The 115343-nt window shown below is 56.1% G+C and carries 95 protein-coding genes and 1 pseudogene (1 of these 96 running past the window's edge); 57 read left to right on the top strand and 39 right to left on the bottom strand.

The window, feature by feature from the left end:
• The 10 genes and pseudogenes from CDA56_RS25160 to CDA56_RS25205 form a co-directional block, all read left to right on the top strand.
• Positions 1–172 (top strand): annotated as a pseudogene (locus CDA56_RS25160) (30S ribosomal protein S6--L-glutamate ligase); the annotation flags it as partial.
• Between the two features lie 89 nt (positions 173–261).
• Complete coding sequence (locus CDA56_RS25165) at positions 262–741, top strand: type III secretion system chaperone family protein (RefSeq protein ID WP_004849367.1); 480 nt, start codon at positions 262–264, stop codon at positions 739–741.
• A gap of 348 nt (positions 742–1089) precedes the next feature.
• Positions 1090–2202: a spermidine/putrescine ABC transporter substrate-binding protein PotF gene (gene potF / locus CDA56_RS25170; protein WP_049069656.1), complete on the top strand. Its 1113-nt coding sequence runs from the start codon at positions 1090–1092 to the stop codon at positions 2200–2202.
• 102 nt (positions 2203–2304) lie between these two features.
• The gene (gene potG, locus CDA56_RS25175) at positions 2305–3438 is read left to right on the top strand and encodes a putrescine ABC transporter ATP-binding subunit PotG (protein WP_004134592.1); all 1134 of its coding nucleotides are present in this window, start codon (positions 2305–2307) and stop codon (positions 3436–3438) included.
• 10 nt (positions 3439–3448) lie between these two features.
• Positions 3449–4402, top strand: a complete 954-nt coding sequence (potH, locus tag CDA56_RS25180) for a putrescine ABC transporter permease PotH (protein ID WP_014228601.1) — start codon at positions 3449–3451, stop codon at positions 4400–4402.
• Positions 4399–5244, top strand: a complete 846-nt coding sequence (gene potI, locus CDA56_RS25185) for a putrescine ABC transporter permease PotI (protein ID WP_004130847.1) — start codon at positions 4399–4401, stop codon at positions 5242–5244. The genes potH and potI overlap by 4 nt, the downstream gene beginning before the upstream one ends.
• A 57-nt stretch (positions 5245–5301) precedes the next feature.
• Entirely contained in the window at positions 5302–5790 is a 489-nt protein-coding gene (locus tag CDA56_RS25190; RefSeq protein WP_004100588.1) for a YbjO family protein, read from the top strand.
• 42 nt (positions 5791–5832) lie between these two features.
• Entirely contained in the window at positions 5833–6963 is a 1131-nt protein-coding gene (gene rlmC, locus CDA56_RS25195; RefSeq protein WP_049082080.1) for a 23S rRNA (uracil(747)-C(5))-methyltransferase RlmC, read from the top strand.
• 78 nt (positions 6964–7041) lie between these two features.
• Positions 7042–7758: a response regulator transcription factor gene (locus tag CDA56_RS25200; RefSeq protein WP_004849381.1), complete on the top strand. Its 717-nt coding sequence runs from the start codon at positions 7042–7044 to the stop codon at positions 7756–7758.
• Positions 7755–9227: a sensor histidine kinase gene (locus CDA56_RS25205; protein WP_103814722.1), complete on the top strand. Its 1473-nt coding sequence runs from the start codon at positions 7755–7757 to the stop codon at positions 9225–9227. The genes CDA56_RS25200 and CDA56_RS25205 overlap by 4 nt, the downstream gene beginning before the upstream one ends.
• A 584-nt stretch (positions 9228–9811) precedes the next feature.
• Here the strand turns inward: CDA56_RS25205 and artJ are convergent.
• The 6 genes from artJ to CDA56_RS25250 all read right to left on the bottom strand — a co-directional run bounded on the left by artJ (position 9812) and on the right by CDA56_RS25250 (position 14330).
• Positions 9812–10543, bottom strand: coding sequence for an arginine ABC transporter substrate-binding protein ArtJ (artJ, locus tag CDA56_RS25225; RefSeq protein WP_014228605.1), 732 nt, complete (start codon positions 10541–10543; stop codon positions 9812–9814).
• A 173-nt stretch (positions 10544–10716) separates the two neighbouring features.
• Positions 10717–11385: an arginine ABC transporter permease ArtM gene (gene artM / locus CDA56_RS25230; protein WP_014228606.1), complete on the bottom strand. Its 669-nt coding sequence runs from the start codon at positions 11383–11385 to the stop codon at positions 10717–10719.
• The gene (gene artQ, locus CDA56_RS25235) at positions 11385–12101 is read right to left on the bottom strand and encodes an arginine ABC transporter permease ArtQ (protein WP_004100599.1); all 717 of its coding nucleotides are present in this window, start codon (positions 12099–12101) and stop codon (positions 11385–11387) included. Before artQ ends, artM begins: the two co-directional genes overlap by 1 nt.
• A 6-nt stretch (positions 12102–12107) precedes the next feature.
• Positions 12108–12839 carry an arginine ABC transporter substrate-binding protein ArtI gene (gene artI / locus CDA56_RS25240; protein WP_004130868.1) on the bottom strand — a complete coding sequence of 244 codons (732 nt, stop codon included), beginning with the start codon at positions 12837–12839 and terminating at the stop codon, positions 12108–12110.
• A gap of 19 nt (positions 12840–12858) precedes the next feature.
• Positions 12859–13587 (bottom strand): arginine ABC transporter ATP-binding protein ArtP, encoded by a 729-nt coding sequence (gene artP / locus CDA56_RS25245; protein WP_004111834.1) that lies wholly within the window; start codon positions 13585–13587, stop codon positions 12859–12861.
• A gap of 227 nt (positions 13588–13814) precedes the next feature.
• Positions 13815–14330 carry a lipoprotein gene (locus CDA56_RS25250; protein WP_004849391.1) on the bottom strand — a complete coding sequence of 172 codons (516 nt, stop codon included), beginning with the start codon at positions 14328–14330 and terminating at the stop codon, positions 13815–13817.
• A 117-nt stretch (positions 14331–14447) separates the two neighbouring features.
• On the opposite strand from CDA56_RS25250, the gene CDA56_RS25255 reads away from it, so the two are divergent.
• Both CDA56_RS25255 and CDA56_RS25260 read left to right on the top strand, forming a co-directional pair.
• Entirely contained in the window at positions 14448–14771 is a 324-nt protein-coding gene (locus tag CDA56_RS25255; RefSeq protein WP_004100606.1) for a heavy metal-binding domain-containing protein, read from the top strand.
• Positions 14768–15598: an N-acetylmuramoyl-L-alanine amidase gene (locus tag CDA56_RS25260; RefSeq protein ID WP_014837943.1), complete on the top strand. Its 831-nt coding sequence runs from the start codon at positions 14768–14770 to the stop codon at positions 15596–15598. The genes CDA56_RS25255 and CDA56_RS25260 overlap by 4 nt, the downstream gene beginning before the upstream one ends.
• Here the strand turns inward: CDA56_RS25260 and CDA56_RS25265 are convergent.
• The 4 genes from CDA56_RS25265 to poxB form a co-directional block, all read right to left on the bottom strand.
• Positions 15595–16608, bottom strand: coding sequence for an NAD-dependent epimerase/dehydratase family protein (locus CDA56_RS25265; protein ID WP_009653274.1), 1014 nt, complete (start codon positions 16606–16608; stop codon positions 15595–15597). The two genes, CDA56_RS25260 and CDA56_RS25265, sit on opposite strands and share 4 nt — an antisense overlap.
• Positions 16609–16704: 96 nt before the next feature.
• Positions 16705–18138, bottom strand: coding sequence for a DUF2867 domain-containing protein (locus CDA56_RS25270; RefSeq protein ID WP_025108288.1), 1434 nt, complete (start codon positions 18136–18138; stop codon positions 16705–16707).
• 10 nt (positions 18139–18148) lie between these two features.
• Entirely contained in the window at positions 18149–19150 is a 1002-nt protein-coding gene (gene ltaE, locus CDA56_RS25275; protein ID WP_103814730.1) for a low-specificity L-threonine aldolase, read from the bottom strand.
• 154 nt (positions 19151–19304) lie between these two features.
• The gene (gene poxB / locus CDA56_RS25280; protein ID WP_025108290.1) at positions 19305–21023 is read right to left on the bottom strand and encodes a ubiquinone-dependent pyruvate dehydrogenase; all 1719 of its coding nucleotides are present in this window, start codon (positions 21021–21023) and stop codon (positions 19305–19307) included.
• 152 nt (positions 21024–21175) lie between these two features.
• On the opposite strand from poxB, the gene CDA56_RS25285 reads away from it, so the two are divergent.
• Entirely contained in the window at positions 21176–21610 is a 435-nt protein-coding gene (locus tag CDA56_RS25285) for a DoxX family protein (RefSeq protein ID WP_025108291.1), read from the top strand.
• A gap of 39 nt (positions 21611–21649) precedes the next feature.
• Here CDA56_RS25285 and hcr read toward each other — a convergent pair whose 3' ends face one another.
• From hcr to aqpZ, 4 genes are all read right to left on the bottom strand, one after another.
• Positions 21650–22618: an NADH oxidoreductase gene (gene hcr, locus CDA56_RS25290; RefSeq protein WP_064375414.1), complete on the bottom strand. Its 969-nt coding sequence runs from the start codon at positions 22616–22618 to the stop codon at positions 21650–21652.
• 10 nt (positions 22619–22628) lie between these two features.
• Positions 22629–24281 (bottom strand): hydroxylamine reductase, encoded by a 1653-nt coding sequence (hcp, locus tag CDA56_RS25295; RefSeq protein ID WP_025108293.1) that lies wholly within the window; start codon positions 24279–24281, stop codon positions 22629–22631.
• A gap of 145 nt (positions 24282–24426) precedes the next feature.
• On the bottom strand, positions 24427–25326 hold the full coding sequence (locus CDA56_RS25300; protein ID WP_102803354.1) for a LysO family transporter: 900 nt from the start codon (positions 25324–25326) through the stop codon (positions 24427–24429).
• 125 nt (positions 25327–25451) lie between these two features.
• Complete coding sequence (gene aqpZ, locus CDA56_RS25305; RefSeq protein ID WP_004849414.1) at positions 25452–26147, bottom strand: aquaporin Z; 696 nt, start codon at positions 26145–26147, stop codon at positions 25452–25454.
• 382 nt (positions 26148–26529) lie between these two features.
• Between aqpZ and CDA56_RS25310 the strand changes: the two genes are divergently transcribed.
• From CDA56_RS25310 to macB, 3 genes are all read left to right on the top strand, one after another.
• Positions 26530–28188 (top strand): ATP-dependent endonuclease, encoded by a 1659-nt coding sequence (locus CDA56_RS25310; protein ID WP_103814732.1) that lies wholly within the window; start codon positions 26530–26532, stop codon positions 28186–28188.
• Positions 28189–28363: 175 nt separating this feature from the next.
• Positions 28364–29479, top strand: a complete 1116-nt coding sequence (macA, locus tag CDA56_RS25315) for a macrolide transporter subunit MacA (RefSeq protein ID WP_014228619.1) — start codon at positions 28364–28366, stop codon at positions 29477–29479.
• A complete protein-coding gene (macB, locus tag CDA56_RS25320; RefSeq protein WP_103814734.1) occupies positions 29476–31422 on the top strand; it encodes a macrolide ABC transporter ATP-binding protein/permease MacB in 1947 nt (648 codons plus the stop codon). The genes macA and macB overlap by 4 nt, the downstream gene beginning before the upstream one ends.
• Positions 31423–31490: 68 nt before the next feature.
• On the opposite strand, the gene cspD is transcribed toward macB, so the two are convergent.
• Positions 31491–31721 (bottom strand): cold shock-like protein CspD, encoded by a 231-nt coding sequence (cspD, locus tag CDA56_RS25325; protein ID WP_004100627.1) that lies wholly within the window; start codon positions 31719–31721, stop codon positions 31491–31493.
• A gap of 324 nt (positions 31722–32045) precedes the next feature.
• Between cspD and clpS the strand changes: the two genes are divergently transcribed.
• Both clpS and clpA read left to right on the top strand, forming a co-directional pair.
• Positions 32046–32363, top strand: coding sequence for an ATP-dependent Clp protease adapter ClpS (gene clpS / locus CDA56_RS25330; RefSeq protein ID WP_004100628.1), 318 nt, complete (start codon positions 32046–32048; stop codon positions 32361–32363).
• A 30-nt stretch (positions 32364–32393) separates the two neighbouring features.
• Complete coding sequence (clpA, locus tag CDA56_RS25335) at positions 32394–34676, top strand: ATP-dependent Clp protease ATP-binding subunit ClpA (protein ID WP_004849425.1); 2283 nt, start codon at positions 32394–32396, stop codon at positions 34674–34676.
• Positions 34677–34813: 137 nt separating this feature from the next.
• Here the strand turns inward: clpA and infA are convergent, their stop codons facing one another.
• The 5 genes from infA to trxB form a co-directional block, all read right to left on the bottom strand.
• Positions 34814–35032 (bottom strand): translation initiation factor IF-1, encoded by a 219-nt coding sequence (gene infA / locus CDA56_RS25340; protein WP_002211347.1) that lies wholly within the window; start codon positions 35030–35032, stop codon positions 34814–34816.
• Positions 35033–35311: 279 nt separating this feature from the next.
• Entirely contained in the window at positions 35312–36016 is a 705-nt protein-coding gene (aat, locus tag CDA56_RS25350) for a leucyl/phenylalanyl-tRNA--protein transferase (protein WP_025108296.1), read from the bottom strand.
• Between the two features lie 38 nt (positions 36017–36054).
• On the bottom strand, positions 36055–37776 hold the full coding sequence (gene cydC / locus CDA56_RS25355) for a heme ABC transporter ATP-binding protein/permease CydC (RefSeq protein WP_025108297.1): 1722 nt from the start codon (positions 37774–37776) through the stop codon (positions 36055–36057).
• The gene (cydD, locus tag CDA56_RS25360) at positions 37777–39543 is read right to left on the bottom strand and encodes a heme ABC transporter permease/ATP-binding protein CydD (protein ID WP_014228628.1); all 1767 of its coding nucleotides are present in this window, start codon (positions 39541–39543) and stop codon (positions 37777–37779) included. It lies immediately after the preceding gene.
• 114 nt (positions 39544–39657) lie between these two features.
• Positions 39658–40626 carry a thioredoxin-disulfide reductase gene (gene trxB / locus CDA56_RS25365; RefSeq protein WP_004849433.1) on the bottom strand — a complete coding sequence of 323 codons (969 nt, stop codon included), beginning with the start codon at positions 40624–40626 and terminating at the stop codon, positions 39658–39660.
• A 530-nt stretch (positions 40627–41156) separates the two neighbouring features.
• On the opposite strand from trxB, the gene lrp reads away from it, so the two are divergent.
• The 9 genes from lrp (at position 41157) to CDA56_RS25415 (ending at position 54908) form a co-directional block, all read left to right on the top strand.
• Positions 41157–41651, top strand: a complete 495-nt coding sequence (gene lrp, locus CDA56_RS25375) for a leucine-responsive transcriptional regulator Lrp (RefSeq protein WP_002439523.1) — start codon at positions 41157–41159, stop codon at positions 41649–41651.
• Between the two features lie 135 nt (positions 41652–41786).
• Positions 41787–45884: a DNA translocase FtsK gene (ftsK, locus tag CDA56_RS25380; protein WP_064377409.1), complete on the top strand. Its 4098-nt coding sequence runs from the start codon at positions 41787–41789 to the stop codon at positions 45882–45884.
• Positions 45885–46005: 121 nt separating this feature from the next.
• Positions 46006–46617: an outer membrane lipoprotein periplasmic chaperone LolA gene (lolA, locus tag CDA56_RS25385; RefSeq protein WP_004130911.1), complete on the top strand. Its 612-nt coding sequence runs from the start codon at positions 46006–46008 to the stop codon at positions 46615–46617.
• 8 nt (positions 46618–46625) lie between these two features.
• Positions 46626–47969 (top strand): replication-associated recombination protein RarA, encoded by a 1344-nt coding sequence (rarA, locus tag CDA56_RS25390; RefSeq protein ID WP_004849446.1) that lies wholly within the window; start codon positions 46626–46628, stop codon positions 47967–47969.
• A gap of 91 nt (positions 47970–48060) precedes the next feature.
• Positions 48061–49353 (top strand): serine--tRNA ligase, encoded by a 1293-nt coding sequence (gene serS / locus CDA56_RS25395; RefSeq protein WP_009653254.1) that lies wholly within the window; start codon positions 48061–48063, stop codon positions 49351–49353.
• A gap of 200 nt (positions 49354–49553) precedes the next feature.
• Positions 49554–51992, top strand: coding sequence for a dimethylsulfoxide reductase subunit A (gene dmsA / locus CDA56_RS25400; RefSeq protein WP_104011456.1), 2439 nt, complete (start codon positions 49554–49556; stop codon positions 51990–51992).
• A gap of 10 nt (positions 51993–52002) precedes the next feature.
• Positions 52003–52620, top strand: coding sequence for a DMSO/selenate family reductase complex B subunit (locus CDA56_RS25405; protein ID WP_009653301.1), 618 nt, complete (start codon positions 52003–52005; stop codon positions 52618–52620).
• 1 nt (position 52621) lies between these two features.
• The gene (locus CDA56_RS25410) at positions 52622–53485 is read left to right on the top strand and encodes a dimethyl sulfoxide reductase anchor subunit family protein (protein WP_104011457.1); all 864 of its coding nucleotides are present in this window, start codon (positions 52622–52624) and stop codon (positions 53483–53485) included.
• 274 nt (positions 53486–53759) lie between these two features.
• Positions 53760–54908, top strand: a complete 1149-nt coding sequence (locus tag CDA56_RS25415) for an MFS transporter (protein ID WP_009653261.1) — start codon at positions 53760–53762, stop codon at positions 54906–54908.
• A gap of 39 nt (positions 54909–54947) precedes the next feature.
• Here CDA56_RS25415 and CDA56_RS25420 read toward each other — a convergent pair whose 3' ends face one another.
• From CDA56_RS25420 to CDA56_RS25440, 5 genes are read right to left on the bottom strand one after another with little or no spacing between them, the layout of a single operon-like run.
• Positions 54948–55385, bottom strand: a complete 438-nt coding sequence (locus CDA56_RS25420; RefSeq protein ID WP_103814738.1) for a PTS sugar transporter subunit IIA — start codon at positions 55383–55385, stop codon at positions 54948–54950.
• Positions 55386–55438: 53 nt separating this feature from the next.
• Complete coding sequence (locus CDA56_RS25425; RefSeq protein WP_025107510.1) at positions 55439–56350, bottom strand: transketolase family protein; 912 nt, start codon at positions 56348–56350, stop codon at positions 55439–55441.
• Positions 56350–57147: a transketolase gene (locus tag CDA56_RS25430; protein ID WP_103814740.1), complete on the bottom strand. Its 798-nt coding sequence runs from the start codon at positions 57145–57147 to the stop codon at positions 56350–56352. The genes CDA56_RS25425 and CDA56_RS25430 overlap by 1 nt, the downstream gene beginning before the upstream one ends.
• Positions 57148–57159: 12 nt before the next feature.
• Entirely contained in the window at positions 57160–58425 is a 1266-nt protein-coding gene (locus tag CDA56_RS25435; protein WP_014228634.1) for a PTS ascorbate transporter subunit IIC, read from the bottom strand.
• A 17-nt stretch (positions 58426–58442) separates the two neighbouring features.
• Positions 58443–58718 carry a PTS sugar transporter subunit IIB gene (locus tag CDA56_RS25440; protein WP_014228635.1) on the bottom strand — a complete coding sequence of 92 codons (276 nt, stop codon included), beginning with the start codon at positions 58716–58718 and terminating at the stop codon, positions 58443–58445.
• Positions 58719–58840: 122 nt separating this feature from the next.
• Here CDA56_RS25440 and CDA56_RS25445 point away from each other — a divergent pair, with 122 nt between their 5' ends.
• Complete coding sequence (locus tag CDA56_RS25445; RefSeq protein WP_103814742.1) at positions 58841–59698, top strand: MurR/RpiR family transcriptional regulator; 858 nt, start codon at positions 58841–58843, stop codon at positions 59696–59698.
• Between the two features lie 54 nt (positions 59699–59752).
• On the opposite strand, the gene pflA is transcribed toward CDA56_RS25445, so the two are convergent.
• The 4 genes from pflA to ycaO all read right to left on the bottom strand — a co-directional run bounded on the left by pflA (position 59753) and on the right by ycaO (position 66035).
• Positions 59753–60493 carry a pyruvate formate lyase 1-activating protein gene (pflA, locus tag CDA56_RS25450; RefSeq protein ID WP_004871674.1) on the bottom strand — a complete coding sequence of 247 codons (741 nt, stop codon included), beginning with the start codon at positions 60491–60493 and terminating at the stop codon, positions 59753–59755.
• A 203-nt stretch (positions 60494–60696) separates the two neighbouring features.
• Positions 60697–62979 carry a formate C-acetyltransferase gene (gene pflB, locus CDA56_RS25455; protein ID WP_014228637.1) on the bottom strand — a complete coding sequence of 761 codons (2283 nt, stop codon included), beginning with the start codon at positions 62977–62979 and terminating at the stop codon, positions 60697–60699.
• A gap of 51 nt (positions 62980–63030) precedes the next feature.
• Positions 63031–63888, bottom strand: coding sequence for a formate transporter FocA (gene focA / locus CDA56_RS25460; protein WP_004849465.1), 858 nt, complete (start codon positions 63886–63888; stop codon positions 63031–63033).
• 386 nt (positions 63889–64274) lie between these two features.
• Positions 64275–66035 carry a 30S ribosomal protein S12 methylthiotransferase accessory factor YcaO gene (ycaO, locus tag CDA56_RS25465; protein ID WP_103814744.1) on the bottom strand — a complete coding sequence of 587 codons (1761 nt, stop codon included), beginning with the start codon at positions 66033–66035 and terminating at the stop codon, positions 64275–64277.
• Positions 66036–66149: 114 nt separating this feature from the next.
• On the opposite strand from ycaO, the gene CDA56_RS25470 reads away from it, so the two are divergent.
• The 13 genes from CDA56_RS25470 (at position 66150) to CDA56_RS25535 (ending at position 81229) form a co-directional block, all read left to right on the top strand.
• A complete protein-coding gene (locus CDA56_RS25470) occupies positions 66150–66842 on the top strand; it encodes a DUF421 domain-containing protein (RefSeq protein ID WP_103814746.1) in 693 nt (230 codons plus the stop codon).
• Between the two features lie 186 nt (positions 66843–67028).
• Positions 67029–68117, top strand: coding sequence for a 3-phosphoserine/phosphohydroxythreonine transaminase (gene serC, locus CDA56_RS25475; RefSeq protein WP_004849472.1), 1089 nt, complete (start codon positions 67029–67031; stop codon positions 68115–68117).
• A 73-nt stretch (positions 68118–68190) separates the two neighbouring features.
• Positions 68191–69474 carry a 3-phosphoshikimate 1-carboxyvinyltransferase gene (gene aroA, locus CDA56_RS25480; protein ID WP_103814748.1) on the top strand — a complete coding sequence of 428 codons (1284 nt, stop codon included), beginning with the start codon at positions 68191–68193 and terminating at the stop codon, positions 69472–69474.
• Positions 69475–69766: 292 nt separating this feature from the next.
• Positions 69767–70450 carry a (d)CMP kinase gene (cmk, locus tag CDA56_RS25490; protein ID WP_004849475.1) on the top strand — a complete coding sequence of 228 codons (684 nt, stop codon included), beginning with the start codon at positions 69767–69769 and terminating at the stop codon, positions 70448–70450.
• 137 nt (positions 70451–70587) lie between these two features.
• A complete protein-coding gene (gene rpsA, locus CDA56_RS25495) occupies positions 70588–72261 on the top strand; it encodes a 30S ribosomal protein S1 (protein ID WP_004100702.1) in 1674 nt (557 codons plus the stop codon).
• A 150-nt stretch (positions 72262–72411) separates the two neighbouring features.
• Positions 72412–72699 carry an integration host factor subunit beta gene (gene ihfB, locus CDA56_RS25500; protein ID WP_004100704.1) on the top strand — a complete coding sequence of 96 codons (288 nt, stop codon included), beginning with the start codon at positions 72412–72414 and terminating at the stop codon, positions 72697–72699.
• 215 nt (positions 72700–72914) lie between these two features.
• Positions 72915–75170 (top strand): ComEC family protein, encoded by a 2256-nt coding sequence (locus CDA56_RS25505; protein ID WP_103814750.1) that lies wholly within the window; start codon positions 72915–72917, stop codon positions 75168–75170.
• A 45-nt stretch (positions 75171–75215) separates the two neighbouring features.
• On the top strand, positions 75216–76964 hold the full coding sequence (msbA, locus tag CDA56_RS25510; protein WP_014228642.1) for a lipid A ABC transporter ATP-binding protein/permease MsbA: 1749 nt from the start codon (positions 75216–75218) through the stop codon (positions 76962–76964).
• A complete protein-coding gene (gene lpxK, locus CDA56_RS25515; RefSeq protein WP_103814752.1) occupies positions 76961–77941 on the top strand; it encodes a tetraacyldisaccharide 4'-kinase in 981 nt (326 codons plus the stop codon). The genes msbA and lpxK overlap by 4 nt, the downstream gene beginning before the upstream one ends.
• A 45-nt stretch (positions 77942–77986) precedes the next feature.
• On the top strand, positions 77987–79216 hold the full coding sequence (locus tag CDA56_RS25520; protein WP_103814754.1) for a winged helix-turn-helix domain-containing protein: 1230 nt from the start codon (positions 77987–77989) through the stop codon (positions 79214–79216).
• Between the two features lie 52 nt (positions 79217–79268).
• The gene (gene ycaR, locus CDA56_RS25525; RefSeq protein ID WP_004130952.1) at positions 79269–79451 is read left to right on the top strand and encodes a protein YcaR; all 183 of its coding nucleotides are present in this window, start codon (positions 79269–79271) and stop codon (positions 79449–79451) included.
• Entirely contained in the window at positions 79448–80194 is a 747-nt protein-coding gene (gene kdsB / locus CDA56_RS25530; protein WP_104011458.1) for a 3-deoxy-manno-octulosonate cytidylyltransferase, read from the top strand. Before ycaR ends, kdsB begins: the two co-directional genes overlap by 4 nt.
• 141 nt (positions 80195–80335) lie before the next feature.
• Positions 80336–81229 carry a YcbJ family phosphotransferase gene (locus CDA56_RS25535; RefSeq protein ID WP_014228646.1) on the top strand — a complete coding sequence of 298 codons (894 nt, stop codon included), beginning with the start codon at positions 80336–80338 and terminating at the stop codon, positions 81227–81229.
• Here CDA56_RS25535 and elyC read toward each other — a convergent pair.
• The gene (gene elyC, locus CDA56_RS25540) at positions 81206–81985 is read right to left on the bottom strand and encodes an envelope biogenesis factor ElyC (protein ID WP_048261063.1); all 780 of its coding nucleotides are present in this window, start codon (positions 81983–81985) and stop codon (positions 81206–81208) included. The two genes, CDA56_RS25535 and elyC, sit on opposite strands and share 24 nt — an antisense overlap.
• A 121-nt stretch (positions 81986–82106) precedes the next feature.
• Here elyC and cmoM point away from each other — a divergent pair, with 121 nt between their 5' ends.
• The 7 genes from cmoM to CDA56_RS25580 all read left to right on the top strand — a co-directional run bounded on the left by cmoM (position 82107) and on the right by CDA56_RS25580 (position 92835).
• The gene (cmoM, locus tag CDA56_RS25545; protein ID WP_103814757.1) at positions 82107–82886 is read left to right on the top strand and encodes a tRNA uridine 5-oxyacetic acid(34) methyltransferase CmoM; all 780 of its coding nucleotides are present in this window, start codon (positions 82107–82109) and stop codon (positions 82884–82886) included.
• A 3-nt stretch (positions 82887–82889) separates the two neighbouring features.
• Positions 82890–84212, top strand: coding sequence for a chromosome partition protein MukF (gene mukF, locus CDA56_RS25550; protein WP_004849491.1), 1323 nt, complete (start codon positions 82890–82892; stop codon positions 84210–84212).
• The gene (gene mukE / locus CDA56_RS25555) at positions 84193–84897 is read left to right on the top strand and encodes a chromosome partition protein MukE (RefSeq protein WP_004100725.1); all 705 of its coding nucleotides are present in this window, start codon (positions 84193–84195) and stop codon (positions 84895–84897) included. The genes mukF and mukE overlap by 20 nt, the downstream gene beginning before the upstream one ends.
• Positions 84897–89345, top strand: coding sequence for a chromosome partition protein MukB (mukB, locus tag CDA56_RS25560; RefSeq protein WP_048261061.1), 4449 nt, complete (start codon positions 84897–84899; stop codon positions 89343–89345). Before mukE ends, mukB begins: the two co-directional genes overlap by 1 nt.
• A gap of 183 nt (positions 89346–89528) precedes the next feature.
• A complete protein-coding gene (gene ldtD / locus CDA56_RS25565; protein ID WP_032694241.1) occupies positions 89529–91322 on the top strand; it encodes a L,D-transpeptidase in 1794 nt (597 codons plus the stop codon).
• 300 nt (positions 91323–91622) lie between these two features.
• On the top strand, positions 91623–92174 hold the full coding sequence (gene mepK, locus CDA56_RS25575; RefSeq protein WP_004130967.1) for a peptidoglycan L,D-endopeptidase MepK: 552 nt from the start codon (positions 91623–91625) through the stop codon (positions 92172–92174).
• A 13-nt stretch (positions 92175–92187) separates the two neighbouring features.
• Positions 92188–92835 carry an MBL fold metallo-hydrolase gene (locus CDA56_RS25580; RefSeq protein ID WP_103814763.1) on the top strand — a complete coding sequence of 216 codons (648 nt, stop codon included), beginning with the start codon at positions 92188–92190 and terminating at the stop codon, positions 92833–92835.
• A 59-nt stretch (positions 92836–92894) separates the two neighbouring features.
• Here CDA56_RS25580 and CDA56_RS25585 read toward each other — a convergent pair whose 3' ends face one another.
• From CDA56_RS25585 to pncB, 4 genes are all read right to left on the bottom strand, one after another.
• Positions 92895–94085, bottom strand: coding sequence for an amino acid aminotransferase (locus CDA56_RS25585; protein WP_009653304.1), 1191 nt, complete (start codon positions 94083–94085; stop codon positions 92895–92897).
• A gap of 187 nt (positions 94086–94272) precedes the next feature.
• Positions 94273–95358, bottom strand: coding sequence for a porin (locus CDA56_RS25590; protein WP_014228653.1), 1086 nt, complete (start codon positions 95356–95358; stop codon positions 94273–94275).
• 592 nt (positions 95359–95950) lie between these two features.
• Positions 95951–97351, bottom strand: coding sequence for an asparagine--tRNA ligase (gene asnS, locus CDA56_RS25595; protein ID WP_004849497.1), 1401 nt, complete (start codon positions 97349–97351; stop codon positions 95951–95953).
• 303 nt (positions 97352–97654) lie between these two features.
• Positions 97655–98857 (bottom strand): nicotinate phosphoribosyltransferase, encoded by a 1203-nt coding sequence (pncB, locus tag CDA56_RS25600; RefSeq protein ID WP_025107499.1) that lies wholly within the window; start codon positions 98855–98857, stop codon positions 97655–97657.
• Positions 98858–99184: 327 nt separating this feature from the next.
• Here pncB and pepN point away from each other — a divergent pair, with 327 nt between their 5' ends.
• On the top strand, positions 99185–101800 hold the full coding sequence (gene pepN / locus CDA56_RS25605; protein WP_064404627.1) for an aminopeptidase N: 2616 nt from the start codon (positions 99185–99187) through the stop codon (positions 101798–101800).
• Positions 101801–101865: 65 nt separating this feature from the next.
• Here the strand turns inward: pepN and ssuB are convergent, their stop codons facing one another.
• From ssuB to ssuE, 3 genes are read right to left on the bottom strand one after another with little or no spacing between them, the layout of a single operon-like run.
• Complete coding sequence (ssuB, locus tag CDA56_RS25610) at positions 101866–102639, bottom strand: aliphatic sulfonates ABC transporter ATP-binding protein (RefSeq protein ID WP_014837971.1); 774 nt, start codon at positions 102637–102639, stop codon at positions 101866–101868.
• Positions 102636–103427, bottom strand: coding sequence for an aliphatic sulfonate ABC transporter permease SsuC (gene ssuC / locus CDA56_RS25615; protein WP_004849501.1), 792 nt, complete (start codon positions 103425–103427; stop codon positions 102636–102638). The genes ssuB and ssuC overlap by 4 nt, the downstream gene beginning before the upstream one ends.
• 56 nt (positions 103428–103483) lie before the next feature.
• Positions 103484–104059 (bottom strand): NADPH-dependent FMN reductase, encoded by a 576-nt coding sequence (gene ssuE / locus CDA56_RS25620; RefSeq protein ID WP_009653287.1) that lies wholly within the window; start codon positions 104057–104059, stop codon positions 103484–103486.
• 248 nt (positions 104060–104307) lie between these two features.
• Between ssuE and pyrD the strand changes: the two genes are divergently transcribed.
• Together pyrD and zapC are read left to right on the top strand one after the other, a co-directional pair.
• The gene (gene pyrD / locus CDA56_RS25625) at positions 104308–105318 is read left to right on the top strand and encodes a quinone-dependent dihydroorotate dehydrogenase (RefSeq protein WP_004130996.1); all 1011 of its coding nucleotides are present in this window, start codon (positions 104308–104310) and stop codon (positions 105316–105318) included.
• Between the two features lie 168 nt (positions 105319–105486).
• Positions 105487–106029 (top strand): cell division protein ZapC, encoded by a 543-nt coding sequence (zapC, locus tag CDA56_RS25630; RefSeq protein ID WP_004849504.1) that lies wholly within the window; start codon positions 105487–105489, stop codon positions 106027–106029.
• Here the strand turns inward: zapC and CDA56_RS25635 are convergent.
• Entirely contained in the window at positions 106026–107135 is a 1110-nt protein-coding gene (locus CDA56_RS25635) for a YcbX family protein (RefSeq protein WP_102803884.1), read from the bottom strand. The two genes, zapC and CDA56_RS25635, sit on opposite strands and share 4 nt — an antisense overlap.
• Before the next feature lie 98 nt (positions 107136–107233).
• Here CDA56_RS25635 and rlmKL point away from each other — a divergent pair, with 98 nt between their 5' ends.
• The 6 genes from rlmKL (at position 107234) to rmf (ending at position 115155) form a co-directional block, all read left to right on the top strand.
• Positions 107234–109339: a bifunctional 23S rRNA (guanine(2069)-N(7))-methyltransferase RlmK/23S rRNA (guanine(2445)-N(2))-methyltransferase RlmL gene (rlmKL, locus tag CDA56_RS25640; RefSeq protein ID WP_064358359.1), complete on the top strand. Its 2106-nt coding sequence runs from the start codon at positions 107234–107236 to the stop codon at positions 109337–109339.
• Between the two features lie 12 nt (positions 109340–109351).
• Positions 109352–111259, top strand: coding sequence for an ABC transporter ATP-binding protein (locus CDA56_RS25645; protein WP_004849507.1), 1908 nt, complete (start codon positions 109352–109354; stop codon positions 111257–111259).
• 14 nt (positions 111260–111273) lie between these two features.
• Positions 111274–112542, top strand: coding sequence for a membrane integrity-associated transporter subunit PqiA (gene pqiA, locus CDA56_RS25650; protein ID WP_014228659.1), 1269 nt, complete (start codon positions 111274–111276; stop codon positions 112540–112542).
• Entirely contained in the window at positions 112532–114169 is a 1638-nt protein-coding gene (gene pqiB / locus CDA56_RS25655) for an intermembrane transport protein PqiB (RefSeq protein ID WP_025107496.1), read from the top strand. Before pqiA ends, pqiB begins: the two co-directional genes overlap by 11 nt.
• A complete protein-coding gene (pqiC, locus tag CDA56_RS25660; protein WP_064377398.1) occupies positions 114169–114732 on the top strand; it encodes a membrane integrity-associated transporter subunit PqiC in 564 nt (187 codons plus the stop codon). Before pqiB ends, pqiC begins: the two co-directional genes overlap by 1 nt.
• 255 nt (positions 114733–114987) lie before the next feature.
• The gene (gene rmf / locus CDA56_RS25670; protein ID WP_004100764.1) at positions 114988–115155 is read left to right on the top strand and encodes a ribosome modulation factor; all 168 of its coding nucleotides are present in this window, start codon (positions 114988–114990) and stop codon (positions 115153–115155) included.
• Between the two features lie 64 nt (positions 115156–115219).
• Here the strand turns inward: rmf and fabA are convergent, their stop codons facing one another.
• Positions 115220–115343 carry the final stretch of a bifunctional 3-hydroxydecanoyl-ACP dehydratase/trans-2-decenoyl-ACP isomerase gene (gene fabA, locus CDA56_RS25675; RefSeq protein ID WP_004849514.1) on the bottom strand. 395 nt of this gene lie beyond the right edge of the window, so 124 of the gene's 519 nt are visible here — the last part of the coding sequence; its start codon lies off the right edge, out of view; it ends in the stop codon at positions 115220–115222.

A 115343-nucleotide genomic window follows, 5' to 3' on the forward strand; every position in this document is an offset into this window, starting at 1 on the left:
GGCCGGCGTTGATATCCTGCGCGCCGCGCGCGGTCCTCTGGTGATGGAGGTCAATGCTTCTCCTGGGCTGGAAGGAATTGAAACCACCACCGGCGTCGATATTGCCGGCAAAATGATCGCCTGGATCGAACGACAAGCCACGCCCGGATTTTGTCTGAAAATGGGCGGATAATTCCCTTTCACGACACCGTCATGGAACAGGACGCTTTTTTTGCGTAAGCTATGGCGTCGCATTTTTCACAGTAAGAGGTCACAGGTCATATGGATTCACTGGTCGTTCCGGGTCTTGATACGTTACGTCAATGGCTCGACGAATTGGGCATCAGCTTTTTTGAGTGTGATTCCTGCCAGGCACTGCACCTGCCGCATATGCAAAATTTCGAAGGCATTTTTGATGCCAAACTTGACCTGGTGGATAACGTGGTGCTTTTCTCCGCGCTGGCAGAGGTGAAACCCTCCGCGCTGCTGCCGCTCTCCGCCGATCTTTCTGCGATTAACGCCAGTTCGTTGACGGTGAAAGCTTTCCTCGATATTCAGGATGATAATCTGCCGAAGCTGGTGGTGTGCCAGGCCTTGACCGTCGGCGTCGGCGTGACGATCGATCAGTTCGCGTGGTTTTTCCGCCAGAGCGAAGAACAGATATCGATGGTCATCCTCGAAGCCAGCGCCAATCAGGTGCTGTATAAGTCTGAGGAAGAAGAGCCGGTGGCTGAGAATATTCAGTACCATTTTCTTCACTAAGCCTGTCGAAAAATAGCGCAGCCACTGCCATAGCGGCTGCGTATTACATGCTTTTATTCTGCTATTAACCTTCCGGAAAAGAATTTTTCACCGCCATTCCGCCGCTTTCGGCTTATCACATAGACCCTTATTGCATAAAAAATTGATAAAAGCCGTTTTTTTACCTGGGCTATAGCCTCTTATTCTGGCTACAGTTATTCTGACGCTGCTTCCAGTTGCGGGCAACCATTCCGGGAGAGGTCCTCTCTCCTTTTCTTAGGCAATGAAAAAATATGCATGATTATTGCATGCGAACAAGTGCGTATATTCAGCCCGCTTGTTAACGGGCATTGAGAAGGAATAAGAGATATGACCGCCTTTGGTAAAAAATGGTTAACAGGTCTGGTTACGGGTGCGCTGATGGCCGTTTCTGCCGGTTCGCTCGCAGCCGAACAAAAAAACCTGCATGTTTATAACTGGTCTGATTATATTGCGCCGGATACGGTGGCGAATTTTGAAAAAGAGACCGGTATTAAAGTGGTGTATGACGTCTTTGACTCCAACGAAGTGCTGGAGGGTAAGCTCATGGCGGGCAGCACCGGTTTTGACCTGGTGGTGCCGTCGGCGAGCTTCCTTGAGCGCCAGCTGGCGGCCGGGGTATTCCAGCCGCTGGATAAAAGTAAGCTTCCCAACTGGAAAAATCTCGACCCGGAAGTATTGAAGCTGGTCGCGAAGCACGACCCCGACAATAAATACGCGATCCCGTACCTGTGGGCGACAACCGGCATAGGCTATAACATCGATAAAGTGAAAGCCGTGCTGGGCAAAGATGCGCCGCTGGACAGCTGGGATCTGGTGATGAAGCCGGAAAACCTGGAAAAGCTGAAAAGCTGCGGCGTCTCCTTCCTGGATGCCCCGGAAGAGATTTTCGCCACCGTGCTGAACTATCTCGGCAAAGATCCTAACAGTACTAAAGCCGATGATTACACCGGCCCGGCGACCGATCTGCTGCTGAAGCTGCGTCCGAATATTCGCTATTTCCACTCCTCTCAGTACATCAACGACCTGGCGAACGGTGATATATGCGTCGCTATCGGCTGGGCGGGGGACGTATGGCAGGCGGCTAACCGGGCGAAAGAAGCGAAAAATGGGGTGAATGTTTCCTACTATATTCCGAAAGAGGGCGCGCTGGCGTTCTTCGACGTCTTCGCCATGCCGGCGGATGCGAAAAACAAAGATGAGGCTTATCAGTTCCTGAACTATCTGATGCGTCCGGATGTTATCGCCCACATCAGCGATCATGTCTATTACGCTAACGGCAACAAAGCCTCTGTTCCGCTGGTCAGCGAAGCGATCCGCAATAATCCGGCCATTTACCCGCCGGCTGACGTCTTCGCCAAGCTGTTCACCTTGAAAGTCCAGGATCCGAAAATCGACCGCGTGCGTACTCGCGCGTGGACGAAGGTGAAAAGCGGTAAGTAATTCTCCGTGAGTTGTAGGCCGGATAAGCGTCGCGCTGCCGGCAACAGGCGCACCGCGATGGTGCGCCTGCACCATGATTTGATTTCTGCCGGAGAACACCCCGTGAATGATGTGATTCCTCGCCCGCAGGCGAAAACCCCCAAAGCGCTGACCCCGCTGCTGGAAATCCGTAATTTAACCAAGTCCTTCGATGGCCAGCACGCCGTCGATGACGTCAATCTCACCATTTATAAAGGCGAAATTTTTGCCCTGCTGGGCGCATCCGGCTGCGGCAAGTCAACCCTGCTGCGCATGCTGGCGGGATTTGAACAGCCTACCGCCGGACAGATTGTCCTGGATGGCGTCGATCTGGCGCGGGTGCCGCCGTATCAGCGGCCGATTAATATGATGTTCCAGTCCTACGCGCTGTTTCCCCATATGACGGTGGAGCAGAATATCGCCTTTGGCCTCAAGCAGGACAAATTGCCCAAGGCCGAAATCACCAGCCGGGTGCAGGAGATGCTGGCGCTGGTGCATATGCAGGAGTTCGCAAAGCGTAAACCGCATCAGCTCTCCGGCGGCCAGCGTCAGCGCGTGGCCCTGGCCCGCAGCCTGGCGAAAAGACCGAAACTGCTGCTGCTTGATGAGCCAATGGGGGCGCTGGATAAGAAGCTGCGCGACAGGATGCAGCTGGAAGTGGTCGATATCCTTGAGCGCGTCGGCGTTACCTGCGTGATGGTGACCCACGATCAGGAAGAGGCGATGACCATGGCGGGGCGTATCGCCATTATGAACCGCGGCAAGTTCGTGCAAATCGGCGAGCCGGAGGAAATCTACGAGCACCCGACCACCCGCTACAGCGCGGAGTTTATCGGCTCGGTCAACGTCTTTGAAGGGTTGGTGAAAGAGCGGCAGGAAGATGGCCTGGTGCTGGACTCTCCGGGCCTGACCCATCCGCTGAAGGTCGATCCCGATGCCTCTGTCGTCGATAACGTGCCGGTGTGGGTGGCCCTGCGCCCGGAAAAAATCATGCTCTGCGAAGACCCGCCCGCGGATGGCTATAACTTCGCGGTGGGCGAGGTTATCTATATTGCCTATCTCGGCGACCTGTCTATCTACCATGTGCGCCTGAAAAGCGGGCAGATGCTGAGCGCTCAGCTGCAAAACGAACACCGTTACCGTAAAGGGGCGCCCACCTGGGGTGATGAGGTGCGTTTGTGCTGGGATGCCGATAGCTGCGTCGTGTTGACGGTGTAAGGAGAGGGCGATGAGTACATTAGAACCCCCGTCAGGCGTAAAAAAACCTGGCGGTTTTGCGCTGTGGCTGGCGCGGCTGCAGATGGCCCACGGACGCAAGCTGGTCATTGCGCTGCCCTACGTGTGGCTGATCCTGCTGTTTCTGCTGCCGTTCCTGATCGTCTTTAAAATCAGCCTGGCGGAGATGGCGCGGGCGATCCCACCCTATACCGACCTGCTGGAGTGGGCCGACGGTCAGCTTACGTTAACGCTGAATCTCGGGAATTTCCTGCAGCTCACCGACGATCCGCTCTATTTTGAAGCGTATCTGCAATCGCTTCAGGTGGCGGCGATCTCGACGTTCTGCTGCCTGCTGTTGGGGTATCCGCTGGCGTGGGCGGTGGCGCACAGTAAGCCATCGACGCGAAATATTCTGCTGCTGCTGGTGATCCTGCCGTCATGGACCTCCTTCCTGATCCGCGTCTATGCCTGGATGGGGCTGCTGAAAAGCAACGGCGTGCTGAACAACTTCCTGCTGTGGCTGGGGGTCATCGACCAGCCGCTGGAGATCCTGCACACCAACCTGGCGGTCTATATCGGTATTGTTTACGCCTATCTGCCGTTTATGGTGCTGCCGATCTATACCGCCCTCACGCGTATCGATTACTCGCTGGTGGAGGCGTCGCTGGATCTGGGGGCCCGGCCGCTGAAGACCTTCTTCCAGGTGATCGTTCCGCTCACCAAAGGCGGGATTATTGCCGGGTCGATGCTGGTGTTTATTCCGGCAGTCGGGGAGTTCGTTATCCCGGAACTGCTGGGCGGGCCAGACAGCATTATGATTGGCCGCGTGCTGTGGCAGGAGTTTTTCAATAACCGCGACTGGCCGGTGGCGTCTGCGGTGGCGATCGTGATGCTGTTGCTGCTGATCGTACCGATCATGTGGTTCCACAAGCATCAGCAAAAACAGGTGGGGGAACACGGATGAATAATTTACCGGTAGTCCGTTCGCCGTGGCGAATTTTGATTCTGCTGCTCGGCTTTACCTTTCTGTATGCCCCGATGCTGATGCTGGTGATTTACTCGTTCAACAGCTCAAAGCTGGTGACGGTATGGGCGGGGTGGTCGACGCGCTGGTATCGCGAGCTGTTTCATGACGATGCGATGATGAGCGCGGTAGGCTTAAGTCTGACCATCGCCGCCTGCGCCGCGACGGCGGCGGTGATCCTCGGTACCATTGCCGCAGTGGTGATGGTGCGTTTTGGCCGCTTCCGCGGTTCAAACGGCTTTGCTTTTATGATCACCGCGCCGCTGGTGATGCCCGATGTGATTACCGGCCTGTCGCTGCTGCTGCTGTTTGTCGCGCTGGGGCATTCAATTGGCTGGCCGTCGGATCGCGGCATGCTGACCATCTGGCTGGCGCACGTCACCTTCTGTACCGCTTACGTCGCGGTGGTCATTTCATCGCGCCTGCGTGAGCTGGACCACTCTATTGAAGAGGCGGCGATGGATCTGGGCGCCGCGCCGCTGAAGGTCTTTTTCGTCATTACGCTGCCGATGATTATGCCGGCGGTGGTCTCCGGTTGGCTGCTGGCCTTTACGTTGTCGCTCGACGACCTGGTTATTGCCAGCTTTGTTTCCGGGCCGGGGGCGACGACGCTGCCGATGCTGGTCTTCTCCAGCGTGCGCATGGGGGTCAACCCGGAGATTAACGCCCTGGCGACGTTAATCCTCGGCGTGGTCGGGATTGTTGGTTTTATCGCCTGGTATTTGATGGCCCGCGCGGAAAAGCAGCGGGTGCGCGATATCCAGCGTGCAAGAAGCGGCTGAACCACCTAAAATCTGCAATAGAGTTAACATCGGCGCCGCATTTGTGGCGCCGTTTTCATGGAAGACTTTACGTTGGGATTGTTTACTAAAACGCGTTCGTCTCATGCTCGTCTTAACGTTCCTGCGCTGGTGCAGGTGGCGGCCTTCGCCATTATTTTAATCCGCGGCCTGGATTTGCTGATGATCCTCAACCAGCTTGGCGTTCAGGGAATCGCGGATTTTGTCCATCGCAGCGTGCAGACGTGGGCGCTTACCCTGGTGTTTCTCTCAAGTCTGGTGCTGGTATTTATTGAAATCTGGTGCGCGTTTTCGCTGGTAAAAGGGCGCAACTGGGCGCGTTGGCTGTTCCTGTTGACGCAGATTATCGTGATTGGCTATCTGTGGGCCGCTTCATTGGGCTACGGTTATCCCGAGCTGTTTAGTATTGCAGGGGAATCGAAGCGCGAAATCTTTCGCTCCCTGGTGCTGCAAAAACTACCGGATCTGCTGGTGCTGGCGATGCTGTTTGTGCCGGCCCCGTGCCGACGCTTTTTCCGTTTACAGTAACGGTGATACAATCCCCGCCCCTGTTTTTTTGAAGGTCTTGTTATGCATTGCGCACTTTATGACGCGGGCCGCTGCCGCTCCTGCCAGTGGCTGGAACTGCCGGTATCCCAACAGCTCGCCGATAAAATGGCCGATCTTCGCGCGCTTCTCGCCGATGCGCCCGTCGCTGAATGGTGCGCACCGGTTTGCGGGCCGGAAAGCGGGTTTCGCAACAAAGCGAAAATGGTGGTCAGCGGTAGCGTGGAGCGCCCGCTGCTCGGGATGCTGCACCGTGATGGCGCCCCGGAAGACCTGACCGACTGTCCGCTTTATCCGCAAAGCTTCGCGCCCGTCTTCGCTGCGCTCAAGCCGTTTATCGCCCGCGCCGGACTCACGCCCTATAACGTTGCCCGCAGGCGCGGAGAGCTGAAGTACATTCTGCTGACCGAAAGCCGGCTCGACGGCGGTATGATGCTGCGCTTTGTCCTGCGTTCGGAGACCAAGCTTGCCCAGCTGCGCGCCGCGCTGCCGGAGCTTCAGGCGCTGCTGCCGCAGCTGCAGGTGATTACCGCCAATATTCAGCCGGTGCATATGGCCATCATGGAAGGAGAGCGGGAAATTTTCCTCACCGACCAGCAGGCGCTGGCGGAAAATTTCAACGGCGTGCCGCTGTGGATCCGCCCGCAAAGCTTCTTTCAGACCAACCCTGTGGTAGCCAGCCGTCTGTATGCCACCGCTCGTGACTGGGTGCGCCAGCTGCCGGTCAACCACATGTGGGACCTCTTCTGCGGGGTGGGCGGCTTTGGTCTGCACAGCGCAACGCCTGAGATGCGCCTGACCGGGATTGAAATTGCCCCGGAGGCGATCGCCTGCGCGAAGCAGTCGGCGGCGCAGCTCGGGCTGAATAATCTGCATTTTCAGGCGCTCGATTCCACGCAGTTTGCGACCGGCGAAGGCGATATTCCCGATCTGGTGCTGGTGAATCCGCCGCGTCGCGGTATCGGCGACGGCCTGTGCGACTATTTAAACCGTATGGCGCCAGGCTTTATTATCTACTCCAGCTGCAACGCCCGGACGATGGCGAAAGATATCGCTCGCCTGGCCGGTTATCGCATTGAGCGCGTCCAGCTGTTCGATATGTTCCCCCATACCGCCCACTATGAGGTGCTGACCCTGCTGGTTCGCGAAGTATAAACAAAATGTGAACTCTTCAGGCGGTGAAGATCGGGTAAGCTTGGCTAATCAGAACGTAAGAATAGCGGAGTGCTGCCGGTGGCAAAAAAAATCCTGTTGGTTGAAGATGATGAAGATATCGCCGCGCTGCTGCGCCTGAATCTGCTGGATGAGGGTTATCAGATTGTCCACGTGGCGGACGGAGCCCAGGCCCTGCGCCTGCTGGAAAAAGAGCTTTGGGATGCGGTGATCCTCGACCTGATGCTGCCGGGCGTAGACGGTCTGGAAATTTGTCGGCGCATTCGTCAGCAAACCCGCTATCTGCCGGTGATTATTATCAGCGCTCGCGCCAGCGAAACCCAGCGGGTACAGGGGCTGGAGATGGGAGCGGATGATTATCTGGCCAAACCGTTTTCGATTCTCGAACTGACCGCCCGGGTCAAAGCGGTGTTCCGTCGTCAGGAGGCGATGGGGCAGAATCTGCTGATGGATGCCGGCCGTATCGCCAGCCATGGTTTAAGCATTGACCCCTTGTCGCGCGACGTTAAGCTGCGCGGCGAGACGGTGGATCTGACGCCGCGCGAGTTCGACCTGCTCTACTACTTTGCCCGCCATCCGGGGGAGGTCTTTTCCCGCCTTGAGCTGCTTGATCGTGTGTGGGGCTATCAGCACGACGGCTATGAGCATACGGTCAATACCCATATCAACCGCCTGCGCACCAAAATTGAGCGCGACCCGGCGGAGCCGGACATCATTCTGACCGTCTGGGGAAAAGGCTATAAATTTGCCGTGGAGCGCAAAGAGGCGCAGCCATGATCCGCCGTCTCAGCCTCAGCCAGCGCCTGGCTCTGGTGTTTACCTCACTGCTGCTGCTCTGTGCCGTAGCCGTTTGTCTGATCCAGCTGTACAGCAGCGCGCAGTACGGCAACGTCATGGTCCAGCGTCTCTCCGCCGGGCTGGCGCAGCAGATCGCCGCCCGCGAGCCGCTGCTGGACGCTCAGGGGCAGGTTGATCGCCGGATGCTGAAGCCGCTTTTTGATCGGCTGATGACCTTCAATCCCAGCGTAGAGCTGTATCTGCTTTCGCCCGACGGCGAGCTGCTGGCCGACGCCGCGCCGCCGGGGCATATTAAGCGCCAGCGCATCGATCTGGCGCCGGTGCAAACGTTCCTGTCCGGCGGCGCCTGGCCGGTGTACGGCGACGATCCGCGCAGCCTTGATAAGCAAAAGGTGTTTAGCGTGGCGCCGCTGCGCCAGGACGGCCAGCTGCGCGGCTATCTCTACATTATCCTGCAGGGCGAAACCTTTAATGAACTGGCGGCGAGCGCCTGGCAGAAAACCTTGTGGAGCCTGCTGCTGTGGACTCTGCTGCTGGTGGCCGGTCTCGGCGGGCTGGCGGGTTGGCTTGCCTGGTTCTGGGTAACGCGCCCGGTGCGTCAGCTCACCGCGCTGGTGGCAACCGACAGCCAGGACAGTATTCATGCGATCAAGGCGCTGGCGGCGCAAACTCCGGAGGCGAACCCGGGGAATGAAGTGGCCGTGCTGCATAATCGCTTTATTGAACTGGCCCGCCAGATTGCCGGGCAGTGGGACCGTCTGGCCGACAGCGATCGCCAGCGGCGAGAATTTGTCGCCAATATCTCCCACGATTTACGCACGCCGCTCACCTCTTTGCTGGGATATCTGGAAACGTTAAGCCTGAAGGCCGATCGCCTGACGATGGAGGAGAACAAGCAGTATCTGAATATCGCCCTGCGCCAGGGGAACAAGGTCCGCCATCTTTCTCAGCAGCTGTTTGAACTGGCTCGCCTGGAGCACGGCGGGATTAAGCCGCAGCCGGAAACCTTCGTGCTGGCTGAGCTGGTGCAGGATGTCGCGCAAAAATTCGACCTGGCAATCGCGACGCGCAATATCGGTTTACAGCTGGATCTGGCCACCGGGCTACCGCCGATAACGGCGGATCTCTCGATGATTGAACGGGTGCTGACTAATCTGCTCGATAACGCCATTCGCCATACGCCGGAAGGTGGGCTTATCCGCCTGACGGCGCGTCGCTCAGGGCCGGAATTTATCGTCGAGGTGGCCGATAGCGGACCGGGCGTTGCCGGTGAGCTGCGGGCAACATTGTTCGAACGGCCTTCGGTGCTTGAACCTGGCGCGCAAAGCGCATCACGAGGGGGACTGGGTTTGATGATTGTGCGACGAATGCTGCAACTGCACGGCGGCGATATTCGCCTGCTTGAAGCTCCGACAGGGGCCTGTTTCCAGTTTACCCTGCCGGTGTAAGGTGGCGGATTGGCCGATCGCGATACCGGTCTATCGCTGTCTGCGGGCCGGTAGCCCGGGTAAGGCGTTTACGCCGCAACCCGGGGAATGCGCAGGGATTGAAGCTTTAGTGCGGCTTCTTCCCGGGCCGCGCTGCGCTTGCCCGGGCTACGGGGCCACGACTGTCTGCGGGCCGGTAGCCCGGGGAAGGCGTTTACGCCGCAACCCGGGGAATGCGCCGGGATTGAGGCTTTAGTGCGGCTTCGTCCCGGGCCGCGCTGCGCTTGCCCGGGCTACGGGGCCACGGTTGTCTGCGGGCCGGTAGCCCGGGTAAGGCGTTTACGCCGCAATCCGGGGAGTACGCCGGGATTGAGGCTTTAGTGCGGCTTCGTCCCGGGCCACGCTGCGCTTGCCCGGGCTACGGGGCCACGGCTGTCTGCGGACCGGTAGCCCGGGTAAGGCGTTTACGCCGCAACCCGGGGAGTGCGCCGGGGTTGAGGCTTTAGTGCGGCTTCGTCCCGGGCCGCGCTGCGCTTGCCCGGGCTACGGCTGTCTGCGGGCCGGTAGCCCGGACAGGCGCGTCAAGCGCCGCCTCCGGGAAATGCTTACTCCGGGAACCACTGCTTGCTGATTTTCTCGTAGGTGCCGTCGGCTTTAATCGCCTTCAGCGCGGCGTTCAGTTTTTCCAGCAGCGCTTTGTTATCCGGGCGTACCGCAATGCCGAGGCCGGTACCGAAGTACTGCGCGTCGGTGACTTTCGGCGTTGCCGCGCCCAGCTGCGGGTTGGTTTTCAGCCACTCGTTGACCACGGCGGTATCGCCAAACACCCCATCAATACGGCCATTTTTCAGGTCGATAAACGCATTCTGGTAGCTATCGTAAGCCACGGTTTTCACTTCCGGATGTTTATCCTGCAGGTATTTCTGGTGCGTGGTGCCGTTTTCCATCCCGATACGCTTACCTTTCAGATCGGCAAAAGAGTGGAAGGCATCTTTCTTCGAGATAACCAGCGCGGAGTTAGCGTAGTACGGGTCGGTAAACGCCACCTGCTTGCTGCGCTCCGGGGTAATGTCCATGCCGGAGATGACCGCATCATATTTCTTAAATTTGAGCGCCGGGATCAGGCTGTCGAAGGCATGGTTGGTAAACGTACACTCAGCCTGCATCTGCTTACACAGCGCGTTTGCCAGATCGATGTCGAAACCGGCGATCTGGTTATTGGCGTCCATCGATTCAAACGGTGGGTAAGTTGCAGAAACGCCAAAGCTGATTTTTTCTGCGGCAGCGGCGCCAAAGGCGAAAGTGCTAAGCAGTGCGGCCAGAACTAACTTTTTCATTGTGGAACTCCCGTCGGTCAATCTTATGATGTTGTGCCGTGTCTGCGGCTGGGAGTAACAATGCCACTAAATGAATTTATATTCAATAATCATGGATATTTATTTTAATTAGAATAAAAAAAGACGGATAATTCAGTGAGCTTATCCGTCTTGATTTGGCTTTTTATGCGTTTTTAATTGCGTCGCTCAAAGGCCAGCGCTTTATGTTCCACCAGGCGCATCAGCAGCGTCAGCAGGCCATTGACCACCAGATAGACAATGCCAGCGGCGCCGAACACCATCACATCATAGGTACGCCCATAGAGCAGCTGGCTGTGACCCATCACTTCCATCAGGGTAATGGTGTAGGCCAGAGACGTACTCTTGAACACCAGCACCACTTCGTTGGAGTAGGAGGAGAGGGCGCGTTTAAAGGCGTACGGCAGCAGGATCGCCAGCGTATCTTTCTTACTCATTCCCAGCGCGCCGCAGGATTGCCACTGGCCATCCGGGATGGCGCGAATGGCGCCATAAAACAGCTGCGTGGTATAAGCGGCGCTGTTGAGAGAAAGGGCGATCAGCGCGCAGAGCCAGGGCTCGGAAATCAGATGCCAGAGTACCGGATACTCCTGCAGCGACGGGAACTGTCCCGGGCCGTAGTAAATCAGGAAGATCTGCACCAGCAGCGGCGTGCCGGTAAACAGCGTGATATAGCCGCGCACGATCCACACCAGCCCCGGCGTTTTTAGCGTCAGAATGATGGTGAAGATCAGCGACAGAATCAGCGCTACGACGATAGAGGCTGCGGTCAGCGTCAGGCTGGTATGCAGCCCTTTTAGCAGTTCGGGTAAGTAATCAAGCATCAGCCTGGTCTCCGTTCGAAGCGCGTCGCACGCTGGTCAATACGTTTCAGAATGTACTGACTCAACAGGGTGATGACCAGATAGATTGCCGCCGCGATGATATACCAGTTAAACGGCTCCTGGGTTCGGGTGGCGATGCTTTTAGTTTGCAGCATCAGATCGTTGACGCTGATCAGGCTCACCAGCGCGGTATCCTTCAGCAGCACCAGCCACTGGTTGCCGAGTCCAGGCAGCGCATGGCGCCACATTTGCGGCATCACTAAGCGAAAGAAAATAGCGGCTTTCGATAATCCCAGCGCCTGACCGGATTCCCATTGCCCCTGCGGAACGGCTTTAAGCGCCCCGCGCAGGGTCTGCGATGCGTAAGCGGCATACAGCAGAGAAAGCGCGATAGCCCCGCAGAGGAACGGACTGACGTCGAAGTTTTCAATCTGCATCTGTACCGGGATCTGCACAATGCCGAGATTGATCGTAAAACCGTCAGAAAGGGTCAGCAGCAGCTGTGAGGAACCAAAATAGATAAACAGAACCACCAGAATTTCCGGTAGTCCGCGCAAAAGGGTGACAATGCCGGTTGCGAGCCAGGCGACCGGACGCAGCTTTACCGACTCGAGGACGGCAAACAGCATCGCCAGCACCAGGCCGATGATCAGGGCGCAAACGGCAAGGCCGACGGTCATCCCGGCGGCGCTTGCTAATGGAAAAAATTCGTTCATTCAGCGTTACTTCTGGAACCATTTGTTATAGATAGACTGGTAAGTCCCATCGCTTTTCACTTTTTCCAGCGCAGCGTTAAATTTCTGCTGCAGTTCGGTATTGCCCTGGCGCAGCGCAATGCCGAGACCGGTGCCGAAGTAGTCTTTATCGGTCACCTTGTCGCCCACCGCGGCCAGCTTCGGATTGCTCTTCAGCCATTCGGTCACCACGGCGGTATCGCCGAATACGGCATCAATACGGCCGTTCTGCAGGTCCAGCTTCGCATTCTGGTAGCTGTCGTAAGGAACGGTCGTGATTTCCGGGTGTTTGTCGGTGATGAATTTCTGGTGAGTGGTGCCGTTCTGCACGCCGACTTTCTTGCCTTTCAGGGCGTCAATGCTGGTGAATTTACCCTGCTGGCCGACGAACAGCGCGGAGTTTTCATAGTACGGGGTGGTGAACAGCACCTGTTTTTCACGCTCAGGAGTGATGTCCATCCCGGCCATGACCGCGTCGAAACGGCGGAACTTCAGGCTGGGGATCAGGCTATCGAAAGCCTGGTTGGTAAAGGTGCAGGTGGCATCAATCTCTTTACACAGCGCGTTCGCCAGATCGACATCAAAGCCGACAATTTTGTTATTGGCATCGATCGATTCAAACGGAGGGTAGGAGGCCTCGGTGGCGAAACGAATGGTCTGGGCTGCGGTAGCGGAGAGGCTCATGCCCGCAAGAAGAGCGGCAATCAGTACTTTTTTCATCGTCATTTCCCCGAAAACATCAATGTGAAAGATAGTTTTTAAACGCGTCGGTCTGCGGATGCGCGAAGCAGCCGGCATCACCTTGTTCAACGATATGGCCATTTTCCATATAGACCACGCGGCTGGCTGTTTTGCGCGCCACTTCCACTTCGTGGGTGACGATAACCTGCGTAATACCGGTTTCAGCCAGTTCGCGGATAATACTGACGATCTGGGCGGTGATTTCTGGATCGAGCGCCGCCGTGGGTTCATCGAACAGCAGAACCTGCGGTTCCATCATCAGGGCGCGGGCAATAGCGACGCGCTGCTGCTGGCCGCCGGAAAGATGCAGCGGGTAGCGATCGCTATAGGGTTTCAGGCGCAGACGTTCGAGCAGCTTTTCAGCGCGGGCGAGAGCCTGATCTTTGCTCAAACCGAGCACGCGGCAGGGAGCTTCAATCAGATTTTGCTGCACGGTCAGATGCGGCCACAGATTGTACTGTTGGAAAACCATACCCACGTTCTGGCGCAGCTCGCGAATGGCTTTGTCAGAAGGCGCTTTGGTAAAGTCGAAATGATTTCCGGCGATATGCAGCGTACCGGAACGCGGCATCTCCAGCAGATTGAGGACGCGCAGCAGCGAGCTTTTACCGGCACCGCTTGGGCCGAGCAGCACCAGCGTTTCCCCCTGCGGGCAATCCAGCGTGATGTCGAACAGCGCCTGGTGTGCGCCGTAGAAGCAATTAATGCCGTTTAATTTTATGCTCATCTGGGCAGTCTGATACATATAGCAATTGAGGCCGCAAATAGTACCTTTGGCAGAATAGTTATGCAATATTTATGCGTTAAAAGTTAAATGTAAACCATGTTTACATTTAAAGTTAGCACAAAATATGGCTTCGTGAAGGTGGGATAAGTCAATGTCGGCATTACCAGCGGAAATGCCGACATTTTACCGGGGTTATTTCATTCGGCCCGAGCGGCCCAACGCCTGGATTAGCGTTTTTCCAGACTCTGACGCAGGGTGCCCGCCGGCGCATGGGCGTTGTTGCCGAGGTAGCGCACGTCATCCACGGCCCAGCACTGGCCTTCCTGAATCATCAGCACTTCGTCTTTCCAGCTTTGGGTGCCCTGTTTCAGCTCCACGCGCAGGGGAATATTGCGCGCGTCGCGATTAGGGATGGTGGAGGCGCTGGCGACATCGGCGCTGTCGGCTGGCGTTGTGCTACTGGAGAAAAGATTCGACTGCAGCAGGGCGTTGTTAGACGGGTCCTGACGCGCGTCGTTCAGCAGTTTTGCCAGACCGTCGCTCAGGTATGGGCGCAGCGCGGTTAAATCGCTGTTGCGGTGCTGTACCTGGTAGTCATAAAACTTCTGCGCTACGTCATCCGGGCCGCCTTCGATGCAGGGGCCGCTGCGGGTGCCGTTATCTTTGTACGCAGGCGTGACGGTAGTACAGGCGCTGAGCGCCAGCGCGCAGGGGAGGACTAATGCAAGAACTTTGTAGCGCATGATGATTTCCTTATGAGCTCACTACGTTAGAATATCTTTTCAAGCATAGTGTATCAGATAGGGATTGTGCTTGACCCTTAGAGCTAACGCATTGAACGCTAAAGAAGGAGTTTCATCATGCAATTTTCCACCACTCCGACCCTCGAAGGTCAGCCCATCATTGAATACTGCGGCGTCGTCACGGGGGAAGCGATTCTCGGCGCCAACGTATTCCGCGATTTTTTCGCCAGCATCCGCGATATCGTCGGCGGTCGTTCCGGCGCCTATGAAAAGGAGCTGCGTAAGGCCCGTGAAATTGCGTTTGAAGAGCTGAGCGAGCAGGCGAAGGCGCTGGGTGCCAATGCGGTGGTCGGGATTGATATTGACTACGAAACCGTAGGTAAAGATAGCAGCATGCTGATGGTCAGCGTTAGCGGCACCGCGGTGAAGACCCGCCGATGAGAGCTTGCCGGGCAGGCGTACTGCTGGCGCTGCTGCTGGCGGGCTGCGCCAGCGAAAAAGGTATTATCGATCGCGATGGCTATCAGCTGGATACGCGCCATCCGGCGCAGGCGGCTTATCCGCGCATCAAAGTGCTGGTGATTCACTACACCGCCGATGATTTCGACGTTTCGCTGGCGACGCTGACGGATAACCAGGTGAGCTCTCACTACCTGATCCCGGAGAAACCGCCGCTGCACGGAGGCAAACCGCGGATCTGGCAGCTGGTGCCGGAAGAGGAACTGGCCTGGCATGCGGGCGTCAGCTTCTGGCGCGGCAGCACGCGCATTAACGACACTTCGATTGGCATCGAGCTGGAGAACCGCGGCTGGCAAAAAACGGCGGGGGTGAAAAGCTTTACGCCGTTTAACCCGGCGCAGATTGACGCCCTGATCCCGCTGGCGAAAGATATTATCGCCCGCTACCACATCGCGCCGCAGAACGTGGTCGCCCATGCGGATATCGCGCCGCAGCGCAAAGACGATCCGGGGCCGCTGTTCCCGTGGCGCAGGCTGGCCGAGCAGGGGATTGGCGCATGGCCTGATGCCCGGCGCGTGGCATTTTATCTGCAGGGCCGTCCGTCATACGAGCCGGTAGACGCCGCAGCGCTGCTGGACGTCCTGGCGCGCTACGGCTATCAGGTGACGCCGGAAATGACGCCAGCGCAGCAGAAGCGGGTCATTATGGCTTTCCAGATGCACTTCCGTCCCGCGCGCTGGGACGGGGTTGCCGATGCGCAAACCCTGGCGATAGCCGAAGCGCTGCTGGAAAAGTACGGGCGTGGTTAATAGTGCAGCTTGCCGTGGTCCTTCAACCACGCGGCGGTGCGGAGAATCCCTTCATCCATCGTGATGACCGGCTGATAGCCTAGCTCCTGCTGGGCGCGGGAGATATCAAGAGTAAAATCAAAGTTCAGCTTAGAGACGCCGTAGTGGGTAAATGCGGGCTCTTTCGCTGACTTATTGCCAAAGCGCTCCATGCTGCGGGCGATGATATCCAGCATGGGATAGGGAACCGAACGGATGCGGCACTTAATCCCCAGCTCGTCTATGAGTTTCTGCACAATGCTGTGCAGGGTTTGCGGTTCGCCGTTAGTAATGTTGTACGCGCGGGCCGAGGGCAGAAGGTCACTCTGCGGCTGGCTGGCGAGCCACATCGCGTGTACCGCGTTTTCATAGTAGGTCATATCCACCAGCGCGCTGCCGCCGCGCGGCAACAGGACGCTGCCGTAGTGCTGCATCATCTGCGCCAGGCGCGGGATAAACACTTTATCATGCGGGCCAAACAGGCTTTGCGGACGCAGGATTGTAAAACGGGTATTTGGGTTGGCCTGCGCCAGCAGATTGATCACATCTTCGCTTGCCGCCTTGCTGCGGGCGAATTCGTTGGCGAAACGCTGCGGGCGGAAATCCTCCGCAACATCGCGATGATGGTGATAATCAAAATAGAGCGACGGCGAAGAGATATGCACGAAGTTGCGCACGCCCCAGGCAACCGCCCACTCGCCGAGACGCCGGGTCGCGCGCACGTTAGCTAAATCGAAGGCCTGCTGGGTGCCCCACGGCGAGGTAAAGCTGGAACAGTGCCACAGGGTATCGATACCGGCGAGCATCACTTTGGCCTGCGAAGAGACCAGCTCGGTTAAGTCCGCAGGGACGAACTCTGCGCCCATTTTGCTCAGAAGCTTGCCCATCGCTTCGTTGCGCCCGGTCGCTCTGACGCTAATGCCCCTGTTACGCAGATATTCCACCGCGTTGCGGCCCAATCCGCTGGTCGCACCGGTAACCAGTACCTTCATATCGATCCACTGTTTAACAAAAGAATTTCGTGCGCATTTTTCCGTGATTCTGACTACGATGCAATGAGAATCATGAAAGAATTCTGCACCTATACTCTATTTGATGGTGATTTGCTCCGCCAGGTGGGCGATGCGTCGCGCCATACCGCGAAAAATAAACAGATGCGCCGGGATCATCAGCAGCCAGTAGAAAAGCCCCGGCATACCGTGCGGGTGCCACCAGGCGCGCACGTCCAGTTCGCGATGATCGCCTTTATCGCGCAGGGTAAAGCTCAGGCGGCCAAGGCCGGGCGCTTTCATGCCGAATAACAGCGTCAACTGCTTTTCCGGCTCGACGATAATCACCTTCCAGCTGTCCACCGCATCGCCGGTCTGCAGATATTCATTTTCCGGGCGACCTTTTGCCAGCCGGTGACCGACCAGCAGATCCATCACCCCGCGTGTTTTCCACAGAGCGTTGCCGAAGAAATAGCCCTCTTTGCCGCCAATTTGGTTGACTACCTTCCACAGCGCAGCAAGGCTGGCGGAAGTGTTAACGGTACAGCCTGCCTGTTTCGGATAGTAGCCGTACTCGGGCCGCCAGCGGGCGAAGGCCTGCGCATCGTAGCCCCAGTCGCTGGAGTTCACCAGCTGCTCCTCTTCTTTAAGCGTAAGGCGCACCGCTTCATCAAACGCGATAAGCGGTTGAGGAATTAAGGCCCGCAGGGCCCGATCGTCGGCAATCAGATCGTGCTTTAGCCCCTGGATCAGCGCTTTGGCCGTGGTTGGCGGCACTGAGGTAATGACGTTGAGAAACCACACCGAAATCCAGCGGGTCGGGAAAGGGATGGGGATCAGCGGGCGGCGTTTGCCGCTGACCGCCATAAAGCGGATGAACTGCTGCTGATAGCTCAAAATTTCCGGTCCGGCGGCTTCAAACACCCGATGCTCGCGGGCCGGATGGTTTAGCAGCTGCAGCAGATAGTAGAGTAAATTTTCCAGCGCAATCGGCGTGGTGCGCGAGCGCACCCAGCGCGGCGGCGTCAGCACCGGCAGGTTGTAGACCATATCGCGCATCACTTCGAAGGCGGCGGAACCGGCGCCGACGATAATGCCGGCGCGAACTTCCGCTACCGGAACGCCTGATTCGCGCAGCAGATCGCCGGTGATCTGGCGGGCGCGCAGATGATCGGATTGCTCCTGCTTCTCCACCTGTAAGGAACTGAGAAAGATGACTTCGTTCACCGGCGACTTGCGCAGCGCGTCGCGAACGTTGAGGGCGACCCGCCGTTCGTGGCGGATAAAGTCGCCGCCTTCGCCCATCCCGTGCACCAGATAGTAAACGGTATCAGCCTGCGCCAGCAGGGCGGGTAGCGCGTCCGGCTGGTTTAAATCGAGCGAATAGCACTCGACGCCGGGGAGCTGCTGTTTTTTAAGCCTGTCGATCTGGCGTGCCGCCGCCAGCACGGTGAAGCCCTGCTCGCTGAGCCTTTTCACCAGATGCTGACCGATATAACCGCTGGCGCCAAGCACCAGAATTCGCTGCGACACGCCGGACTCCTTAACGGTTTAAAAATGCCTGCCAGTGGCTAACCACCTCGGTGAGCTGCTGGCGGTTAACGTCAATATGCGTCACCAGGCGCACGATGGGCGAGGCGTTGATCAGCACCCCGCGTTCGCGCAGATACTCGCCCAGCGCGGCGGCGCGCGCTTCACCGACGCGAACAAACAGCATATTGGTATCATGACGCGTCACCTCGGCGCCGGCGGCGCGCAGCTGCTCCGCCATCCACGCGGCGTTGTCGTGATCCTCTTTTAAGCGCGCGACGTTGTTCTGCAGGGCATACAGGCCCGCGGCCGCCAGAATACCGGCCTGACGCATCCCGCCGCCGACCATTTTCCGCCAGCGGATAGCGCGGTGAATGTACTCTTCGCTCCCCACCAGCAGCGAGCCTACCGGCGCGCCGAGTCCTTTAGACAGGCAGATGGTGAAGGAGTCGCAGTAGCGGGCGATCTCGCGCAGCGCGCAGCCGTATTCCACGACGGCGTTAAAAATACGCGCCCCGTCAACGTGCAGTCCCAGGCCGCGCTGGCGCGTAAACTCCCAGGCTTCTTTGAGATATTCACGCGGCAGCACTTTGCCGTTATGGGTGTTTTCCAGCGACAGCAGCCGGGTAGGGGCGAAATGGATATCGTCCGGTTTGATTTTGGCCGCGACTTTATCCAGCGGCAGGGAACCGTCCGCTGCGGCATCGATTGGCTGCGGCTGGATGCTGCCAAGCACCGCCGCGCCGCCGGCTTCGTAGAGATAGTTATGCGCGCCCTGGCCGACGATATACTCTTCGCCGCGCTGGCAGTGGCTGAGCAGGGCGACCAGGTTGGCCTGGGTGCCGCTAGGCAGGAAGATAGCGGCCTCTTTGCCCGCCAGGTCGGCGGCAAAGCGCTGGAGTTCGTTAACGGTCGGGTCATCGCCATACACGTCATCCCCGACCGGGGCGGCCATAATGGCTTCCAGCATGGCGCGGCCCGGACGGGTAACGGTATCGCTGCGTAAATCTATCATGTCATATCCTTATACACTTCATCCTTCGCGCTGCCCCGGCGTGGGCTGCACCCTCAAACCCCGGTCACAGAGTTATCTCTGCGCCCGGGGATTTTCGGCCTTGCCGCCTTGAGGCAACACGAATAATTTTGCGTATGAATTGAAAAGGATATTTTTACCTTAGCCAGTTAGTTTTCGCCAGTTCGATAACTTCGTCGCCGCGGCCGCTGATAATCGCGCGCAGCATATAAAGGCTGAAACCTTTGGCCTGCTCCAGTTTAATTTGCGGCGGCATCGCCAGCTCTTCACTGGCGACGACCACATCCACCAGGACCGGGCCATCGGTAGCGAAAGCGGTTTGCAGCGCTTCATCAACCTCTGACGCGCTTTCAACACGTATGCCCTTGATGCCGCACGCTTCGGCGATGCGGGCAAAGTTGGTGGCGTGAAGTTCAGTGCCGTCTGTCAGATAGCCCCCGGCCTTCATCTCCATCGCCACGAAGCCCAGTACGCTGTTATTGAAGATAACGATCTTCACCGGCAGCTTCATCTGCGCCAGCGAGAGAAAATCCCCCATCAGCATGCTGAAGCCGCCGTCGCCGCACATTGCCACAACCTGACGGTCAGGGGCGGTGGCCTTCGCACCGATGGCCTGCGGCATGGCGTTAGCCATTGACCCATGGTTGAACGATCCGAGCAGGCGGCGCTTGCCGTTCATCTGCAAATAGCGCGCGGCCCAGACGGTCGGCGTACCCACGTCGCAGGTAAAGATGGCATCGTCGTCGGCATAGTGGCTGATGCGCTGCGCCAGATACTGCGGATGAATTGTTTTGTCGCTGGGCTTCGCCAGGTCATCAAGCCCCTTGCGCGCGTCGCGATAGTGTTCCAGCGCTTTATCGAGGAACTTACGGTCGGTTTTCTCCTCAAGATGCGGCATCAGCGCGCTGAGGGTCGATTTAATATCGCCGACCAGCGCCATATCCACTTTACTGTGGGCGCCAATACTGCCGGGATTGATATCAATCTGAATGATTTTCGCGTCCGTCGGGTAGAAGGCGCGATAGGGGAACTGGGTGCCGAGCAGCACCAGGGTGTCGGCGTTCATCATGGTGTGGAAGCCGGAGGAGAAGCCAATCAGTCCGGTCATCCCCACATCATAAGGGTTGTCGTATTCTACGTGCTCTTTGCCGCGCAGCGCGTGAACGATAGGCGCTTTGAGCTTCGCGGCGAAGTCCACCAGCTCTTTATGCGCTCCGGCGCAGCCGCTGCCGCACATCAGGGCGATGTTGCTTGAATAGCGCAGCAGCTGGGCCAGCTTTTTCAGCTCTTCTTCCGCCGGCGTCACCTGCGGCAGCGGTGCGTGGTACCAGTGGCTGCTGGCGCTTTCCGGCGCGGCTTTCAGCGCAACGTCGCCGGGAAGCACCACTACCGAGACGCCGCGGTTAATCACCGCTTTGCGCATGGCGATGGCCAGCACCTGCGGGATCTGTTCCGGGGTGGAGACCAGTTCACAGTAGTGACTGCATTCCCGGAACAGCTCCTGTGGATGCGTTTCCTGAAAATAGCCGCTGCCGATTTCGCTGGAAGGAATATGGGCGGCGATGGCCAGAACCGGAACGTGATTGCGGTGGCAGTCGAAAAGGCCGTTAATCAGATGCAGGTTGCCCGGCCCGCAGGAGCCTGCGCAGACCGCCAGTTCGCCGGTAAGCTGCGCTTCCGCCCCGGCGGCGAAGGCGGCCACTTCTTCATGGCGCGTGGGCATCCAGTCGATGGTCCCCATACGGTTCAGGCTGTCGCTTAAGCCGTTGAGCGAATCCCCGGTTACGCCCCAAATACGTTTAACGCCAGCCTGTTCAAGAGTTTTGGCAATGTATGCCGCCACGGTCTGTTTCATGGTTCTCCATCTCCTTTTTGTGATAACGCTTACAAGCTTAGATGAAACTGCCAGTTACGCCCGCTTTCACCTCTCATTTTCCGCTGGTTTTTTTCAGCGAAAACTCCGCATAATCTGAGCTCACATAAAGTGGTAAACAGGAATCATTTCAAATGGTTAAATCGCTGTTAAATGCTGTTAATAAACTGCTATCCCATGACGATTTCGGCAAACTCTTGTTACGACTTGCCGTTGGCGGGCTGATGCTGTTTCACGGGTTGCATAAGCTATTTGATGGCGTAGGGGGAATCAGCAATATGCTGGTAGCAAAAGGATTGCCGGGGTTTATCGCTTATGGGGTTTTAGTGGGCGAGGTGGTAGCGCCTTGCCTGCTGATTCTGGGAGTGCTTACGCGTCCGGCGGCGCTGGTGCTGGCGTTTACGATGGTCGTGGCCTGGCTGATGGTCGGGACGGGCAAAACCTTTGCGCTGGATGCGGTAGGCGCGTGGGCGATTGAGAGCCTGGTCTATTTCTTTGTGGGCGCGCTGGCGATTGCCTTCCTCGGGGCAGGGCGCTATGCCATCGCCGGCAATTCAGCCTGGCGGTAAACGTTGCCGGATGGCGTTGCGCCATCCGGCAGCTGAGGGTTAAGCCAGTACTAAATCACCCTGCGGGTGGCAGGAGCAGGCCAGCACGTAGCCTTCAGCGATTTCCGCATCGGTTAACGTCATGGTACTGCTGACGGTATATTCTCCGGAAACCACTTTGGTTTTGCAGCAGCCGCAGACGCCTGCGCGACAGGCGACGGTAACCGGCACCTTATTGCTTTCCAGCGCTTCGAGCAGCGTGGTGCCGACCGGCGCGTAGAACGCTTTCGCCGGCTGCAGTTTGGTGAACTTCAGGCCGCTGGTAGCGGCTTCGGCTACCGGCGTAAAGAACTGCTCTTTAAAGAAACGCGTCGCGCCCAGCGCTTTCACCTCCTGCTCAACCCAATCCATATACGGCACCGGGCCGCAGGTCATCACGGTACGAGAGGTCAGATCCGGTACGCTTTTCAGCAGATCGGTCGTCAGTCGGCCAGAAACAAAACCGTGGGTGGCATTGTTTTCAGCGACTAAGGTCACCGGATATTCGCGCCATTCGTCGGCAAAAATAACATCTTGCGGTGAACGAACGTTAAAGATCACCTGCACATCGGCCTGCGGGCGGTACTTTGCCAACCAGCGACGCATTGACATGATTGGCGTAACGCCGCAGCCAGCAGCCAGCATCAGGAACTTATCTTCAGCCTTATCTTCACAGGTAAATTCACCCATGGCATCGGACAGCCAGATATAGTCGCCGCGCTTCACGTCGCGGGTCAGCCACTGTGAGCCTGCGCCATCGTCAATCCGACGGATGGTCAGCGTGATGTACTCGCTTACTCCCGGCGTCGATGAAATGGTGTAAGCACGCAGCGTCTCCGCTGAATTACGTACGCTGACCAGTGCATACTGCCCGGCACGGTACGGATAAGAGTCGTGGCACAGCAACGAAATTGTCCATACATCCGGCGTTTCCTGATGGATGTGATGAACCTGCATCCGCCATGGGCACTGATGAGTTGGCATTGTCATTCTTTACTCCTTACGCGCTCAGCAGCTGCTTCATGTCTTCTTCAACGGTGGTCACGGAACGCAGACCGAATTTCTCGTTGAGAACGGCCAGCAGGTCCGGCGTGAAGAAGCCCGGCGCCGTCGGGCCGGTGACGATATTTTTCACGCCCAGCGACAGCAGGGTCAGCAGAATAACAATCGCTTTCTGTTCAAACCAGGAGAGCACCAGAGACAGCGGCAGGTCGTTCACGCCACAACCCAGTTTCTCAGCCAGGGTGACCGCCAGGATGATGGCAGAGTAAGCGTCGTTACACTGACCGGCATCGACCAGACGCGGCAGACCTTCGATATCGCCGAATTCGAGTTTGTTGAAACGGTATTTACCGCAGGCCAGGGTCAGGATCAGGCAGTCGTCCGGTACGCTGGTGGCGAAATCGGTGAAGTAGTTACGTTCGCCGCGCGCCCCGTCGCAGCCGCCCACCAGGAAGATATGGCGCAGTTTTTCACGGCTCACCAGGTCGATCAGCGTATCAGCCGCGCCCAGCAGGGTCTGACGACCGAAGCCAACGGTGATCAGGTGCGGGATCTCGCTGTACGGGAAGCCCGCCATCTGCTGCGCCTGGGCGATAACCGGGGCGAAATCTTCGCCTTCCAGATGATTGACGCCTGGCCAGCCGACGATGCTGCGGGTCCAGATACGGTCGTCATAGGCGCCGACGGTTGGGTCGATGATGCAGTTAGAGGTCATCACAATCGGGCCAGGGAAGCGGGCAAACTCAACCTGCTGGTTTTGCCAGCCGCTGCCGTAGTTACCAATCAGATGCTTGAATTTACGCAGTTCCGGGTAACCGTGCGCTGGCAGCATTTCACCGTGGGTGTAGACGTTAACCCCGGTACCTTCGGTTTGCTCCAGCAGGTTGTACAGATCTTTCAGGTCATGGCCGGAAATCAGAATGCATTTGCCTTCGGTCGCTTTGACGTTGACCTGAGTCGGGGTGGGGTGACCATATTTGGTGGTCTCGCCAGCGTCCAGAATGCTCATCACTTTGAAGTTCATCTGGCCGATTTCCATCGAGCACTCCAGCAGCGCGTTCATATCGGCAGGCCAGGTACCGAGCCACGCCATGATTTTATGGTACTGGGCGTAGATGTCGTTGTCGTACTGACCCAGAACGTGCGCGTGCTCCATATAAGCCGCAGCGCCTTTCAGGCCGTACAGGCACAGCAGGCGCAGGCCGAGAATGTTCTCGCCGATGGCCGCTTTGTCTTTGTTCGGGGTGAATTCCGCCGCCTGGCGCTGCAGGTCGCCCAGATCGTCGCTCGCCAGCTGCAGATCGGCCATCGGGTTGTTAACCGTCGCGTGGGCATCAATGTTCAGGCACTGGGCTTTCAGCGCTTCACGCAGGGTGATGGCCTCGCGCGCATAGCCAACGATACGCGGGGAATCGAAGTTAACGTTGGTCAGCGTGGAGAAAAAAGCGCGCGGCGCAAAGCTGTCGATGTCGTGGTCGATGATGCCGTATTCACGGGCTTTAAGCGCCCAGGCGGAGAGCCCCTGCAGAGAGGCAATCAGCAGATCCTGCAGATCGGACGTTTCGGCCGTTTTCCCGCACATACCCTGCGCGTAAGAGCAGCCGTTCCCTGCCGGGGTACGGATGGTTTGTTCACATTGCACACAAAACATGGTCACACCTTTTTTAAAGTTATATTTAATATACATGTTTAAGGTTATGCCTGAGCGCGAGAAGAGAAAAGGTATTTCTGATACAACTTACGGGGAGATTGATTTAGCGCAAAATTGGCGGCAGGAGACTACCGCCAGAGAGGTATTAAGCGGAGAAGAAAGCCATCAATATGGGCACCAGCAGACTGAGAATGAAGCCATGAACGATGGCCGCCGGCACAATCTCCACCCCGCCAGAGCGTTGCAGTACCGGCAGCGTAAAGTCCATTGATGTCGCGCCGCAAAGGCCCAGCGCGGTGGAACGGCTGCGGCGCACCAGTCCGGGGATAAGCATTATCGCCAGCAGCTCGCGGGCAAGATCGTTAAAGAAGGCCGCGCTGCCAATTACCGGGCCATAGGATTCGGTCAGCAGGATCCCGGAGAGCGAATACCAGCCAAACCCGGAAGCCATGGCCAGCCCGGTTTTTAGCGGCAGGTCGAGAATAAAGGCGTTGATGATACCGGCCAGCAGTGAACTGACCATGACCACTACCGCGACAATCATTCCGCGGCGATTCAGTACGATCTGCCGCAGCGTCATGCCATTATTGCGCAGTTGAATACCGATGAGGAACAAAAGGAAGATCAGGGTATATTCGCTGGCCTCGGTGGCGTGTTGTAAAAAGGATATGCCGCTCAGACCAATCATAAAACCAATAAATACCACGCCGCATAGCTGAAGGGATTCCAGAGCCATTGCCAGACGGGAGGGTAATTTTTCCTGACGATGATGATTTTGCCAGGGCATTTTTTGCTCGAGCCACATCAGGGCGGCAATATTGCACAGCAGAATAATAACGACGCTGACCGCCGCATAATGAAGGATCGCCAGGAGGTTGCTGGCCAGATTATCCAGGAAGGCCAGGCTAATACCCATAAAAAAGAGAATAACGTAGACAATCCAGCTCAGAAGTCGCGCGATGAGTTTAAGGGCTGATGGCCGATGAAGAGGAATAAGATAGCCTATAACCAACGGCAGCAGAATGATTAAAAGTCCCGAAAACATGAACGACCTGGTCCTTGCAGAATGAAAATAGCGCCCCTGACACTACCCAAATCGCCGGACTGAGTAAAGTGGTGGAAAAAAAGAAAGGCCCGGCAGCACCGGGCCTCAAGAAAAGTGGGGGACGTTTAGCTGCGTTTTTCCAGCAGGGTGCGGTAGAGCACGCCGCCGAGAATGCCGCCGATAATCGGCATCACCCAGAATAGCCACAGCTGCTGCAGCGCCCAGCCGCCCTGGAATATCGCTACCGCGGTGCTGCGTGCCGGGTTTACCGACGTGTTGGTGACCGGAATGCTGATCAGGTGGATAAGCGTTAGGGCCAGGCCAATAGCGATAGGAGCGAAGCCGGCCGGTGCGTTTTTATCCGTGGCGCCGTGAATGACCAGCAGGAAGCCGCAGGTCAGGACGATCTCAATCACAATAGCGGAGAGCATGGAGAAACCGCCGGGAGAATGTTCGCCATAGCCGTTCGATGCGAATCCGCTAGCGGCGGCGTCAAAGCCCGCTTTACCGCTGGCGACAACGTACAGAATAGCGGCGGCGATAATACCGCCGACAACCTGGGCGATAATATAACCAATCACGTCCCTGGCCGGGAAACGACCGCCGGCCCATAAACCTAAAGTTACCGCCGGGTTAAAGTGTCCGCCGGAAATATGACCGACGGCATACGCCATGGTTAATACGGTTAAACCGAAAGCCAGCGCGACGCCGGCAAAACCAATTCCCAGCTCAGGGAATGCCGCAGCCAGAACGGCGCTGCCGCAACCACCAAATACCAGCCAGAATGTACCAAAGCATTCTGCTGCTAATTTTCTAAACATAACCACCTCAATAAAAACGTAAACGCGCACGAGTTTTCGTGCCGGCCTTTATTTTCGCCACAAAGAATGACGACCAGAATAAAGCGACGCTATTCTAGGGACGATCGCCACCTTGGGACCAGTTAAATAAATTGATGTAATTTGATTTAGAACAATGCGCTGGGATTCCTTTTTATGTCGGATTTTTTAAAAGTGTAGAACAAAAACGGTTAAAAAAACGACTTTCAATGATGAATGCGTTTCTCAATTAAGTGAAGTACGGCGCATCACATTCCCCCCTGCAGCCATGAGCGATTCGCTGACGCCCGGAGTGTCATGTTGATGCTCACCTCGCTATACTGCTGATAACTGAAGGAGATAGTCGCCACTGAGCGGAGGGCATATGCATCTTGAGCGCGTAGAAATAGTCGGTTTTCGCGGCATTAACCGATTATCGTTGATGCTGGAACAAAATAACGTGCTGATTGGCGAAAATGCCTGGGGTAAATCCAGCCTGCTGGATGCCCTGACGCTGCTCCTGTCGCCGGAGTTCGACCTCTATCATTTTGTTCGGGAAGATTTTTGGTTTCCGCCCGGCGATATTCAGGGGCGCGAGCATCATCTGCATATCATCCTGACCTTCCGTGAAAATGAACCCGGTCGCCATCGGGTTCGACGCTATCGTCCTCTCAGCAGCTGCTGGGTTCCCTGCGACGATTGCTATCAGCGCGTTTTCTATCGCCTGGAGGGGGAGCTTGCCGATGACGACAGCGTGATGACTCTGCGCAGCTTTATTGATGGTGAAGGGAAAGCGCTGGAGCTTGACGATATTGATGAACTCGCCCGTCACCTGGTACGGCTGATGCCGGTTCTGCGGCTACGCGACGCCCGCTTTATGCGACGGATCCACAACGGCACCGTGCCGCACTCGCCGCAGATCGAAATTACCGCTCGCCAGCTTGATTTCCTCTCTCGCGAACTGGTACATCATCCGCAAAATTTAACCGATGGGCAGATCCGCCAGGGGCTGTCGGCTATGGTGCAGTTGTTGGAGCACTATTTTGCCGAGCAGAGCAGCGCGCAGTCGCGCCATCGTCTGATGCGCCGTCATTCACATGATGAACAGCGCAGCTGGCGCTACCTGGATATTATCAACAGGATGATCGACAAGCCCGGCGGGCGTAGCCATCGGGTGATTTTATTGGGGCTGTTTTCTACTTTGTTGCAGGCGAAAGGCACGGTAAGGCTCGATCGCGATGCGCGGCCGCTCTTGTTGATTGAGGACCCGGAAACCCGGCTGCATCCTATTATGCTGTCGGTGGCCTGGCATTTGCTCAATTTACTGCCGCTGCAGCGGGTGACGACAACGAACTCCGGCGAGCTGCTGTCATTAACGCCCGTCGAGCACGTCTGTCGGCTGGTGCGTGAATCTTCACGAGTGTCGGCCTGGCGGCTGGGGCCCGGCGGGATGAATGCGGAAGACAGCCGACGCATCGCGTTTCATATTCGCTTTAACCGCGCTTCATCGCTGTTTGCCCGCTGCTGGCTGCTGGTGGAGGGGGAGACGGAAACCTGGGTTATCAACGAGCTGGCCCGCCAGTGCGGCCATCACTTTGATGCGGAAGGGGTGAAGGTCATTGAGTTTGCCCAGTCGGGTTTGAAGCCGCTGATTAAATTCGCCCGGCGAATGGGTATTGAGTGGCATGTGCTGGTGGATGGCGATGAAGCCGGGAAGAAATACGCCGCCACCGTTCGCAGTTTGTTGAATGACGATAAAATGCTGGAGCGAGACCATCTCACCGCGCTACCGGCGATGGATATGGAGCATTTTATGTACCGTCAGGGCTTCGACGATGTTTATCACCGGGTCGCGCAGCTGCCGATGAATATACCCATGAATATGCGGCGGGTGATCACCAAAGCGATTCATCGCTCGTCTAAGCCCGACCTGGCGATTGAAGTGGCGATGGAGGCCGGACGGCGCGGGGTTGACGCCATTCCGACGCTGTTGAAAAAAATGTTCTCTCGCGTGCTATGGCTGGCGCGCGGACGCGCGGATTAGCGCTGGCCGCTGTTTCTCTCTTTCTGCCGGGCTATCCATCCCGGCAGGTCTTCATCTGCACACTCTCAACTTCAGTTAAACAAAAATGAAGCGCATCTAAAAATGCGCGTTATTCTATTGCCGCATTTAGATAGAATTGTCGCGGGTTCTGCGGGTTAAAACATCAGGAATTGTTATGAAATTAAATGGAAAGCGCAGGAAAGTTTGGTGGCTGCTGGCGATTGTCGTGCTGGCCCTCGCCGTCTGGGGATGGCGAATTCTGAATGCGCCGCTGCCGCAGTATCAGACGCTGGTGGTGCGTAAAGGCGACCTTCAGCAGAGCGTGCTGGCGACCGGTAAGCTCGATGCGTTGAAAAAAGTGGACGTCGGGGCGCAGGTGAGCGGGCAGCTAAAAACGCTGCGCGTCGAGATTGGCGACAAAGTGAAAAAAGACCAGCTGCTGGGGGTTATCGACCCGGAGCAGGCGGAAAACCAGATAAAGGAAGTCGAAGCGACGTTGATGGAGCTACGGGCGCAGCTGAACCAGGCGCGCGCGGAACGTAAGCTATCTGCGGCGACGCTGGCTCGTCAGCAGCAGCTGGCGCAGCGGCAGCTGGTCTCTCGCCAGGACCTCGATACCGCCGCGACCGACTTAGCGGTCAAAGAGGCGCAAATCGGTACGATTGAAGCCCAGGTCAAACGCAATCAGGCGACCCTGGATACGGCCAAAACCAACCTCGACTACACCAAAATTCTGGCGCCGATGTCCGGAGAAGTGACGCAAATCACCACCCTGCAGGGGCAGACGGTGATTGCTGCCCAGCAGGCGCCGAATATTTTGACCCTGGCCGATCTCAGCACCATGCTGGTGAAGGCGCAGGTCTCGGAAGCGGACGTCATTCATCTTAAGCCGGGGCAAAAGGCCTGGTTTACCGTACTGGGCGATCCGCTGACGCGCTATGAAGGAACGCTGAAGGATATTCTCCCGACGCCCGAAAAGGTCAACGACGCTATTTTCTACTACGCCCGTTTTGAAGTGCCGAACCCGCAGGGCATCCTGCGCCTGGAGATGACCGCCCAGGTGCATATTCAGCTCTCAGAAGTGAAAAATGTTATCACCATCCCGCTGAGCGCGCTGGGTGAGGCCATCGGCGATAACCGCTATCACGTGCGTCTGCTGCGTACCGGTGAAGTTAAAGAGCGTGAAATCGTTATCGGCGCGCGTAACGACACCGATGTGGCGGTGGTGAAAGGGCTGGACGAGGGGGATGAAGTCATTATCGGCGAAGGTGCGGCCGGAGCGGCGAAATGACGGCGTTACTGGAACTGCGTGATATTCGCCGCAGCTACCCCTCCGGCGATGGCAACGTTGAGGTGCTGAAAGGCATTACGTTGAACATTGCCGCCGGTGAGATGGTGGCAATCGTCGGCGCGTCCGGCTCCGGGAAATCCACGCTGATGAATATTCTCGGCTGTCTGGACAAACCGACCGGCGGTACCTACCGGGTCGCGGGAACGGACGTGGCTCGTCTCAACGGCGACGAGCTGGCGCGCCTGCGGCGGGAACATTTCGGTTTTATTTTTCAGCGCTATCACCTGTTATCGCATCTCACCGCGGCGCAGAACGTGGAAGTTCCTGCGGTTTATGCCGGCGCCGAGCGCAAAGCGCGCCTGGCTCGGGCCCATGAGCTGCTGGTTCGGCTGGGGCTGGGCGACAGAGCTGAATATCAGCCTTCGCAGCTCTCCGGCGGCCAGCAGCAACGGGTGAGTATCGCCCGCGCCCTAATGAACGGCGGGGAAGTGATTCTGGCGGATGAGCCAACCGGTGCGCTGGACAGCCGCTCCGGCGAAGAGGTCATGGGGATCCTTCACCAGCTAAAAGCGCAGGGGCATACGGTGATTATCGTCACCCATGACCCGCAGGTGGCGGCCCAGGCGGAGCGGGTGATTGAGATCCACGACGGTGAAATCGTGCGTAATCCGCCCGCGCTGAGTCCGGTGCAAGGCGGCGTACTGCGCCAGCGCACGGCGGCCGAACCGTCGGCGTGGCGTCAGTTCAGCAGCGGCTTTCGCGAAGCGCTGATCATGGCCTGGCGCGCGATGGCGGCGAATAAAATGCGTACGCTGCTGACGATGCTCGGGATTATTATCGGCATCGCTTCGGTGGTGTCGATTGTGGTGGTGGGCGATGCCGCGAAGCAGATGGTGCTGGCCGATATTCGCGCTATCGGAACGAATACCATTGATGTATATCCCGGCAAGGATTTCGGCGATGACGATCCCCGCTATCAGCAATCGCTCAAGTATGATGATCTGTTAGCTATTCAGAAACAGCCGTGGGTGAGCTCGGCGACCCCGGCGGTATCAAAAAGCCTGCGCCTGCGGGCGGATAACATCGACGTTGCCGCCAGCGCCGAGGGCGTGGGGGCGCAGTACTTTAACGTCTACGGCATGACCTTTAGCGAAGGCAATACCTTTAACGAGCTTCAGCTAAATAGCCGCGCGCAGGTGGTGGTGCTCGACAGCAACGCGCGCCGACAGCTATTTCCGCACAAAGCGCGGGTCGTCGGCGAAGTGATTCTGGTCGGCAATATGCCCGCGACGGTGATCGGCGTGGCGGATGAAAAACAGTCAATGTTCGGCAGCAGCAAAATTCTGCGCGTCTGGTTACCCTATACCACGATGGCTGGCCGGGTGATGGGGCAATCGTGGCTGAATTCCATCACCGTGCGCGTCAATGAAGGCTACGACAGCGCGGTTGCCGAGCAGCAGCTGTTGCGTCTACTGGAACTGCGTCACGGTAAGAAAGATGTTTTCACCTGGAATATGGACAGCATCTTGAAAACGGCGGAACGGACCACACATACATTACAGCTGTTTCTTACGCTGGTGGCGGTGATTGCGCTGGTGGTCGGCGGGATTGGCGTGATGAATATTATGCTGGTCTCAGTCACCGAACGCACGCGGGAGATCGGTATCCGTATGGCGGTCGGGGCGCGGGCCAGCGATGTCTTACAGCAGTTTTTGATCGAGGCGGTGCTGGTTTGCCTGGTCGGCGGGGCGCTGGGCGTCACGCTTTCGCTGCTGATTGCCTTTGTATTACAGCTGTTTTTACCCGGCTGGGAGATCGGTTTTTCACCGTTGGCGCTATTGACCGCGTTTTTATGCTCCACGCTGACCGGGGTGCTGTTTGGCTGGCTACCGGCGCGCAATGCGGCTCGTCTGGACCCCGTCGACGCCCTGGCGCGCGAGTAGCGATAAAAAAATGCCAGTCAGAAGGACTGGCATTTTGCTGGCGGGATGTACACAATGAAGCAAAAGAGTTATGCGGCTGTTTCTGTTTCTTCAGCTTCAACAGGGACAATCACGCTGGCGTGGTTACCTTTTGGCCCCTGGTGAACATCAAACCGAACCGCTTGTCCGGCTTTTAGCGTTCTGTAACCATCCATCTGGATGGTCGAGTAATGGGCGAAAATGTCTTCGCCGCCGCCCTCAGGGCAGATAAAACCGAACCCTTTGGCATTGTTGAACCACTTAACAGTACCCATTTCCATACTTCGACATCCTTCGTAAATCTTATAAGTAAGATGGAATGAACCGGTAGTGGAGTGACGAGTTGTTCATTTGCTCGCCAACTCTCGCCACTACAATTTAGAGAAATCAGGAAATGCGTCAAGCGATTGACGTCAGGGGACGGTGAAAAATGCGTCAAAATTTGAAGCAGTTAACGCTATTGCCGGGGAATGTGACAGACGTCGCGGATGGAAGTAATAGATGATAATTATCTATGATCTATTGTAGATTTGTGATGTGCATAGCCTCTGGTCATCGACAGGCCACCGCCTGTTGGCAACAGCAACCGATGATGAACACTGACGATGAGTAAGAGAGACTGGTTGGACTTCGATCAGCTAATTGAGGACGAAGTTAAAGATGCGCTTAAACCGCCATCTATGTATAAAGTGATATTAGTCAATGATGACTACACTCCAATGGAGTTTGTTATTGACGTGTTACAAAAATTCTTTTCTTATGATGTTGAACGTGCAACGCAACTGATGCTGACGGTTCACTATCAAGGTAAAGCGATTTGCGGGGTGTTTACCGCAGAAGTCGCAGAAACCAAAGTATCGATGGTGAACCAGTATGCGAGGGAGAACGAACATCCGTTGTTGTGTACGCTAGAAAAAGCCTGAATGCAGGCAATAAACTTGGGGGAGGTGCCTATGCTCAATCAAGAACTGGAACTCAGTTTAAACATGGCTTTCGCCAGAGCGCGCGAGCACCGTCATGAGTTCATGACCGTCGAGCACTTGTTGCTGGCGCTGCTTAGCAACCCTTCGGCCCGCGAAGCGCTTGAAGCGTGTTCAGTGGACCTGGTCGCGCTGCGTCAGGAGCTTGAAGCCTTCATCGAACAGACCACACCCGTACTGCCTGCAACGGAAGAAGAGCGCGACACTCAGCCGACGCTGAGCTTCCAGCGCGTGCTGCAACGTGCTGTTTTCCACGTCCAGTCTTCCGGCCGCAGCGAAGTGACCGGCGCCAACGTTCTGGTCGCGATTTTTAGCGAACAGGAATCTCAGGCGGCATACCTGCTGCGTAAACATGAAGTCAGCCGACTTGATGTGGTGAATTTCATCTCTCACGGTACGCGTAAAGACGAGCCGAGCCAGTCTTCCGATAACAGCGGAAGTCAGCCTGGCAGCAGCGAAGAGCAAGCAGGCGGGGAGGATCGTATGGAAAACTTCACCACCAACCTCAACCAGCTTGCCCGCGTAGGCGGTATCGATCCGCTGATCGGCCGCGAGAAAGAGCTGGAACGTGCTATTCAGGTTCTGTGCCGCCGCCGCAAGAACAACCCGCTGCTGGTGGGGGAATCCGGCGTTGGTAAAACCGCTATCGCTGAAGGGCTTGCCTGGCGTATCGTGCAGGGCGACGTGCCGGAAGTGATGGCCGATTGTACTATCTATTCACTGGATATTGGCTCGCTGTTGGCAGGTACTAAATACCGCGGCGACTTTGAAAAACGCTTTAAAGCGCTGCTTAAGCAGCTGGAGCAGGACACCAACAGTATTCTGTTCATCGATGAGATCCACACCATTATCGGTGCGGGGGCGGCTTCCGGCGGGCAGGTCGATGCCGCTAACCTGATTAAACCGCTGCTTTCCAGCGGTAAGATTCGGGTCATTGGCTCGACGACCTATCAGGAGTTCAGCAACATCTTTGAAAAAGATCGTGCCCTGGCGCGGCGTTTCCAGAAAATTGATATCACCGAACCTTCCGTGGAAGAGACGGTGCAGATTATTAACGGCCTGAAGCCGAAGTATGAAGCGCACCACGACGTCCGTTACACCGCGAAAGCGGTACGTGCGGCGGTAGAGCTGGCGGTGAAGTACATTAACGATCGTCATCTGCCGGATAAGGCGATTGACGTGATTGATGAAGCCGGGGCGCGTGCGCGCTTGATGCCGGTGAGCAAACGTAAGAAAACGGTTAACGTGGCGGATATTGAGTCCGTGGTGGCGCGGATTGCGCGTATACCTGAGAAGAGCGTTTCCCGCAGCGATCGCGATACGCTGAAAAACCTCGGCGATCGCCTGAAAATGCTGGTCTTCGGCCAGGATAAGGCGATTGAGGCCTTAACCGAAGCGATCAAGATGGCGCGCGCCGGGCTTGGCCATGAGCACAAACCCGTCGGCTCTTTCCTGTTCGCTGGGCCTACCGGGGTCGGTAAAACCGAGGTTACCGTACAGCTGGCGAAGTCGCTGGGCATTGAGCTGCTGCGTTTTGATATGTCCGAATATATGGAACGTCATACCGTCAGCCGCTTAATCGGTGCGCCTCCGGGCTACGTCGGTTTCGATCAGGGCGGGCTGCTGACCGATGCGGTTATTAAGCATCCGCACGCGGTGCTGCTGCTGGATGAAATTGAAAAAGCGCATCCGGATGTCTTTAACCTGCTGCTGCAGGTGATGGATAACGGGACGCTGACCGACAACAACGGCCGCAAAGCGGATTTCCGCAACGTGGTGCTGGTGATGACCACCAACGCCGGGGTGCGCGAAACCGAGCGTAAATCCATTGGCCTCATCCATCAGGACAACAGTCCGGATGCGATGGATGAGATCAAAAAGATCTTTACGCCGGAGTTCCGTAACCGTCTCGACAACATTATCTGGTTCGATCATCTGTCTACGACGGTTATCCATCAGGTGGTGGATAAATTTATCGTCGAGCTGCAGGTTCAGCTGGATCAGAAAGGCGTCTCTTTGGAAGTCAGCCAGGAAGCCCGCGATTGGCTGGCCGAGAAAGGCTACGACCGGGCCATGGGCGCGCGTCCGATGGCGCGGGTGATTCAGGACAACCTGAAAAAACCGCTGGCCAACGAGCTGCTGTTTGGCTCACTGGTTGACGGCGGACAGGTGACCGTTGAACTGGATAAAGAGAAAAATGCGCTGACCTACGACTTCCAGAGTGCGCAGAAGCACAAACCGGAAGCGGCGCATTAAGTTTCGGTACTCAGTGACAAAACCGGCCTCAGGGCCGGTTTTTTTATCTGCGCGCTTTAAGTTGTAAATGACGCAGAAATGAAAAGACCGGGAATTATCCCGGCCTTCAGCATCTGGCGCGCTAAGCGCGAAAACGATCAGCGACTACGGAAGACAATGCGGCCTTTGCTCAGGTCGTACGGGGTCAGCTCAACAGTCACTTTGTCGCCCGTCAGAATGCGGATGTAGTTTTTACGCATTTTACCGGAAATATGCGCAGTTACCACGTGACCGTTTTCCAGTTCTACGCGGAACATAGTGTTAGGCAGCGTATCAAGTACGGTGCCCTGCATTTCAATATTGTCTTCTTTGGCCATCTAGTCCTCTGGGGTATCACTACCGTAGTTTTGAACCGGCAAGATAATGCCGAAGTTCAGCAAGTATGTAAAGTTTTACGTCAAATCGCCGAAGTAGTTTTGGCGCATTACCCGTAATTCACGCGGATAAACCGGGTGACAGGCGCAAACGTAAAGGGGGAGTGACAGAACAATGGGTGTTATCTGACTCTTATTATTCCCAAACGGCGGCGGGGCAACGGGCAGAAGCTACTCTACCGCGCAATTATAACATCCCAACAAAAAATGTGCTGAAAACATTTATGCTTCTCCTGCAAATAGCATCCTTGGTACCCAGAATCGCTCCGGCAGACGATACGTCCGCAGCACGGAAAGATAGTCGAGGTAATCGCGGCGGGGAATTTCCACTGCGCCCAGCGACGCCGTATGCTTATTCAGCACCTGACAATCGATTAATTTTCCGCCATCCTGCGAAAATATCTGGCTAAAGACCAGCAGCGCGGTTTTAGAGGCGTTTTCGGCACGGCTGAACATCGACTCTCCGCAAAACAGCGCGCCCTGCGCGACGCCGTACATCCCGCCGACTAATTCCTTTCCCTGCCATACTTCAACAGAATGAGCATGTCCCAGCTCATGCAGCTGGTGGTACGCCTGAACGATCCCCGGCGTTATCCATGTTCCCTCATCGCGGTGGTCGGCGCAGCCCTCGATAACCTGACCAAAGGCGTGATTCAGCGTGACGCGATAAGGCGAGCGCTGATGGAAACGCTTCATGCTGCGGCTGAGATGAAATTTCTCTGGCCACAGTACCGCTCGCGGATCGGGGGACCACCACAAAATAGGGTCGCCGGGCGAAAACCACGGAAAAATACCGCGCTGATAGGCCATCAGTAAACGCGCCGGGCTAAGATCGCCGCCCAGCGCTAACAGGCCATTAGGTTCGCGTAAAGCGCCTTCCGGGGAGGGGAAGGCGATGGAATGATGAGAGAGCTGAACCAGCCGCATTTTTACCTCAACGCATCAGGCAATGATTCAATAGTAGCCTACAGGCGCTGCTTAAACTGGTAGTAACGCCCCTGTTCAGCCAGCAGTTCTGCGTGACTACCTTGCTCAATAATCTTCCCGTTGTCCATGACTATTATCTGATTAAAACGCGCCAGTCCGCGCAGACGATGGGTTACCATTAACACGGTTTTTTCACGCATCACTTCCGCCAGTAAATCAAGGATTTGACTTTCGGTCGTCGCATCGAGGCCTTCAGTAGGTTCATCAAGCAGCATGACCGGCGCATCGTGAAGCAGGGCGCGGGCGATAGCCAGCCTGCGCAGCTCGCCGCCGGAAAGCTGACGGCCGCCTTCACCCAGCCAGCTATTCAGACCGCTATCTTCCAGTAATTTCGCTAAGCCGACGCGTTCAAGCGTTTGGGCAAGTCGGGCATCGCTGGCTCCGGGAGAAGCCAGCAGCAGGTTGTCGCGCAGCGTAGCGCTGAACAGATGTACGCGCTGCGGCACGACGCTCATCGCCCGGCGCAGCGTCGCCTCATTAAACTGCCCCAGCAGCTGATTGTTGAGTAAGATTTCCCCTTCAGCCGGATCCCAGGCGCGGGTCAGCAGCTGCAGCAGGGTCGATTTACCGCAGCCTGTTCGTCCGAGGATGGCGATATGCTCTCCGGCCTCGATCTGCAATGACACTTTCTCCAGCGCGGGGGAGGGCTGCTGCGGATAGCTGAAGGTGACCTGATGTAAGCGTAACGAGACGCGATCCAGCGTCTGGCCTTCGCCCTGAGGGAAGGCCACTTCCGGCTCTTGCTCGGTAATTTGCGTGATGCGCTTTGCGGAGGCGATCACCTGCCCTAAATGCTGAAATGCGCCGGTTACCGGCGCCAGCGCTTCAAACGCCGCCAGCGCGCAGAAGACAAACAGCGCAATCAGCGCCCCTGGCTGAGTATCGCCGCCAACGCCCGCGGAGGCGAGCCACAGCATAGCGATAACCGCAATTCCGCCAATCAGCAGCATCAGCGCCTGAGAGAGCGCGGTGAGCTCAGCCTGGCGACGCTGCGCATCCAGCCAGCGCGCTTCCGTTTTTTCCATTTGCTGCCGGTAGCGGTCGCTGGCGTTGAACAGCATGAGTTCCGCCTGTCCCTGGAGCCATGAGGTCAGATGCTGGCGATATTGCCCGCGAAGCCGGGTTATGCTTTCACCTGCGGGTTTACCTGCGCGATAGAACAGCGGCGGCATCACCAGCAGGGTGAGCAGCATAATACCACCGAGGGTCAGGGCCAGAGTGACGTCCAGCACGCTCAACCCTACGGTGACGACCAGGATCACCACCAGCGCGCCTACCAGCGGTGATATGACGCGCAAATAGAGATGATCCAGGGTATCGACATCTGCAACCACCCGGTTAAGCAGCTCGCCCTGACGAAAACGCGCCAGCCCGGCGGGGGAGAGCGGCAGCAGCTTACTGAAGGTAAAGACCCGCAGGTGCTGCAGAACGCGGAAGGTGGCGTCATGGCTGACCAGACGCTCAAAGTAGCGGCCCGCGGTGCGAATAATCGCCGCGCCGCGCACGCCCGCGGCTGGCAGCATATAGTTAAAGCTGTAGATGCCCGCCACGCCAACGACGGCTGATGCCGACAGGAACCAGCCGGATAGCGTTAATAAGCCAATGCTGGCCAGCAGCGTCACGATCGCCAGCACGATACCGAGCAGCAACAGCCATTTGTGTCGTTTGTACAGCGCCAGGTAAGGCCATAATGCGCGCATTTAAATCTCCTCCTGACGATGAGCGAGCAGGGTCGCGAAGGGGCCGCCAGCGGCCGCCAGCTGCGAATAGCTGCCTTGCTCAACAATTCGACCATCCTGCATAACCCAGATCGCATCCCAGTTCGCCAGTCCTTCCAGCTGATGGGTAACCATTAACGTGGTTTGCTGCGTTGATGCATTGGTCAGCGCCTGCATCACGCGCTGTTCGCTATGCGCGTCAAGGCTGGCGGCAGGCTCATCAAGCAGCAGCAGACGACAGGGCACCAGCAGCGCTCGTGCGACGGCGACGCGCTGAGCCTGCCCGACCGACAGCCGGCCGGCCTGATCGCCAACAGGCGTATTAATACCCTGCGGCAGAAGAGAGACGAACTCGCTAACCCAGGCTTTATCCAGCGCAAGCTGCAGCTGCGCTTCGGTGGCTTCAGGGCAGGAGAGCAGGACGTTTTCGCGCAGCGTCGCCGCGGGCAGCTGTGGATTTTGCCCGACCCAGCTCAGGAGACGACGCCAGCGGTCGGCATCCAGACTCTTTAACTCGACGCCATTGACCTTGAGCGAGCCGTCATAGGGAAGAAAACCCGTTAACGTATTCAGTAGCGAGCTTTTGCCCGAGCCGCTTTGCCCAACCAGCACCACGCGTTCACCGGCGCGCAGGGAAAAATTCAGCGGCCCGGCCAGCACTTTCCCTTCGGGAGACTTAATCAGCAGGTCGCGAGCTTCAAGGCTTACCGTTTCATCATCTTTTAATGCCTTTTCCCCACGCTCTGCCTGCGCCAGCGGCGCTTCCATAAAGGTCTTCAGGCTATCGGCGGCGCCAATCGCCTGCGCTTTCGCATGATAAAAGGTGCCTAAATCGCGCAGTGGCTGGAAAAACTCAGGAGCCAGAATCAGGGCGAGGAAACCGGACATCAACGTCACCCCGGCGCCGTAATGGCCAAAGTTGAGCTCTCCCAGATAGGAAAAACCAAAGTAAACGGCGACCAGCGCAATCGACAGCGAGGTGAAAAACTCCAGGACACCGGAGGAGAGAAACGCCAGGCGCAGCACTTCCATTGTCCGCTGGCGGAAATCCTGCGAGGCCTCGCGTATGTTGTCCGTCTCCGCTTCGCCGCGATGAAAAATACGCAGCGTTTCCATACCGCGCAGGCGATCGAGAAAATGGCCGCTTAAACGCGCCAGAGCGAGAAAGTTGCGGCGGTTGGCATCAGCCGCGCCCATTCCCACCAGCGCCATAAACAGCGGAATAAGCGGTGCGGTACCCAGCAGAATCAGCGCCGCGGCCCAGTTGATGGGGAAAATCGTAATAACAATCAGCAACGGTACAGAGGCGGCCAGCGTCATCTGCGGCAAATAGCGAGCATAGTAGTCATGCATATCGTCGATCTGTTCAAGGATCAGCGTGGCCCAGCTACCCGCAGGTTTGCCCTGTATCCACGCCGGTCCCGCCTGCTGTAAACGATCCAGAACCTGACGGCGGATCTCAAGGCGGATATGTTGACCGGCCTGAAAACCCACTCTTTCACGCAGCCAGACCACCCAGGCGCGCAGCACAAAGACCAGCACCAGTAGCGTAAAGGGCAGCAGCAGCGCCGTCGCGGGGATATTTTCCATAATCATGCGATGGAGGATCCTCGCCAGGAACCAGGCCTGGGCGACGATCAACAGGCCGCTAACGACGCCCAATACGCGGGAAATCATCAACCAGCGACGGGAGATAATGCTTTGATCTTTTAACCAACGGGTTAACTCTTGTTGACGGGTTTTATTCATTGCGCGCTTAGCAGGTGTAGTTATGAGTTTTTTGGGCACGGCAATGTTACAACGAGGCAAAAATAAAGGCGACTTTTCGTCGCCTTCTTTACCTTTGTTACTGACTTGTAAAGATTATTTGCAAGCGTCGGCTAAACCATCCAGATAGCGCTCCGCGTCCAGCGCTGCCATGCAGCCGGTACCCGCAGAAGTAATCGCCTGACGGTAGATATGATCCATCACGTCGCCGGCGGCGAAGACGCCCGGGATGCTGGTCTGGGTGGCGTTGCCGTGGATGCCGGACTGGACTTTAATGTAGCCGTTTTCCAGCTCCAGCTGACCGGCAAAAATTGCCGTGTTCGGGCTGTGGCCGATAGCCACGAACAGCCCCGCAACCTCCAGGGATTCAACGTTATCCGCATTCTGGGTATCGCGCAGACGCAAGCCGCTTACGCCCATCTGGTCGCCGGTCACTTCTTCCAGCGTACGGTGGGTGTGCAGCACGATATTGCCGCTCTCCACTTTGTCCATCAGGCGTTTGATAAGGATTTTTTCCGCGCGGAAGCCGTCACGACGGTGGATCAAATGCACTTCGGAAGCGATGTTAGACAGGTACAGCGCCTCTTCGACGGCCGTATTGCCGCCGCCGATGACGGCAACCTTCTGGTTACGATAGAAGAAACCGTCGCAGGTCGCACAGGCAGACACGCCGCGGCCCTTAAACGCTTCTTCCGAGGGAAGACCCAGATAGCGTGCTGAAGCGCCGGTGGCAATAATCAGGGCATCGCAGGTGTATTCGCCGCTGTCGCCGACCAGGCGGAACGGACGGTTTTGCAGGTCGACGCTGTTGATATGATCGAAAATAATTTCGGTTTCAAATTTGGTGGCATGTTCATGCATGCGCTCCATCAGCAGCGGTCCGGTCAGATCGTTAGGATCGCCTGGCCAGTTTTCCACTTCCGTGGTGGTGGTCAGCTGACCGCCTTTTTCCATTCCGGTAATCAGTACCGGCTGCAGATTTGCGCGCGCTGCGTAGACCGCAGCGGTGTATCCCGCAGGTCCAGAACCAAGAATAAGCAGTTTACTGTGTTTGGCCGTGCCCATGAGATCCTCATAATTTATTGGCATACATGAGCTGGATTGTAGGGAATTTGTGGACGTAAAAAAAGAGCGCGGCGGTTTTGTTAACGATATGTGCAATAGAAGCTGCCGATTAATCGGCGATTTAACGAACGAAGAATATAACTAATTCTACTGTTAGCGAGACAATTATAAGAGGAAAACATGAGAATCAACCGGGGAGGATTATGAATATCTGGCATCTTGTACTAAAAATCGATGTTTTGCTTTGACAATCCCCTGTGCTTTTGCGAAAACATTCATGGAAGAAGAAAGCAGTGTTTCGCGTGTGGCGAATTTTCATGCACGCAAATGCCATTTTTATCCGGGTTAGCGAAATCTACGCATGGTGTGGACAGACGCCATGCGTGATGTCGGTGACTGCCGTCAGGCAACGGGCTTCTCACGTACCCCTGGGTTACCCAACGTCGTACGGGTGATAACAGGATGGACTCTGGCAGTGAAGGCTCAGAGTCGGAACAGGAGTAGGGAAGGAATACAGAGAGACAATAATAATGGTAGATAGCAAGAAGCGCCCTGGCAAAGATCTCGACCGCATTGATCGTAATATTTTGAATGAATTGCAAAAAGACGGGCGTATTTCCAACGTCGAGCTTTCTAAACGGGTGGGACTTTCTCCGACGCCTTGCCTTGAGCGCGTGCGTCGACTGGAAAGACAGGGTTTTATTCAGGGCTATACAGCGCTGCTCAACCCGCACTATCTGGATGCATCACTTCTGGTATTTGTTGAGATTACTCTGAATCGTGGCGCGCCGGATGTGTTTGAGCAATTTAACTCCGCTGTGCAAAAACTTGAAGAAATTCAAGAGTGTCATCTGGTTTCCGGGGATTTTGACTACCTGTTGAAAACCCGCGTACCGGATATGTCAGCGTATCGTAAATTACTGGGCGAGACCTTGCTGCGCCTGCCGGGCGTAAATGACACCCGTACCTATGTGGTAATGGAAGAAGTCAAGCAGAGTAATCGTCTGGTAATCAAGACGCGCTAACACGGAACAGGTGCAAAATCGATGTAGTTTGATTACACTCCTGTTAATCCATACAGCAACAGTGCCGGGGAGACCCGGCACTGTTGTCCGTTTTAGCCGAAGGCAGGAAACAGCCTGATACCTGGAGAGCCTTTCTTGAGCCAGGAATACACTGAAGACAAAGAAGTCAAATTCACAAAGCTGAGTAGCGGACGCCGGCTCCTTGAGGCGTTACTCATTCTTTGCTCCCTTTTTGCCATCTGGTTGATGGCGGCCTTACTCAGCTTTAATCCCTCGGATCCTAGCTGGTCGCAAACGGCGTGGCATGAGCCTATTCACAACATAGGCGGGACGCCGGGAGCCTGGCTTGCCGATACGCTATTTTTTATTTTTGGCGTAATGGCCTATACCATTCCGGTCATCATTATCGGCGGCTGCTGGTTTGCCTGGCGTCATCAAGAAAACGACGAGTACATCGACTATTTCGCCGTCTCGCTGCGTTTAATTGGCGCGCTGGCGCTGATCCTCACTTCCTGCGGTCTGGCGGCAATCAACGCTGATGATATCTGGTATTTCGCCTCCGGCGGCGTGATCGGCAGTCTGTTGAGCACCACCCTGCAACCGCTGCTGCACAGCAGCGGCGGCACAATCGCGCTGCTCTGCATCTGGGCGGCAGGACTGACGCTATTTACCGGCTGGTCCTGGGTTAGCATTGCTGAAAAACTCGGCGGTGCGATTCTTTCTATTCTCACGTTTGCCAGCAACCGTACCCGTCGTGACGATACCTGGGTTGATGAAGGGGAATATGAAGATGATGAAGAAGAATATGAAGATGATGAACCCGCGAAGCCGCAGGGTTCTCGACGCGCGCGAATTTTACGCAGCGCCTTAGCTCGCCGCCAGCGTCTGGCTGAGAAGTTCTCTAATCCGATGGGGCGTAAGACCGATGCGGCGCTGTTCTCGGGTAAACGGATGGATGACGCCGAAGACGAGGTTCAGTACAGCGCCGGCGGTGCGCCTGTTGCCGCTGACGATGTCCTTTTTTCTGGCTCCAGCGCAGCGCGTCCGGCAAATGCTGATGATGTTCTGTTCTCCGGCGTCAGTGCGGCACGTCCCGGCGATTTTGACCCCTACGATCCTCTGTTGAACGGTCATAGCATTGCCGATCCGGTGGCTTTGGCCGCGCAGGATACCGCTGCGCCGCAGGCATGGTCTGAACCGCTGCCAGGGTATGAGGCTCAGCCGGTCTATCATCCGGAACAGGCCCCGGTACAGCAGCCAGCGTATCAGCCTGAACCGGCTTACCAGCCGCAGCATGCTTACCAGCCGGAACAGGCCCCGGTACAGCAGCCAGCATATCAGCCGGAACCGGCTTACCAGCCGCAGCATGCGTACCAGCCGGAACAGGCCCCGGTACAGCAGCCAGCGTACCAGCCGGAACCGGCTTACCAGCCGCAGCATGCGTACCAGCCGGAACAGGCCCCGGTACAGCAGCCAGCATATCAGCCGGAACCGGCTTACCAGCCGCAGCATGCGTATCAGCCGGAGCAGGCCCCGGTACAGCAGCCAGCGTATCAGCCGGAACCGGCTTACCCGCCGCAGCATGCGTACCAGCCGGAACAGGCGCCGGTACAGCAGCCAGCGTATCAGCCGGAACCGGCTTACCAGCCGCAGCATGCGTACCAGCCGGAACAGGCCCCGGTACAGCAGCCTGAGCCTTACGCCGCCTCCGTTGAGCCTGAGCCTCCGCAAGAGGAGGTGAAGCCTCAGCGTCCGCCGATGTACTACTTCGAAGAAGTGGAAGAGAAACGCGCGCGTGAACGCGAGCAGCTTGCCGCATGGTATCAGCCGATTCCGGAGCCGGTCAGTCCGGTTGCGACAAAACCGATCTCGCCTCCGCCTGCTCCGGCGGCTGATGTTGCCGCGGTGAGCGCGCTGGCGTCTGGCGTCCATCAGGCCACCGGGGCGGCCTCCGTCGCATCTGCCGCATCCAGCGCCGCGCCGCTGTTTAGCCCGGTGTCGGGCGGCCCGCGTGCGCAGGTAAAAGAGGGCATAGGCCCGAAATTGCCGCGTCCAAACCGCGTTCGCGTGCCCACGCGCCGTGAGCTGGCTTCCTATGGCATTAAGTTGCCTTCGCAGCGGTTGGCTGAAGAACGTGCGCGTCAGGCAGAGCATCAGCACTATGATGACGATGCGCTGACGGACGAGGAAGTTGCAGAGCTTGAGCAGGGTGAGCTGGCGCGTCAGTTCGCGGCTGCGCAAAATCAGCGCTATGGCGATAGCTACGCTGCGGAAGAGGCTGATGTAGACGAGGATTCTGCCGCTGAAGCCGAACTTGCCCGTCAGTTTGCCGCTTCCCAGCAGCAGCGCTACGCCAGCGAGCAGCCGCCGGGATCGCATCCGTTCTCTGCGGCGGATTATGAATTCTCGCCAATGAAAACGTTAGTTGATGATACGCCGAGCGAGCCTGTCTTCACGCCGTTGCCGGAAGTACAGCAGCCTGCCCCGCAGAATCAGCAGCCGGCCCAGCATTCGCAGCCCGTACAGCAGCCGATGCCGCACCAGCAGATGCCTCAGCCGCCGCAACATGCGCAGCAGCAGTCTTATCAACCCGCGCCGCAGCAGCCGGTTCACCATCAGCCGATGCCGCAGCAGGCTCCTGGCAGCTATCCGCAGCAGCAGGCTCCGCAGCAGCCGATCCCGCAGCCGCAGGAAAGTCTCATTCACCCGCTGTTGATGCGCAATGGCGACAGTCGCCCGTTACAGAAGCCGACAACGCTGCTGCCCTCGCTTGACCTGCTCACGCCGCCACCGGCTGAAGTTGAGCCGATCGATACCTTTGCGCTTGAGCAAATGGCGCGTCTGGTTGAAGCTCGTCTGGCCGATTTCCGCATTAAAGCCGATGTGGTGAACTACTCACCTGGCCCGGTTATTACCCGCTTTGAGCTTAACCTGGCGCCGGGCGTGAAAGCGGCGCGCATTTCCAACCTGTCGCGCGATCTGGCCCGTTCTCTGTCCACTGCGGCGGTTCGCGTGGTGGAAGTGATTCCGGGTAAACCCTACGTTGGCCTGGAGCTGCCTAACAAAAAGCGCCAGACCGTTTACCTGCGCGAAGTGCTGGATAATGCGAAATTCCGCGATAATCCTTCACCGCTCACGGTGGTCCTCGGGAAAGACATTGCGGGCGAACCTGTCACTGCCGATCTGGCGAAGATGCCGCACCTGCTGGTAGCGGGTACCACCGGTTCCGGTAAATCCGTTGGGGTCAACGCCATGATCCTCAGCATGCTCTATAAAGCGCAGCCGGAAGACGTGAAATTCATCATGATTGACCCGAAAATGCTCGAGCTGTCGGTCTATGAGGGAATACCGCATCTGTTAACGGAAGTCGTGACGGATATGAAAGACGCGGCCAATGCTTTGCGCTGGAGCGTCAACGAGATGGAGCGCCGGTATAAACTCATGTCTGCGCTGGGCGTACGTAATCTCGCGGGTTATAACGAGAAGATTGCTGAAGCCGCACGTATGGGACGGCCCATTCCGGATCCTTACTGGAAGCCTGGCGACAGTATGGATGCGACGCATCCGGTACTGAAAAAAGAGCCTTACATCGTGGTGCTGGTCGACGAGTTTGCCGACCTGATGATGACCGTCGGCAAGAAAGTGGAAGAGCTGATTGCGCGCCTGGCGCAGAAAGCGCGCGCCGCTGGGATCCACCTGGTGCTGGCGACCCAGCGACCGTCGGTTGACGTTATCACCGGCCTGATTAAAGCCAACATCCCGACGCGTATCGCCTTTACCGTATCGAGTAAAATTGACTCACGTACTATCCTTGACCAGGGCGGTGCGGAATCACTGCTGGGAATGGGCGATATGCTCTACTCCGCGCCTAACTCGACGATCCCTGTGCGCGTCCACGGCGCTTTTGTACGCGACGAGGAAGTTCACGCCGTCGTTCAGGACTGGAAGGCGCGCGGGCGTCCGCAGTATGTCGATGGCATTACCTCCGATAGCGAAAGCGAAGGCGGCGGCGGTGGCTACGAGGGCGGTGAAGAGCTCGATCCGCTGTTCGATCAGGCCGTCAACTTTGTGACGGAAAAACGCAAAGCCTCCATATCTGGGGTACAGCGTCAGTTCCGCATTGGCTATAACCGCGCCGCGCGTATCATTGAGCAAATGGAAGCTCAGGGGATCGTGAGCGAGCAGGGGCATAACGGTAACCGTGAAGTGCTGGCTCCGCCGCCTTTTGAGTAACCGCAAAGTTGGGTAAATAAGTGAAAATCAGCCTGTTCTGCTGTTTTACGGCCGTTGGCCGTTCTACATTAGCAGCAGACCAGGCTCCCGCGTCGGGAGTGACGCACATTAAGGAATAACAATGAAAAAACTCGCAATCACCTGTGCATTACTGTCCAGTTTTGTCGTCAGTCAGGTATGGGCGGATGCCGCCAGCGATTTAAAAAGCCGCCTTGATAAAGTGAGCAGCTTCCACTCCAGCTTTACGCAGAAAGTGACGGACGGCAGTGGTAATGCCGTGCAGGACGGGCAGGGGGACCTGTGGGTCAAGCGGCCTAATCTGTTCAACTGGCATATGACCCAGCCGGATGAAAGCGTGCTGGTTTCCGACGGCAAAACGCTGTGGTTTTACAACCCGTTTGTTGAGCAGGCTACCGCTACCTGGCTGAAAGATGCGACCAGCAACACGCCGTTTATGCTGATTGCCCGCAATCAGGCCAGCGACTGGCAGAACTACAACATTAAGCAGAACGGTGACGATTTTGTTCTGACGCCGAAAAACGGCAGCGGTAATCTGAAGCAGTTCACCATCAACGTGGGTCGCGACGGTACGATTCATCAGTTTAGCGCCGTGGAACAGGACGATCAACGCAGCAGCTATCAGCTGAAATCGCAACAAAATGGTGCCGTGGATGCATCTAAGTTCACCTTTACGCCGCCGCAAGGGGTTACGGTGGACGATCAACGTAAATAGAGGCGAACGTGAGCAACCTGTCGCTCGATTTTTCCGATAACGCGTTTCAACCTCTGGCCGCCCGTATGCGGCCAGAAAATTTAGCGCAGTACATTGGCCAGCAGCACCTGCTGGCGCCGGGTAAACCCTTACCGAGGGCGATTGAAGCCGGGCATCTTCACTCGATGATTCTCTGGGGGCCGCCCGGGACAGGAAAAACCACCCTGGCCGAAGTGATTGCGCGCTACGCCAGCGCCGACGTTGAACGTATTTCAGCTGTGACCTCCGGGGTGAAAGAGATCCGCGAGGCCATTGAACGCGCGCGCCAAAACCGCAACGCGGGTCGCCGCACGATCCTGTTTGTCGACGAAGTGCACCGTTTCAATAAAAGCCAGCAGGACGCCTTTCTGCCGCATATTGAAGACGGGACCATCACCTTTATCGGCGCGACGACGGAAAATCCCTCCTTTGAACTCAATTCCGCGCTGTTATCCCGCGCGCGCGTTTATCTGCTGAAGTCGCTGACCAGCGACGACATCGAGCAGGTGCTCAACCAGGCGATGAGCGACAAAACGCGCGGCTACGGCGGGCAAAATATCGTCCTGCCGGACGAGACGCGCAAGGCCATCGCCGACCTTGTCAACGGCGATGCGCGCCGGGCGCTGAATACGCTGGAAATGATGGCCGATATGGCCGAAGCCGACGCCTCCGGCAATCGCGTGCTGAAAGTTGAGCTGCTGACTGAAATTGCCGGTGAGCGCAGCGCGCGTTTCGACAACAAAGGCGATCGCTTTTACGATTTAATCTCCGCGCTGCACAAATCGGTTCGCGGCAGCGCCCCGGACGCCGCCCTCTACTGGTACGCGCGGATTATTACCGCCGGCGGCGATCCGCTCTACGTTGCCCGCCGCTGCCTGGCGATTGCCTCGGAAGATGTCGGCAACGCCGATCCGCGCGCGATGCAGGTTGCGATCTCCGCATGGGACTGCTTTACCCGTGTCGGACCGGCGGAAGGCGAACGGGCGATTGCTCAGGCCATTGTCTATCTTGCCTGTGCACCCAAAAGCAACGCGGTTTACACCGCGTTTAAAGCGGCGATGGCCGACGCCCGCGAACGTCCCGATTACGACGTCCCGGTTCATTTGCGCAATGCCCCAACGAAGCTGATGAAAGAGATGGGCTACGGGCAAGAGTATCGCTATGCTCACGATGAACCGAATGCTTATGCCGCCGGGGAGCAGTACTTCCCGCAGGAAATGGCGCAAACGCGCTATTATAAGCCGACAAACCGGGGGCTGGAGGGCAAAATAGGCGAAAAGCTCGCCTGGTTAACCGAACAGGATCAAAATAGCCCGATAAAACGCTACCGATAATTGAGGCGTTGCGGTAAGGTTGTCACACTATTTCCGTGGTCGCGCTCTGCGGCCATTTTTCTTTTATTAATTCGATAAGCACAGGATAAGCATGCTCGATCCCAATCTGCTGCGTACCGAGCCAGACGCAGTCGCAGAAAAACTGGCACGCCGGGGCTTTAAGCTGGATGTAGATAAACTTCGCGCTCTGGAAGAGCGTCGTAAAGTTCTGCAGGTTCAAACTGAAAACCTGCAGGCGGAGCGCAACTCCCGATCGAAATCCATTGGCCAGGCGAAAGCGCGCGGGGAAGATATTGAGCCATTACGCCTGGAAGTGAACAAACTCGGCGAGCAGCTTGATGCCGCTAAGACCGAGCTGGACGCGCTGCTGGCGGAGATCCGCGATATCGCGCTGGCTATCCCTAATATCCCGCACGACGACGTTCCGGCCGGTCGCGACGAAAACGACAACGTTGAAGTCAGCCGCTGGGGAACCCCGCGCGAGTTCGATTTTGACGTTCGCGATCACGTCACGCTGGGCGAAATGCACGGAGGGCTGGATTTTGCCGCCGCCGTGAAGCTGACCGGTTCTCGCTTTGTGGTCATGAAGGGCCAGCTGGCACGCCTGCACCGCGCGCTGGCGCAGTTTATGCTGGATCTGCATACCGAACAGCACGGCTACAGCGAAAACTACGTCCCGTATCTGGTTAACCAGGACACGTTGTACGGTACCGGTCAGCTGCCGAAATTCGCCGGCGACCTGTTCCATACCCGTCCGCTGGAAGAAGAAGCCGACAGCAGCAACTACGCGCTGATCCCGACGGCGGAAGTTCCGCTGACCAACCTGGTTCGCGATGAAATCATTGATGAAGACGATCTGCCGATCAAAATGACCGCGCATACGCCGTGCTTCCGCTCTGAAGCCGGATCTTACGGCCGCGATACCCGCGGTCTGATCCGTATGCACCAGTTCGACAAAGTCGAGATGGTGCAGATTGTACGTCCGGAAGATTCCATGGCGGCGCTGGAAGAGATGACCGGCCACGCCGAGAAAGTGCTGCAGCTGCTGGGTCTGCCGTATCGTAAAGTGGCTCTGTGCACGGGCGATATGGGTTTCAGCGCATGCAAAACCTACGATCTGGAAGTGTGGGTGCCGGCGCAGAATACCTATCGTGAGATCTCTTCCTGCTCCAACGTCTGGGATTTTCAGGCGCGTCGCATGCAGGCACGCTGCCGCAGCAAATCTGACAAGAAAACTCGCCTCGTACACACGCTGAACGGTTCTGGCCTGGCGGTTGGACGTACGCTGGTCGCGGTGATGGAAAACTATCAGCAGGCGGATGGTCGCATCGAGATCCCGGAAGTTCTGCGCCCGTATATGCGCGGCCTTGAATTTATCGGTTGATTTTTCAACGCTCTTCTCAAAAGCGCCTGCGGGCGCTTTTTTTTTACCCCCTTCTTGATACCGGGCAATAATCGCCTTCGCGATTACGAAGATACTCCCTTTGGATTAAACAGGATAAAAAACTAATAAAGGTTAATTTCGTTGTATATATAACTATATAACGGCATTAAGTTAATTGTGAGCAACCAAAGCGAGTATCTATGAAAACCAAAACCTCCGATGCTTTACTGGCTGCTGAGGTGAGCCGGCGTGGTTTAATGAAAACCACGGCGATTGGCGGGCTGGCGATGGCCAGCAGCGCTTTTACCTTACCCTTCACGCGCATTGCCCAAGCCGCAGACAACCTCAACCCCGCCAGCGAAACGGTCACCTGGAGCGCCTGTACGGTGAACTGCGGCAGCCGCTGCCCGCTGCGGATGCATGTGGTGGGTGGTGAGATAAAATATGTTGAAACGGACAATACCGGCGACGATAGCTACGACGGTCTGCATCAGGTTCGCGCCTGTCTGCGCGGCCGCTCGATGCGTCGACGCGTCTACAACCCGGACCGCCTGAAATATCCGATGAAGCGCGTGGGCAAACGCGGCGAGGGCAAATTCGAGCAAATCAGCTGGGAAGAAGCGTTCGATACTATCGCCAGCAATATGCAGCGCCTGATAAAAGAGTACGGTAATGAGTCCATCTATCTGAACTACGGAACGGGAACCCTCGGCGGAACCTTGACTCGCTCATGGCCACCGGGGAAAACCCTGATTGCCCGTCTGATGAACTGCTGCGGCGGCTATCTCAACCATTATGGCGACTACTCCACCGCGCAAATTGCCGCGGGACTGAACTACACCTACGGCGGCTGGGCCGATGGCAATAGCCCGTCGGATATCGAAAACAGCAAGCTGGTGGTGCTGTTTGGCAATAACCCCGGGGAAACCCGCATGAGCGGCGGCGGAGTGACCTACTACCTGGAACAGGCGCGGGAGAAATCCAACGCCAGGCTGATTATTATCGATCCACGCTATACCGACACCGGCGCCGGACGCGAAGACGAGTGGATCCCTATCCGCCCGGGAACCGATGCCGCGCTTGTCTCCGCGCTGGCGTGGGTGATGATTAACGAGAACCTCGTTGACCAGCCTTTCCTCGACAAGTACTGCGTAGGCTATGACGAGAAAACGCTGCCGGAAGGGGCGCCGGCCAATGGCCACTATAAGGCCTATATTCTCGGTCAGGGCAAAGACGGTATCGCGAAGACCCCTGAGTGGGCATCGACGATTACCGGCATTCCCCAGGCGCGTATCGTGCAGCTGGCGCGCGAAATCGCCAGCGCTAAACCTGCCTATATTTCTCAGGGCTGGGGCCCACAGCGCCATGCCAACGGTGAGCTGGTTTCCCGCGCGATTTCCATGCTGGCAATCTTAACCGGCAACGTCGGGATTAACGGCGGCAATACCGGCGCGCGTGAGGGTTCTTACTCCCTGCCTTTTGAACGTATGCCGACGCTGGATAATCCGGTGGAAACCAGTATTTCCATGTTTATGTGGACCGATGCGATTGAGCGCGGGACGGAAATGACCGCGCTGCGCGACGGCGTGCGCGGCAAAGATAAGCTCGACGTGCCTATTAAAATGGTCTGGAACTATGCCGGTAACTGCCTGGTCAACCAGCATTCAGAGATTAACCGTACCCATGACATCCTTCAGGATGACAAGAAGTGCGAGATGATTGTGGTCATTGATTGCCATATGACCTCCTCGGCGAAATATGCCGATATTCTGCTGCCGGACTGTACGGCTTCGGAGCAGATGGATTTTGCCCTCGATGCCTCCTGCGGCAACATGTCATACGTGATTTTTGCCGATCGGGCCATCAAGCCGCGTTTTGAATGCAAAACCATCTATGAGATGACCACGGAGCTGGCGAAGCGCATGGGCGTTGAGCAACGTTTCACCGAAGGCCGCACTCAGGAAGAGTGGCTGCGTCACCTCTATGAGCAATCCCGTAAAGCGATCCCGGCGCTGCTGCCGTTTGATGAATTCCGCAAGCAGGGAATCTTCAAACAGCGCGATCCGGAAGGCCACCACGTTGCCTATAAAGCTTTCCGCGAAGATCCCGCCGCCAATCCGCTCACAACGCCGTCAGGGAAAATTGAAATCTACTCTGCGCAGCTGGCGGAAATTGCCGCGACCTGGGAGCTGAAAGAAGAGGATGTTATCGACCCGCTGCCGATATACAGCCCTGGGTTTGAAAACTATGACGATCCGCTGGCGAAAAAGTATCCGCTGCAGCTGACCGGTTTTCACTATAAAGCCCGCACGCACTCCACCTACGGCAACGTTGACGTACTGAAAGCCGCCTGCCGTCAGGAGATGTGGATCAACCCGCTTGATGCACAGAAGCGCGATATCGCCAATGGCGATCGGATCCGCATTTTTAACGATCGCGGTGAAGTGCATATCGAGGCCAAAGTGACCCCGCGCATGATACCGGGCGTGGTCGCGCTGGGTGAGGGGGCCTGGTATAACCCGGACGCAGGCCGCGTGGATCAGGCTGGCTGCATTAACGTGCTGACCACCCAACGCCCGTCGCCGCTGGCGAAAGGCAATCCATCGCATAGCAACCTCGTCCAGGTTGAAAAGCTGTAAGGAGTAACCGATGACAACTCAATATGGATTTTTTATTGATTCCGCCCGTTGCACCGGTTGCAAAACCTGCGAACTGGCTTGTAAAGACTATAAAAACCTCACGCCGGAAGTGAGCTTCCGTCGTATCTACGAATACGCCGGCGGCGACTGGCAGGAGGATAACGGCGTCTGGCAGCAAAACGTCTTTGCCTATTACCTCTCTATTGCCTGCAACCATTGTGAGGATCCGGCCTGCACCAAAGTTTGCCCGAGCGGGGCGATGCATAAACGTGAAGATGGCTTTGTCGTTGTCGATGAAGATGTCTGTATCGGCTGTCGCTATTGCCATATGGCCTGCCCGTACGGCGCGCCGCAGTACAATGCGACAAAAGGTCATATGACCAAATGCGACGGCTGCCACGAGCGCGTCGCCGACGGCAAAAAGCCGATTTGCGTGGAATCTTGCCCGCTGCGCGCGTTAGATTTCGGCCCGATTGAAGAGCTGCGCCAAAAACACGGCCAGCTGGCCGCCGTTGCGCCGCTGCCTTCGGCCCACTTCACTAAACCGAGTATCGTGATTAAACCTAACGCCAACAGCCGACCGTGTGGAGATACCACCGGCTACCTGGCCAACCCGAAGGAGGTGTGAGATGGGGAGTGGATGGCATGAATGGCCGCTGATTATTTTCACGGTCTTTGGTCAGTGCGTAGTGGGCGGCTTTATTGTGCTGGCTCTGGCGCTAATGAAAGGCGACTTATCGCGTGAACAGCAGCAGCGCGTCGTGTGGAGCATGTTTGGCCTGTGGGTGCTGATGGGCGTGGGCTTTATTGCCTCAACCCTGCATCTTGGGTCGCCCATTCGCGCGTTTAACTCGCTCAATCGCGTAGGCGCCTCGTCGCTCAGTAACGAAATCGTCAGCGGGGCGCTTTTCTTCGCCGTCGGCGGCATTGGCTGGCTGCTGGCGGTGGTCAATAAGCTACCGGCGGGGCTGCGTCATCTCTGGCTGGTCATTACTATGGTGCTGGGGGTTATCTTCGTCTGGATGATGGTCCGCGTCTATAACACTATTGATACGGTACCCACCTGGTATACGGTCTGGACGCCGCTTAGCTTCTTCCTGACGATGTTTATCGGCGGTCCGCTGCTGGGATATCTGCTGCTGCGCGTTGCCGATGTCAACGGCTGGGCGATGCGCCTGCTGCCGGCGGTGACCCTGCTGGCGCTGGTGATTAGCGCCATCGTGGTGCTGATGCAAGGCAGCGAGCTGGCGACAATCCATAGCTCTATTCAGCAGGCCTCGGCGCTGGTGCCGGCCTACGGTTCGCTGATGGCGTGGCGCCTGGTTGCGCTGGCGTTGGCGCTGGTCTGCTGGATTGCCCCCCAGCTCAAAGGCTACCAGCCTGCGCTGCCGATGCTGGGGCTGGCTTTTGTGCTGGTGCTGATCGGCGAGACGATCGGCCGCGGCGTCTTCTACGGCCTGCATATGACCGTTGGAATGGCAATCGCCAGCTAATCGCCCTTTATCGCGCCAGAAACCCTTATTCTGGCGCGATAAAAAGTGCGGTCGATTCATGAAATATTTCTACCGATATTCCCACCGCTATTTTCCAATAAATTAATAAAAACAATGGAATAATATAAATAGCTATTCTGTTGTCGATCCGCTGGATAAAAAACTTCTATCGTTCCCCCGCAAACCGCGTCACGCCTGATTTCAGGCGGATTGACAATGTTTGCAGCAGTGGCATGATGCGCACGAAATCTGAACTCCATCACGGTTTATATCCATGACCATCTACACCCGGCCAGTGCAAATGCTGCTCTGTGGCCTGCTTTTATTGACCCTGGCGATAGCGGTTTTAAATACGCTCGTCCCGCTTTGGCTCGCCCATGAAAATATGCCGACCTGGCAGGTCGGGATGGTGGGCTCGTCCTATTTTACCGGTAATCTGGTGGGAACATTGCTTGCCGGATGGGTAATTAAGCGTCTGGGCTTTAACCGCAGCTATTACCTGGCATCGGTTATTTTTGCCGTGGGCTGCGTGGGTCTTGGTATTACGCTGGGCTTCTGGAGCTGGTTCAGCTGGCGCTTTATCGCCGGCGTCGGCTGCGCGATGATTTGGGTGGTGGTGGAGAGCGCGCTGGTCTGTAGCGGCACTTCGCGGAGCCGGGGTCGCCTGCTGGCGGCGTATATGATGATTTATTACGTCGGCACGGTGTTGGGCCAGTTAATGGTCAGCAAGCTGCCGACGGATCTGATGAGCGTTCTGCCGTGGGTGACGGCGCTGGCGCTGGCGGCCATTCTGCCGCTGCTGTTTGCTCGCGTGGCGACTCAGGCCGATGAGCCGCACGAACCGGCGCGTATCTGGCCAATGTTAAGGCTGCGTCAGGCCCGTCATGGCGTCAACGGCTGCATTATTTCCGGCATTGTGCTCGGTTCGCTGTATGGCCTGATGCCGCTGTGGCTCAACCACCAGGGCGTTAGCGATTCCGGCATCGGCTTCTGGATGGCGGTGATGGTGAGCGCAGGTATCGTGGGGCAGTGGCCAATTGGCCGGCTCGCCGATCGCTACGGCCGTCTGCTGGTCCTGCGCGTTCAGGTGTTTGTGGTGATTCTCGGCTGTCTGGCGATGTTAAGCCAGGCCGCAATGGCGCCCGCGCTGTTCGTGCTGGGCGCTTCCGGCTTCACGCTCTATCCGGTGGCTATGGCCTGGGCCTGTGAAAAAGTTGAGCGTCATCAGCTGGTGGCGATGAACCAGGCGCTGCTAATGAGCTATACCGTGGGCAGCCTGCTTGGGCCGACGCTGACCGCCATGCTGATGCAGAACTTCTCTGACAATCTGTTGTTTATCATGATTGCCAGCGTGTCATTCATCTACCTACTGACGCTGCTGCGCAAAGCGGGGCACCATCCTACGCCGGTGGCGCACGCCTGATTTTTCAGAACATAGCCAGGGCACGACCCTGGCTATAGATTAATGCGACGCAAGAAGCGCAATAAACTGTGCCCGGTTTTGCACCGTGCTGTATCGCTGAAGTCTTTCCCCCTCATCCAGCCAGCAGACTAACCGCTGGATGGTCTGGATATGCTGTTCACTATCGGCCGCCGCCAGTACGACTATCAGCCGAATGCCGGGATGCTCCGGAAAATCAACGGCCTCGCTACAGCAAAGCAGCGAAAGCGCGCTGTTTCTGCTCAGCACGCCGGCTTCCGGACGCGCGTGCGGTAGCGCAAACGCCGGGCTCAATATATACCAGGGGCCATCCTGCTCCGTGGCGCTGATAATAGCCCTGGCATAGCCCCCGGTGATTTTTCCCTGCGCCTCAAGCGGACGGCAGGCGAGATGAACGGCGCTGCGCCAGCTCAGGCAGTCGCTGGTGAACTGACAGGCGGAAAATAGCCTCTCTTCCATAAACGTTCCCTTTACGCGCGAGCCGACCGCCAACTGACCGGCTCGCCTGGTGGTTAGCGTAGCGCGTTAAACAGCGCGTCTCCCGAGATGCCATATTTCGCTTTTAGCTGCCTGCTATTACCCGATTCGGTAAATGTGTCCTGCGTTCCCAGACGCGTAAGGCGCGCCGGATGTGCCTTTTGCGCCAGGGTTTCCGCGATCAGGCCGCCGAGGCCGCCGTTGACGGTGTGATTTTCAAGCGTAGCGATAAGCGGGCAGCCTTCGACCAGCCGATAAAACGCCTGCTGGTTGAAGGGTTTGACGGTTGCAACGTGAATAAGCTTGCCCTTTTTGCCGCTGGCGAGCAGCTTTTCATAGCCGTCGGTAGCCTGTTCCAGTACCGTTCCTTCAAACAGAATCGCAAAATCCGTGCCGCTGTCGGCGATGGCGGCGATATCGCTGACCCGCGGAACGACGCTTTTGTCGCGAACCGGCATCGGCTCGCGCGCCACGCGAATATAAACGGGTCCCTTTATTTTTGCCGCCTGCTCGAAGGCCTCGGCGATTTCTTCCGCATCTGCCGGGGTCAGGACGGTTAACCCCGGAAGGACGCGGGTCAGCGCTAAATCCTCCAGCGCATGGTGCGAAGCGCCGTCCGGGCCATCATCCATACCGGGGTGGCTACCGACGAGTTTAATATTGGCTTTGGCATAGCAGGCCTGCCGCAGCTGGGTCCAGGCGGTACCGGTGACGAACATCGCAAAGTTAACATAGAAGGGCATAAAGCCTTCCAGCGCCTGGCCGACTGCGAAGCTCATGGCGGAACCTTCCGCAATGCCCATTTCGAAAAAGGCCTCAGGATAGACGGCCTGAAACTGGTCGGTACGGGTAGAGCTGGCTAAATCGCTGTCGATAACAACAACGGGATAGCCTTTTTCTTTTAGCGCAATCAGGGCATGCCCGATCTCATCACGGGGTGCTTTCATCACTGTAACTCCTCCATCGCCTGCTGAAATTGTTCTTTGCTCGGGGTTTTTGAGTGCCAGTCGCCGTTGTTTTCCATATAGCTGACGCCGGAACCTTTGGTGGTGCGCGCCACGATGGCGACAGGTTTACCTTTCAGGTGACGGGATAGCATCAGGGTATCGGCAACCTGATGCATATCATTGCCGTTGTGCAGTTCCAGTACATGCCAGCCAAAGCTGCGGATTTTGTCCGCCAGCGGCTCGAGATTAACGACGTCATTGACCGGATCGTGGGAAGAGAAGCCGTTGTAATCGATGATGGCGACCAGGTTATCCATTTTCATATGCCCGGCCTGCTGTAAGGTTTCCCAGATTTGGCCTTCATGCATTTCGCCATCGCCAACGATGGCAAATACCCGGTGCGGATCGTTGCGCCGCTTTTTGGCGGCCGCCATACCAAAAGCAATCGACAGCCCCTGGCCCAGCAGTCCGGTTGTCGCATCGACTTCCGGCAGCGACTTAATGCTCGGGTGCCCCTGCAGGCGCGAGTTGATCTTTCGGAACGTATTGAACTCGCTGCGCTCGATCTTGCCTTGTTGATACAGCATGGCGTACTGCGCGGCGACGGCGTGGCCTTTACTCATCACCACGCGCGAGCGGGGAGAGGCGGCCAGATCGACTTCCTGGTAATAGAGCCAGGTAAGCACGTCGATTATCGACAGCGCCCCGCCCGGATGGCCAATTCCGGACTCGTAAATCATGGTGACGATCTCGCGGCGGGCGGCAAGCGCGTGGGATTTCAGTTCATCAATGTTCATGTTCATTCCTTCTTAGGGCAGCATTTTACCGATGTAGTACACGACCAGACCCAGAGCGACGAAGTCGGTTTCCGGGAAGCTGGTGCCTGAAAGACCGACGGATTCCATAATCGGGTAAATCAGCGCCGGGCCGATGCCGATCAGGATCCCGGTGATAAAGCTTCCGGCAATCGCGCCTTTCCAGCCGCCGGAGGCATTACCAAATACCGCTGCGGTCGCGCCAATAAAGAAGTAGGGAATGGCTACCGGGATAATCACGGTTTGGCCAAGGATCGCCAGAAAGCCCATCACCACCAGCCCGCCGACAAACGAAGAGATAAACCCCAGCACCGTGGCGGTCGGGGCGTAGGGGAAGACCACCGGGCAGTCGAGCGCGGGTTTGGCGTTAGGAATAAACTTCTCCGAGATGCCGAGGAAGGCCGGAACAATTTCTGACAGCAGCAGGCGTACGCCGGTAATGATGATGTACAGCGAAGCGGTAAAGGTCAGCGACTGAAAGAGCGGGTAAACCAGCCAGTGCATCCCGCCTGCCGCTGCGGTGACCGCGGCTTTTCCGGCAGCGAGCGCGGCGATGTAGTAGAAGATGCTCACCGAGATCGACACCGAGACGATGTAATCTTTAAAGATCCCCAGCCAGCCGGGAAGATTCAGCTTTTCGGTGGATTGTTTCGGATCGCCGACCTTTGCGCCAATCCAGCCGGAGGCGGCGTAGGCCAGGGTGACGTAGTGCCCCATCGCTATCTCATCATTACCGGTAATTTTTCGCATCCACGGCTGCGCAATGGCCGGATAGAGGCAGGCGGCAAGACCCAGCAGCACGGAGCCGACAATGATGGTCGTCATGTCGCTGTAGCCCAGCGCCTTCAGCGTTACGGTAAGCAGCGCGGAGAGATAAAGATTATGTTGCCCGGTAAGAAAGATGTATTTAAACGGCGTCACGCGGGCAAAAAACAGGTTCCAGCCAAAACCAATCACCATGATCAGCGACACGCACATGGCGAATTTGGTTTGCGCCAGTCCGGTTAGCGCTTCTGCCAGCGGCATGACGCCCTTCAGGCCAAATCCATCGCTGAATAAGGTCTGAAAGTTACCCAGGGAAGTGACTGCCAGACCGGCGCCGCCGGCAAAAACCAGAAAGCCAACGATGGTTTTGAAGGTGCCGGAAAGGACTTTTTCAATCGGCTTGCGTTGGATTAACAGGCCGATTAATGCAATAAAGCCAACTAAAAGTGGGGTTACGCCCAGAATGTCGAATACAATAAATCTGAGGAAATCCATATTGCCTCCGGGAGAGGTTAGTTGCTTTGAACGATGTCGGTGAGCGCAGACTCCATCTCTTCACTGTTCATCAGGTCGGTGATGCCGACCGCTCTGAATCCGGCGGCTTCGACTTCGTCGGTGAGATCGCGCATAGTGATGACAAAATCAATATCTCGCCAGGTGCGTAACCCTGAGAGGACGTCATGCTCCAGCTCGATATTCCAGCCGTGCTTGTCGATGATTTTTTGTGCTTTGATTTTGAGCATTAAGGAGCTGCCCATACCGGTACGACAGACTATGAGACCTTTCATTCGATGTTCTCCTGTTTGTAAAAATAATTATTTTTATTTATTTGTATGAGATAATAATTATTATCTTTGCGGCAGGACGAAAGATGTGACTGTGTTTGCATTTTGAGCAAATAAGGCAAAACATGAGCCAGATAGACAATAACTTGTTGATAAGCATAAGAAACGGAGCTTCAGGGCTAAGCCCGATACTGGAGAAAGTTGGCCGTTTTATTACGGAAAATCCTGACTTTGTGATGCGTCACACGATTTCAGAACTGGCCGACTCCATTGATACCAGTGAGGGGAGTATCACCCGTTTTTGTCGGGCCTTTGGTTTTAAAGGTTTCTCGGATTTCAGAACCGCGCTGGCGATGGAGCAGGGCGCCGCGCGCTCGGAAGACCACGGTATCAATGAGAGCGAAGAGATTGCGCCGGTGCTGGCGAGCATTCGCGATAGTAATGCCATTGTCGATAACCAGGAGCTGAAAGCCGCGGCCGACTGGCTTAACGCCCTGAACAGCATTGCTATTTATGCCGTGGGCACGGCGGTGCCGGTGGCGTTGTTCCTGCAGATGAATTTAATCAATATGGGTAAGGCGGCCAGCTTTATCGATCGCTCCTATCCGGCGGCGATGCCGCTGCTGGCTGACAGTCAAAAAACCGGCATCATCGTCGTTCACAGCGAACAGGCATCGGCGGATATGATGCAGGCCCTGTCGCTGGCAAAGCAGCAGGGCGTTAAAATTTTATCGCTGACCCGCGGGACGTTTGCGCCGCTGGCCCGTTTATCTGACTGGAATCTTCAGGCGGCGGTGGCTTTACAGGGGGAAGGGGAGTCGGGGTTTGCGGAAATCGCCGGCGCAATGATGGTGGCCGACCGGATCCTCAGCGCGCTGGAAGAGCAGGATGAACGCTATGCGGAATACCGAAAAGCGCATCAGAAGCGCATTTTCTCGATTGAGAGCGTGGCGAATAAGCTGTCGGAATATTTTATGTCCTGACGCTGATTTTGTTGGGGAAACACCCGGTAGCGCAATCTCTACCGGGTGGGGATTTTAGTACATCACCTTATGACCGTACTGTTCCAGAATGCCCTTCACGCGTTCCATGGTCTCTTTCTTTGGCGGATGGACGCCGTCCAGCTTGTACTCTTCGCCCATGGCTACCCATTTGTGCTTGCCCAGCTCGTGGTACGGCAGCAGTTCGATTTTCTCGACGTTGCCCATGTCACGAGTAAACTCGCCCAGGCGATGCGCGGAATCATCATCGTCGGACCAGCCCGGAACCACAACGTAGCGGATCCAGACGTTGATGTTTTTGTTTGACAGGTAACGGGCAAACTCCAGCGTCCGATGGTTAGAGACGCCAACCAGATTCTGGTGAATTTCATCATTCATTTGCTTGAGGTCGAGCATCACCAGATCGGTGACTTCCAGCAGTTCATCAATAACCGGGTCGTAGCGGCGCACAAAGCCGTTGGTATCGAGACAGGTATGAATACCTTCTTTCTTACAGGCGCGGAACCAGTCGCGAACAAATTCGGCCTGCAGGATAGCCTCGCCGCCGGATGCCGTCACGCCGCCGCCGGAAGCGTTCATAAAGTGGCGATAGGTCACCACCTCTTTCATCAGCTCTTCAACGGTAATCTCTTTGCCGCCGTGGGTATCCCAGGTATCGCGGTTGTGGCAATAGAGACAGCGCATCAGGCAGCCCTGGAAGAAGGTGATAAAGCGGATCCCCGGGCCATCGACGGTGCCACAGGATTCAAAGGAGTGAATGCGACCAATTGTTGACATTGCGGTGATATCTCCGAATTTGGCCCATCCGGGGCCTATGTAGATGCACAGCTCAAAGGCTATGTCGAGTCTGTTTTGGCTGTTATCCATAAAGTATAGACAGCAGACAAAAGAGACTGGGGCAGGATGATATTGCTAAAAAGGCCCCACTTGCGTGGAGCCTTTATTGTACGCTTTTTACTGTACGATTTCAGTCAATACCATTACATGGTCTGAGTGAAGGTACGAGTAATAACGTCCTGCTGCTGTTCTTTCGTCAGGGAGTTAAAACGTACTGCGTAGCCGGATACGCGGATGGTCAGCTGCGGATATTTTTCCGGGTTTTCCATCGCGTCGAGCAGCATTTCGCGGTTCATAACGTTGACGTTCAGATGCTGACCGCCTTCGATGGACGCTTCGTGGTGGAAGTAACCATCCATCAGGCCGGCGAGGTTAGTTTTACGAACTTCGTCGTCTTTACCCAGCGCGTTCGGCACGATAGAGAAGGTGTAAGAAATACCATCTTTCGCGTAAGCAAACGGCAGTTTTGCAACGGAGGTCAGAGAGGCAACAGCACCTTTCTGGTCACGGCCGTGCATCGGGTTAGCACCTGGTCCGAACGGAGCGCCAGCGCGACGACCGTCAGGGGTGTTACCGGTTTTCTTACCATACACAACGTTAGAGGTGATGGTCAGAACGGACTGAGTCGGGATAGCGTTGCGGTAGGTGTGCAGTTTCTGAATTTTCTTCATGAAACGTTCAACCAGGTCAACGGCCATATCATCGACGCGAGAGTCGTTGTTACCAAACTGCGGGTATTCGCCTTCGATTTCGAAGTCGACAGCCAGACCGTTTTCGTCACGAATCGGTTTAACTTTCGCATATTTGATTGCAGACAGGGAGTCAGCCGCAACGGACAGACCTGCGATACCACATGCCATGGTGCGGATAACATCACGGTCGTGCAGCGCCATCAGGGAAGCTTCGTAGCTGTACTTGTCGTGCATGTAGTGGATGATGTTCAGCGCAGTGACGTACTGTTTAGCCAGCCAGTCCATGAAGTGATCCATGCGGTCCATCACTTCGTCGAAGTTCAGAACGTCGCCTTTGATCGGTTCAGATTTAGGACCAACCTGCATTTTCAGTTTTTCATCAACGCCGCCGTTGATTGCGTACAGCATGGTTTTCGCCAGGTTAGCACGCGCGCCGAAGAACTGCATTTGCTTACCAACAACCATCGGGCTTACGCAGCAAGCGATAGCGTAGTCATCGTTGTTGAAGTCAGGACGCATCAGGTCATCGTTCTCGTACTGCAGAGAAGAGGTATCGATGGACACTTTCGCGGCGTATTTTTTGAAGCTCAGCGGCAGTTTTTCAGACCACAGAATGGTGATGTTCGGCTCCGGAGACGGCCCCATGGTGTACAGGGTGTTCAGGAAACGGAAGCTGTTTTTGGTGACCAGAGTACGGCCGTCAACGCCCATACCGCCGATAGATTCGGTTGCCCAAATCGGGTCGCCAGAGAACAGTTCATCATATTCAGGGGTACGCAGGAAACGAACCATACGCAGTTTCATGACCAGGTGGTCAATCATTTCCTGTGCGTCTTGCTCGGTGATTTTACCGGCTTTCAGGTCACGTTCGATGAAGATGTCCAGGAAGCTGGAGGTACGACCGAAGGACATTGCCGCGCCGTTCTGAGATTTAACGGCAGCCAGGTAGCCGAAGTAGGTCCACTGGATAGCTTCCTGAGCGGTGGTTGCCGGACCAGAGATATCGCAGCCGTATTTTGCCGCCATTTCTTTGATCTGACCCAGCGCACGGTGCTGTTCAGAGATTTCTTCGCGCAGACGAATAGTTCCTTCCAGATCTTCGCCGTTTTCCAGTTTCTCTTGCAGAGAGACGAACTGAGCGTATTTGTCTTTCATCAGGAAGTCGATACCGTACAGCGCAACGCGACGGTAGTCACCGATGATACGACCACGGCCATAGGCATCCGGCAGACCGGTCAGAACGCCAGATTTACGGCAGTTCAGGATGTCTTTGGTGTAAACGTCAAACACGCCCTGGTTGTGAGTTTTGCGGTATTCAGTGAAGATTTTCTTCAGCATCGGGTCCAGCTCGCGATTGTACGCTTTGCAGGAACCTTCTACCATTTTGATGCCGCCGAACGGGATAATCGCGCGTTTCAGCGGAGCTTCAGTCTGCAGACCAACGATTTTCTCGAGACCTTTCTCGATGTAGCCAGCGTCATGAGAAGTGATGGTGGATGCAAGGGAAGTATCAAAATCAACAGGCGCGTGAGTGCGGTTTTCCTGTTTAACGCCTTCCATTACGGTGTCCCACAGCTTGGTGGTCGCGTCAGTTGCGCCAGCCAGGAAGGACTCGTCACCTTCGTACGGGGTATAGTTTTTCTGGATGAAGTCGCGGACGTTGACTTCGTTCTGCCAGTCACCTTTCGCAAAACCTTCCCAGGCTGTGGCTAACTTTTCATTAAGCTCGGACATGTAACACCTACCTTCTTAAGTGGATTTTTTATTTACTGCCTGAAACAACCCTTAGTGATGGTCGTCGCCACGCAGGTAAATGACCCAGTATGTCAACCCAACCAGCAGACCACCGCCGATGATGTTCCCGATAGTTACCGGAATCAGGTTATCAGTGATGAAGTTCATGACGGTCAGGTGAGAGAAACTTTCCGGAGTTGAACCGACAGCGGTCCAGAATTCCGGGCTTGCAAAGTCGCGGATAACGATACCCAGCGGGATCATAAACATGTTCGCGATACTATGCTCAAACCCGCTGGCAACAAACATTGCCACCGGTAAAACCATAATCATGGCTTTATCCATCAGGCTGCGGCCGGAGTAGCTCATCCATACCGCAAGGCAGACCATCAGGTTTGCCAGGATACCCAGGCACACGGCTTCAACAAAAGTATGGTGCATTTTGTGGTCGGCGGTTTGCAGAACGTTAAGTCCCCATTGACCGTTGGCAGTCATATATTCGCCTGAAAGCCACATCAGCAATACAAAGAGTAAGCAACCAATCAGGTTACCAACATAGACGTTGAGCCAGTTTTTCGCCAGTTGACCCCATGTGATTCTTCCGCTGGCTTTCGCGACAACGATAAGAACGGTTGAGGTAAACAGGTCGGCACCGCAAATAACGCAGAGAATCAAACCTAGTGAGAAGCAGATGCCTCCAATCAGTTTGGCAACCCCGAATGGCATCCCGGCCGTGCCGGTTGTCGCGGTAATATAGAAAACAAAAGCGATAGAGATGAAGACACCTGCGGTGATCGCCAGATAAAACGTCTTTATCGGATGTTTTGTCGCTTTATAGACACCCGCTTCTTCGGCGACTTTCGCCATGGCAGCAGGGAGTAAAAGATCAAAAGGGTTGTCAGCTTTCACACTAACTCTCTCTTTATGTAAGTTGGCGGTGAGATACTAACAAAGCATTATAGAAGGGAATTTGATGTAGATCATATCCTACCGGAACTATAGGCCTTTTGAGTGTGTGGATTTGCCTGGATGTTGATTTAACTTATTGTTTTTTAATGAAAAAATAAATTTTAAAATTTACAAATAATGTTGATTATTTTCATTTTACCCCCGTTTTTCGGTTAATTAAAATGGGGTATTTTTATTAAAATTAACAATATTTGCGGTGGGATTTTATTATTTCTCACCACTAATTAACTTTATGGCTACAATCGGGCTTTCGGGTTGCGGAAAACATAAAAAATGGGGGCCTTTGCTGGCCCCCATCATAGGGTTATTCCGGCAGTAAAGCGCGCTTATTTACCCCAGAATGCTGCTTTTGCGCGCTGCAGCTTTTCGTAGGCTTTCAGCAGCGACTGATGAGCCGGGAACGCGAGCAGGTCGCTGTCTACTGCCTGCAGGCCGTAGAACGGCGCTTCTCCGCTCAGCGCGGCGCTGGCGGCTTCTACGGCATCGGCGCCGTACATGCGTACAAAAGCGTTCAGATACTGCAGCGGCTGGCGCTCCTCTTCCTGGCTCAGCAGCAGCAGGGTTTGCAGGCAGCGGTAGTAATTGGCGCGCTCGGCGCTAAAGATGGAGGCGTTGAACTCCATGGTCCACTCGGTCCAGATTAGCGCCTGCTCGAGATCGCCGCCCGCCAGCGCGAGCATGGCTTTCAGCTCGCCAACGCGCAGCGTATACCAGCCGTTGTCTTTGCCGGTCGCCAGACCCAGCAGTTCGCGCACGCGGGTGAAGTCATCAAGGCCTTCATCGTCCATTTGTTCGATAAGCGCCAGATAATCTTCTTTTTCCCACTCGCTTTCCGGCAGGGAAAGAATCGTTTCCCGCAGAGGCGCGCCCATGCTGTTATTCGCCAGCCAGAGGTCTTCCGCCGGATAAATATCAGACATGCCCGGGACAATGATTCGGCAGGCGTAGACGCTCAGGTGTTCGTAATCGGCGATATAAACTTCTTTATCTTCTTGTTTAAAGATAGCCTTCAGGGTGGCGAACTCTTCCTCCGTGGTTCCGGAGAAGCTCCAGTCCACGAACGGGTAGTCGGCATCCTGCTTAAACATATCCCAGGAGATCAGGCCGCTGGAATCAATAAAGTGCGTTTCAAGGTTCGCATGTTCGGCAACTTCTTCATCGTCGAAGGTGGGCGGCGTGAAGACGTCGAGATCTTTCAGGCTGCGGCCCTGGAGCAGTTCGGTAACGGTACGTTCCAGCGCCACGCCGAAATCGGGATGCGCGCCGAAAGAGGCGAAACAGGTGCCGTTAGCCGGGTTAAACAGCACGACGCAGATAACCGGATATTTGCCGCCGAGTGAACCGTCATAAGCGAAAATCGGGAAACCTTCGGCCTCCAGCTTATTGATCGATTCAACTACGCCCGGATAGCGCGCCATCACCTCCGCTGGGATCTCCGGCAGGCTGATGCTTTCGGCGATAATGCGGTTTTTAATATGCCGTTCGAACACTTCTGAGAGGCCCTGAACGCGGGCTTCGTTGCGGGTGTTGCCCGCGGACATCCCGTTAGAAACGTACAGGTTGCCGACAATATTCATCGGAATATAGACCGTTTCACCATCAGACTGGCGGGTGAACGGCAGACCGCAGACGCCGCGATCGTCATTCCCTGACTGCAGATCGACCAGCATACTGGCGGTTAACTGATCGTCGGGATCGTAGAACGCGCGCAGGCGGGTATCCAGCAGGCCTTCCGGTACTTCGTCATCGTCGGTTAACGGGAACCATTTTTCATTCGGATAGTGAACGAAGGGACCGTTGGCGATAGTCTCGCCCAGCCAGAAGTCGGCAAAGAAATAGTTGGTCGAGAGGCGCTCAAAGTACTCTCCGAGCGCGGAGGCCAGCGCGGCTTTTTTGGTGGCGCCTTTGCCGTTGGTGAAGCACAGGGCGCACTCTTTATCGCGGATATGCACTGACCAGACGTGCGGAACCGGGTTGAGCCATGAGGCCTCTTCAATATCGAATCCGAGGTCGTGCAACTTCTGCTGGAAGCGAGCGATGGAATCTTCCAGGGCGGCATCTTTGCCGGGAATAAATGTTTGAGTCATGGCAGTCACTTTTATCGTACGTAAAGCGCGCAATGATACGGGTTTTAGATGACGGGTGCTATCTCCATCGTCTGGCTATGCTTATGTCACTCAATAACTGTTCAGGCGTTAATCATGAAGACATTTGACTGGCATCGTATGGCACTGGATAAAGTGCCCGTGGAATTTCTGGCCGAGGTGGCATTACGGAGCCTCTACACCTTCGTACTGGTATTTATTTTTCTCAAGATAACCGGGCGGCGGGGCGTTCGTCAGATGTCACTGTTCGAAGTGCTCATCATTTTGACCCTCGGTTCGGCCGCGGGCGACGTCGCATTCTATGATGACGTTCCGATGCTGCCGGTACTGGCGGTTTTTATCACTCTGGCCCTGCTGTACCGATTGATTATGTGGCTGATGGGGCATAGCGAAAAACTGGAGGATCTGCTGGAGGGTAAGCCGATTATTGTTGTGGAAAACGGCGAGCTGGCCTGGGAGAAACTGCAGGCGGAAAACATGACCGAATTTGAGTTTTTTATGGAGCTGCGAATCAGCGGGGTTGAGCAACTGGGGCAGGTGCGGCTGGCTATTCTGGAAACCAACGGGCAGATCAGCCTCTATTTCTATGAGGATGACGATGTTAAAGCCGGACTCTCCATTCTTCCTTCCCGCTTTACCGATCGTTTTACCACGATACCCCGGGACGACGAGTATGCCTGCGTTCGCTGTAGCGCAATCCTTACGCTACGAGCCGGGGATAAACAATTATGCCCTCGCTGCGCAAATGCAGAATGGTCGAAGGTCAGCCGGGTAAAAAGAGTCACCTGACAGCAATTATGTCGGTTTTATGACGTCAAGCTGGCAGATTCTTTTGTGTGAGCGAGGCCGCATTTCCCCGACGCTCAGTTTTAGCCATTGCGGTGCGTGTCACTGAATGATAAAACCGATAGCCACAGGAATAACTTATGCCCGCGACGGTTCGCGGGTAAATAACATAGCAAGTGGTGAGGGGAAATGGCTCAGGTCTATAACTTCAGTTCAGGCCCGGCAATGCTGCCGGCGGAAGTACTCAAACTGGCACAAAAGGAACTGTGCGACTGGAACGGTTTGGGGACGTCGGTGATGGAAATCAGCCACCGTGGTAAAGAGTTCATTAAAGTGGCTGAAGAAGCGGAACAGGATTTTCGCTCCCTGCTCAATATTCCTTCCAACTATAAAGTTTTATTCTGCCACGGCGGCGGTCGCGGGCAGTTTGCCGGTATCCCGCTGAACCTTCTTGGCGATAAAACCGTTGCCGACTACGTCGATGCCGGCTACTGGGCGGCCAGCGCGGTAAAAGAAGCGCATAAATACTGCACGCCGAACGTGATCGACGCCAAAATCACCGTTGACGGCCTGCGCGCGGTTAAGCCGATGAGCGAATGGCAGCTGACCCCTGGCGCGGCCTACCTGCACTACTGCCCGAACGAAACCATTGACGGTATTGCCATTGAAGAAGCGCCAAACTTTGGCGACGATGTGGTCGTCACGGCGGATTTGTCATCGACGATTTTATCCCGTGAAATTGACGTCAGCCGCTATGGCGTGATCTACGCGGGCGCGCAGAAAAACATCGGTCCCGCAGGTCTGACGCTGATTATTGTGCGCGAAGATCTGCTGGGTAAAGCCAGCGTAGCCTGCCCGTCGATTCTTGATTACTCCATCCTGTCCGCCAATGACTCCATGTTTAACACGCCGCCGACGTTTGCCTGGTACCTGTCAGGTCTGGTGTTTAAATGGCTGAAAGAGCAGGGCGGCGTTGCCGCTATGGATAAAATCAACCAGCAGAAAGCCGACCTGCTGTATAGCACCATCGATAACAGCGGTTTCTATCGCAACGATGTCGCTGCGGCGAACCGCTCGCGCATGAACGTGCCGTTCCAGCTGGCGGACAGCGCGCTTGATAAACTGTTCCTCGAAGAGTCCTTTGCCGCAGGTCTGCATGCGCTGAAGGGCCACCGCGTCGTGGGCGGCATGCGCGCTTCCATTTATAACGCCATGCCGCTGGCGGGCGTGAAGGCGCTGACCGACTTTATGCAGGACTTCGAACGCCGTCACGGTTAATCGTCGCCGCGTTTTTTCATCCCCGCAGCCGGTCTGCGGGGTTTTTATTCTGTTTGTTTGAGAGTTGAGTTTAATGGAATCCCTGACGTTACAACCCATCGCACGCGTAGATGGCACGATTAACCTGCCCGGGTCCAAGAGTGTCTCTAACCGTGCCTTGCTGCTGGCGGCTTTGGCCCACGGCACGACGGTGCTGACCAACCTGCTGGATAGCGACGATGTACGCCACATGCTGAATGCCCTGAGCGCGCTGGGAGTTCATTACACCCTGTCTTCCGATCGTACCCGCTGTGAAGTCACCGGCAACGGCGGCCCTCTGCAGGCGGCTGAAGCATTAGAACTGTTCCTCGGTAATGCCGGAACGGCGATGCGTCCGCTGGCGGCGGCGTTATGTTTAGGCCGTAACGATATTGTGCTGACCGGCGAGCCGCGAATGAAAGAGCGGCCGATTGGCCACCTGGTTGACGCGCTGCGTCAGGGCGGGGCGCAGATTGATTACCTGGAGCAGGAAAACTACCCGCCGCTGCGCCTGCGCGGCGGTTTCAGCGGCGGCCAGGTTGAAGTGGACGGCAGCGTTTCCAGCCAGTTTCTGACCGCGCTCCTGATGACCGCCCCGCTGGCGCCTCAGGATACCGTCATTGCGATTAAAGGCGATCTGGTTTCCAAACCTTATATTGATATTACGCTGCACCTGATGAAAACCTTTGGCGTTGAGGTTGAAAATCAGTCTTACCAGCGTTTTATCGTACGCGGCAATCAACACTACCGCTCGCCGGGCGACTACCTGGTTGAAGGCGATGCCTCCTCGGCATCCTACTTCCTCGCTGCCGGCGCAATTAAGGGCGGAACGGTGAAAGTCACCGGTATTGGCCGCAACAGCGTCCAGGGCGATATCCGTTTTGCCGATGTGCTGGAAAAAATGGGCGCAACCGTCACCTGGGGCGATGACTTCATTGCCTGCACCCATGGTGAACTGAACGCCATCGATATGGATATGAATCATATTCCGGATGCGGCGATGACTATCGCCACGGCGGCCCTGTTTGCGAAGGGCACCACGACGCTGCGCAACATCTATAACTGGCGTGTCAAAGAGACCGATCGCCTGTTTGCGATGGCCACGGAGCTGCGTAAAGTGGGGGCAGAGGTGGAAGAGGGGGAGGATTACATCCGCATTACTCCGCCCGCGAAGCTCCAGTTTGCTGAGATCGGCACCTATAACGACCATCGTATGGCAATGTGCTTCTCGCTGGTAGCGCTTTCCGATACGCCGGTCACCATCCTTGACCCGAAGTGTACGGCGAAAACGTTCCCGGACTACTTCGAGCAGCTGGCGCGAATCAGTACGCTGGCCTGAATAACGCGCGTTTAAGGTAAAAACGCCGGCCATCGTGTCGGCGTTTTTTTATGCCCGCGTGTTAAACCGGCAAGCCCTGGCGCAGTACATTCGCGCTGGCATCGCCGCAGATTAACGGTAAAACGGCATCATCTTCCGGGCTGTTGCTCTGTCAGCCCGCTATAATTGCACAATTCTTCCACAGGAGATTTCCTGTTATCCGTAATTTACAAGCAATGCTCACTTTCCGTCGAAGAGATGCGTATAATGCGCGGCGTTTATATATTGATGCGCCTTGCTGAAGGAGAAAAAGATGACGGCAACAGTTCCGGTAATCACCATTGATGGGCCTGGCGGTGCGGGCAAAGGCACCTTATGCAAGGCAATGGCAGAAACGCTGGGCTGGCATCTGCTCGACTCTGGGGCGATTTATCGCGTGCTTGCTCTCGCTGCGCTACATCATCATGTGGATGTTGAATCCGAAGAGGCGCTGGTGCCGCTGGCTGCGCACCTGGATGTTCGGTTTGTCTCCACTAACGGTAGCCTGGAAGTGGTACTGGAGGGGGAGGACGTTAGCGCTGAGATTCGCACTCAGGATGTAGCCAACACGGCCTCTAAAGTGGCGGCTTTCCCCCGCGTGCGTGAAGCGTTGCTGCGCCGCCAGCGGGCCTTTCGCGAATTGCCAGGCCTGATTGCCGACGGACGCGATATGGGCACCGTCGTATTCCCTGATGCGCAGGTGAAAATTTTCCTTGACGCCTCCGCGGAGGAACGTGCTCATCGCCGCATGCTTCAGTTGCAGGAGAAGGGCTTTAGTGTTAACTTTGATCGCCTTTTATCCGAGATAAAAGAGCGCGACGATCGCGACCGCAATCGTACAGTCGCGCCGCTGATCCCGGCTGCCGATGCTTTAGTTCTTGATTCAACAGAACTAAACATTGAGCAAGTGATTGAAAAAGCGCTACACTATGCGCGCGAAAAACTGGCTTCCGCTTAATCGTCTTATCGATAAAGCACAACAGCCTCCGAATTATAGCAGTACCCCCGCAGCAATGGAGTGTTAGCGGGTATGTTAAACAACCCCATCCGGCATGGAGCCAGGTGGACGTTAAATATGAAACCTGAAGATTAAACATGACTGAATCTTTTGCTCAACTATTTGAAGAATCCTTAAAAACAATCGAAACCCGTCCGGGTTCCATCGTTCGTGGTGTTGTTGTTGCTATCGACAAAGACGTAGTACTGGTTGACGCCGGTCTGAAATCTGAGTCTGCCATTCCGGCAGAGCAGTTCAAAAACGCCCAGGGCGAGCTGGAAATCCAGGTTGGTGACGAAGTTGACGTTGCTCTGGATGCAGTAGAAGACGGCTTCGGTGAAACCCTGCTGTCCCGTGAGAAAGCTAAACGTCACGAAGCTTGGATCACGCTGGAAAAAGCTTACGAAGACGCTGAAACTGTAGTCGGTATTATCAACGGCAAAGTTAAAGGTGGCTTCACTGTTGAGCTGAATGGTATTCGTGCGTTCCTGCCGGGCTCACTGGTAGACGTTCGTCCGGTGCGCGATACGCTGCACCTGGAAGGCAAAGAGCTTGAATTCAAAGTCATCAAGCTGGACCAGAAACGTAACAACGTTGTTGTTTCTCGTCGTGCCGTTATCGAATCCGAAAACAGCGCAGAGCGCGATCAGCTGCTGGAAAACCTGCAGGAAGGCATGGAAGTTAAAGGTATCGTTAAGAACCTCACTGACTACGGTGCATTCGTTGATCTGGGCGGCGTTGACGGCCTGCTGCACATTACCGATATGGCATGGAAACGCGTTAAGCATCCGAGCGAAATCGTAAACGTTGGCGACGAAATCACTGTTAAAGTGCTGAAGTTCGACCGCGAACGTACTCGTGTATCTCTTGGCCTGAAACAGCTGGGCGAAGATCCGTGGGTAGCTATCGCTAAGCGTTATCCGGAAGGTACCAAACTGACCGGTCGCGTGACCAACCTGACCGACTACGGCTGCTTCGTTGAAATCGAAGAAGGCGTTGAAGGCCTGGTTCACGTTTCCGAAATGGACTGGACCAACAAAAACATCCACCCGTCCAAAGTTGTTAACGTTGGCGATGTAGTGGAAGTTATGGTTCTGGATATCGACGAAGAACGTCGCCGTATCTCCCTGGGCCTGAAGCAGTGCAAAAACAACCCATGGCAGCAGTTCGCGGAAACCCACAACAAGGGCGACCGTGTTGAAGGTAAAATCAAGTCTATCACTGACTTCGGTATCTTCATCGGCCTGGACGGCGGCATCGATGGCCTGGTTCACCTGTCTGACATCTCCTGGAACGTTGCAGGCGAAGAAGCAGTTCGTGAATACAAAAAAGGCGACGAAATCGCAGCAGTTGTTCTGCAGGTTGACGCAGAGCGCGAGCGTATCTCTCTGGGCGTTAAACAGCTCGCAGAAGATCCGTTCAACAACTGGGTTGCACTGAACAAGAAAGGCGCAATCGTAAACGGTAAAGTCACTGCAGTTGACGCTAAAGGCGCAACCGTAGAGCTGGCTGACGGCGTTGAAGGTTACCTGCGCGCTTCTGAAGCTTCCCGTGACCGCGTTGAAGATGCAACTCTGGTTCTGAGCGTTGGCGACGACGTTGAAGCTAAATTCACCGGCGTTGATCGTAAAAACCGCGCAATCAGCCTGTCTGTTCGTGCGAAAGACGAAGCTGACGAGAAAGATGCAATCGCAACTGTTAACAAACAGGAAGATGCAAACTTCTCCAACAACGCAATGGCTGAAGCTTTCAAAGCAGCTAAAGGCGAGTAATCTTAGTCTTTCGGGTTACAACAACCTGAATTACGACGAGTTTACTTGACAGATTGCAGGATTCGTCCTGTAATCAAGCACAAAGGGCGGCTACGGCCGCCCTTGTTTAAGCTGTTAGCTAATTTTGCCTTGAAGGAAACCGGAGGAATAATGACCAAGTCAGAATTGATAGAAAGACTTGCCAGCCAGCAATCTCACATTCCTGCGAAAGCAGTGGAAGATGCTGTTAAAGAAATGCTGGAGCATATGGCCTCAACGCTTGCTCAAGGCGAGCGCATTGAAATCCGCGGTTTCGGCAGCTTCTCTCTGCATTATCGAGCACCCCGCACCGGGCGTAACCCAAAGACTGGCGATAAAGTTGAACTGGAAGGTAAATACGTTCCCCACTTTAAGCCGGGCAAAGAATTACGCGACCGCGCCAATATTTACGAAGAGTAAGTTTCGCCGATCGGCGACAACATACTTAAACGTTAAAAAAGCACCTTCGGGTGCTTTTTTTATGCCTTTAAATCTCTCTTTGAAGTGACCTCGCAAAACGCGGGTTCTGTTGCGTTAACGCAGTAGATTTTGCGGATGGCGCGGCGCAGTTCCTTTCCTTGCCTGGCGACACTCTCCCCGTTTAGCGTAACACTCCCTCTGACAGGGAGGTGCTAATGCGTTTACCACAACTTGCCGGCTGTGTGATTATCGGTATTCTGCCGCTGCTCTGGTTGCCAGTGCTGCCCGGGCGGTGGGTTATCTGGGGGCTCATGGCCCTGGCGCTACTCATTGCGCAATGTCGACGCAGACCTGCGCAATACGCGGCATTGATAAAGCTGTTTTTTGTCTGGGGAGCCCTCAGCGCAGGCGAGGTGCTGTGGCCGACGGAGAGGTTAACGGACAGGAATCGCCAGGTTGACGTTGAGCTAACCGCAACGGACGGGCAGACAACGCATCAGGGGAAGATTATCCGTCTGGATGGGCGACGGCTGTTTCCTGCGCCAGGGATTAGCCTCTACGGCAGCTACCTGCCAGAAACGCCCTGCGCAGGTCAGGTTTGGGCAATGACGCTGCGCGCGCGTCCGGTACACGGACAGCTCAACGATGGCGGGTTTGATAGCCAGCGTCATGCATTGTCGCAGCATCGTCCGTTAACCGGACGCTTTATCACCGCTGACGTTCGGGTGCGGACCTGTAGTTTGCGGGCGCGTTATCTTGCTTCGCTGAATCAAACGCTGAACGCGTTGCCGTGGCAATCGGTGATGCTAGGGTTAGGCATGGGGGAGCGTCTGGCGATACCGCGCGAGATCAAGACCCTGATGCAGGAAACCGGGACATCGCACCTGATGGCGATTTCTGGCTTACATATCGCGCTAGGGGCTTCATTGGGCTGGTTGCTGCTCAGAGGTGTGCAGTTTTTTCTCCCGTGCCGCTGGCTTGGCTGGCGGGCGCCGCTGCTCGTTGGCCTGGCGAGCGCGATTTTTTACGCCGGGCTGACCGGCATGCAGCCACCCGCGTTGCGTACCTGCGTCGCGCTGGCCGCCGGCTGCGCGCTGCGGCTATCCGGAAAACGCTGGTCGCCATGGCAGCTATGGGTCTGCTGCATTGGCGCAATACTGTTTGCCGATCCGCTGGCGGTGCTGTCCGAAAGCCTCTGGCTCTCCGCGTTTGCCGTTGCGGCGCTTATCTTCTGGTATCAGCTGGCGCCGTTGCCGGGCGGCAAAAGGAGCGGGCTACTGCGTCAAAGCCTCGCGTTATGTCATCTGCAGATCGGCTTAATGTTTTTACTTGCTCCTCTACAGATCGCACTTTTTCACGGCATCAGCCTGACGTCCGTGCTGGCCAACTTGATTGCCGTACCGCTGGTGACCTTTGTCGTTGTCCCGCTAATTCTGACCGCGATGTTTTTACACCTCTGCGCGCCGTTTATCATTGAGATGGCGGTCTGGCAATCGGCGGACCGTGTTCTGGCCGCGCTATTCTGGTTCTTACGACAGCTGCCGCCCGGCTGGCTGGCGCTGGATGCGCGCTGGCTTGGGATAAGCTTGCTGCCGTGGCTGGCGTTAATCGTCTGGCGTTTTCATGCGTGGCGCACGTTGCCCGCGTTTTGTTTAGCATTTCTCGGGCTATTGAGCTGGCCCTTCTGGCGGAGTACGGCTGCTAACGAATGGCGAGTCACCATGCTGGATGTCGGGCAGGGGCTGGCAATGGTGATTGAACGCGAGGGCGCGGCGCTTCTCTATGATACCGGCCTGGCCTGGCCCGAGGGAGACAGCGGTCAGCAGATCATTATTCCCTGGCTACGCTGGCATCATTTGCAGCTTGAAGGCGTCGTTCTCAGCCACGAGCATCTCGATCACCGCGGCGGGCTAAATTCGGTGTTAAAGGCGTGGTCCCGGATATGGGTGCGAAGCCCTTTAGGCTGGGCGGGTCATTTAGCCTGCCAGCGCGGAGAAACCTGGCAGTGGCGGGGTTTAACCTTTCGCGCGCTCTGGCCGCTGCTCGGAGCGACAGCGCAGGGGAATAATCGCTCGTGCGTGGTGCGTATTGATGACGGTAAACACAGTATTCTGCTGACCGGGGATATCGAAACGCCCGCGGAACGGGCGATGATTAGCCGCTACTGGCAGCATCTTACGTCTACACTTATCCAGGTCCCCCACCACGGCAGTAATACCTCGTCGGGAATCGCCCTGCTGCGGAGCGTTGGCGGAGAAGCTGCGCTGGCTTCCGCTTCGCGCTATAACGCATGGCGCATGCCATCAACCAAAGTGATTCAGCGCTACCGAAAACAGAGTTATCAGTGGTTCGACACGCCGCATCAGGGGCAAATTACGGTGGTTTTTTCTCCGGATAGCTGGCAAATCCATGGCTTACGGGATCAAGTTTTACCGCGATGGTATCATCAGTGGTTTGGCGGGAAGGCGTAGAACGGGTAGAATATGCGGCTATTTCAACACAAGCTGGTTTATTGAATGCAGAACGATAAAGATCTCTCCACGTGGCAGACCTTCCGCCGACTCTGGCCGATTATAGCGCCGTTTAAACCCGGGCTAATCGTGGCAGCGGTAGCGTTAGTGCTTAACGCGGCTAGTGATACCTTCATGCTATCGCTTCTTAAACCGTTATTGGATGATGGTTTTGGTAAAACGGATCGCTCGGTGCTGATATGGATGCCGCTGGTGGTGATCGGGTTGATGGTTCTGCGCGGCATTACCAGCTACGTTTCGAGCTACTGTATCTCCTGGGTTTCCGGCAAGGTCGTGATGACGATGCGCCGTCGTTTATTCAGCCACATGATGGGGATGCCGGTTGCCTTCTTTGACAAACAGTCCACCGGGACGCTGCTATCGCGTATTACCTATGATTCCGAGCAGGTCGCGTCTTCTTCCTCCAGCGCGCTGATTACCGTTGTGCGCGAAGGCGCGTCGATTATTGGCCTCTTCGCGATGATGTTTTATTACAGCTGGCAGCTGTCATTGATTCTGATCGTGCTGGCGCCGATCGTGTCTATTGCGATTCGCGTGGTCTCGAAGCGTTTTCGTAATATCAGCAAGAATATGCAGAACACCATGGGCCAGGTGACGACCAGCGCAGAGCAGATGCTGAAAGGGCATAAAGAAGTGCTGATGTTTGGCGGTCAGGCTGTCGAAACCAAACGTTTTGATAAAGTCAGCAATAAAATGCGCCTGCAGGGGATGAAAATGGTCTCCGCGTCGTCAATTTCTGACCCCATTATTCAGCTGATCGCCTCTCTGGCCCTGGCTTTTGTGCTCTATGCTGCCAGCTTCCCGAGCGTAATGGAGACGCTGACGGCGGGTACCATCACCGTTGTCTTCTCTTCAATGATCGCGCTGATGCGCCCGCTGAAATCACTGACTAACGTCAACGCGCAGTTCCAGCGCGGGATGGCCGCTTGCCAGACGCTTTTCGCTATCCTTGACTCCGAGCAGGAGAAAGATGAAGGCACGCGGGTTATCGAACGCGCGAAGGGCAACCTCGAATTTAAAAACGTCACCTTCAGATACCCGGGACGCGAAGTCGCCGCGCTGCGCAATATAGACCTGAATATTCCGGAAGGGAAAACCGTGGCGCTGGTAGGGCGCTCGGGTTCGGGTAAATCGACCATCGCCAGCCTGATTACGCGTTTCTACGATGTCGATGATGGGCAGATCTTACTGGATGGCCACGACCTGCGTGAATACACCCTGAGCTCCCTGCGCGATCAGGTTGCGCTGGTGTCGCAAAACGTTCATCTTTTCAACGATACCGTAGCGAATAACATCGCCTACGCGCGTACCGAAGAGTACAGCCGCGAGCAGATAGAAGAAGCCGCTCGTATGGCTTATGCCATGGACTTTATCAACAAAATGGACAATGGCCTGGATACGATTATCGGGGAAAACGGCGTTATGCTTTCCGGCGGTCAGCGCCAGCGTATCGCTATTGCTCGCGCCCTGCTGCGTAACAGCCCGATACTGATCCTCGACGAAGCCACGTCGGCGCTGGATACCGAATCGGAACGCGCTATTCAGGCGGCGCTGGACGAACTGCAGAAAAACCGCACCTCGCTGGTGATTGCCCACCGTCTGTCGACGATTGAGCAGGCCGACGAGATCGTGGTGGTTGAAGATGGCCAGATCGTTGAACGCGGCAGCCATACCGACCTGCTTGAGCACAGGGGCGTTTACGCCCAGCTGCATAAGATGCAGTTCGGCGCATGATTGCACGCATCTGGTCCGGTGAGTCGCCCTTATGGCGGCTGCTGCTTCCGCTCTCCTGGCTCTATGGCCTGGTGAGCGGGTTGATACGGCTGAGCTATAAACTGGGTTGGCGAAAAGCCTGGCGAGCGCCGGTGCCGGTGGTGGTGGTGGGTAATCTGACCGCGGGCGGTAATGGTAAAACGCCGGTTGTCGTCTGGCTGGTGGAACAGCTCCAGCAGCGCGGTATTCGCGTTGGCGTCGTTTCACGCGGCTACGGCGGTAAAGCGGCGAGCTATCCGCTGCTGCTGAATACGGCTACCCCCACAGCGGAAGCGGGCGATGAGCCGGTGCTGATTTACCAGCGTACCGGCGCGCCGGTTGCCGTCTCGCCGGTACGCAGCGATGCGGTACAGGCCCTGCTCGCCGCCCACGATCTTCAGCTTATCGTCACAGATGATGGCCTGCAGCACTATAAGCTGGCGCGCGACAAAGAAATAGTGGTGATTGACGGCGTGCGCCGTTTTGGCAACGGCTGGTGGCTGCCTGCCGGCCCCATGCGCGAGCGCGCTTCGCGTTTACGCAGCGTGGATGCGGTTATCGTTAACGGCGGTCTCGCCCGTCCGGGAGAGATCCCGATGCAGCTTCGCCCCGGGCAGGCGGTAAATCTGCTGACCGGCGAACGCCGGGATGCGGCGGCGTTGGACAACGTAGTGGCGATGGCCGGAATCGGCCACCCGCCGCGCTTCTTCGCCACCCTTGAAAGCTGCGGCGTCAGTCCGGTAAAAACCGTCGCCTTAGCCGATCATCAGGCATTGGCGCAGAGCGCAGTCGCCGCGCTGGCGACGCCGCAGCAAACTCTGCTGATGACCGAAAAAGATGCGGTGAAGTGCCGCGAATTTGCTCAGGCAAACTGGTGGTATCTTCCGGTCGACGCGATAATGACTGACCAACGCGCGCAGCGGTTGCTCACGGACTTAGTTACCCTGGCGCAACGCTAATCGTCGTATCACCGCTTGCGCCGGAACCCTTAACGGAGAAGCTGCATGCCGGTATTGTCCCTCTCGCTTAAAGAAGCCCGCCATCTTCACCTTGCCGCTCAGGGGCTGCTAAAAAAGCCCCGTCGCCGCGCAAAGCCCGGGGATATTCTGCAGAGCATTAAGCAGATGTCCCTGCTGCAAATCGATACCATCAACGTTGTTGCGCGCAGTCCTTATCTGGTGCTGTTCAGCCGCCTCGGCCACTATCCGCAGCGCTGGCTGGACGAGGCGCTCCGCGCCGGCGAGCTGATGGAGTACTGGGCGCACGAAGCCTGCTTTTTACCGCGCAGCGACTTTTCACTGGTGCGTCACCGCATGCTGACGCCGGATAAAATGGGCTGGAAATATCACAAAGCGTGGATGACCGAACACGCCGAGGGCATTCAGGCGCTGTTGGCGCATATAGCCGAAAATGGCCCGGTTCGCTCGGCCGACTTCGAGCATCCGCGCAAAGGCGCCAGCGGATGGTGGGAGTGGAAACCGCATAAGCGCCATCTTGAAGGCTTATTCACCGCCGGTGAAGTGATGGTTATCGAGCGGCGTAATTTTCAGCGCGTTTACGATCTGACGCAGCGGGTCATGCCGGACTGGGACGATGAGCGCGACGGGCTCTCTCAGGAGCAGGCTGAAGCCATGATGTTACGTAGTAGTGCTCGCAGCCTGGGGATTTTTCGCGCGCAGTGGCTGGCGGATTATTATCGTCTGCGTCAGCCCCCGCTGCCGCTACTGTTGGCGAGCTGGCAGGAGGAGGGGCTGGTGGTGCCGGTTAACGTTGAAGCGCTGGGCGAAATGTGGCTCCACCGTGATGCTCTGGCGCTGCTGGAGTCTTCTCCCGGCGGTAGGCTCGCCGCCAGCCGCAGCGCGGTGCTTTCGCCTTTCGATCCGGTAGTCTGGGATCGCAAACGAGCGGAACAGCTGTTTAACTTTACCTATCGCCTGGAGTGCTACACGCCCGCGCCGAAACGGCAGTATGGCTATTTCGTATTACCGCTGCTGCACCAGGGGAGACTGGTTGGCAGAATGGATAGCAAAATGCACCGCAAAACCGGCGTTCTGGAAATTATCGCCCTGTGGCTGGAGGAGGGCGTCAAGGTGACGTCGGGTCTGGAGAGCGGGCTAAAACGCGCCATTGATGATTTTGCCCTCTGGCAGGACGCCACGCGGGTGAGCTGCGGGAAGCTGCCGGCGGAACTTTTTGCCGGGCAGCAACAGGGTTGGGAAATTGACGCTGCCTGAGCCCACGTGTGATATGCTGCTGAAGAATCTATTCGGTCCATCTGGAGGAATCATGGATCACCGTTTACTTGAAATTATCGCCTGTCCGGTTTGTAACGGTAAGCTGTATTACAGCCAGGATAAGCAAGAACTGATCTGCAAACTTGATCGCCTGGCTTTTCCGCTGCGTGAAGGCATTCCCGTACTGCTGGAAACCGAAGCCCGCCCGCTTCCTGTAGAAGAGAGCCAGTCATGAGTTTCGTGGTTATTATCCCCGCGCGCTTTGCTTCTACCCGCCTGCCAGGAAAACCGCTCCAGGATATCAACGGCAAGCCGATGATTGTCCATGTTCTGGAACGCGCTCGCGAATCCGGGGCCGAGCGGATTATCGTTGCTACCGACCATCCAGACGTGGCCCGCGCGGTGGAAGCCGCCGGCGGTGAAGTCTGCATGACCCGTGAAGATCATCAGTCAGGCACCGAACGCCTGGCCGAGGTGGTTGAAAAATGCGCCTTCAGCGATGACACCATCATTGTGAATATTCAGGGCGATGAGCCGATGATCCCGCCCGCGATCGTGCGCCAGGTAGCCGAGAATCTGGCTGCCAGCACCAGTGGTATGGCAACCTTAGCGGTGCCAATCCGCGATGCGGAAGAGGCGTTTAATCCGAATGCGGTGAAGGTCGTCATGGATGCTGAGGGCTACGCGCTCTATTTTTCCCGCGCCACCATTCCGTGGGATCGCGATCGTTTCGCTAAATCCCGCGAGGCTATCGGTGATTCGCTGCTGCGTCATATCGGTATTTATGGCTATCGCGCCGGTTTTATTCGTCGCTATGTGAGCTGGGCGCCGAGCCCGCTGGAGCAAATAGAGATGCTCGAGCAGCTGCGCGTGCTGTGGTATGGCGAGAAAATCCATGTCGCGGTGGCGGAAGTGGTTCCCGGTACAGGTGTCGATACGCCGGAAGATCTGGAGCGTGTTCGCGCGGAGCTGCGTTAATCTCCCCATCCCCTCCGCCAGGAGGGGATATCCCCAGGCCGTTATTCCATACTTTTTTACGTCAATTTTGATCTCACCCGATGACAACCCCGGCCCAGGCGCTCATTATGAAACCGGTAGTATTCATAGGGGTAATCAGAAATGGAACAGTTGCGTACCGAGCTGAGCCACCTGCTGGGTGAAAAACTAAGCCGCGTGGAGTGCGTCAGCGAGAAACCGTCGTCGGCGTTGTGGTCGCTATATGATGCGCAGGGAAACCCAATGCCGCTGCTGGCGCGCAGCTTTACGACGCCGGGCGTGGCGCGTCAGCTGGCGTGGAAGATATCAACCCTGGCGCGAAGCGGCACCGTCCGTATGCCGGTTGTCTACGGCGTGATGACGCACGACGAGCATCCGGGTCCCGATGTACTGCTGATTGAACGACTGCGCGGCGTCTCGGTTGAAGCCCCCGCCCGCACGCCGGAGCGCTGGGAGCAGCTGCAGGAGCAGATCGTGGAAGCGCTGCTGGCCTGGCATCGTCAGGATAGCGGAGGCTGCGTCGGGATGGTCGATAGCACTCAGGAAAATCTCTGGCCCTACTGGTACCGCCAGCGCGTGGAGGTGCTATGGAGTACGCTGAATCTTTATCAGGATACCGGCCTGACGATGCAGGACAAACGCATCCTGTTCCGCACGCGCGAATGCCTTATGGATTTGTTTAAAGGTTTCAATGATAACTGCGTGCTGGTACACGGTAGCTTCACGCTGCGCAGCATGCTTAAAGATCCGCGCAGCGATCAGCTGCTGGCGATGGTGGGGCCGGGCATGATGCTCTGGGCGCCGCGGGAATACGAGCTTTTCCGTCTGGCCGAGAGCGGTCAGGAAGAGGAGCTGCTGTGGCACTATCTGCGCCGGGCGCCGGTGGCGGAAGCGTTTCTCTGGCGGCGCTGGCTGTATCTGCTGTGGGACGAAGTGGATAATCTGGTGAATACCGGACGCTTTGACCGCGTCCGGTTTGACCTGGCGGCAAAATCAATCCTGCCCTGGCTCGCCTGAAGAACCTTTTAGCCACTGCCAGATGCGGCCTAACGTTTCGTAACCCACCCGATCGCTATGCATGAGCCAGACGGGCGAAGGAATAGCCCGCTCCCACGGGTTAAGCGGTGACTCAATCGCCAGCTGGTTGGCCGGCGCGGGCAGGGGAGTTAGCCCGGCGCGGCGAAAGAAAAGCATCGCCCGCGGCAGATGAGAGGCGGAGGTGACCAGCAGGAACGGCGCATCGCCTATCGCCATCTTCACCGCAGCGGCTTCCTCTTCGGTATCTTTTGGTTTATCCAGGACAAGGATTTCGCTGCGCGGTATGCCCAGGCTCTCTGCCACTCTGGCCCCGGCTTCTGCCGTACTGACCGGATTTGTTTTTGCCGCTGCGCCGGTAAAGATGAGTTTCGAGCCCGGATTTTCATACCACAGGCGGATCCCCTCCGTCAGCCGCGGCAGGCTATTATTGATGAGATTGGAACTGGGCGCCCAGTCCGGGTTCCAGGTGTAGCCTCCGCCAAGCACGACCACGTACTGCACGCGCTTTTCACCTCGCCACGTCGGGTACTTATCTTCAATTGGCTTGAGCAGGCTATCGGCGACCGGTTGCAGGCTCAACAGCAGCAACAGCAGCCAGCCGAGGCTGACGCAGAGCTTGCCGGTACGCTGGAAACGGCTAAACCACAGCAGGGCTATGCCGAACGCAATGAGCAGCAGCAGCAGGGGAAGCGGCAGCATCATACCGCCTAAAACCTTTTTCAGCGTAAAAAGCATGCCGTACGGTTCCTTTTTTAACCATATAACCAAAGATATGCCCGGATCTTACAACAGATCGCTTCATTCTCCGCGCGGGTATGACAAAATAGCGGCTTTGTGTTGGCGTGTGGAGTCACCCGTGCAGGATCGTAATTTCGATGATATTGCTGAAAAGTTTTCGCGCAATATATACGGCACCACCAAAGGCCAGCTGCGGCAGGCGATCCTCTGGCAGGATCTGCAACCGCTGCTGGACCGGCTGGGGCCTGGGCCATTGCGAGTTCTTGACGCGGGCGGCGGCGAAGGGCAGACGGCGATCAAAGTGGCGGAAATGGGGCATCACGTCACGTTATGCGATCTCTCTGGTGAAATGGTGGCTCGTGCCCGGCAGGCGGCTGCCGATAAAGGTGTGATCGACAACATGCATTTTGTACAATGCGCGGCTCAGGATATTGAGCAGCATTTGGAAAGTCAGGTCGATCTGATACTGTTTCATGCGGTGCTGGAGTGGATAGCCGAACCACAGGCGATGTTGCGTACCCTGTGGTCGATGCTGCGCCCCGGCGGCGCGTTGTCGCTGATGTTCTACAATGCTAACGGTCTGTTGATGCACAATATGGTCGCCGGAAATCTCGACTATGTGCAAATCGGCATGCCGAAAAAGAAAAAACGCACGCTGTCGCCGGACTATCCGCGCGATCCGCAGCAGGTTTACGGCTGGCTGGAAGAGATTGGCTGGCAGATTACCGGCAAGACCGGCGTGCGGGTGTTTCATGATTATCTGCGTGAAAAACACCAACAGCACGATAAATTTGCGGCGCTGCTGGAGCTGGAAACGCGCTACTGTCGCCAGGAGCCGTATATTAGCTTAGGCCGTTATATTCACGTCACCGCGCTTAAGCCGCAGATGCAAGGATAAACTATGAGTGAATTTTCCCAGACAGTCCCCGAACTGGTTGCCTGGGCCAGGAAAAATGATTTTTCTATTTCGCTGCCGGTCGACAGACTCTCTTTTCTGCTGGCGATTGCCACGCTGAACGGCGAGCGGATGGAAGGGGAAATGACCGAGGGAGAACTGGTGGATGCGTTCCGCCACGTGAGTGATGCGTTTGAGCAGACCAGCGAAACCATCAGCCAGCGCGCCAATAATGCCATTAACGATATGGTGCGCCAGCGTCTGCTGAACCGCTTTACCAGCGAAATCACCGAGGGTAACGCTATTTATCGCCTGACGCCGCTGGGCATTGGGATCACCGACTACTATATTCGCCAGCGCGAGTTCTCCACCCTGCGGCTGTCGATGCAGCTCTCCATCGTTGCCGGCGAACTCAAGCGTGCCGCCGACTCGGCAGAAGAGGGCGGCGATGAGTTCCACTGGCATCGTAACGTTTTCGCTCCGCTGAAGTACTCGGTAGCGGAAATCTTTGACAGCATCGACCTGACTCAGCGAATTATGGATGAGCAGCAGCAGCTGGTGAAAGATGATATTGCCCAGCTGCTGAACAAAGACTGGCGCGCGGCGATCTCCAGCTGCGAGCTGCTGCTGTCGGAAACGTCCGGCACCCTGCGGGAACTGCAGGATACCCTGGACGCGGCGGGCGATAAGCTGCAGGCAAACCTGCTGCGTATCCAGGATTCGACCATGGCGCGCGACGATCTGAATTTTATCGATCGTCTGGTGTTCGATCTGCAAAGCAAGCTGGACCGTATCGTCAGCTGGGGGCAGCAGGCGATTGACCTGTGGATCGGCTACGATCGCCACGTGCATAAATTTATCCGTACCGCCATTGATATGGATAAAAACCGCGTCTTCGCACAGCGTCTGCGTCAGTCGGTGCAAACCTACTTCGACGCCCCCTGGGCGCTCACCCATGCGAATGCCGATCGTCTGCTTGATATGCGCGATGAAGAGATGGCGCTGCATGATGAAGAGGTCACAGGGGAACTTCCAACGGATCTGGAGTACGAAGAGTTTAACGAAATTCGCGAACAGCTGGCGGCGCTGATTGAAGGACAGCTGGTGGTCTATAAAGAGAAGGGACTGCCGCTGGATCTTGGCCTGGTGGTACGCGAATATCTGTCGCAGTATCCGCGTGCGCGCCACTTTGACGTCGCGCGTATTGTGGTTGACCAGGCGGTACGTTTGGGCGTAGCGCAAGCAGATTTCACCGGACTGCCGGCAAAATGGCAGCCGATTAATGATTACGGAGCCAAGGTACAGGCGCATGTCATCGACAAATATTGAACAAGTGATGCCGGTTAAACTGGCGCAAGCGTTGGCTAATCCGTTATTTCCGGCGCTGGATAGCGCCCTGCGCGCGGGCCGTCATATCGGCCTTGACGAGCTGGATAATCACGCATTTTTAATGGATTTTCAGGATTACCTGGAAGAGTTTTATGCTCGCTACAACGTCGAGCTGATTCGCGCGCCGGAGGGTTTTTTCTATCTGCGCCCGCGGTCGACCACGCTGATCCCGCGCTCGGTGCTCTCCGAGCTGGATATGATGGTGGGTAAAATTCTCTGCTATCTCTACCTCAGCCCGGAGCGTCTGGCCAACGAGGGCATCTTCACGCAGCAGGAGCTTTACGACGAGCTGCTGACCCTCGCAGACGAAGCCAAGCTGCTCAAGCTGGTCAATAACCGTTCTACCGGGTCCGACCTTGACCGCCAGAAGCTGCAGGAAAAAATGCGCGCTTCGCTCAACCGCCTGCGCCGCCTCGGCATGGTGTGGTTTATGGGCCATGACAGCAGCAAATTCCGCATCACCGAATCGGTGTTTCGCTTCGGCGCCGACGTGCGCGCCGGTGACGATCCGCGCGAAGCCCAGCTGCGTATGATCCGCGACGGTGAAGCGATGGCGCTGGAAAATCGCCTGCAGCTTAATGATGAGAATGAAGAGAATCAGCCGGATAGCGGGGAGGAAGAGTAATGATTGAACGCGGTAAGTTTCGCTCGCTGACGCTGGTTAACTGGAACGGTTTTTTTGCCCGTACCTTTGATCTTGATGAATTAGTGACCACGCTTTCCGGCGGTAACGGCGCCGGTAAATCCACGACCATGGCCGCCTTCGTCACCGCACTGATCCCGGACCTGACGCTGCTGCACTTTCGTAACACCACGGAAGCGGGGGCGACCAGCGGCTCGCGCGATAAAGGCCTGCACGGTAAGCTGCGCGCTGGCGTCTGCTACTCCGTGCTGGACGTGATCAACTCCCGCCACCAGCGCGTGGTGGTCGGCGTTCGTCTACAGCAGGTCGCCGGTCGCGATCGTAAAGTCGATATCAAGCCTTTTGCGATCCAGGGCCTGCCAACCTCCATCCAGCCAACTCAGCTGCTGACCGAAACTCTTAACGAACGCCAGGCGCGCGTGGTGACGCTCAACGAGCTGAAAGATAAGCTCGAAGCGATGGAAGGGGTGCAGTTCAAGCAGTTTAACTCTATTACCGAGTATCACTCGCTGATGTTCGACCTGGGCGTGGTGGCTCGCCGCCTGCGTTCGGCTTCGGACCGTAGCAAATACTATCGCCTGATCGAAGCCTCGCTGTACGGCGGTATTTCGAGCACCATTACCCGCTCGCTGCGCGACTACCTGTTGCCGGAAAACGGCGGCGTGCGTAAGGCGTTCCAGGATATGGAAGCGGCGCTGCGTGAAAACCGCATGACGCTGGAAGCTATCCGCGTGACGCAGTCGGACCGCGACCTGTTCAAGCATCTGATCAGTGAAGCCACCAACTACGTTGCCGCCGACTATATGCGTCACGCTAACGAGCGACGCATTCATCTCGACAAGGCGCTGGAGTATCGTCGCGATCTGTTCACCTCCCGCGCTCAGCTCGCGGCGGAACAGTATAAGCACGTTGATATGGCCCGCGAGCTGCAGGAACATAACGGCGCGGAAGGCGATCTGGAAGCCGATTATCAGGCCGCCAGCGACCATCTGAACCTGGTGCAGACCGCTCTGCGCCAGCAGGAAAAAATCGAGCGCTATGAAGCGGATCTTGATGAACTGCAGATTCGCCTCGAAGAGCAAAATGAAGTTGTCGCGGAAGCGGTTGACCAGCAGGAAGAGAACGAGGCCCGCGCCGAAGCCGCCGAGCTGGAAGTGGATGAGCTGAAAAACCAGCTTGCCGACTACCAGCAGGCGCTGGACGTGCAGCAGACTCGCGCGATTCAGTATACCCAGGCGCTGCAGGCGCTGGAGCGGGCAAAAGCCCTCTGCCATCTGCCGGATTTAACGCCGGAGAGCGCCGACGAGTGGCTGGAAACTTTCCAGGCGAAAGAGCAGGAAGCGACGGAGAAAATGCTGTCGCTGGAACAGAAGATGAGCGTGGCGCAAACCGCGCACAGCCAGTTTGAACAGGCTTATCAGCTGGTGGTGGAGATCAACGGCCCGCTGGCACGTAATGAAGCCTGGAGCGTGGCGCGCGAGCTGCTGCGCGAAGGCGTTAATCAACGTCATCAGGCCGAACAGGCGCACGGGCTGCGCAGTCGTCTGACGGAGCTTGAACAGCGTCTGCGTGAACAGCAGGATGCCGAACGCCAGCTCAATGAGTTCTGTAAGCGCCAGGGCAAACGCTACGATATCGACGAGCTGGAAGCCCTGCACCAGGAGCTGGAAGCCCGCATCGCATCCCTTTCCGACAGCGTTTCCACCGCCAGCGAACGGCGGATGACCCTGCGTCAGGAGCTGGAACAGCTGCAGTCGCGGACGCAAACGCTGATGCGCCGCGCGCCCATCTGGCTGGCGGCGCAGAACAGCCTCAATCAGCTGTGCGAGCAGAGCGGCGAGCAGTTTGAGTCAAGCCAGGACGTCACCGAATATCTCCAGCAGCTGCTGGAGCGTGAACGCGAAGCTATCGTGGAGCGCGATGAAGTCGGGGCCCGCAAGCGCGCTATCGACGATGAAATTGAGCGTCTTAGCCAGCCGGGCGGTTCGGAAGATCAGCGCCTGAACGCGCTGGCGGAACGTTTTGGCGGCGTACTGCTGTCGGAAATTTACGATGACGTGAGCCTCGATGATGCGCCGTATTACTCCGCGCTCTACGGTCCTTCCCGCCACGCCATTGTGGTACCGGATCTGTCGCTGATTGCCGATCAGCTGGAAGGTCTCGAAGATTGTCCCGAAGATCTCTACCTGATCGAGGGCGATCCGCAGTCCTTTGATGACAGCGTATTCAGCGTCGATGAGCTGGAAAAGGCGGTGGTCGTTAAGATTGCCGATCGTCAGTGGCGCTATTCACGCTTCCCGACGCTGCCGCTGTTTGGCCGCGCCGCGCGTGAAAGCCGCGTTGAAACGCTGCACGCCGAGCGCGAAAGCCTGTCCGAGCGCTTTGCGACCCTGTCGTTTGATGTGCAGAAAACCCAGCGCCTCCATCAGGCGTTCAGCCGCTTTATCGGTAACCATCTGGCGGTAGCCTTTGAGGACGACCCGGAAGAAGAAATCCGTAAACTGAATACGCGTCGCGGCGAACTGGAGCGGGCGCTGACCGCCCATGAGAGCGATAACCAGCAGAACCGGGTGCAGTATGAGCAGGCAAAAGAGGGCGTATCCGCACTCAACCGCCTGCTGCCGCGTCTGAATTTGCTGGCCGATGACTCGCTGGCCGATCGCGTGGATGAGATCCAGGAACGCCTTGACGAAGCGCAGGAAGCCGCGCGCTTCGTCCAGCAGCATGGGAATCAGCTGGCAAAACTGGAGCCGATCGTTTCCGTGCTTCAAAGCGACCCAGAGCAGTTTGAACAGCTGAAAGAAGATTACGCCTATTCGCAGCAGACTCAGCGCGACGCGCGTCAGCAGGCATTTGCGCTGACCGAAGTGGTGCAGCGTCGCGCCCACTTTAGCTACTCCGATTCCGCAGAGATGCTGAGCGGTAATAGCGATCTGAACGAGAAGCTGCGCCAGCGTCTGGAGCAGGCTGAGGCGGAGCGCGCCCGTACCCGCGAAGCGCTGCGTACCCACGCCGCGCAGCTCAACCAGTACAACCAGGTGCTGGCATCGCTGAAAAGCTCCTACGACACCAAGAAAGAGCTGCTCAACGACCTGCATAAAGAGCTTCAGGACATTGGCGTGCGCGCCGACGCCGGCGCCGAAGAGCGCGCTCGTCTGCGCCGCGATGAGCTTCATGCTCAGCTCAGCAACAACCGCGCGCGGCGGAACCAGCTCGAAAAAGCATTGACCTTCTGCGAAGCGGAAATGGATAACCTGACCCGCAGGCTGCGCAAGCTGGAGCGCGATTACTGCGAAATGCGCGAACAGGTGGTCAGCGCTAAAGCCGGCTGGTGTGCGGTCATGCGCCTGGTGAAAGACAACGGCGTGGAGCGTCGCCTGCATCGTCGCGAGCTGGCCTACCTTTCGGCAGATGAACTGCGCTCGATGTCGGATAAGGCGCTCGGCGCGCTGCGTCTGGCGGTCTCGGATAACGAACACCTGCGCGATGTACTGCGTATTTCTGAAGATCCGAAACGCCCGGAGCGTAAAATCCAGTTCTTTGTCGCCGTTTATCAGCATCTGCGCGAGCGTATTCGCCAGGATATCATCCGCACCGACGATCCGGTGGAAGCGATTGAGCAGATGGAGATCGAACTCAGCCGTCTGACGGAAGAGCTGACCAACCGCGAGCAGAAGCTGGCCATCAGCTCCCGCAGCGTGGCCAATATTATCCGCAAGACTATCCAGCGCGAGCAAAACCGTATTCGTATGCTCAACCAGGGGCTGCAGAGCGTCTCCTTCGGCCAGGTCAACAGCGTGCGTCTGAACGTCAACGTGCGGGAAACCCACTCGATGCTGCTGGACGTGCTGTCAGAACAGCATGAACAGCATCAGGACCTGTTTAACAGCAATCGTCTGACCTTCTCGGAAGCGCTGGCGAAGCTGTATCAGCGCCTCAATCCGCAGATTGATATGGGGCAGCGTACGCCGCAGACCATCGGTGAAGAGCTGCTGGACTACCGCAACTATCTGGAGATGGAAGTGGAAGTTAACCGTGGTTCCGACGGCTGGCTGCGCGCGGAATCCGGTGCGCTATCGACCGGTGAGGCTATCGGTACCGGGATGTCGATTCTGGTGATGGTGGTACAGAGCTGGGAAGATGAATCCATGCGCCTGCGCGGTAAGGACATTTCGCCGTGTCGTCTGCTGTTCCTTGATGAAGCGGCGCGTCTGGATGCTCGCTCTATCGCGACGCTGTTCGAGCTCTGCGATCGTCTGGAGATGCAGCTGATTATCGCGGCGCCGGAAAATATCAGCCCGGAAAAAGGTACCACCTATAAGCTGGTGCGTAAGGTCGTGAATAATCACGAGCACGTGCACGTCGTCGGGCTGCGTGGCTTCGCGCCGCAGCTGCCCGAAACGCTGCCGGGAACGGCAAATGCTTCATAGGATGGTACAATAACCAGCCAAAGGGCGACGCGATGTCGCCCTTTTTGTTATCCGTTCCTGTACTTTAGGATTGTATAATCTTTTAACTTCTTTACATTTGGGAAGGCAAAAGCGTTTTCGTCTTCATATACTGAAAGTAAGCCCCATTTTAGCGGGCAGCAATGTGTTAACAGGGGGCAAGGGATGTTGCTAAAGAAACGGTATGGTCGTCAATTGTCCGCGCTCAGCCTGAGCCTGGCGTTTGCATTTGCTCCACTGTTCAATGTCCAGGCTGAAGAGCCTGAAGTGGTACCATCGGATAGCTCTGCCACCATCAGCGAGCTCTCTTCCGCGCTAAGCCAAAGCGCAAACCAATCCGCGGCGGTCGCTCAAATGGCCGGCGAGCAGGCGCTTTCTGCCGATGCGGCAGCGAAGAGCCGCGCCGGGATTCAGGCGGTACTGCCGTCCGGTTATCAACCCGTATTTATGAATCCGCTGGTATCGCTGTATGCGGCCAGGGATATGAAACCGATGTGGGATAACCGCGAGGCGGTACAGGCGTTTCAACAGCAGCTGGCTGAGGTCGCTATCGCCGGTTTTCAGCCGCAGTTCACCACCTGGGTTGAGCTGTTGACCGACCCGGCAGTGAACGGTCTGGCGCGGGATGTCGTTCTGTCTGACGCCATGATGGGCTATCTGCATTTTATTAGCGGTATTCCGACTCAGGGCAACCGCTGGCTGTATGGCACGAAACCGTATGCCATGTCGACGCCGCCTCTGTCGGTGATTAACCAGTGGCAGGTGGCGCTGGATAACGGTTCGCTGCCGCAGTTTATTGCGGGCCTGGCTCCGCAGCATCCGCAGTATGCCGCAATGCATCAGGCGCTATTAGCTCAGGTTGCCGATTCCCGTCCCTGGCCGCAGCTCACCGGTAAGACATCGCTGCGCCCGGGGGAATGGAGCAACGATGCCGGCGCGCTGCGCGAAATTTTACAGCGCACTGGTATGCTGGATGACGCGGCAAAAATTGCGTTGCCCGGCGATGAGGTGGTGAGTCCGTCCGCCGGGAAAAAGGCCAAAAGCAGCGGCCGTGGCGTTTACGATCGCCAGTTAGTGGAGGGCGTTAAGCGCTTCCAGGCGTGGCAGGGGCTGGGCGCAGACGGCGTGATTGGTCAGGCGACCCGCGACTGGCTCAACGTTTCTCCTGCGCAGCGCGCCGGCGTGCTGGCATTGAATATCCAGCGTTTGCGCCTGCTGCCGGGTAATCTGGCGACCGGAATTATGGTGAATATTCCCGCCTTTTCGCTGGTCTATTACCAGGACGGTAGCCAGGTGCTGGCATCGCGGGTTATCGTTGGCCGTCCGGACCGCAAAACCCCTATGATGAGCAGTGCGCTGAACAACGTTGTGGTCAACCCGCCGTGGAACGTTCCGCCGACGCTGGCGCGCAACGATATTCTGCCGAAGGTGCGCAATAACCCAGGCTATCTTGAGCAACACGGCTATACGATGATGCGCGGCTGGAATAGCAAAGAGACTATCGACCCGTATCAGGTGGACTGGGAAACGATAACCGCATCGAATCTGCCGTTCCGCTTCCAGCAGGCTCCCGGCGCGCGCAATTCGCTGGGGCGCTATAAATTCAATATGCCAAGTTCAGATGCGATATATTTGCACGATACGCCCAATCACAATCTGTTCCAGCGTGATGGACGCGCGCTGAGTTCCGGGTGCGTGCGCGTGAATAAAGCCTCAGAACTGGCCAATATGCTGCTTCAGGATGCTGGCTGGAATGATGCGCGTATTTCAGATGCGCTTAAACAGGGGAATACCCGCTACGTTAATATTCGCCAGAATATCCCGGTTAATCTCTATTATTTGACCGCGTTCGTTGGCGCTGATGGACGTACACAATATCGAACAGATATTTACAATTACGATCTCACCGCGCGATCCAGCGCACAAATTCTACCTAAAGCTGAACAATTAATCAGATAAATGAAGTAGTTCAACGGATTTGGTTGTCCTACCTCTGTGTGAAAACGGGCCTTGCACGCTGCAAGGCCCGAGTTTACTGGGGTTAGGCTACCTTGACGTTGGCAATAATGCCCGGTAAGGTGCCTTTCGTGCGCCAGAAGTGCATATACATATAATCCTGCAAAGGCGCTGTGGCAGTAAGCAGCCCGTTCTCCATAGCTGATATTTATTAGCCGTAGGGGAGCGAGCTTGTGCTGGCGGCTAACGGGCGCATTGCGGGAAAAGTATATTACGATTCATTTACCTGTAGACCTGATTATCATGGACAAATTTGACGCTAATCGCCGCAAACTGCTGGCGTTAGGTGGAGCCGCGCTCGGTGCTGCTGCCATTCTGCCTGCGCCGGCATTTGCCACCCTCTCGACCCCCCGACCGCGTATTTTGACGCTGAACAACCTGCATACCGGTGAATCACTCAAGGCGGAGTTTTTCGATGGCAGAGGCTATATTCAGGATGAATTAGCAAGACTTAATCATTTTTTCCGTGATTATCGCGCGAATAAGATTAAGTCCATCGATCCCGGTTTGTTCGATCAACTCTATCGTTTGCAGGGATTACTTGGTACCAACAAGCCTGTCCAGCTTATTTCCGGTTATCGTTCTGTTGATACCAATAATGAGCTTCGCGCGCGCAGCCGGGGTGTGGCAAAACACAGCTACCACACTAAAGGCCAGGCCATGGATTTTCATATTGAAGGCATTTCGTTAAGCAATGTTCGCAAAGCCGCGTTATCTATGCGCACAGGTGGTGTAGGATACTACCCACGTAGCAACTTTGTGCATATTGATACCGGGCCAGTACGGCACTGGTAACGAAAGGAGCCTCATGAACTATCGTATTATTCCGGTTACCGCGTTCGCGCAGAACTGTTCTTTAATCTGGTGTGAACAAACCAAACTGGCGGCGCTGGTCGATCCCGGCGGTGATGCAGAGCGAATCAAACAGGAAGTCGCGGCGGCAGGCGTTAGCCTGATGCAGATTCTGCTCACGCACGGTCATCTCGATCACGTTGGTGCGGCAGCGGAGCTGGCACAACATTATGGCGTGCCGATTATTGGGCCGGAAAAAGAAGATGAGTTCTGGCTGGAAGGATTACCGGCGCAGAGCCGGATGTTCGGTCTGGAAGATTGCCAGCCGCTGCGGCCGGATCGCTGGCTGAACGAAGGCGATACGGTCGGCGTGGGGAATATTTCCCTGCAGGTGCTGCACTGCCCAGGCCATACGCCGGGGCACGTGGTCTTCTTCGATCCTGCTTCCCGACTGTTGATTTCTGGCGATGTGATTTTTAAAGGTGGAGTAGGGCGTAGCGACTTCCCTCGCGGCGACCATAGCCAACTGATCGATGCGATTAAGCGCAAGCTGTTGCCGCTGGGCGATGACGTGTCGTTTATTCCGGGTCATGGACCGATGTCGACCCTTGGCTATGAGCGTCTGCACAACCCATTCCTGCAGGATGAAATGCCGGTCTGGTGACCGAAGCCAGCATATAAAAAAGGCCGCAAATGCGGCCTTTTTTTTGCTCTGCGCTGAGATTACAGCACGGCGACAATCGCTTCGCACAGCGGCGCCATGTTGTCGGGCGTCATACCGGCGACGTTTATACGTCCGGACGCCACCGCGTAAATTCCGAACTCTTCACGCAGACGCAGTACCTGCTCTTTGGTCAGGCCGCTGAACGAGAACATCCCGTTTTGCTGAATGATGAAAGAGAAATCGCGGCTGGCGCCTTTTTCCTGCAGGGTATTAACGAACAGCAGACGCATACGCTGGATGCGTTGACGCATGTCGGTCAACTCTTGCTCCCAGATGGCGCGCAGCGCGTCATTGCTGAGAATGGTCGCCACTACCGAGGCGCCGTGAGCGGGCGGGTTTGAGTAGTTCGCGCGGATAACCGACTTCATCTGGCTGAAAGCGCGGTCTACCGCTTCCTGGTCAGCGGCGACCAGCGTACAGGCGCCCACGCGCTCGTTGTACAGGCCGAAGTTTTTCGAGTAGGAGCTGGCAACCAGCAGCTCTTTATGCAGCGCAGCGAAAGCGCGCAGGCCTTCAGCATCTTCTTCCAGGCCGCGGGCAAAGCCCTGGTAGGCAAAGTCAAACAGCGGCAGCCAGCCTTTCTCTACGGAGAGCTGCGCCAGCTGTTGCCACTGCTCCAGCGTCGGATCGATACCGGTTGGGTTATGGCAGCAGCCGTGGAACAGAACCACGTCGCCGGCCTGCGCTTCATTCAGGCTGGCCAGCAGCCCGTCGAAGTCGAGTTTGTGGTTAGCGGCATCGTAGTAGGTATATTCGCGAACTTCCAGCCCGGCTGAATTGAACACGCTTTTATGGTTCGGCCAGCTGGGGTTGCTCACCCAAATACGTTTAACGTCGGTGTTCTTCGCCAGAAAATCGGCGGCGACGCGCAGGCCACCTGTACCGCCGGGCGTTTGCGCGGTGCGGGCGCGTTTATCATTGATAATTGCGCTTCCTTTCCCGAACAGAAGCTCCTGGGTGCAGCGGCCAAATTCCGGAATACCATCGATACCCAGATAATTTTTAGTGGTTTCATTTTCCAGCAGATACTGCTCTGCTTTTTTCACGCTAGTCAGGACCGGTGTTTTACCCGTTTCATCTTTATAAACACCAATTCCAAGATTAATTTTTGTTGGGCGGTCATCGGCACGAAACAGATCGGCCAGGCCCAGAATTGGGTCGGCAGGGGCGGCGGTAATGTTCTCAAACATGACGAGGTTCCATTGTGATTACTGAAGGGAAATCCGCTATCAGGTTAACGGGAGTTATGTTAATTGCCAACCGTTTGCGACAAAAAGCGAGAAGGTTTTTGAAAGTTACGATCTTCCTCTCAGGAAAGCAGAAAAGCAGGACCGAAGTCCTGCTTTTTAGGCATATCACGAAGGGGTGTACTGCAGATTAGAACTGGTAAACGATACCCACTGCGGCCTGGTCGTCGGTCGCAACGCCAGCGGCTTTGGTGTAATCGTTGTCGTTCAGCTGGTTGAATTTATACGCAGCGTAGACGTTCATGTTTTTGTTGAAGTAGTACCAGGTACCCACTTCGACGTATTTAACCAGGTCAGCATCGCCGCCGGAGAAGCCAGCGCGAGAGCGCAGGTCTTTACCTTTAGTCTGTACGTAGCCGATGGACGGACGCAGGCCGAAGTCGAACTGATACTGAACAACGGCTTCGAAGTTCTGAGTTTTATTAGCGAAGTAGTTGCCTTCGTTTTCCGGCGTCATGTTGTAAGTCTGAGAGTACATGACCGCAGCATAGACGTTGTTCGCGTCATACTTAGCGGAGGTTGCCCATGCTTCAGCTTTTTCGCCCTGACGGTCAGCTTTCTGATCGCCGCTACGGTTGGAGTTCGCATAGCCTGCAGACAGCGCAATGCCGTTGTCAAACGCGTAGGTTGCCGCGGTGCTGAAGCCGTCGCCGTTTTGTTTCTTAACATCACGGCTAGAAGCGTCGTTTTTACCCTGGTACTGCAGCGCGAAGCTCAGACCGTCAACCAGACCGAAGAAGTCAGAGTTACGGTAGGTGGCTACGCCGTTGGTACGCGCGGTCATGAAGTTGTCGGTGTAGCTCCAGCCGTCGCCGCCCCATTCAACCAGCATATCGGTTGCCGCTTCAACGTCGTAGATGGCGCCGTAGTTACGACCGTAGTCGAATGAACCGTATTCACCGGCTTTTAAGCCTGCGAAAGCCAGACGAGTTTTGGTGGTCTGTTTACCTTCAACATTGGACGCATCCATGTTGTATTCCCACTGACCGTAGCCAACCAGCTGATCGTTGATCTGGGTTTCGCCTTTCAGGCCGATACGGGCGTAGGTAGTATCATCGCTGCTGGTGTCGCCGTTGGTGGTCCAGACGTGCTCGCCAACCATTTTTCCGTAGAAGTCCAGTTTGTTGCCGTTTTTGTTATAGATTTCTGCAGCGTTAGCTGCACCGGCTACCAGCAGGGCAGGAATTACCGCTGCCAGAATTTTGCGCTTCATCATTATTTATTACCCTCATTTATATTTTTTTATGAACACTTGCCACTGCCGTCAATAAGTTTCGTCAATAAAAATTTACAGAACTATTGATGATAGTTTGGTGTCTGGAGGCATCTTTCCATTCAGAACAACGTTTCGCTAGCCTGAAAATGCTACCAATATCGCATATGAGTAACAAAAGGAAATTCTATGTAACTAAATATGTATTTTTGGGAACTTTGTGAACTCAATCAACATTCCGCCCCTGTTCGCCGATTAAATCACCTGTCTTTATATATCTATATGAATTAATTATGATTAATTTAGATAAGAGAGGGTTTGTGCATTTTACGTCAGCATTTTGCTTTATTTTTATTCAAATCTTGTCGTTGCAAGTTGTGCTGTGGTTGGTTAAAAAGCGATCAATATAATCAGCATGTTTGCCAATTTATGAACATAAGGTGCGGTTTTAATTAGCGGTCGCTAATGAAATAGTGCGTAACATAATTGTGAATCAGGATGGTTGATGTTTAAGTTTCCTGATATTCGTTAACGTAAATTGACATAAAAAAAGGCCAGCTTGCGCTGACCCTGGATGAAAATTGCAGAAAAAAAATCAGAAAGTCGCGTTACGCGGGGTCCGCGGGAACGGAATGACGTCGCGAACGTTCTGCACGCCGGTCACGTAGGCGATAAGACGCTCAAAGCCCAGACCGAAACCGGAGTGCGGTACGGTGCCGTAACGGCGCAGGTCGCGATACCACCAGTAGTCTTCTTTATTAAGACCCATTTCCGCCATACGCGCGTCAAGCACGTCCAGGCGCTCTTCACGCTGGGAGCCACCGATAATTTCACCGATGCCCGGCGCCAGAACGTCCATTGCGGCGACGGTTTTACCGTCTTCGTTAAGGCGCATATAGAACGCCTTGATGTCTTTCGGGTAGTTTTTCACCACCACCGGAGCTTTAAAGTGCTCTTCCGCCAGATAGCGTTCGTGCTCGGAGGAGAGATCCACGCCCCAGTAGACCGGGTTTTCGAACGACTTACCGCAGTTTTCCAGAATGGTGACCGCGTCAGTGTAATCAACCTGGGCAAAATCAGCGGAAACGAAACGCTGCAGGCGGTCGATAGCGTCTTTATCAACGCGTTCGGCAAAGAACTGCATGTCGTCTGCGCGCTCTTCGAGAACGGCTTTGAAGACGTACTTCAGCATCGCTTCCGCCAGACCTGCCACATCGTTCAGGTTAGCAAAGGCGACTTCCGGCTCCAGCATCCAGAACTCCGCCAGGTGACGGCTGGTGTTGGAGTTTTCCGCACGGAAGGTCGGGCCAAAGGTGTAGATTTTGGACAGCGCGCAGGCGTAGGTTTCGCCGTTCAGCTGGCCGGAAACGGTCAGGAACGACTCTTTGCCGAAGAAGTCTTTATCGAAATCGACTTTGCCCTGTTCGTTGCGCGGCAGGTTTTCCAGATCCAGCGTTGACACGCGGAACATCTCGCCGGCGCCTTCAGTGTCGGAAGCGGTAATCAGCGGAGTCGAAACCCAGAAGAAACCCTGCTCGTCGAAGAAACGGTGCAGCGCCTGCGCCAGGGTATGGCGAACGCGCGCCACCGCGCCAATCAGGTTGGTGCGCGGGCGCAGGTGGGCAACTTCACGCAGGTACTCGATGCTATGGCGTTTAGCCGCCATCGGATAAGTATCCGGATCTTCCACCCAGCCGCTGACTTCCACGTGGCTGGCCTGGATTTCAAAACTCTGGCCCTGGCCCTGAGATGCCACGACTTTACCGGTCACCACGACCGAGCAGCCGGTGGTCAGGCGCAGCACTTCCTGATTGTAATTGGGAAGAGAATTACTAATAACGGCCTGTACAGGATCAAAGCAGGAACCGTCATAGACGGCGAGGAAAGAAAAGCCAGCTTTAGAATCTCGGCGGGTACGCACCCATCCGCGCACGGTGACTTCGCTGTCAACGGCAACGCGGCCCTGGAGTACGTCGGCTACAGGCACAACGCTCATAATAGTCTCTCTTGTTAGTCCAATAGAAAAATCTGTATTCCCCTGCAACAGGGGGATATCTATGTTACCTGTCATCTTCCATCAGACAAGTAGATTTCGCACAAGAAAGGGGGGTTTTAGGAAATAAATAAGGAGATAGTCTACTTTGCTGCGTGAGAGCCTGATATTCAGAGAGATTCGTTCATTGCGATTATCCCATGCAGGGCGACCGGGGTTCTTAATGCTTGATAACGTCTCGGGGTGATAAGCGGAGGCGAATAAAAATGCGCCCGTTTTGGCGGACGCATTTTGTCTTTATATGACCTAGCTGGCTTTTTTAACCGGCGGTAGATCGAAGGCTTTGCGCAGCGCGCGGACGAAAGCTTTATCGTGACAAATCGTTTTACCCGGGCTATCCGAAAGTTTCGCCACCGGTTTACCGTTGCACTCCACCAGCTTGATAACAATATTGAGCGGCTTCACCTGAGGAATATCGCAGGTTAAACGCGTGCCGATACCGAAGCTCAGATTCACCCGCGATGAGAAGTGGCGATAGAGATCAACCGCTTTTGTCAGGTCGAGATTGTCGGAAAATACCAGCACTTTGCTCAGCGGGTCGATGCCCAGCTTTTTGTAGTGGGCGATAGCCTTCTCGCCCCATTCCACCGGGTCGCCGGAGTCGTGGCGCAGCCCCTGATAGCGGGTCGCAAACTCCGGCCCGAAATCGCGCAGAAAAGCGTCCATCGTAATGCAGTCGGTCAGCGCAATCCCCAGCCGATCGGGATACTCTTCCAGCCAGGCAGCGAGAGCCGCGCGCTGGCTGCTCGCCAGGTTCGGGCTGATCTGCTGATGCGCCTGGAACCATTCGTGAGCCTGGGTCCCCATTGGGGTCAAATTCAAACGCCGCGCCAGATCGTAATTGCTGGTACCGGTGAACCAGGATTCTTGCTGAAGACGCTGAACAATCGCCTGCTGCACCTCGCGGGAGAAGCGGCGGCGGGTACCGAAATCCATCAGGCGGAAGCCCGACATATCGATATCAGCAGTGAGGCGGTTAAAGTCAGTCAGCTTATGCTCAAGGGTGTCCAGCGCGAGATCGACGCTGATTTCCGGCGAGCGATAGCGATGTACCAGCTCGCTTATCACCGCCAGCAGCGGAACTTCCCACATAATAACTTCAAGCCAGGGGCCGGAAAGGCGAATATTCAACTTGCCGTTGTCATTGATGACCGTGACCTGGCGCGGGTCGTAGCGGAAGCCGCGTAGCCACTCGAGATAGTCTGGCGCAAAGAAGGGCAGGCTCGACAACCAGTGATATTCATCGTCCTGCAGTCTCAGGTCGCGCATCGTCTCAACCTGCTCGCGAATCGCATCGGCGTAGATGCCGAGCAGATCGTCCCCGCGGCAGCGGAACTCCGCCGCAACCTGTACATCATTGTAGCGGTGGAAGACAGCCTGCTGCATGTGCAGCTTGTAGGCATCCGTATCAAGCAACGAGTGCAGTACAGGAGAAGTGAATTGGGTCATGGTGCGCAGTAGCATCCTCTCACTGGAGCGTTTCCATCAAAACCAAAGCGGTAAAAGGAGGCGGAGTATACCTGTAATACCCGACGCTGTCCCGCGGTGACGGCTGATGGCGACGCTGACGGTCATTTGCGAGGCCTAGTTTAATATATTGAACACGCATCACACCACAAGCTTTGCGCCTGGTCGAGCGCATTTCGTGCCTCTTGTGTTATCAAAATGTAGCAATTTTCATGTTTAGCATTGAAAAGATGAAGATTCTGCATAGCGAGATTTGCGCAACAGGAATAGACTGAGTCGACACTTTACAGGACACGCTAAAGGTTTTTTATGACACAACAGCCCCAAGCCAAATACCGCCACGACTACCGTGAGCCGGAGTATCTGATTAGCGATATCGATTTGACCTTTGACCTGGATGCCGCGAAAACCGTTGTGACGGCTGAGAGCAAGGTCTCCCGCCACGCGGCTACGTCTGATGTGCCATTGCGTCTGGATGGCGAAGACCTGACGTTGGTCTCTCTGCGGATTGATGGTCAGCCGTGGAGCGACTACAAGGAAGAAAATAACCAGCTGGTGATTAGCGGGTTGCCGGAACATTTCACTCTGACCATCGTCAATGAAATCAGCCCGGCGGCGAATACCGCGCTGGAAGGGCTATATCAGTCCGGCGAAGCGCTGTGTACCCAGTGCGAGGCGGAAGGCTTCCGCCACATTACCTGGTATCCGGACCGCCCGGACGTTCTGGCGCGCTTCACCACCAAAATCATCGCCGATAAAGCAAAATACCCGTTTCTGCTCTCCAACGGTAACCGCGTGGCCCAGGGCGAGCTGGAAAATGGCCGTCACTGGATCCAGTGGCAGGACCCGTTCCCAAAACCGTGCTACCTGTTTGCGCTGGTGGCCGGTGATTTTGACGTCCTGCGCGATACCTTCAAAACCCGTTCGGGGCGTGAAGTGGCGCTGGAGCTCTACGTTGACCGCGGTAACCTTGACCGCGCGCCGTGGGCGATGACCTCGCTGCAAAATTCCATGAAGTGGGACGAAACCCGCTTTGGTCTCGAGTACGACCTCGACATCTATATGATTGTCGCCGTCGACTTCTTCAACATGGGCGCCATGGAGAACAAAGGCCTTAACGTCTTTAACTCCAAATACGTACTGGCGCGTACCGATACCGCGACCGATAAAGATTACCTGGATATCGAGCGCGTGATTGGTCATGAATATTTCCATAACTGGACCGGCAATCGCGTGACCTGCCGCGACTGGTTCCAGCTCAGTCTGAAAGAGGGGTTGACCGTTTTCCGCGATCAGGAATTCAGCTCCGACCTCGGCTCGCGTGCGGTGAACCGCATTAATAACGTACGCACCATGCGCGGCCTGCAGTTTGCCGAAGACGCCAGCCCGATGGCGCATCCGATTCGCCCGGATAGCGTGATTGAGATGAACAACTTCTACACCCTGACGGTGTATGAGAAGGGAGCGGAAGTGATCCGCATGCTGCATACTCTGCTGGGCGAAGAGAATTTCCAGAAAGGCATGCAGCTCTATTTTGAGCGCCACGACGGCAGCGCCGCGACCTGCGACGACTTTGTCCAGGCGATGGAAGACGCTTCCAACGTCGATCTGTCCCACTTCCGCCGCTGGTATAGCCAGTCCGGTACGCCGATTGTCACCGTCCATGATGACTACAACCCGGAAACGGAGCAGTACACGCTGACCATCAGCCAGCGCACGTCGCCGACCGCTGAGCAGGCGGAGAAGCTGCCGCTGCATATTCCGTTCGACATCGAGCTGTACGATAACGAAGGCAAGGTAATCCCGCTGCAGAAGGGCGGTCACCCGGTGCATCACGTGCTGAACGTCACCCAGGCGGAGCAGACTTTTGTTTTCGACAACGTTTACTTCCAGCCGGTCCCGGCGCTGCTTTGCGAGTTTTCCGCGCCGGTGAAGCTGGAGTACAAATGGAGCGATCAGCAGCTGACCTTCCTGATGCGCCACGCGCGGAATGATTTCTCCCGCTGGGACGCGGCGCAGAGCCTGCTGGCGACCTATATCAAACTCAACGTCAACCGTCACCAGCAGGGGCAGCCGCTGTCTCTGCCGATTCACGTCGCCGATGCGTTCCGCGCGATTCTGCTGGATGAGAAGATCGATCCGGCGCTGGCGGCGGAGATCCTGACGCTGCCTTCAGCGAATGAAATGGCGGAGCTGTTTGCGATTATCGATCCGCTTGCCATCGCGGCGGTGCGCGAAGCGCTGACCCGCACGCTGGCGAAAGAGCTGGCTGACGAGTTCCTGGCGGTTTACAACGCCAACAAGCTCGACGGCTACCGCGTTGAGCATGCCGATATCGGTAAGCGTTCTCTGCGTAATACCTGCCTGCGCTACCTGGCGTTTGGCGATACCGAGCTGGCGGATAAACTGATTAGCGCGCAGTATCACCATGCGGACAATATGACCGACGCGCTGGCGGCGCTGGCCGCGGCCGTAGCGGCCCAGCTGCCGTGCCGCGATGCGCTGATGCAGGAGTATGACGACAAGTGGCACCAGGACGGACTGGTCATGGATAAATGGTTTATCCTGCAGTCCACCAGCCCGGCGGATAACGTCCTGGAGACGGTTCGCGGCCTGTTGCATCATCGCTCGTTCAGCATGGGTAACCCGAACCGCGTCCGTTCTCTGATCGGCGCCTTTGCCGGCAGCAACCCGGCGGCGTTCCATGCAGAAGACGGCAGCGGCTACCAGTTCCTGGTCGAGATGCTGACTGAGCTGAACAGCCGCAACCCGCAGGTGGCTTCGCGTCTGATTGAGCCGCTGATTCGTCTGAAACGCTATGACGAGAAACGTCAGGCGTTGATGCGCGGGGCGCTGGAGCAGCTGAAGGGGCTGGAGAATCTTTCCGGGGATCTGTTCGAGAAAATCAGTAAAGCGCTGGCATAACGCCAGCGCGAGTCCAAACCTGTAGCCCCGCTAAGCACAGCGCGAGCGGGGGAACGTCGCAGTCGTTAACCGTGGCTCACTAAGCGTGGCGAGGATTCGTTCTTGCCGCGCTGCATCACCCGATTCAGTACTTCCGCTTCCAGTTCGGCCAGCTTCGCTGAACCCGTGCGTCGCGGACGGGGAATGTCCACCAGCAGATCCAGCCCTATCTTCCCCTCTTCAATCAGCAAAACGCGATCGGCCATCGCCACCGCCTCGCTGACGTCGTGGGTGACCAGCAGAACGGTAAATCCGTGCTCCTGCCACAGCGAAACAATCAGATCCTGCATCTCCAGGCGAGTGAGGGCGTCCAGCGCGCCCAGCGGTTCATCAAGCAGTAATAATCCGGGGCGATGAATTAACGCGCGAGCCAGCGCCACGCGCTGCTTTTGCCCGCCGGAAAGCGCCGCGGGCCATTCACCGGCGCGGTCTTCAAGGCCGACGCTCGCCAGCGCCTTGAGCGCCGCCTCGCGCCACTGCCCCTTCAGCCCGAGGCCGACATTGTCGATCACCGTTTTCCACGGCAGCAGGCGGGAATCCTGGAACATCATCCGGGTATCCTCCTGGATTTGCGCCAGCGGCGTCGAACCCGCCAGCAGCTGCCCGGCGTTGGGTTTTTCCAGCCCGGCGAGCAGCCGCAGCAGGGTGCTTTTACCGCCGCCGCTGCGTCCGACCACCGCGACAAATTGCCCGGTGGGAATATGCAGATCGAGTTCATTCAGAATCGTTTTGCTGCCGTAACGCTTGCTTACGCCGTTTAGCAGTAGCGGGATCCCCGGATTAAGACGCGCGGTTGTCATGCGTTGGCCTCCTGAAGGTGGTAAGCCGGATTCCAGCGCAGCCAGACGCGTTCAAGAAGCTGTGCGCTGAAGTCGGCCAGTTTGCCGAGAATAGCGTAAAGAATAATGGCGACGACCACGACATCGGTCTGCAGAAATTCGCGGGCATTCATCGCCAGATAGCCGATACCGGCGTTAGCCGAGATGGTTTCAGCCACGATCAGCGTTAACCACATCAGGCCGAGCGCAAACCGGATGCCGACCATAATGGAGGGCAGGGCGCCCGGCAGGATCACGTGACGGAACAGAGCAAAACCCGATAAGCCATAGCTGCGGGCCATCTCCACCAGACCCCGGTCAATGTTTCGAATACCGTGCCAGGTGTTGATATAAATCGGGAACATCGTCCCCAGCGCCACGAGGAAAATTTTGGCGCTTTCATCGATGCCGAACCATAAAATCACCAGCGGAATCAGCGCGAGGTGCGGCACGTTGCGCAGCATCTGAATGGAGGTGTCCAGCAGGCGTTCGCCCCAGCGCGACAGGCCGCTGATAAGCCCGAGAACCAGGCCAATGGAACCGCCGATGCTGAAACCAATAAGCGCCCGCCATGAGCTGATGGCCAGATGTTGCCAAAGCTCGCCGCTGGCGGAGAGCGTCCAGAAGGCTTTGAGCACTCCTTCCGGTGACGGCAAAATACGGGTAGAGAGCCAACCAACGGAAGAGGCGAATTGCCATACAATCACGCTGCCAACCGGCAAAAGCCAGGGGGCTATGCGGATCAGGAGTTTTTGCGAAAGCGTCGCCATACAGTGTTCCTTTATTCTTTAGCGTTTTGCCTGGTGACGGGCATCAACGCTGAACTTTAAACGTGCTCAACCCGCTGTAAGGTTTTCAGCGCCGGCGCGCGGCTGCTGGGGCGATGCAGCGCCTGCCAGAAGGTTTCCAGCGCCTGGTCGAGGCGGCCCTGCAGATTCGGGGTAAACTGCGGTTTATGCTGATAATCCGTAACCTGGCTATCGTCAGCGAAAACGCCGTGGAGGATCTCCTGGGCTTTCAGCGCGTTGAGTACCGGTTTTAAGGCGTAATCCACCGCCAGCATATGGGCGATGGTTCCGCCGGTAGCCAGCGGCAGAACGATTTTGCCCTCCAGCGCGCGCTCCGGCAGCAGGTCCAGAAGCGTCTTTAACGCGCCGGAAAAAGAGGCCTTATAGACGGGCGTCGCAATGATCAGCCCATCGGCGCCGGCAAGCTGTTCATTTAACGCATGGAGGGCTGGGTTATCAAAGCGAGCGTAGAGCAGGTCTTCCGGAGCGAAATTCTGCAGATGCCAGTGGCAGACCTCGATATCCGCCGCCGAAAGCGTCTCTCTGGCGTATTCCAGAAGCGCGCTGGAGCGGGAAGGGTAGCGCGGGCTGCCCGCAAGTGTGATGACTCGCATACTCTCTCCTTATAACTAAATATTTGCATTTATCTATAATTGATAACATTTAGCCGCAGTGTGACAGAGCGCTTTTATTTCCCTAAATGATTTATCCGGCGTTGGATTGTCAGAAAGTGCATAACGAGCGGGAGAAAAGTAAACGTTTGCGTCGGAGGTAAGATTTTTTGTCGTAGGTCAATTCCCTTTCCGGGGTGGATCGCACATAATACGCCCCCGGTTTGCACACCGGGAATCCAGGAGAGTTCATGTACTACCCCTTCGTTCGTAAAGCCCTTTTTCAGCTCGATCCTGAGCGCGCTCATGAAGTCACTTTTCAACAATTACGCCGTGTTTCGGGTACCCCGCTGGAAATGTTGGTTCGCCAGAAGGTACCGACAAAGCCGGTAACCTGTATGGGGCTCACATTTAAGAACCCGCTGGGCCTGGCCGCCGGGCTGGATAAGAACGGCGAGTGCATTGATGCCCTCGGGGCGATGGGTTTTGGTTCCATTGAAATTGGTACCGTGACGCCGCGTCCACAGCCGGGCAACGATAAGCCAAGGATCTTCCGCCTGGTCGATGCCGAAGGTTTGATCAACCGCATGGGCTTTAATAACCACGGTGTTGATAACCTCGTGGAGAACGTAAAAAAGGCGCATTTTGACGGCATTCTGGGTATTAATATTGGCAAGAATAAAGATACTCCGGTAGAACAAGGCAAAGATGATTATCTGATTTGTATGGAAAAAATCTATGCTTATGCCGGCTATATCGCCATTAATATCTCCTCGCCGAATACCCCAGGCTTGCGTACTTTACAATACGGAGATGCGCTGGACGATTTGCTTTCTGGTATTAAAAATAAGCAACGCGAGCTACAAGAGAAACATCAAAAATATGTTCCTGTGGCCGTAAAGATCGCTCCGGATCTTTCCGTCGAAGAATTGATCCAGGTAGCGGACAGTTTAGTCCGGCATAATATAGATGGCGTCATTGCCACCAATACCACTCTGGATCGATCGCTGGTGCAGGGGATGAAACATTGTGATGAAACCGGTGGCCTTAGCGGACGTCCATTGCAGCTGAAGAGTACGGAAATTATCCGCATGCTGTCTGCGGAATTAAATGGCCGCCTGCCAATTATCGGAGTCGGCGGTATTGACTCGGTGATTGCCGCCCGGGAAAAGATAGCCGCCGGAGCGACGCTGGTGCAGATTTATTCCGGATTTATTTTTAAAGGCCCGCCGCTGATTAAAGAAATTGTTACCCATATCTAATCTTTTCCCCCTCTGATACTCCACCAGGGCTTTATTTATAGCCCTGGTTGTTTTATATTCCTTCATTGTTGCTTATTTAGACATTTTAGTCTTTTCTTAATTTTTGAAATATTCTGTAGCAGTTTACCTGTTTATTACAGACGGAAGTGGAAGAGGACGGGGGTAGAAATGCGGATCAAACCTGACGATAACTGGCGCTGGTATTACGATGAAGAGCATGACCGCATGATGCTCGATCTGGCTAATGGTATGTTATTCAGATCGCGTTTTGCTCGCCGCATGTTGACGCCCGACGCCTTCGCGCCTTCCGGATTTTGCGTTGATGACGCAGCGCTCTATTTTTCATTTGAAGAAAAGTGCCGCGATCTCGAATTATCAAAAGAACAGCGCGCTGAATTAGTACTCAATGCGCTGGTTGCGATTCGTTTTCTCAAGCCGCAAATGCCGAAAAGCTGGCATTTCAACACGCATGAAGAGAGCTGGCAGCCCGGCGTTGGCGATGCCGCCAGCGCATGGCTCAGCGATACCGGCCAGCAGGTGAATCTGCTGGTGGTTGAGCCCGGAGAAAACGCCGCGCTGTGCCTGTTAGCCCAGCCCGGTCTGACGCTTGCCGGGCGGGTGATGCAGCTCGGCGACGTGATTAAAATTATGAACGACAGGCTGCAGCCAGCGCCAGGCGTCGCCAGCTACAGCCTGGGTCAGGCGGTTTAAGGCGCCAGCCTCACCGCGGTTTTCGGCACGCAGCTACAGCATAAAATGGTGCCATCTGCGGCGACCGCGTTTTTCTTCAGCGCGCTGACTTCTCCTTCTTCCAGCCGGATGCGGCAGCTGCCGCAAATCCCAGCCCGGCAGGAGTAAGGAATACGAATTCCCTGTTGTTCCAGCTGCTCCAGCAAGATTTGCTGATTATTACCGGTAAAACTCACTCCCTGCCACGCTATTTCTACCGTCGCGTTCTCCTGCGCTTCAGGTGCCGGCGTAGCATCACTCTCGCCTGCGCCGTAGGCCTTCGCCGGGCCGCGGGCCAGCACTTCTAACGCATCGCCCACGCGGATTACACCGCTATTTCGCGCGATCAGGTTCTGGCCAAAATCGACATCGCCGTTATCCAGCGCTGTGCGGAAACGCTGCAGCGTGCTTAAGGGCTCCCCGGAAGGATGCTTTTGCCCGCGCTCCGGGCTGACGGTAGTCAATACGCAGCGGCTGCACGGTTTGACGACATCAAAAATGACCTCGCCAATACGCACCACTTTCCACGTATCTTCTTCCCAGGCGGCCGCGCCGGTCACCAGCAGATTTGGGCGAAATTGTTCTATGCTTACGCTGGCCGGACAGCGATTTTGCAGATCGCGCAGCGAAGCTTCATTGGCCAGCAGATAGGGAAAACCGTCGGCAAAAGAGAGGGGGACGGCATCGTGACGTTTTACCCTGCGGCTAAGCGCTGGCCCCAGCCAGCGGAGCTGAACGCTGCGGTTGAAGAACCCGCTTAGCCACTGGTTCACCCGGTCCGGGGCAATCAGGGCGGTAAAATGGTTGCCCCAGACTTCGGTCGGCTCCTGCTGTACGGAGAAATCGCTGAAGCGCACCATCGCGCTGCTGCCGTCCGGCGCGGTCAGATGCAGACCATCATGGAGCGGCGCGGGAATAAATTTGACCATTTGCGGAAACTGACGGGCGGTAATGAAGGTGCCATCGGTTTCCGTCACCATAAATATACGATCGAAGGCCAGCCCGCTGCTGTCTGCATAAGCGTGGCTGAGCCCTATTCCCCGCATCGATTTGACGGGATGAATAAAAAGTCGCGAAAGGGTTACCATACGCTGCCCCTGGCTTTAAAAATAAGCCTTTAACTTTATGACATGGGGCGCATATTGGCTATAATGCGCACCAATTTTCTTTTAGTAAAAGTGACGATATGAATTCTCTGTTTGCCAGTACGGCTCGTGGGCTGGAAGAGCTGTTAAAAACTGAACTGGAAGGGCTGGGCGCGGTGGACTGCCAGTTGGTCCAGGGCGGGGTCCATTTTCAGGGAGATACGCGGCTGCTGTATCAAAGCCTGATGTGGAGCCGGCTGGCTTCGCGGATTATGCTGCCGCTGGGGCAGTGCAGCGTATACAGCGACCTGGATCTGTACCTTGGCGTACAGGCCATTCCATGGACGGAGATTTTCACTCAGAATGCCACTTTTGCCGTGCATTTTAGCGGGCTGAACGAAGAGATCCGCAACAGCCAGTACGGGGCGTTGAAGGTGAAAGACGCCATCGTCGACAGCTTTACGCGTAAGAATCTGCCGCGTCCCAACGTCGATCGCGAAAATCCCGATCTGCGTATTAACGTCTGGCTGAATAAAGAGACCGCGCATATCTCCCTGGATCTTAGCGGCGAGGGGCTGCACCTGCGCGGCTACCGCGACGGTACCGGTATGGCGCCAATCAAAGAAAACCTGGCTGCGGCGATAGTGATGCGTTCCGGCTGGGCTGCCGGTACGCCGCTGCTCGATCCCATGTGCGGTTCCGGTACGCTGCTGATTGAAGCGGCGATGCTTGCTACCGATCGTGCGCCGGGTTTACACCGCGGCCATTGGGGTTTCGGCGGCTGGGCGCAGCATGACGATGCTATCTGGAAAGAGGTGAAGTCCGAAGCGCAAACCCGCGCCCGTCAGGGGCTGGCGGCGTATGAGTCGCGCTTTTACGGTTCCGACGTTGACGCCCGCGTCATCGAACGTGCGCAGCGCAACGCCCGTCGCGCCGGTATTGGCGAACTGATTACCTTCGAAGTGAAAGACGTTGCCCAGCTTAGCAACCCACTGCCGAAGGGCCCTTACGGCACGGTGATAAGCAACCCGCCGTACGGCGAGCGTCTGGAGAGTGAACCGGCGCTGATTGCCCTGCATAGCCTGCTGGGGCGGATCATGAAAAATCAGTTTGGCGGCTGGAACCTGTCGCTGTTTAGCGCCTCGCCGGATCTGCTGAGCTGCCTGCAGCTGCGCGCTGATAAGCAGTTCAAAGCGAAAAATGGACCGCTCGACTGCGTCCAGAAGAATTACCATCTTGCGGAAAACGAAGGCGGCAAAACCGCGATGCTGGCGGAAGATTTCGCCAACCGTCTACGTAAGAACCTGAAAAAATATGAGAAGTGGGCGCGTCAGGAAGGCATTGAATGCTATCGCCTGTATGATGCCGACCTCCCGGAGTACAACGTCGCTATCGACCGCTACGCCGACTGGGTGGTGGTGCAGGAGTATGCGCCGCCGAAAACCGTTGACGCGCACAAGGCCCGCCAGCGCCTGTTTGATATTATCGCCGCCACCATTGCCGTACTGGGGATTGCGCCGAACAAGCTGGTGCTGAAAACCCGCGAACGGCAGAAAGGGAAAAACCAGTATCAGAAAATGGGTGAAAAAGGTGAGTTCATTGAGGTGCAGGAGTATAACGCACGTCTGTGGGTAAACCTGACCGACTACCTGGATACCGGGCTGTTCCTCGACCACCGTATTGCTCGCCGCATGCTGGGCCAGATGAGCAAAGGCAAAGATTTCCTCAACCTTTTCTCCTACACCGGTAGCGCCAGCGTCCACGCCGGCCTTGGCGGCGCGCGTTCCACGACGACGGTCGATATGTCACGTACCTATCTTGAATGGGCTGAACGTAACCTGCGCCTCAATGGCTTAACCGGCCGCGCGCATCGCCTGATGCAGGCTGATGTGCTGGGCTGGCTGCGGGAGACCACCGAACAGTTTGATCTGATCTTTATCGATCCGCCAACCTTCTCCAACTCCAAGCGTATGGATGATGCGTTTGACGTACAGCGCGATCATTTGCGCCTGATGACCGATTTAAAACGTCTGCTGCGTAAAGGCGGCACGATTATGTTCTCGAACAACAAACGCGGTTTCCGTATGGATCATGACGGGCTGGCGCAGCTGGGCCTGAAGGCGCAGGAGATCACGCAAAAAACGCTGTCTCAGGATTTTGCCCGTAACCGTCAGATTCACAACTGCTGGCTGATTACCGCAGCCTGAAAGGAATAAAGAATGTCTTTAATTAGTATGCACGGCGCCTGGCTCTCTTTCAGCGATGCGCCGCTGCTGGATAATGCTGAACTGCATATCGAAGATAACGAACGCGTCTGCCTGGTAGGGCGCAACGGTGCGGGTAAATCGACCCTGATGAAGATCCTCAATCGTGAACAGGGTCTTGATGACGGGCGCATTATCTATGAACTGGATCTGGTTGTGGCGCGTCTACAGCAGGATCCGCCGCGTAATGTTACCGGAACCGTCTATGACTTTGTGGCGGAAGGTATTGCTGAACAAGCGGCATACCTCAAGGGTTATCACGATGTTTCGCAGCTGGTGATGACCGACCCGAGCGACAAGAATCTGAACGAACTGGCACGCCTTCAGGAACAGCTGGATAATTTAGGGCTGTGGCAGCTCGATAGCCGCATTAATGAAGTGCTGGAACAGCTGAATCTGGATCCTAACGCCGAGCTTTCCTCGCTGTCCGGCGGCTGGCTACGTAAAGCGGCCCTCGGCCGCGCGCTGGTCAGCGGGCCGCGCGTGCTGCTGCTCGATGAACCGACCAACCACCTCGATATTGAAACTATCGACTGGCTGGAAGGTTTCCTGAAGATGTTCAAAGGCACCATTATTTTTATTTCGCACGACCGTTCCTTTATTCGCAACATGGCGACGCGAATTGTCGATCTCGATCGCGGTAAGCTGGTGACCTATCCGGGGAACTACGATCAGTATCTGCTGGATAAAGAAGAAGCGCTGCGCGTGGAAGAGTTACAGAACGCGGAGTTCGATCGCAAGCTGGCGCAGGAAGAAGTGTGGATCCGTCAGGGGATCAAAGCGCGTCGCACCCGTAACGAAGGGCGCGTGCGGGCGTTGAAAGCCATGCGCCGCGAGCGCGGTGAGCGCCGTGAAGTGATGGGCAGCGCGAAGATGCAGGTGGAAGAGGCCGCGCGTTCGGGCAAGATTGTGTTCGAAATGGAGAACGTCAACTACCAGGTTGATGGCAAGGTGCTGGTTAAAGACTTCACCGCTCAAATCCAGCGCGGCGACAAAATTGCGCTGATTGGCCCGAACGGCTGCGGCAAAACTACGCTGCTGAAGCTGATGCTCGGTCAGCTGCAGGCGGATAGTGGACGTATTCATGTGGGTACCAAGCTGGAAGTGGCTTACTTCGACCAGCACCGCGCGGAACTTGATCCGGATAAAACGGTGATGGACAACCTCGCGGAAGGTAAACAGGAAGTGATGGTGAACGGTAAGCCGCGCCACGTCCTGGGCTATCTGCAGGACTTTATGTTCCATCCGAAACGCGCGATGACGCCGGTGCGGGCACTGTCGGGCGGGGAGCGTAACCGCCTGCTGCTGGCGCGCCTGTTCCTCAAGCCCAGCAACCTGTTGATACTCGATGAACCGACAAACGATCTGGATGTCGAAACCCTGGAGCTGCTGGAAGAGCTTGTCGACGGTTATCAGGGAACCGTGATGCTGGTTAGCCACGACCGTCAGTTTGTGGATAACACGGTAACGGAGTGTTGGATCTTCGAAGGCGCGGGGCAAATTGGCCAATACGTGGGCGGCTATCATGACGCCCGCGGTCAGCAGGCGCAGTATCTGGCGAAAAAACAGCCGGTTTCTAAAAAGACAGTTGAAGTTGCTCAACCGAAAGCAGAAAGTGTCAAACGCGCTGCCAGCAAACTAAGCTATAACCTGCAGCGCGAGCTGGAACAGCTGCCGCAAAAACTGGAAGAACTGGAAGCCCAGCTGCAGAATTTGCAGGAGCAGGTTGCCGACCCTTCTTTCTTTGGTCAGTCGCATGACCATACGCAGCAGGTGCTCGCACAGCTGAGTGAAGCGGAGCAGGCGCTGGAAACCGCCTTCGAACGCTGGGAATATCTCGAAGGTTTAAAAAACGGCGCATAAGCTGAGGAGTTTTCATGTGCGATCATCATCATGCTGCGCGGCATATCCTGTGTCGACAATGTGATCTGCTGGTGGCTTTGCCGCAGCTGGAGCATCGCCAGAAAGCTACGTGTCCGCGTTGCGGAACGACATTGACAACGTCATGGGACGCGCCCCGGCAGCGTCCCACAGCCTACGCGCTGGTCGCGTTGTTCATGCTGCTGCTGGCCAATCTGTTCCCCTTCATCTATATGAAGGTTGGAGGGATCAGCAGCGAAATCGAGCTGCTGGAAATTCCGAACGTGCTGTTTAGCGAGGATTACGCCAGCCTCGGTACCTTCTTTTTACTTTTCGTCCAGCTGGTGCCGGCTTTCTGCCTGGTCACCATACTGCTGCTGGTCAATCGGGTGAGCATGCCTTCCGGGCTAAAGGCGTTTCTGGCGCGGATCCTGTTTCACCTTAAAACCTGGGGGATGGCGGAAATCTTTCTCGCCGGGGTGCTGGTCAGCTTCGTTAAGCTGATGGCCTACGGCGATATCGGCATCGGCCTGAGCTTCGTTCCCTGGTGTATGTTCTGCCTGTTACAGCTGAGGACGTTCCAGTGCGTGGATCGCCGCTGGTTATGGGATGATATTGCACCAATGCCGGCGATTACACAGCCGCTGAAAGTCGGCGTCTCCGGCCTGCGTCAGGGGCTACGCTCGTGCTCATGCTGCACGGCGGTTTTGCCCGTCGATGAGGCCGTTTGTCCGCGCTGTCGGACAAGGGGAACCGCCCGGCGTAAAAACAGCCTGCAGTGGACGCTGGCGCTGTTGGTGACTTCGCTGATCCTCTATATGCCCGCCAATATTCTGCCGATCATGATTACCGACCTGCTGGGCGATAAAATGCCTTCCACGATTATGGCGGGGGTGATCCTGCTGTGGAGCGAAGGATCGTATCCGGTGGCGATGGTGATCTTTATTGCCAGTATTATGGTGCCGACGTTAAAAATGATCGCCATTGGCTGGCTATGCTGGAACGCCAGCGGCAAGGGAGCGCGCGACTCGGAGCGCATGCATCTGATTTATGAAGTCGTCGAGTTTGTTGGCCGCTGGTCAATGATTGATGTGTTTGTTATCGCAGTCCTCTCCGCTCTGGTTCGCATCGGTGGATTAATGAATATCTATCCGGCGATAGGGGCAGTGATGTTTGCGCTGGTCGTAGTAATGACAATGTTTTCGGCCATGACCTTTGACCCGCGTTTATTGTGGGATCGTGAGCCAGATTCAAGCCATGAGGAAAGACTGCAGCATGGAAAATAAGAGCGGAGAAGCGAAAGTGCAAAAGGTGAAGAACTGGTCACCGGTGTGGATCTTCCCGATAGTCACGGCGCTGATTGGCGCATGGATTCTCTTTTATCACTATAGCCACCAGGGGCCGGAAGTGACCCTGATAACCACTAACGCAGAAGGTATTGAAGGGGGCAAAACCCGGATAAAAAGCCGCAGCGTTGACGTCGGCGTGATTGAAAGCGCGACGCTGACGGACGACCTGACCCACGTGGAGATTAAAGCGCGGCTGAATTCAGGTATGGAAAAACTGCTGCACCAGGATTCGGTTTTTTGGGTGGTTAAACCGCAGGTCGGCCGTGAAGGGATTAGCGGTCTGGGAACGCTGTTATCCGGCGCCTATATCGAACTGCAGCCGGGAAGCAAAGGCTCTGTTCCTGCGCAGTATCCGCTGCTGGATTCACCGCCGCTGGCCTCCCCTGATGCTAAAGGTATTCGCATTCTGCTGGAAAGCAGCAAAGCGGGGCAGCTTTCACCCGGCGATCCGGTGCTTTTCCGCGGCTACCGCGTAGGTTCAGTTGAAACCAGCACCTTCGATGCGCAAAAACGCAATATTACCTATCAGCTGTTTATTAGCGCGCCTAACGATCGGTTGGTGACCAATAACGTGCGCTTCTGGAAAGATAGCGGTATTGCGGTGGATCTGACCGCTGCGGGTATGCGCGTTGAGATGGGATCGCTGTCGACCCTGTTTGGCGGCGGCGTCAGCTTTGATATTCCCGAAGGGCTACCGTTAGGTGAGCCGGTGGCGAATAAAACCGAATATCATCTGTTTGACGATCAACGCAGCATCCAGGATTCGGTGTTTACCCAGCATATTGACTACGTGATGTTCTTTAAAGATTCGATTCGTGGTTTGCAGCCCGGCGCGCCGGTTGAGTTCCGCGGTATCCGTCTGGGGACCGTCGGCAAGGTGCCGTTCTTTGTTCCTGGGCTGAAGCAGAACATCAACGACGATTACCGTATCCCGGTAGAAGTGCGAATTGAACCGGAACGTCTGATCAATCAGTTAGGCGCTAATCCTGACATTCGTAAGCATATCGATGATCTAATGAATCGCGGGCTGCGCGGTTCGCTTAAAACCGGAAACCTGGTGACCGGCGCGCTGTATATCGATCTCGACTTCTACCCGAAAGCCCCTCCGCGCGGCAAGATTCAGGAGTTTGGCGGTTATCCGATTATTCCAACCGTGAGCGGTGGCCTGGCGCAGATCCAGCAGCGCCTGATGGACGCGCTGGATAAAATTAACAATCTGCCAATCAACCCGCTGCTGGAGCAGGCAACCAGTACGCTGGCGCAAAGTGAAAAAACGATGCAGCACGTACAGGCGACGCTGGACAGTCTGAACAAGATAACGTCAAGTCAGTCGATGCAGCAGCTACCGGGCGATATGCAGAATACGTTGCGCGAGCTTAATCGTAGTATGCAGGGCTTCCAGCCGGGATCTGCGGCATACAATAAGATGGTTGCGGATATGCAGCGTCTCGATCAGGTTCTTCGTGAACTGCAGCCGGTACTGAAAACGCTCAATGATAAGAGCAATGCGCTGGTATTTGAGGCGAAGGATAAAAAAGATCCGCAGCCGAAGGGAGCGAAATAATGAAGAAATGGCTAATAGCGGCGGCGGTATGCGCGCTGACGGCATGCAGTAGCGGCGGTGAGAGTAAAACTTACTATCAGCTTCCCGTGGCGCAGGGTGGCGCGCAAAGCGCCGCCCACCAAAGCAAAAACTTGCTTTGGGTCGAGCAGGTGAGCATTCCGGATTATCTTGCCGGTAACGGGGTGGTCTATCAGACCACCGATGTTCAGTATGTGATTGCGAATAACAATCTGTGGGCGAGCCCGCTCGATCAGCAGCTGAAAACGACGCTGGTGGCGAACCTTAGCAACCAGCTTCCGGGTTGGGTGATTGCCTCTCAACCGCTGGGGAGCGAGCAGGATACGCTGAACGTGTCCGTCAGCGGTTTTCACGGCCGTTACGATGGCCGGGTCATCGTTAGCGGCGAGTGGCTGCTGAAGCATCAGGGGCAGCTGATTAAGCGGCCGTTCCATATTGAGCTTAAGCAACAAGAGGATGGTTACGACGCGATGGTGAAAACGCTCGCGCAGGCCTGGACCCAGGAAGCGACGGCGATTGCCAGCGAGATTAACCGCTTGCCATAAGTAAAATTAATAAGAATAAAAGCCGCTGCGACAGTGAAAATCGCAGCGGCTTTTTTATTTGTCTCATCAGTTTGTTACTTGTGCTGGTTCACAGTTTTTGTACAAACGAAGTTTCATGTAGCTCACAAATATGACAATGGCGTGAATTTTGCGCATTGACGCTATCCCCGATTCGCGGTATTCGTTAACCGTGGTTGCGTATTTAGTGACCATTGTTTTCTTTTCCACCAGATCAAAGTATGAGGGAAACGAGGCATGAAGAGACAAAAACGAGATCGCCTGGAGCGGGCACATCAGCGTGGGTACCAGGCCGGTATTACCGGAAGGTCTAAGGAAATGTGTCCTTACCAGACCTTAAACCAAAGGTCTTATTGGCTAGGAGGCTGGCGAGAGGCCATGGAGGACAGGGTACAAATTGCCTGACTGTCTCTTTAAAAAGAAGCCTCCGCTGCGCGGGGGCTTCGCCTTTTCTAACGCGTGATGTTTATCAGAACGCGGAAGTGTCCTGGAACAGGCCCACTTTCAGATCGGTTGCGGTGTAAATCAAACGACCGTCAACCAGCACTTCTCCATCCGCCAGCCCCATAATCAAACGACGGTTTATCACGCGT

The sequence above is a fragment of the Klebsiella michiganensis genome, from assembly GCF_002925905.1.
GTDB classification, from domain to species: Bacteria; Pseudomonadota; Gammaproteobacteria; order Enterobacterales; family Enterobacteriaceae; genus Klebsiella; species Klebsiella michiganensis.

Bases quoted from the DNA above. Each gene is read 5' to 3' on its own strand.
- pflA (WP_004871674.1), bottom strand. From the start codon at position 60,493: ATGTCAACAATTGGTCGCATTCACTCCTTTGAATCCTGTGGCACCGTC.
- CDA56_RS25405 (WP_009653301.1), top strand. From the start codon at position 52,003: ATGACAACTCAATATGGATTTTTTATTGATTCCGCCCGTTGCACCGGT.
- CDA56_RS25255 (WP_004100606.1), top strand. From the start codon at position 14,448: ATGCAATTTTCCACCACTCCGACCCTCGAAGGTCAGCCCATCATTGAA.
- zapC (WP_004849504.1), top strand. From the start codon at position 105,487: ATGCGGATCAAACCTGACGATAACTGGCGCTGGTATTACGATGAAGAG.
- CDA56_RS25205 (WP_103814722.1), top strand. From the start codon at position 7,755: ATGATCCGCCGTCTCAGCCTCAGCCAGCGCCTGGCTCTGGTGTTTACC.
- CDA56_RS25250 (WP_004849391.1), bottom strand. From the start codon at position 14,330: ATGCGCTACAAAGTTCTTGCATTAGTCCTCCCCTGCGCGCTGGCGCTC.
- lolA (WP_004130911.1), top strand. From the start codon at position 46,006: ATGAAAAAACTCGCAATCACCTGTGCATTACTGTCCAGTTTTGTCGTC.
- CDA56_RS25265 (WP_009653274.1), bottom strand. From the start codon at position 16,608: ATGAAGGTACTGGTTACCGGTGCGACCAGCGGATTGGGCCGCAACGCG.
- CDA56_RS25445 (WP_103814742.1), top strand. From the start codon at position 58,841: ATGAGCCAGATAGACAATAACTTGTTGATAAGCATAAGAAACGGAGCT.
- aroA (WP_103814748.1), top strand. From the start codon at position 68,191: ATGGAATCCCTGACGTTACAACCCATCGCACGCGTAGATGGCACGATT.
- cspD (WP_004100627.1), bottom strand. From the start codon at position 31,721: ATGGAAATGGGTACTGTTAAGTGGTTCAACAATGCCAAAGGGTTCGGT.
- pqiB (WP_025107496.1), top strand. From the start codon at position 112,532: ATGGAAAATAAGAGCGGAGAAGCGAAAGTGCAAAAGGTGAAGAACTGG.
- potI (WP_004130847.1), top strand. From the start codon at position 4,399: ATGAATAATTTACCGGTAGTCCGTTCGCCGTGGCGAATTTTGATTCTG.
- macB (WP_103814734.1), top strand. From the start codon at position 29,476: ATGACGGCGTTACTGGAACTGCGTGATATTCGCCGCAGCTACCCCTCC.
- ycaR (WP_004130952.1), top strand. From the start codon at position 79,269: ATGGATCACCGTTTACTTGAAATTATCGCCTGTCCGGTTTGTAACGGT.
- potH (WP_014228601.1), top strand. From the start codon at position 3,449: ATGAGTACATTAGAACCCCCGTCAGGCGTAAAAAAACCTGGCGGTTTT.
- cmk (WP_004849475.1), top strand. From the start codon at position 69,767: ATGACGGCAACAGTTCCGGTAATCACCATTGATGGGCCTGGCGGTGCG.
- artP (WP_004111834.1), bottom strand. From the start codon at position 13,587: ATGAGCATAAAATTAAACGGCATTAATTGCTTCTACGGCGCACACCAG.
- infA (WP_002211347.1), bottom strand. From the start codon at position 35,032: ATGGCCAAAGAAGACAATATTGAAATGCAGGGCACCGTACTTGATACG.
- pqiC (WP_064377398.1), top strand. From the start codon at position 114,169: ATGAAGAAATGGCTAATAGCGGCGGCGGTATGCGCGCTGACGGCATGC.
- CDA56_RS25590 (WP_014228653.1), bottom strand. From the start codon at position 95,358: ATGATGAAGCGCAAAATTCTGGCAGCGGTAATTCCTGCCCTGCTGGTA.
- CDA56_RS25535 (WP_014228646.1), top strand. From the start codon at position 80,336: ATGGAACAGTTGCGTACCGAGCTGAGCCACCTGCTGGGTGAAAAACTA.
- artQ (WP_004100599.1), bottom strand. From the start codon at position 12,101: ATGAACGAATTTTTTCCATTAGCAAGCGCCGCCGGGATGACCGTCGGC.
- serS (WP_009653254.1), top strand. From the start codon at position 48,061: ATGCTCGATCCCAATCTGCTGCGTACCGAGCCAGACGCAGTCGCAGAA.
- CDA56_RS25415 (WP_009653261.1), top strand. From the start codon at position 53,760: ATGACCATCTACACCCGGCCAGTGCAAATGCTGCTCTGTGGCCTGCTT.
- mukF (WP_004849491.1), top strand. From the start codon at position 82,890: ATGAGTGAATTTTCCCAGACAGTCCCCGAACTGGTTGCCTGGGCCAGG.
- trxB (WP_004849433.1), bottom strand. From the start codon at position 40,626: ATGGGCACGGCCAAACACAGTAAACTGCTTATTCTTGGTTCTGGACCT.
- msbA (WP_014228642.1), top strand. From the start codon at position 75,216: ATGCAGAACGATAAAGATCTCTCCACGTGGCAGACCTTCCGCCGACTC.
- CDA56_RS25420 (WP_103814738.1), bottom strand. From the start codon at position 55,385: ATGGAAGAGAGGCTATTTTCCGCCTGTCAGTTCACCAGCGACTGCCTG.
- rlmKL (WP_064358359.1), top strand. From the start codon at position 107,234: ATGAATTCTCTGTTTGCCAGTACGGCTCGTGGGCTGGAAGAGCTGTTA.
- artJ (WP_014228605.1), bottom strand. From the start codon at position 10,543: ATGAAAAAGTTAGTTCTGGCCGCACTGCTTAGCACTTTCGCCTTTGGC.
- ssuE (WP_009653287.1), bottom strand. From the start codon at position 104,059: ATGCGAGTCATCACACTTGCGGGCAGCCCGCGCTACCCTTCCCGCTCC.
- CDA56_RS25470 (WP_103814746.1), top strand. From the start codon at position 66,150: ATGAAGACATTTGACTGGCATCGTATGGCACTGGATAAAGTGCCCGTG.
- CDA56_RS25285 (WP_025108291.1), top strand. From the start codon at position 21,176: ATGGTTAAATCGCTGTTAAATGCTGTTAATAAACTGCTATCCCATGAC.
- asnS (WP_004849497.1), bottom strand. From the start codon at position 97,351: ATGAGCGTTGTGCCTGTAGCCGACGTACTCCAGGGCCGCGTTGCCGTT.
- clpS (WP_004100628.1), top strand. From the start codon at position 32,046: ATGAGTAAGAGAGACTGGTTGGACTTCGATCAGCTAATTGAGGACGAA.
- CDA56_RS25580 (WP_103814763.1), top strand. From the start codon at position 92,188: ATGAACTATCGTATTATTCCGGTTACCGCGTTCGCGCAGAACTGTTCT.
- aat (WP_025108296.1), bottom strand. From the start codon at position 36,016: ATGCGGCTGGTTCAGCTCTCTCATCATTCCATCGCCTTCCCCTCCCCG.
- mepK (WP_004130967.1), top strand. From the start codon at position 91,623: ATGGACAAATTTGACGCTAATCGCCGCAAACTGCTGGCGTTAGGTGGA.
- pqiA (WP_014228659.1), top strand. From the start codon at position 111,274: ATGTGCGATCATCATCATGCTGCGCGGCATATCCTGTGTCGACAATGT.
- rpsA (WP_004100702.1), top strand. From the start codon at position 70,588: ATGACTGAATCTTTTGCTCAACTATTTGAAGAATCCTTAAAAACAATC.
- ycaO (WP_103814744.1), bottom strand. From the start codon at position 66,035: ATGACTCAAACATTTATTCCCGGCAAAGATGCCGCCCTGGAAGATTCC.
- CDA56_RS25635 (WP_102803884.1), bottom strand. From the start codon at position 107,135: ATGGTAACCCTTTCGCGACTTTTTATTCATCCCGTCAAATCGATGCGG.
- rmf (WP_004100764.1), top strand. From the start codon at position 114,988: ATGAAGAGACAAAAACGAGATCGCCTGGAGCGGGCACATCAGCGTGGG.
- artI (WP_004130868.1), bottom strand. From the start codon at position 12,839: ATGAAAAAAGTACTGATTGCCGCTCTTCTTGCGGGCATGAGCCTCTCC.
- CDA56_RS25425 (WP_025107510.1), bottom strand. From the start codon at position 56,350: ATGAAAGCACCCCGTGATGAGATCGGGCATGCCCTGATTGCGCTAAAA.
- lrp (WP_002439523.1), top strand. From the start codon at position 41,157: ATGGTAGATAGCAAGAAGCGCCCTGGCAAAGATCTCGACCGCATTGAT.
- CDA56_RS25430 (WP_103814740.1), bottom strand. From the start codon at position 57,147: ATGAACATTGATGAACTGAAATCCCACGCGCTTGCCGCCCGCCGCGAG.
- CDA56_RS25310 (WP_103814732.1), top strand. From the start codon at position 26,530: ATGCATCTTGAGCGCGTAGAAATAGTCGGTTTTCGCGGCATTAACCGA.
- CDA56_RS25520 (WP_103814754.1), top strand. From the start codon at position 77,987: ATGCCGGTATTGTCCCTCTCGCTTAAAGAAGCCCGCCATCTTCACCTT.
- hcr (WP_064375414.1), bottom strand. From the start codon at position 22,618: ATGACAATGCCAACTCATCAGTGCCCATGGCGGATGCAGGTTCATCAC.
- pncB (WP_025107499.1), bottom strand. From the start codon at position 98,857: ATGACCCAATTCACTTCTCCTGTACTGCACTCGTTGCTTGATACGGAT.
- CDA56_RS25585 (WP_009653304.1), bottom strand. From the start codon at position 94,085: ATGTTTGAGAACATTACCGCCGCCCCTGCCGACCCAATTCTGGGCCTG.
- CDA56_RS25645 (WP_004849507.1), top strand. From the start codon at position 109,352: ATGTCTTTAATTAGTATGCACGGCGCCTGGCTCTCTTTCAGCGATGCG.
- potF (WP_049069656.1), top strand. From the start codon at position 1,090: ATGACCGCCTTTGGTAAAAAATGGTTAACAGGTCTGGTTACGGGTGCG.
- aqpZ (WP_004849414.1), bottom strand. From the start codon at position 26,147: ATGTTTAGAAAATTAGCAGCAGAATGCTTTGGTACATTCTGGCTGGTA.
- cydD (WP_014228628.1), bottom strand. From the start codon at position 39,543: ATGAATAAAACCCGTCAACAAGAGTTAACCCGTTGGTTAAAAGATCAA.
- serC (WP_004849472.1), top strand. From the start codon at position 67,029: ATGGCTCAGGTCTATAACTTCAGTTCAGGCCCGGCAATGCTGCCGGCG.
- cydC (WP_025108297.1), bottom strand. From the start codon at position 37,776: ATGCGCGCATTATGGCCTTACCTGGCGCTGTACAAACGACACAAATGG.
- ssuB (WP_014837971.1), bottom strand. From the start codon at position 102,639: ATGACAACCGCGCGTCTTAATCCGGGGATCCCGCTACTGCTAAACGGC.
- CDA56_RS25165 (WP_004849367.1), top strand. From the start codon at position 262: ATGGATTCACTGGTCGTTCCGGGTCTTGATACGTTACGTCAATGGCTC.
- mukB (WP_048261061.1), top strand. From the start codon at position 84,897: ATGATTGAACGCGGTAAGTTTCGCTCGCTGACGCTGGTTAACTGGAAC.
- elyC (WP_048261063.1), bottom strand. From the start codon at position 81,985: ATGCTTTTTACGCTGAAAAAGGTTTTAGGCGGTATGATGCTGCCGCTT.
- pyrD (WP_004130996.1), top strand. From the start codon at position 104,308: ATGTACTACCCCTTCGTTCGTAAAGCCCTTTTTCAGCTCGATCCTGAG.
- hcp (WP_025108293.1), bottom strand. From the start codon at position 24,281: ATGTTTTGTGTGCAATGTGAACAAACCATCCGTACCCCGGCAGGGAAC.
- CDA56_RS25505 (WP_103814750.1), top strand. From the start codon at position 72,915: ATGCGTTTACCACAACTTGCCGGCTGTGTGATTATCGGTATTCTGCCG.
- mukE (WP_004100725.1), top strand. From the start codon at position 84,193: ATGTCATCGACAAATATTGAACAAGTGATGCCGGTTAAACTGGCGCAA.
- CDA56_RS25435 (WP_014228634.1), bottom strand. From the start codon at position 58,425: ATGGATTTCCTCAGATTTATTGTATTCGACATTCTGGGCGTAACCCCA.
- ssuC (WP_004849501.1), bottom strand. From the start codon at position 103,427: ATGGCGACGCTTTCGCAAAAACTCCTGATCCGCATAGCCCCCTGGCTT.
- clpA (WP_004849425.1), top strand. From the start codon at position 32,394: ATGCTCAATCAAGAACTGGAACTCAGTTTAAACATGGCTTTCGCCAGA.
- pflB (WP_014228637.1), bottom strand. From the start codon at position 62,979: ATGTCCGAGCTTAATGAAAAGTTAGCCACAGCCTGGGAAGGTTTTGCG.
- lpxK (WP_103814752.1), top strand. From the start codon at position 76,961: ATGATTGCACGCATCTGGTCCGGTGAGTCGCCCTTATGGCGGCTGCTG.
- ltaE (WP_103814730.1), bottom strand. From the start codon at position 19,150: ATGATAGATTTACGCAGCGATACCGTTACCCGTCCGGGCCGCGCCATG.
- poxB (WP_025108290.1), bottom strand. From the start codon at position 21,023: ATGAAACAGACCGTGGCGGCATACATTGCCAAAACTCTTGAACAGGCT.
- CDA56_RS25190 (WP_004100588.1), top strand. From the start codon at position 5,302: ATGGAAGACTTTACGTTGGGATTGTTTACTAAAACGCGTTCGTCTCAT.
- artM (WP_014228606.1), bottom strand. From the start codon at position 11,385: ATGCTTGATTACTTACCCGAACTGCTAAAAGGGCTGCATACCAGCCTG.
- dmsA (WP_104011456.1), top strand. From the start codon at position 49,554: ATGAAAACCAAAACCTCCGATGCTTTACTGGCTGCTGAGGTGAGCCGG.
- CDA56_RS25260 (WP_014837943.1), top strand. From the start codon at position 14,768: ATGAGAGCTTGCCGGGCAGGCGTACTGCTGGCGCTGCTGCTGGCGGGC.
- CDA56_RS25410 (WP_104011457.1), top strand. From the start codon at position 52,622: ATGGGGAGTGGATGGCATGAATGGCCGCTGATTATTTTCACGGTCTTT.
- kdsB (WP_104011458.1), top strand. From the start codon at position 79,448: ATGAGTTTCGTGGTTATTATCCCCGCGCGCTTTGCTTCTACCCGCCTG.
- ldtD (WP_032694241.1), top strand. From the start codon at position 89,529: ATGTTGCTAAAGAAACGGTATGGTCGTCAATTGTCCGCGCTCAGCCTG.
- rlmC (WP_049082080.1), top strand. From the start codon at position 5,833: ATGCATTGCGCACTTTATGACGCGGGCCGCTGCCGCTCCTGCCAGTGG.
- ihfB (WP_004100704.1), top strand. From the start codon at position 72,412: ATGACCAAGTCAGAATTGATAGAAAGACTTGCCAGCCAGCAATCTCAC.
- macA (WP_014228619.1), top strand. From the start codon at position 28,364: ATGAAATTAAATGGAAAGCGCAGGAAAGTTTGGTGGCTGCTGGCGATT.
- CDA56_RS25440 (WP_014228635.1), bottom strand. From the start codon at position 58,718: ATGAAAGGTCTCATAGTCTGTCGTACCGGTATGGGCAGCTCCTTAATG.
- pepN (WP_064404627.1), top strand. From the start codon at position 99,185: ATGACACAACAGCCCCAAGCCAAATACCGCCACGACTACCGTGAGCCG.
- CDA56_RS25300 (WP_102803354.1), bottom strand. From the start codon at position 25,326: ATGTTTTCGGGACTTTTAATCATTCTGCTGCCGTTGGTTATAGGCTAT.